Origin of the sequence: Stenotrophomonas sp. NPDC077421, from assembly GCF_049545505.1 — a bacterium.
Lineage (GTDB): Bacteria > Pseudomonadota > Gammaproteobacteria > Xanthomonadales > Xanthomonadaceae > Stenotrophomonas > Stenotrophomonas nematodicola.
In genome coordinates this window covers 29500-143397 of sequence record NZ_JBMWDP010000004.1, presented here as the reverse complement: position 1 = coordinate 143397, position 113898 = coordinate 29500, and the positions used below count along the sequence as shown (strand labels likewise).

Genomic DNA, 113898 nt, shown 5'->3' with positions numbered 1-113898 from the left:
ACTGAATCTACTTAAATATAGAGTCGCAGGCCGCTTTTACACATAAAAAAATGGAGAGCCCTTCGTCCATCGCAGCGTCGCATCCGCCAATCCTAAAGGTGTTATTCCACGTAGGGGACCACAGGCCATCACGCATTGACTTGACAAATAGCTTCCGTATCAAGCTTACATATACCAGCGGAAGCAACGAAAGTGGAAAATGCAAAGACCACACCAAGCCCATCTCAGGCCGATGCTGGCGACAGCACCGTTAAGATTGAGTTTGTAAAAGTCGGAAGGGTTAAGTTCTGCGGCGTAGAAATCAGCAACGCAAAGTCCAGAACACATTTTGAAGAACTTCTTCGCTTCGCCCTAGAGAAGACCGCGCGCCCTGGAGCCCGTAAGAACGGCACAATCTACCCGCCCTCACTGCCCCTAGCCACGCCGGCGGGCTTGTTGTCAGAAGAGATAGCGGACTACCTCCTGCACATGAAGCGGAGGAACATCCGGCCCTCCTCTATCGAAGCATCGGCTCGATCCCTCTCAAATCTTCAGAAGGTTTGTGGAGATATTCGCGTTACACATATCGAAAGGCGTCATATCTACATGCTCTGCGATCTATTGAGGTGGCAGCCACGTTCGCGCACCCATGCGGGTAGGGAGCTGAAGCTTCTATCCGCCGAAGAGCTGATAGAACTAGGCAAGAGCATGGATGTTCCCTCCCCTGCCACTTCTAGTTTTGCGCTTCAGCGAGCACTTCTAAGCGCTTTCTTCAACGCACTGCTCAATGCAAAGGCCATCGCTGCCTCGCCGATGGATGCATTCGGCAAGGTCCGCAAAGATCTTGTCGGCGTGCAGCCGAAGCGCAATCGTTCGCTTGGTGATGTAGAGCTTCAACGCGTCTTCGAACCAGCCAGCTTTGCACCTTGGGCAAAGAAATGGCCGCACCGATGGTGGGGACCGATCCTCGGCCTCTACACTGGCGCACGCATAGGCGAGATTGCTCAGCTGAAGGTCGCGGATATTTCCTTAGAGGAAGACACGTGGTTTATCTACCTCCGCGTCACCGCCGACGATGACCTTGCGCAGGCGAAAGGCGCAAAGAGCAGACAAAGCCTGAAGGGCCCCTCAGCTATACGAAAAATTCCAATTGCACAGCCCCTGCTGGATGCTGGCTTCCTAGAATTCCTGGAGGACATCAAGGAGGCCAAACATCCGCGCCTCTTCCCGCATCTCTCTGCGGGTATCAACCAAAAGACCGGTGAAACAAACGCGCGCTACAGCCAGGCATTGGTGCACCAGTTCGGCGCTTACATGAAAACTCTTGGCTTCTCTAAGGGCACCAGCTTTCACTCATTTCGCCACACGCTGATTAACAGCCTGATCAGCAAGGGATACACAACGTCGCAGATTGCGTTGATCACCGGCCACTCAACGATAGGGCAAGTGAGGGAGGATGAAGCACCTGTTATCAAAGGAGCCTATGAGGGCATGCTGCCGGAACAAGCTCGCCCGCTATCCATGAGGATGCTCGAGGACTTCACGCCTCCAGTCGTTCTGCCAAAGTATGTACGAGGACAGTTCAAGGAGCGACTACGGGACAAGAAGAGCTTCTATCCGTAGGTGAGTCGGGAAGTTCCGATCCCTTTTCTGCCCTAGGCGACACCCGCAAATCGGTCTTGTTGACACCGCTTTTCACTCGGTCAACTATTGGTCCTAACAACACCACTTTTGGAGTCGAGATGGAGACTACCGTCACCACCGCCCGCGCCGCAGAGATAGTAGGCATCGGCTACGAGGGCTTGCGTAGCTACCTCAAGCGGGGGCTCTTGGGCCGCAGCGGGGTTCTAATCCCGATGGTGGGCAAAGACGCTGCCGCCCCGGATCTGAGCACCGTCCGCGCATCTTGGAAGCGATTTGGTTTCACTGATCTCTGCCTGATGCGGCTGGCGAAGCAACTGATAGAAATGGGACTGACCTACGACCAGGCCAACTCGGTAGTGTCCCAAGAGGGTCTGAGGCGGCTGTTCCGGACAGGGGCACCCTCCACCGATGCGGCTTTGGTCTGTTCCCCTCCCTACCACCACTACTGGGTGTTCAAGGGGGACGAGCGAAGGCACCTCCTTGATCGGCTTTCCGAGATTGGGGACGCTGCGATTCTCATCAACCTTGGTGCCACGGCCACCCATGTTTGGCGGCAGCTCTCCGAAGATTTAGACCCCGCCCAATGAGGGGATGCGCGCCGCTAGCTCACCCGCCGAGTCGTACTCCCCTCGGTCCCGCGGCCCGCTCAATGCCGCACCGGTTTCGATCGAGCTGGCAAAGCCACTCGCCACGGCACCTCAATGCGGGCTGCAGGTTGGAGATCAGGCCCACAATGCCTCTTTGATTAGGGCTTGCCGCGACCCGCGCTTACACCGTATAACCCGATTGTCAGTCGCAGAAGCGCAGGCTTGTGCTCGGCCACCTTAGGGGCCGGGCGCCCGAGGTCCACCCAATGGGGGCGCGGGAATCCTTATCGATTCCGGAGTCCACCATGACCAGCAAGACACTTAGAGCTCTCCGCACCCTTGCCTTCCAGGAACAGTCTGGTCGTTGCTACTACTGCGGCATGAAAATGTGGGAAGCCTCCCCGGATGAACTAGGTCTTCGCGCACGTTCGGCTGCTCCGTTCAGATGTACCGCTGAACACCTAGTTGCCAAGCAGGACGGGGGCAAAGACTCCAGGCACAACGTGGTAGCTGCTCACGCTACCTGCAATCACCGCAGGCACAAACGGGCAGCGCCCGCCCCATCTGCAGATGAGTTCAAAGTACTGGTGCTCCGTAGGGTCGCACAGGGAAAATGGTGGCCCTCTGCAAGGATGCCTTGGCATGACATTTGAACCCTCCACCCTGGATCAGATCCGATGGTCTGACCACAACTTCGTTGCCTTCGCTGGCTTAGACATGCATGCACTCACCATGTTCCGCGACGAAGTGGTGGCTCCTTCGCTGGACGCTTTAGAGCACAAGATTTCCGCACTGGAGCAAAGCGAGAACTCGGCCGAAAGAATCTTTGGAGCAGACTCATATGCAGCCCTTCATCACCGGACAGTTGAAGGCTTTCTGTTGACCACTCAATCCATGCATGAGAGAGGGATTCGTAGCCTTCTCCTTGCGATCGCCAAGCACAGGGCCTGGGACGCCCGCGCTCAACGAGGCATTCAACGCAGCGACTGGTCTGAAGATAAGGCGGCCAGCATTCCGGGACACTTCAAGAAGCTGCTCGACGCTCCGATTCAGCTCTTCGGAGACTATCAAGACCTCAAGGTGCTCAGAGTATTGGCTAACGCTCTACGCCATGGGGATGGATCCTCCGCCGAAGAACTCCATACGTTGTGCCCATCGCTCTGGTCCCATTGGCTGGCCCCCGGCACCGTGTTGAGCATCGCCGGCATCGAGATCAGCGTCCCAGCTGGTGCGCCATCCCACCCCATCTTCGCCGCTATTACGCTCCCTCGCAGTTTGTTGGAGCAGATGCTTTTCTCTGTTGTCGCCTTCTGGGAGGACATAGAATTTGTTAGGTGCAACTCTTTCTCCCAGAGGGATGCATCGACCGAGAGCCACATTGCGGCGCTCCGAAATAAGCGTACTCACCGGCACTCGGCTCGCGTATGGAGTCCGGGATGATGTCCGGGAGGCCTGATCGATTAACATGGCAAAGCGCCCCCATGCTTAGGGCGGGCGCACTGGATAACCAAGCCCGACAGCAATCGCCAAGCAAGTAATTGGCCCTGACTAAGACGAGGCGCGATGGGCCTGTTTGACTCAAGGACGTCGGGCCCACAGACCAAACTACCCGACATCCCGCATCCTCGCCGATGGACATTCCACCCGCCGACTGGACGCGCGATGCACCGTCCTCCACAGGGCCTGCATGGGGCTAATTGACATGTGCACCGCTCGCGATAGATTGCGACCGGAGACTGGAAAATGCACCAAAAAAAACACACAAAATACTTTGACTCCTGCGGGTTTCGGCTGACCTCCGGGCGTTCTGCTTACATCCTCGCAGTTTGCGCTGATCGGGAGCCCTCGGATCTGGGGCGTTCGCTGTGCGGAGAATATGACACGCTGGAGGAGGTATGGAATGCATGGCAGGTCGCCACCATACGCGCCCTGCAATACGAGGCGTGTGACCAGTGGATTGACAGATTGATTCAGGAAGGTCGCACCGATGACCACCGACGAGTGATAGAGGCACTTAAATCCGCACCCCGCCTTCCCCGAGATCTACAGGATGAGATGGATATCATGCTGATGAGTCTTCCACATCTCCCGACGAACTGGCACCAAACTGCCAAGCTACTGCTGACCCAACGCTCCGCGCCTTAATGACGTTGCAAGGCGATCTATAAGGCGACATCATCTGGTCATGCTTCCCAATGGATAGGCAGATGATTGCAAGAGGCGAGAACAACAAGAGCTACACAGAGTTGGACATCGCGAAGGCCAAGGAGCTGGCAGAAATGCGCTCGACTGTTCTTCGCAATGAGCAACAACAGATCGTTGTTCCGGTAAACCATCCAACGAGCAAGCACTTCAGGGTCATTGGAAGTGCTCCGGCAGAACGCCTACTTGGCGATGCTCATAACTCGACGCATAACAAATGCATAATCTATTTGAAGCGCATGTTGGAGAAGTCTGGCGATGCATTTCAGATCGTCACTCTGGTTCCGACTTTCAGCGCTTACATCCACCCTAAAAGTGGACGAGTCGCGGCAAAGAAGAATGAGAAGAAGCGGTATGATTTCCAGCCAATCTTCAAGTCACGGGCCGGCAGCGACTACAAATGGTTCACGGGATCGGATGCACGGGTTCGCTATCCAGACGGCAGCTACATTGAATCAGATCTTTGCGGCAAAGCCACATCTTCATTTTGCGCCAGTCACTCTCAACCGGACATTGTTTTGGAGGTCATTCGGAAGCATCCTCCGGACTTCGCCACATTTGAGAAGCTCCTTGAACTATCAAGGAATAATACGTTCGTTCTTTTCTTCATCATTCCGGAAGACGACGTTGAGTCACAGATGAACCGTGCATGGCCGATTCCTCAACTTGACCTCCGCGTGTCCTTTTACCTCAAGGATGGGCTGTTTTATGAGTCGGGCATCCACATCCCAGAGACAGGAGCCACCCGTTTAGAGGCCTACGCACAACTGGTCACCGGGGTTCTGGACAGCACCAAGAAGGAGGTCCTCAGCATCCAGAAATACGAGGCCAGACGCAACAGCGCCCAGACCACTCTTGACTCTGCCGCAGTCCATAAGAAGACATAGCGCCTCCAAAGCACATCGTTAGTGAATCCCGGAACTACGGGCAACAGGGGTTACGAATTTACTGCCTGCGGCCTTGCCGAAGATGCTCCGTTGCACGATAAGCCTGGGCGAGCTTGACCCGCGTGCACCTACAGCCCACCACGGAGGCACTGGAGATAGTGCAGCTTCCGGACTAATCTTGGCCCTCCCATCCCTAGCAAAACTTCTCATGAGCATTGATCTTAGCGGCCTGTCGGCCAAGGACTTGCGCTCCTTAATCACCGCAGCTGAAAAGCAACAGACCAAAGTCCTCACGCGCCCCAAGGCCTCCGCTATGCGCGCCAAGATCAACAAATACGTGCGTGACCATGGCTATACGATTGAAGAGCTATACGGAGCGCCGGCCAACTTGACGGACCCGCCGGCGAAAAAGAAAGGGGGAAGGAAGTCGACAAAGTCGAGTGGCGGCAAGGTGGCTCCTAAATATCGGAACCCCGCCAACGCAAGCGAAACGTGGACCGGCCGCGGCAGGCAACCCCGATGGATGGCAGCCCTAGTAAACAGCGGCAAGTCACCCGCTGATTTCTTGATCAAGTAAGCAAGAGGCCGCTGGCCTGCGTGAAGGCGCCAGCGGGCCCGAACCCAAGCTCTCGGCAGTCCTTTTGCCTCGGACATAACTGTCGCCCTCTAAACGCGACATTTAGACGGGGCGCGACTAGACGTGGGCGACCTGCCTGGTTGAGACCAGGGCGTGGGATCGCCCCCTCACCAAGCCGCGCGTCCGCACCCGTGCTCTGACTGATTAGTGAGACCGCCTACTTGATGAGCCCGGCGCAAGAAAGGCTAAATTGCCCACGCTCAGTTTGCTCCTACGCCGTAGTGGGCTGGAAGCAAGTGGTTCTTGCGTTGTGTGTCCCTCGAACGGGCAACACTACACGCCGTTTGCCAAGGGCGCAGGCGGAGGCAAGCAAGGAGCTAGAGCTCAAGAAGGGCTCGGATGGAGAGCCTAGGCGTACAGTCTCACAGATTTCTAGCTGTCACCCCCCCCCCAAGGCCCCGGTGCGAGGCTATTGAGCTAAGCTCTCGCCATGCCCCTTGGCTTGAATGGCTATGAGAGGCAATGAGGGTTGTCCGGAGGTGTCTGGATGAGTTGGTGCAGAGCCCCGTCAATGGCGCCACCAACGCAGGCCTCGTCCCCCAAGCTTAGCCGACCAGCAATATGACCGGGCGTATAGAGCGCAGCATTCAATGCAATTGGCTTACATGGAGTTTCCGATGAACCCGCATTTCTCGTTCGACGCACCGGAGCGCACCCGCCCGAAGGGACTGTATGCGCAAGTGGATTTTATCGAACCGTTGGGCGAAGGGTTGGCCTTGGTCGGCTTGGACGGGGTGGAGGCGGAGTGGTTCGCCGAATTCAGCGAGCGCTGTGGTCTGAACAACAATGCCGCGAGCGCCGACGCATGCGAGGAGTTCTTTCAAGAGGCACCGCTGTTCCACCTGCAGCTGACCATATTCTTCGACGAGGCGAATCGCCGGTTTAGGCCAAAGGCCAGGCGCTGGATGTTTCTTGAGCTTTCCGATGAGGGCCAACTACTCGGGCAACTGTATCCGAACCTCTTTTCCCCGCCCCAGACTGTGGCATTTGACGCTTTGCGCCTTCCACTGATGCACCGCAGGAGTCAGCAGCTGAACAACCTCATGTTTTTTCCAAGCAAAGCTCTGATGTCCCGCGCAAGGCCCAAGCCCAAGCCCACGGCCCGGCACATTGAGGAGCTAGCGGTGCTCGATGTGGGCCAGGGGTCGGCCAATGCATTGCTGTGCCGCGAAGGCGTTGCGCGCATCTACTTTGACGTGGGCTGCGGCGTATACCGCAATGCTCCCACGCGGCCACCGAACATCAGCTTCTGCCAGTGCGCGGACCCTATTGTTGTCCTTTCCCACTGGGACGCAGACCATTGGGCTGGAGCCACCATTGATACAGGCCTTCTGACGCGCACCTGGATTGCCCCCATCCCAGAGACGATCAAACACATTGTGTTCCTGATGAACATTTGGGCCGCGGGAGGAAGAACGCTTCTGCTCAGCACTTCGGCCACTGTTCGCCTAGGTTCTGGAATCAAGCTCGTTCGTTGCAAAGGGCCTGCAGGTGACCGCAATGAGTCAGGACTGGCGCTGATCGCCGAGCGCAGAGGCAAGCGTTGGCTGTTGCCTGGCGATGCCAGTTACCACAACATTCCAGGGGCCCTAAAACATCCCATTACGGGCTTGGTGGCCACCCACCACGGGGCCCGCGTCCATGGCGCCGGCGCTCCGGTGCCCTTGCCGGCGCTCGACTACGCCCGGTTGGCCTATTCCTTCGGCCCTGGTAACGCGCACGGAAAGTACGGGGTCTCCCACCCTCGCCCTGCGGGAGTGCACGCGTATGATGCAGCCGGCTGGACTCACACTGGCTGGGCCGTTCCCGCGCCTGGCAACGCTAACGTCGGCCCTCCGGGTCACGCCCGAGCAACGGCACACCACCCCACCACTCATTTGGATGGCATCCGCATCGGCTGGACCGTGCCAGCCGGCGCGCTCCCGCACTTGGCCGCCTGCCCAAAGGCAATGGCCCTTACGCAAACGTAGGGGCATCCCGCCATTCCATTCAGCAACGCGCCGGAGCAGTCCCCGTCACGGCGATTGGCTGCTGGGAAGACGATCAAACGCTGTCAAAAGCCTCTCAGCGTATGCGTAGGCCGCGCTCTCGACGCGGCAATGACTGAAGCTGCTACACCACAGGAAGAGCAACACCCCCGAAACCAGCAGTGTCGTGCCGCCCTCAAAGCCTGGGTGCAGCAGCGACGACCAAGTAAAAGCAAGCGGATTGAGGGTCAACGCTCCGGTCATAAGCAGGCCCACGAGCACGCCGGCGGCAGAGGTCGCCACGCCAAATGGGCGCAGCGCCGACATGTTCCGGAAGAAGCCGTAGGAGATGTTCTCCTTAAACACCAACGCTTCCGTGCCGCGAGTCCTCTCCCGCAGCTTGGCAACAGCGTCCTCGTAAGCATGGTCGGCCTTGCCCGGGCTGCCCCTTTCCTTGGCAGCCGACGGAACCTCTGCTTTCAGCTTTTCCTGGATCGCCTTGTGATACCCGGCCTTCGTAACAGGGTTCAGTCGCTCGTTTCGGTGACGAAGAAGAATAGTGGAAGGCATGCCTCCCCACTTCCTGACCAACTTCTCTTCGAGCTTCTTGCCCTGGAAGCGCACCACGCTGGAGAGCAAGAACGGCGCGCAGAAAGTCGCAATGACGGTCGCCACAACCTGCATAGTGTCGAGCTCGTCTCGAAACGCTGCAATGAAGGACACGGTCAGCGGCATCAGCACGATCAGAGCAGGAGCAAGCCTAGCGTTGCGATCATAGGGATCCGATACTTGGGCAAGCAGCTGACCTAGAGCAATAGGATTGGACACGTTGGTCTTCGCTCCCTCAGTCCTGCTCGTAGTCGGGCGGATACGGGGTCTGCTCGATGCTTCCCCAGTTGGCCCGCGAGATGCCGGTGGAGAGCAACACATCCCGACCTTCCGTGGCACAGAAATGTGCACCCCGGTGGATCATCGCGCGCACCACGACTTTCCTAGGGTGCGCCGTGTCGGCCTTGGCGGAACTGCACACCGCATTGAAGTTGTACCCGTCCTCCTGGGACTGTAGGCTCGCCCAACCAGCGGTTGAGGACCTCGGTGTTGACGTTTCGACGCCCCCCGTGGTGTGGCACTTGAAATCCCCAGACGCCAGGCAGCGTCCCACCCATCGCCTCCAAGTGGTCGGCGGCTTCAGTGAGGCCGTTACGACCCGTGTCTCCAGTCAGAAGCACGCGCTTGCCATTGATGACGATGGTCTGCACCACGCTCATCTCGTTCTCTTCGCTGGTCCCACCGACTGGGAAGAATTCCTGCCCCCACAAACCCTGTACCAAGTTCTTGGCAGCCTTGGCCAACGCAGCCAAGCCTTCGAGAGACGCCTCGACGAGCGTGCGCTCCCTCGCTGCCTCTGGCGTGCGCTCGGATGCGACCACGAGGTCCAAGTAGCGGGCACGCGTCGGGGCCAGCACCAAAAAATCGCCGATGCAGGCGCCTTGGAACGGGTCGCGGATAGGGATGTTCTTCTCAAGCGCAAGTTCCTCCAGCGCCGCCGGCCCCGGATACAGCTTGCGCAGGCGACTACGCAGAGCATCCACGGAGTTGTAGGTCTCAAACCGGGGGAGAAGCTCTTGCGCATAGAGCCAAGGCCGATGCATCCAAAGCTCCCCCACTTCGCAACGCTCAAGGACCTTGCGCAGGCCGTTTGCGTGATCGCTGTCCGGATGGGTCAGCACCACCGAGTCAACCTTGCCGGTACCGTAGTGCTTGGCGATGTGTTCGACCAGGCGATCACCGGTCTCCAGGTAGCCACCATCCACCACATGGATCCGGGTCTGCCCATTCAACTCGTAACGCACGCCAATGGCGTCACCGCTTTTGGAAGTTTCAACCCCTAAGAAATCCAACTCGATACTATCAGCCACGTTTAGCCCCCTGTTGGCTAAGGTTACTCATCTGAGCAAGGTTGAGACGAAATGCTCCGCCCGTTGGCGGGAACCGCCATCAGAGGAGAATCTTCTATTAAAAAGGCCCTGAATACAGACGGGCCATGCACCACAAAGCCGCCAAGACCTGCCGGCCTAGTTCGCCGCCACTGGCAGCCGCCCGTCCTTGCTTTTCCAGGCATGGGGCAATGCTAGCCGCGCCCGCTACATTCCAACTAAAGCCAGCTTCCAACATGACTTCTCCGTCGTCATGCAATCGTTGACAGGCCTGTGCGGGTCAATAGACCGCCTTCCCCATAGCGACCAAGGCTGCACGCAGCCCATCGGAACCGAACTTCGCCAGCAGCGCGGCGGCCATGTTTGGATCCAGCGCACAGTAGGACATGTAGCCCTTCTCGTTAAGGTAGAGCGCATAGAACCCGCTAAGTTTGGGCTGACCGAGCACCTCGTAGACGCCCTCTTCCAAGATTGGAATGTGGAGATGCTTTGGCGTGCCATCCGTGTGCCTGGACTGCACCTTCTCACTCATCCACTGCCGCCTGCCATCCGGAAAATATCTACGAACCACCGACTTTTTCTCCGACTTGTTGCACTGGAGAAAGATGCCTCGCTGTCCTCCAACCGTGCCCAACGTCAGCTTATCTCTGTACGACACCCTTGACGCCTCCAACTTCTCTGTTAGAAATCCACCAATCCACCGAACGGGCACAGCAACCGATGTACTGGCTTGAAATTTATTCACGGCACGTTGGCACAGCCCGCGTGGAAGGCCTAAGTAAGGCTCAACTCGACGCCATCGCCCCTTTCCTGGGCGGAGCAGGCCTTGCCAGCTCCTTCGGCATTTACCACCCTGATGGAAGCACAGAACTTCTGGGAGGTTGCCTGGCCGCCTCGTTGGAGGAGGACGGCGTGCACTACCTGCACATTGAGACTCCGGATATCACCCATTAAGCACCCGGCCAACATCGTGTTCATACGCATTTTGACCTGAGCCTCGGGTCGCAAGACCCGCTCAGAAAGTGGGCAACTTCTCCAGGTTGTCGCGCGTCGATTCATCCCGCACGGTCTTGAGGTAATCGGTCTTGACCGACATAATCTCCAGCGCCGCACCGAGCCGCCACCCACCGTCCGGCTTCCGGACGATGGTAGTGAAAGTCACATTCTTTTCGACCGACTCGATGACTTGAGGACGCGTCACGTCGCTGTAGCTACCTTCCTTGAAGGTGCCGTTGGTCTTATCAACCCTATGCACACGCAGCTTTGCAATGTGCGAGCCATCGCTGTTGTATTGCACAGCGGAAACATAGAAATCAGGATGCGCCACTTAGACATTTCCTTAACAAAATACTCGGCGACATTAAACGACTCTTGCTTGCTTTATACAATAGGAAATTCCCTACCCCCGACTAAAGGCGAAAGGAGTCAAGAAAATGACACCCGGCGCTACAAAGGGGCCCACCCAGCAACGCATTGCAGATGACCTACAAATCCGAGCAACTTAATTCGGGCATGCAAACCTGCTCAGCATACCTATATGCCTGGCAAAAGATCGGAGTAGCCGTCAGAATTCTGACTCACTATTTACCTCCGAAAGCGCATTGGACAAGCCTGCTAGATGCGCGCTGTGCCTGTAGAGTCAAGCAGTCCTGATAGCCGCATCGTTCCTACTGGCACCTTAGTCTCCTACAGCGCTGGCCCGCCCCCCCCTACCCCCCCCCCTAGCAATACTGCTGCCCGGACCCGCCCTAGCATCCAGACGCTCCAGACGCTCCAGACGCTTACCCAACATGCCGCCTTGATATCCGCCGCCATGACCTGCGTAACGGCGCTGATCTGGATCATTTACGTCAGCTTCTTCCTGCGTAGTTACAGGCGCCAGCAGCTGCCGCCGATCCTGATCACCTAGGGCGGCAGGCGGGATCTGGCTGCCCACTGCTTCGTCACCAATCTGGGCCTGGAGCCGGTCTACATGCTGGACGTGGTCATCAATCTGATCGAGTCGAACGGCAACGTGGTCCGCGCCGTCATCCCCGAACGCAATGAACGCTGGAACGATGCGTGCCCCGGCGAGGACGACGATGCGCGCCGCGCCACCAACGTGCGCGCATTGAGCAGCGGCGGCGAGCGGGACCTGAGGTGGTTTCGGCCCTGATCGACCGGGCCTGCACGGAGAATCCCGCGATCAAGACGGAAGTGGCGTTCAACGGCCTGGAAGTCACGGTGACCACGGTGACGGCAAGCCAGGCCGAGCTCTGCGGCGCCTCGCAATGCTATCGGATCGAGCACCGCGAGGATGGCAAACGGCGGCTGCGCCCGCAGTTGATCAAGGCGCGGCAGTTGCACGGATACTTCGCCCGCAGAGTCTGACGCGCCTGCTGACGGCGCAGCTGGGTGCCGAGGATGTGGGATGAACCCGGGTGTATGATGCACTCGGCCCGCACGTGCCACTGGAGCATCTGGACATCAGGGGTTTGAAAGTGACAGAACCACGGCAGATGTATGAGGTGCTGATCAGACGCTTCCTTGCGAGGGAAGTGGATATGGATGATTTCAGCCTGCAGTTCATGACCTTGTTCAAGAACCACGGTATCCGCCCCGAAGGCGAGTTCGCCGTATTGGACACGCTGTTTGGCGACGTCGATTCGTTTACCCGGGATGTGGCGGTGCTTGAAGCGGAGCCAGATTTCTATCTGACAGAGGCGCAGCTTCGCGATCGCGCCGCATTCGCGCTGCAGGCGCTGGAAGATCTGGCCCCGGAGTGAATCAGCCAAGCGTGCGGCGCTGTGGCACGCGGTCGCGCACGACTGCGGCCAAGGTGCTCAGCGCTGGGCGAGCGCGTATTTCTTCTCGCCCGCCAGCACTGCCAGCCGTACGCGCTGACCCCGGCCATCTTCCGCCGCCAAGCGGTTCTCCGGCGGCGGAAGCGGGCAGGTGGCGAAATCCGTGTAAGCACAGGGCGGGTTGTAGGCGCGATTGAAATCCAGCGCGACCGTGCCGTCCGCCGCCACGGGGCCGGTGCGAAGATAGCGCCCGACGCCATACGTCTGCCGGCCAGTTGTCTGGTCCTGGAACATCAGATTCAGGCTTTTCGCCGGATCACCCAGTGCCTCCAACCGCCACGGGCGGCCGTCCTGTTCGAACAGCACGTATCCGGGGTTGGGAGTATCGGCGACCTCACCGATCACGCTCACGATCGGCAGGGTCTTGCCGGCCGGGTGCGGAACGAACCGTGCCTGCACACGCCAGCGCTCATCGGGCGGGAAGAAATCCAGTCCGGTGAACTGCAGCCGCGCCGGCGCATCGGCGTGGCGCACCCGCAAGGCCACGCGCTGGCCGCGCCTGATCACGGTGATCTGACCTTTGCCCTCGTCATAGGCCAGCCTGGTCCCACCGCCCTGTCCCTCAGGCTTCAAGCGCACCTCGCCCTGCACGGGTGTGCCGTCGGAAGTGACGCGCGCGCCTTCAACGGGCGTGAAGTACACGCCGTCCGGGCGCTTCTCCACCTGGCCCAGTCGATCCGGTGCGATGGCCAACTGGAGGGTGTTGCCCTCGCCCGCGCCGACGCTTTGCGTTCCGGCTTCGATCCAGTGCAACCCGATCAGGCTGATCCAGCCATCGGCCTTGCCCAAGTCCGCCGCACGGCCTTTTACCCATGCGGCATGCTCGCCCGCGAAATCCGGCGCAGCGGGCGCGATGGCCGACGCCTGCGCCTGCGCCGCGGTGGGGTCGCCCTGGGGGCTGCACGCAACCGCAGCCAAGGCGAGCAGCAGGCAGGTGACACGTGTGTAGGTCTTCATGCGGATCACCAGTTCTTGGATATGCCAACGTGCAGATAACGTCCGTAGGTTTCGTGCAACGCGCTCAGATAATTGCCCGAGGCATTGAGCGGCGGTTCTTCATCGAACAGGTTGCGTGCGCCGACTTCCACCGAAGTGCCTTTGAGGCGCCCTTCGTTGAAATCCCTCTTCACCGACAGCGCCCACCGCTGGGTGGCCTTGACGACGTAGGGCGTGCGGTCGGAATACGCGCCGGCCTTGACGCTGCCGATGTAATCGTCGCGCAGGCGGACCGTCCAGTCCTGCAGGTTCCAGATGAACGTGGCGCTACCGCGCCATTCCGGCTTGGCGCCGTTGATGCCGACCTCGTTGGCCGCGCCCAGGTCGGGCGCGATGATGTTCAACTGCCCGTTCCCGATGGCGGCCGCCACCTGCTGGATCTCGGCCGGCTTCTGCTGGGTGTATTCCTTGAGCTGACTGACGCTGAGCAGGACCGCGAAGCTGCCCCACGCCGTGTCGCGCACGCGCCAATTGAAGTTGTAGTCCACGCCCGAGGCCGTCAGCGGCCGGCGGTTCTGGTAGCGGTTGTAGATGTGCGTCACTACGCCCGCCGGCGCAAGCCCGGACCCTTCAAACAGCGCCGCGTCTTCGGCGGTCACCGCTGCACGCACTACGTTGGGATTGCTGCTGCCTTCCACCACGCGCAGGTATGCGTCGTACAGCAATTCCTCGCCCAAGGTGTTGATCGGATTCTCCACTTCCACCCGCCACGCATCCACGCTCAGGCTGATAGCGCCCAGCCGCTCCGGCAGGACTTGCGGCTCCAGCACCGCGCCCCATGACGACTGGCGGGTGGTCTCAGGCTTCACATCATCGCCGTAGGAGGTTACCGCGCTCACCGACGGCTTGACCTGCGAACCGCTGCTGTAGGCATTCAAGCAGGCGGTGTAATCGGGCTGCACCCCCTTGCTGATCAACGCATGGCAGCGGATCGCATCGTTGTTGAAGCCGAACCCGTAGGTCGGCGGCGAGTTCACCAGCTCCAGCCCCGGCGCGCGGAAGCCGCCGCTGACCGAGCCACGCAGCAGCACGCTGTCATTCACCTTCCAGGCCGCCGCCAGTTTCGGCTTGGCCACCTTGCCGGCATCGCTGTAATCCTCCCACCTGCCCGCGATCTGCAGGTCCAGAGACTGCACCAGCGGCACCTCCTGCGCAGGCGAGATCAACGGCACCGCGAGTTCGATCAGGGCGGATTTGACGTTGCGGCTGCCATGAACATCCGGCCGCGGGCTATGCGTGAAGAAATTGCTGGCCGCGACGGTGCCGGTGTACCAATCCGTATACGGACGGCTGCCATCGATGTTTTCGTCGCGATCATCGGTGCGGCTTTCATAGCGGTACTCTACGCCCGCCGCCAGGCCGATGTCACCGGCGTACCAGCTGAACAGGTCCGGACGGTTGATCTTGAAGTCCCACAGTGCCAGCTCGGTCGTGCCTTCGCGGGTCGCCTCGCCAATGAACGCCGAGGTGTCGTAGGGCGTGGCATCCCCCACCCGAATGCTGGCCGGATCACCGCCACTGAACGGGTTGTAGGCATCGGCGTCGGTGCGGTTCACGGCGGCGATGAAGGCATCGGTCAGCGCGCCCTGCTGCGTGTCGGTGCTGCGGGCGCGGGAGTACAGCAAGGCCGTTTCCCAGTTCCAGCCCCCTTCGGTCCATCCGCGAAGGCCCAGCAGGACGCGCGACTGATCGTTGTCCACCTTCACCCGGCGGATCCCCGAATCCGCGAACTGGTAGTTCAGCAGCCGGATCGCATCGGCACCGCGCAGGGACTCGGGCACCCAATACGCATCCGGCCGGATGTGCAGCAGGAACCCGTCCCCGCCGAAACCCGACTCGCTGCTCACCCAGGATTCGGAGGTGGCCCGGTAGTAGCCCAGCTCACCGAACAACTGCATGCTGTCGGTGAGATCGAAGCGACCGCTGGCGAACACATTTCCCTTGCGGATGGACGGTGACGAGGTGATGCCCGGCTCGGCGGCCGAATCATAGTGATAGCGCGTTGGCACCGTGCCGGAAATCAGCGCGCCGGTGGCCGGGTCGACGTGCCAGCTGCCGGTGCGCCGGCCATTGGCATACGTGTCGAAATGACCCCACGGCGTTCGCGTGCTGAAGCCGGCCGTGCCGTCGGGATCGGGCACGCTGGTGCCATCGCCCAACGGCCGGCGACCGTCGGTCGCGGTGAACCAGGCATCGGAATTGCGCTGCGCCGTGCGCCGGGAGACACCATACAGCACCGAGATGTTGCCGCGGCCGTTGGCAAAATCACTGCCGAAGTAGCCGTCCAGCGAGACATCTTCGCGGTGGCCGTCCGAGACCTTGCCGTAGTTCAGCTTGATGCCACCGCCATTCTGCAGGTTGCTCGGCGTCACCAGATCGACCACGCCGGCCACGGCGTCGGAGCCGTAGATCGAGGCCGCACCGTCGAGCAGCAGGTTGACGCGCTCCAGGCCGAAGGTCGGAATCGCATTGGCGTTGTAGGTGGTGTCATCGCCGCTGTTGCTGATCGGGTGCTGCACGGTACGCCGGCCGTTGATCAGCAGCAGCGTGTACTTGGCGCCGAGGTTGCGCAGGTTGATCGAGCCCACGTCGCCGCGGGCGACATTGGAGTTCCGCCCTGCGTTGGTGGTGCCCTTTTCCGTGACGGCGACATCACCGAACTGCGGCAGGCTGCGGAACAACTCGTTGCCGTTGGTGGCCCCGGTGGCATCGATCTGTTCCCGGTCCACGGCCACCACCGGCAGCGCCGCCTGCGCGCCGCCACCGGCGATCTGCGAGCCGAGCACCGAGACCTTGTCCAACAGCCGGGCATCGGTCCGCTGCCTTTCCGGATCAAGCGCCGCCTCTTCCGCCGCCTGCGCCCCGGGCGCCAGCAGCGTGCACAGGGCAAGCGCCAGACGGCCGCGACGCGGCAGCAGCCCCTGCACGTCGTACCACGGATGCTTCACGGCCGGCTGCGAACGAAGAACGCGCGTCATTGAGTAGTCCCAAGTCGTTTTCTGAGGGCACGGCGGACCCGGGCGTCCCCGCCCACGGTGTCCCCGGGAGAATCGCGGCCGGCAGGGCCGCGGCGCGCAGGTGCGCTTAGTCGTTCACTTCCGCATACGCGCCGCGGACGATGCGGCCTTCCAGCTTCTGCTCGTCCTTGACCAGGTTGTAGAGCGGACAGGTAGCTTCGACCGACTGACGCAGCGCGTCGATCTCTTTTTCGGACGCCGGCGATTCAATCCGCACCTTGTAGCGGATGTCGCTGTAGCGGGCCGGCGCGCGGACATTGCTGCCGAAGCGCGGGCTTAGCTGCCCATCAACGGTGAGTTCCAGCGCATCCAGCAGCACGTTTCGTCCCGCCGCCTGCACCTCGAAAATGTGGGTCAGGCAGGTGCCGGTCACGCCGAGCAGGTGTTCCTCCACCGTGGGCGCAAGCCCGTAGCCAAGCAGGCCGGGCGCGCTGTCGTGCAGTTGCTGGTGGTAGCCATCCTTGCCCAGGAACACGCGACGCAGCCCGGTACGCGGTTCGACATGGGCACGCGCCACCAGCGTTTCCGGCTCGGCTTTTTCCTTGCCGGCGGCCGGCTTGCCTTGCCTGGCCAGCACGGCCGGGCGCTTCTCTTCGGTGATGAAATCACGCAGGCCAGGCGGAAGCCCGGGATCGCGCACCGCCGCGCTGTGGATGTATTCGACCTCGGCGTGGCTGACCTGCTGCGGCTGTGTCACCAGATCGATGGCCGAGGAATTGGCGTGCACCGCGCGCTTGAGCGTGTCGAGCTGCGCATCGGTGGCCGGCGAGTCGATGTAGGCCACGTAGGAAAGATTGTTGGGATACGCCAGGGTCTCGCTCTTGCGCTCCGGGATGCTGGTGAACACCACATCCAGCGCATCCAGTGGTACGCCCTGCACGGCCGCCTGCACGATGTACTCATCGGCCACCGAGCTGGCCAGCGTGCCGACCAGCGAATCCCAAGAACCGGCGCCTAGGTTGTAGCCTGCGTAATTGCGGCCACTGTCGCTGATGTACTGGAACTCGCCGGTCGGCCCGATACGCAGGCGGCGTACGCCGGAGCGGCTTTCGGCGATGACCTTGGCATGGATCTTCGTGGGCGGCACCACCCGCGCCGACTGTGTCTGGATGGCAGCGCGCTTGGCCGTCAGATAATCGCGCAGTGGTGATGCCTTGTCCTGCGCCGCAGAGGTGAGCGGGACCGCCAACAGCAGTGTGGCAGACAGGAGGGTCGCGGCGACAACTTTGCGCGGCGGCGCATAACGGGCGATGGACATGGGGGGGGGTGGGCTCCGGAAGCGATCTGAACAAGAGCCCACTCTTTCATGTTCGAACGCCACGTTTAAATAACTGTTGGCAATTCCCATATTAGTGGGGGGGCGACAGGAACCATGGCCGACTGGCTCCTGCCCCAGTTCCGAGCCGGCATCGATTGCTGAGAATCCCTTTTTGATGCATCGCACCCATCGCTTAGGCAACTGCGCCCATCGAGCCAGCCCGAGGGTGTTCGTCCACTCGATCCTTGACGCGAGCTTGCAAGCGTACGCGCCCATCCATCCAATTCGACCCCAGCTCGGACTCCATCGAGCGGGTGCAGCGGGGGGCGGCGCGGCTATAGTTCAGCGCTTGCAGCCTAAGCGAGCCATCCGTGGAGACGCGAGGCCAAAGCGCGTTCCAGCAGGGCCTTCGGCATCGCGCTCACGGGAACCCTGAAATGCCGACGCTGGATGCGGGGGCGACCGGCTCTAAGCCAGACGACGAGATAACTGAGCATTGACATTGGGATCTTGGCACACGCCTACCTGGTTGAACGGCTATGGTCCCGCCAGATAAGGCTTGAGGGTGCTCTCGCACCACATTCTGAAAGTTGTGGGCGTGCTGTTTTGTGCTGCCCTCTCCACACCCAAATCAAGTCCCTCACTTTTTGCACGCGCCATCGAAGCCATCCCCTCTGCCATCGCGCTAGAGAAGCCAAAGCGTTCGAACTGATCCTTGTAGCTGGCAAGGGAAATTTGTTCATAGGCTATGTGACGGCCGAGAACCTCGCTCATCACCCTTGCCATCTGATCGAATGAGATATTCTCAGGCCCAAGCACGGGGACCTCGGCTTGGCCTTCCCAAGAGTCATCGAGCAGCCACCTCGCCGCCACTGCCGCAATGTCGTCTGTCGAACAGGACGGCAGTTCAATATCTCGGGGTATCGGTAGAGAGAAGACGCCCCTATCTCGTAGTGGTCGCCCCTGCATGAGCACGTTGTCCATGAATGAGGGCATCGCAAGCGCTCTCTGATGCACGCCCGTACTCGAAATAAGGTCGTCCATGGCGAGCGACGCGGTCACATAGCCGGCATCGGCAGCTTGAGGCGTGTTTCGCCCCAAAGCGGTGACCTCCACCACCTGAGTGATGCCGGCCGCTTTGATTTCAGCTGCAGCAGGCCGGGTGAAGCCGACATAGGCTTCAATCACGCTTCCCGCCGCAGGATCCGCCGGGACCAGCCAAAACAGCTTTTGTGCCCCTCGAAATGCTCGCTGCACTGTAGGCGCGTCTGCATGGCTTCCTTGCACGACCTCAACTCGCGAGCGCACTGCGACCGGTAGTTTTGAAGGGTCGCGGACAATCACCCGCACGGGTGCCTCCGCTGCGAGCAGTCTAGGAATCAACCGGCTACCGATCTGACTGGTTGGTGCCGTTACAACAATCATCGGGCGCTCCTAACGAGGTGAACCAGAGAGCGAAGCGGCTGGTTGGCCCCCTTCGTGTGGAAGCAGCTTAGTCTTGTGCTTCGAACGAATCATTCTTTATAGTCCTAATTATTTGCGCGATCGTTCAGCCCATGGATCCTCTCTCCGACCTGCTCTCCCTCTTGCATCCGGTCGCAACAGTCTCTTCTGGCTTTAGAGCCGGGGGAGCATGGTCAGTCGAGTTCTCGGATCAACATGGCCAGATCAAGTGTTACGCAATCCTCGAGGGAGCCTGCTGGATGGCCGTGGACGGGGTTGAAGAACCTTGGCGATTGGCAGAGGGTGATTCATTTGTGCTTCCCCGAGGTCGTCCGTTTCGGCTTGCTAGCGATCTCTCCTTACCCCCCATCGACTCATCCACGCTTTTTCCTCCGGCTAACCGTGGGGGCGCGGTAGTTTTGGCGGATGGGGCCGGGTTTTCTTTAGCTGGGGCCCGCTTTGCTGTAACTGGCAGTCAAGCTCCTTGGCTGCTGGGCCTTCTTCCGCCGGCGATTCATCTGAGAGTCGCAGACGACCGGGCGGTCCTGCGGTGGGCGGTCGAACGCATGATGCAAGAAATGCGCGAATCGAAGCCAGGAGGAATGCTCCTGGCCCAAAATCTTGCCCAGACCATGCTCGTTCACGCCCTGCGGGCACATCTTAGTGAGGCAGGCGCTAGCGGGGCGGGTTTGCTGGCCGCGCTGGCTGACCCGCGACTGAGCCGAGCGCTCCAGGCTATTCACGCTCACCCAGCGAGGAAATGGACGTTGCGCAGCCTTGCGGCCGAGGCCGGGATGTCCAGGACTGTCTTCGCCACCCAATTCCGGGCTGCAATGGGGGAGACCGCAATGCTGTATCTGACGCGCTGGCGAATGGCTCTGGCCTGCGACCACCTCGAGCACTCGAGGGAGTCGGTTGCTCAGGTGGGATCTTCGCTTGGATACGATTCAATTAGCGCGTTTTCCACTGCCTTTAAGCGCGTCCTAGGCATTTCTCCACTGAAATATAAGACGGCCTTGAGCAACCAGCCACGGCACGTCCCCTCAACCCACCCACCATGATGCTGCGCCTCCTTCGGCTTTTTCTCGGCGGGGGAGTCTGTTGCCCACCAGTGCGTGTAGCTCAGAGCACGCGCACCCAATGATGCAGCTCGCTAGGGATCGTTTAGGGCGCGAGGTGCTGCAAGCTACGGCACTATCTATCCGGCAGCGCCGGCTGGGCGCCTAGACCGTTACAATCATTACCCGCCTCCCGCCCGCTGTTACGGGCATACAAGGCCACCACAACGCAAATACACGGTCCTTTGCCGCCGTCGACCTCCGACGCTGAGCTTTTATTCCTCCACCAGTGCGGGCCATACGCTGTGCCCGTATTTCAGTCAGGACACAAGAGTGAGGTGAATTGTAGACCCTCAGTCTCAGCGAGGAGCCGCGAGCTACCGAACAGAGGCCTCCACGGAGTGGACAAGGCCCGCTACGTGGCATACAGGCCCCGATGGGCCCTAAGGCTTGCGAGCACATCTTGCCGCTCCTGCAATTCAGCCGCTAGATCCAGGACGTCCGCGCCTCAACGGGTGTCGGATCCTATGCCTTCGGCCATACCATCGCCGTCGCACGCTGGCGCCAGAACATGTCCGATGGAGACGCTTCCTTAATCGCGGTCCGCTCTGTCCGTACATTACAAGCACCTGTCCGCCCGCCTTTAACGGCCTTGGACACAACCCGCACCAGGCACGCCCACCCACAGGACCGGGTCTCGCCTAAGCATCCATGCGCCGACTCCCACCCAAAATTTCTTGCTATGCCTGCCCGTCGGGCAAGCGGTGTGGCGCTGGCTGAGCCGTAGTACTGCCATTCCGAGCTCCAATCGATCCACGGCGGGCCATTGATCAGGGCTGGCGCCCGCGGCGCCGGACGGCCAATATTTGGCCTACCACAGCGGTGAGAAGGATTAAGCTATTGGTGACCACAAAGACCGTCGATCCCATCAGGGCGCTGTAGGCGATGAACAGCACCGAAGCGATCATTTGCCCGATGAAGAGCCACGTAGATACCGCTTCCACCGACCCTGCTTGGTGTTGCTTGTAGATCTGTCGAGACAAGGTGGCAATGAGCACGGCCGTGGCGGCCCATCCGAGTAGGTCTGCCGGCATGGTGTTCATCGCACAAGCGCCTGCGCTCGCAGCCGCGCCCCACGAGTTCTCAAAACGTCACGCTCCAATTCTTGTAGAAAGCTACTGAAACCCTGCGGGGCCCTTGCCGAGCGTCGGGCGCTTGTATAGACCACGGGCCGAGCGCGCCAAGCGATGCTTATTTGCGAACGTTCAAGGGCCTGCACCAAGGCTACGTCCTCGCCGGTGACCAAAGGCTGGAATCCCCCGACTTTCTCATAAGCCGCAGCGCCGAGCCCCAAGTTGGCGCCGTGGATGTGACGATGTCCATCGCACGGCAGCTCGCGGCCAGTAAAGGCTTCACGCACAGCCGGCGGATAGTCGAGCCAGTCGGTCACTTCCACTACCCCACAGAATGCGTCAGCGTCGCATGCCACCTGCTTCCACAGCCAATCCGGAGGCACAACCGTGTCGGCGTCGGTGCTGGCAATCCAACGTGCACCGAGGTCAAGCGCATGGCGGGCCGCCGCCGCGCGAGCGGCGCCTACGCAACGCGCGTCGAGCGCGACCGCAGCTGCACCGTGGAGAGCGCACACCGCGGCCGTGCCATCGGTACAGGCATCTAGCGCGACAACGGCTATCACCGGCTCGCCGCCCAGACCTGGGTGTCCTGCAGCGGCGTTGACCGCCTCAAGGCAGCGCCCCATGTCCGCCGCTTCGTTGTGCGCCGGCACGATGACCGCGATCACCGAAGTCGCCCACCACGGGCCGCTCTGCACGGCCCTGCGCTCAACCCAAGCGGCAGTGAGTCGACGTCTAGGCAGGCCAGCTCTTGAGCAGGCCCTATGCAAAAAAGACGGTTCATTTGTTAGGGGATAAGGATCACCTTGCGGCAGTCCTCCTCCTTACGGTCGAAGAGTTCGTAGCCACGGGCGGCTTCTTCGAGTGGAAGACGGTGGGTGATGATCACTCCTGGGTCGAGCGCGCCTTCCCCGATGTAGTCGAGTAGTTCAGGCATCAGACCCTGCACGTGGGTCTGGCCCATCTTGAAGGTCAGGCCCTTGTCGAACGCATCGCCAAGCAGGAATCCGTGCACATAGCCGGCATAGACGCCGGGAATGCTTACCGTGCCGCAGCGGCGGGTGGCGGCGATGCACTGGCGAATCGCCGCCCCACTGCTGCCTTCCACCTTCAGCGTGGTCAATGCCGATTCGAGCGCGCTGCCTTCGGCTTCAAAGCCGACTGCTTCGATGGAGGCATCAACGCCGCGCCCATTGGTCTGCGTAATGATGTATTGCGCCGAATCTTCGATCTGGCTGAAATCAACTGGGGTCACGCCGTAGGTCTGCGCGGCGAACGCCAGCCGGTAGGCCAGATGATCGACCATAAAAATGGTCTCAGCGCCCAGCAAACGACAGCACGCGGCGGCCATCAATCCTACCGGGCCGGCCCCGAAGATTGCCACCGTAGACCCCGGTTTGACGCCTGCGTTGAGCGTGGCCTGGTAGCCGGTCGGAAGAATGTCCGACAAGAAAAGCACCTGCTCGTCGGGCAGTGCATCCGGCACTCGCAGCGGGCCCACGTTTGCCTTCGGAACCCTTACGTACTGAGCTTGCCCGCCGGAAACGCCGCCATATAGATGGCTGTAACCGAACAGCGCAGCCGGTGGTCGGATGCCCTTCTGGTTCACGGCCGCGCCTTTGCCGGTGTTGGTGCTCTCGCAAGCTGCATGTTCAGCCAGTTTGCAGTGGAAGCACTCGCCGCAAGCGATGACGAACGGCACCACAACGCGGTCGCCCGGCCTTAGGTCGGTCACGCCACTGCCCACCTCCTCCACGACACCCATAAACTCATGGCCCAGCACGTCCCCGGTGTGAAGATCAGGGATCTTGCCCCGGTAAAGATGAAGGTCAGAGCCGCAAATCGCGGTAGCGGTGACGCGCAGGATCAGGTCATCTTGTGCCGCTAAGGTGGGGTCCGGAACGGTGTCCACCCGGACGTCCTTGCTGCCGTGGTAGGTCAATGCGCGCATCGGCGGGTCCTCATGACGTGAGCGGTGCAACCACAGATACCCGTGACGACGTCCCCACGCGGTGACTGCGATGTAGTGAAAATGTGGAGTCCGCCAAGACGCAGCGCTCATGGCGACGGGGGCAGCATATGTTTGACCTCAAGCGTGGAGCGACCCATGAGCAAACTGCCCCTCAATCCCGGCGCCGACGTGGATGACCAGGACAAAGCGCACACCCCGGACAAGCTCCGGAACGATGACGCCACGTGGAAAGACAAGGACATGCCTGAGGCGGAACACACCGCCAAACCGGGAGATTACGAGCGTCCGGCAAAGCCCTGAGGGCCGGCTCCGGCGATTCCACCCCATTCAGGAGAGCCAGATGGCCTTGATCCATTCGATTTTGATGGGAGCCGTCGCGGGAATGCGCGCGATGACCCCTTTGGCCGCAGTGACCAATGCCGCGCGGAGCGGTAACTTGCCCGCCGACAACGGTGCCCCTCGCCTTCTGGCCAACAAGCTCGCTTCCGCAGGGATGCTCGCGTTGGCAGGCGGTGAGCTCGTTGGTGACAAGATGAAAACGGCCCCCGACCGCATCGTTCCGGCAGGCATGGTTGCGCGCGTCGCTACCGGGATGATTGCAGGCGCGGCGCTCGCTCCCCATCGGCAGCGAAAGCTGGGCGCGCTTCTGGGTGCCGGCGCCGCCGTTGGTATGGCTTATGTGACCTTCAACCTGCGCATGCGGGCGATCACCCGCTACGGTCAAAGCAGCACAGGAGCCGTGGAAGACGCCATTGCCGTCGGCAGTGCTGCCCTCATCACACAATGGGCTGCCGGGGGCGCCAAACCGAGAGGACGTCGCGGATGAACCTCAATGAGCCCACGTCCCTCGGTCGGCGGTGCTGGGCTATCGCCGAGGGCTACATCCCTGCGTGGAGCAACGGGCCGGAACCAGAGCTACAAAGCCACGAGACCTGCTGCATCCTCAACACCGGTTCCACCGATGCGGCGATCACCCTGACCCTGTATTTCGAGGATCGCGACCCGCAGGGCCCTTACCGCTTCACCGTCCCCGCCCGGCGCACGTGTCACAAGCGCTTCAACGATCTTGAAGTGCCTGCCCCGGTGCCCCGTGGCGTGGGTTTTTCGTGCGTCGTCGAATCCGACGTTCCGGTCGTCGTCCAGCACACCCGGCTCGATTCGCGCCAAGCCGAGAACAGCATCATGACGACCATCGCCTACCCGATCTGACCCTCCGGTCGATCAGGCCCCTGCACATCGCATCGACATCACTGGGCCGCGACGTTTACCAAGGCGTCCGCACACTGACTTTTCCTCAACCCCATAGAGGCTCAGCCAATGCCCGTGCCCAACTACCCGAAGCCGCCATTCAAGGCGCAGCAGCAGTCGTTTCCCGGCAAAACCGACAAGCTCGACCCTCGGCCAGACCACGGTGAGGACAGCTACGTTGGTCACGGCATGCTGAAAGGCAAGAAAGCGCTGATTACCGGCGGCGACAGCGGTATTGGTGCGGCAGTAGCCATTGCCTACGCCCGGGAAGGCGCCGATGTGGCTATCGCGTTCCTTGAGGGCGAGGAGAAGGATGCCGCCAGCATTGGGGCCCTCGTAGAAGAGGCGGGCCAGAAGGCCGTCCTGTGCCCCTGCGACATCAGCGACGACGCCCAGGCTGAAGCGCTCATCGAGCAGGTCACTCGCGAACTTGGGGGCTTGGACATCCTGGTCAATAACGCCGCGTATCAGCGCTACTACGAATCCTTCGACGACATCACCCTGGACGACTGGCGAAAGACGTTCGATACCAATGTGCATGCCGTCTTTAACCTGACACGTCTGTGCGTGCCGCACCTGCAGGACGGCGGCTCGGTCATCAACACCGCCTCGGTCAACTCCAAGAAGCCCACCCCGAACATCCTGCCCTACTCGGCCACCAAGGGCGCGGTGGCCAATCTCACCATCGGCCTGGCCGGTCTTCTCGCCGAGAAGGGCATCCGTGTCAACGCGGTATTGCCCGGCCCGATCTGGACGCCCTTCATTCCCGCCGGCATGGCCGCAAAGGAAGTTGAGCAGTTCGGCAGCCAGACCCCGTTTGGTCGTCCCGGCCAGCCGGCCGAGCTCGCCTCGGCCTACGTGATGCTCGCTGCCGACAGCGCGAGCTACACCTCCGGCGCACTGCTTACCGTCTCCGGTGGCGCGGTCACCCTGTAAGGCCTGTTCTCCCTCCTCCCCCAAGGATTCCAATGACTTCTCGCAACCAATACGACATGCAGAACCCGCTGACCCAGTTCCCACAGCCGACCTACCCGGCCCAGGTTCAAACCCCGCCCGGCACTGTTCATGAGCTCAATCCGTCGGCCGACCATGGCGAGAAAAGCTACGTGGGCCTGGGGCGCATGAAGGGTCGCAAGGCGCTGGTGACCGGCGCCGATTCCGGCATCGGCCGCGCAGTGGCCATTGCCTTCGCGCGCGAGGGCGCCGACGTGGCGCTGAACTACCTTCCCGACGAAGTAGACGACGCTGCCGAAGTGGTGGCGCTGATTGAAGCCGAAGGCCGCAAGGCGATCGCCATCCCGGGTGACCTCCAGGACGAGCAGTTCTGCGGCGACTTGGTGGCGCAGGCGGTCAAGGGGCTGGGCGGGCTGGACGTGGTCGCCAACATCGCCGGCAAACAATTGGCCGTGGAAAAGATCGAAGACCTCACCACCGAGCAATTCGACGCCACCTTCCGCACCAACGTGCACGCGCTGTTCTGGGTGTGCAAGGCTGCCCTGCCGCATTTGCCCGCCGGCGCGACGATCATCAACACCGCGTCCATCCAGGCGTATCAGCCATCGCCCAACCTGCTGGACTACGCCCCCACCAAGGCGGCCATCGTGAACTTCACCAAAGCCCTAGCCCAGCAGGTGGCCGAGCGCGGCATCCGCGTGAACGCGGTTGCTCCGGGTCCGATCTGGACGCCCTTGCAGCCGGCCGGCGGCCAACCGCCTGAGGCAATTCCCGAGTTCGGCTCGCAGACCCCGCTGAAGCGGGCGGGCCAGCCGGTAGAAATGGCCTCGACCTACGTGCTGCTGGCCACCCAGGAGTCGAGCTACATCACCGGTGAGGTGATCGGCGCCACCGGCGGCATGCTGCTGCCGTGACCGCTGGCTCCAGCGATGCCAATAGCGTGCCTGCTGAGCGCGACGCGGACGGGTATGCGCCCATCCAGTCCTACGCCGCCATTGGCGATGGGCGCTCCAGTGCGCTCATCGCGCCGGATGGCAGCATCGACTGGTGGTGCGCCCCCTGCATGGACGCACCGCCCTTGCTCGACCGCCTGCTCGATGCCCCGGCCGGCGGTCGTTTTGTGGTCCAAGCCCGCGACGTTGAGCAGGTGCAGCGGCGCTACCGCGACAACAGCAACGTGTTGGAAACGCACGTCCGCACCGCCACCGGCCTGGCCCGGGTGACCGAGTCGCTCAACAGCGGCCCGGCCGGGCGGCTGCCCTGGTCCGAGCTGGCCCGCCGGTTGGAAGGCGCGGAGGGAGAGGTCACCTTCGACCTCCTCTACCAGCCCGGCACGCGCGCCGGAATCTGTACGCCCTGGATGAGCGACACCCCGAACGGCTGCGTGCATCACGCCGGCCCCGTCATGACGATGCTGCGCTACTCCGAACGCGTGCAGATCGACACCTGTGACGACCGGGAACTCCGCGGCAGCCTGACGCTTCGGCCCGGCGACCGGGAGATCATCGCGCTGCTGGCTTCGCAGGACGAAGTGCTCCCGGTTCCGCCTTTAGTGGATATCGATACCCGCATCGACCGCTCCGATCGGGAGTGGCGCCAGTGGGTGGACGACCTGCACTGCGACGCAAGCCGCCGCGAGGAAGTCATCCGATCGGCGCTGGCGCTCAAATTCCTTTGGTTCGCGCCCACCGGGGCCATCGCCGCGGCGGTGAGCGCGTCGCTGCCCGAGCGCATCGGCGGCGACAAGAACTGGGACTACCGCTACGCTTGGGTTCGCGACGCCGCATACGTCATCAAGACCTTCCTGCGCGTGGGTGCCCTGCCCGACGCCAAGGCCGGCTTCAGCTGGCTGATGACCACCATCGGTCGCCACCGTCCCGGGCTTGCGCCGTGCTACACCCTTCGCGGCGAGCGGGTCGAAAAGGAACGCTGCATCGACGTGCCGGGCTACCGCAACAGTCAACCGGTGCGCGTGGATAATGCGGCCTCTGAGCAGTTGCAGACCTGCGCCTATGGCGACGTTTTGGAAATGGCGAGCCGGATGATCGAAGCCGGCCACATCCTCGACCCCACAACTGCCCGGCTCTTGTTCGAACTGGCTGACGAATGCGCCGACAACTGGATGCGCAAGGACAGCGGCTTCTGGGAACTGGGCGACGCGCAGCACTACACGATGTCCAAGGTGGAATGCTGGATGGCGCTCCGCCGAGCCTGCGAACTGGCCGAAGCTGGCCACATCACCACTGCCCGTCTGCCGCGCTGGCAGCGCGAGAAGGACCGCATCCTGGACTGGATCGACGAGCACTGCTGGGATGAGGCAAAGCAGAGCTACGTGATGCATGCCGGCAGCGACCGGCTGGACGCGAGCCTGATGCTGGCGTCGCGCTTCGGCTTGGGCGAAGTGCGCCGGGAGCGTTTCATCGCTACTCGGGAGGCCATTCGGCGCGAACTGTCGGATGAAAGCGGCGATCTGCTATGGCGCTACAGCGGCATGCAGGACTGCGAAGGGACGTTCATCAGCTGCTCGTTCTGGATGGTGGAAGCCTACGGCCTGCTGGGAGAGGCAGAAGAAGCGGATCGCTTGTTCGGATCGTTGCTGGCCCGCGTCCAGAACGACGTGGGGCTTATGCCGGAGATGTGGGATCCCCAAGCCGATGAAGGGCTGGGCAACACGCCGCAGGGTCTGAGCCACTTGGCCTTGGTGCATGCTGCTTATGCGGTGGATGGCGAGTAGCGCTGCGCACCCACTTGGGCCGATGTTCCCCGGGACGTTGAAAGGGCCGGCGCGAGAGCTGGCTCTATCCCAAGTCGCTACCGCTTCGGGTATGCACTGCCTCTGTTCACACTCACCTAGCACCTATCCGGCCGTTGGTGGCTGGCCTCGCCCCGCCTCTTCTAGGTAATTTGCGAAGGGCCAGTCTCCCAGTTGCTGCGCCAGCGAGAGGGCATCCCCTTCCTCCACATCCGCGCCATATCGAATGAGGACGGACGCAACAGAGATCTTCGCGTCAATCTTCATCTCTTCTGCCCTCACCAGCCAAACCAGCGGCGGCTCATCGCCTTCGTCTTCGGTGAAAGGATAGCAGTTGGGATTTACTCCGCGGCCTAGCAACGCCTCAACCAGCTCAATGTCGCCCTGAACACAGGCGTGATGCAACTGCGGGTAGGCCAAAGCCTTGCCGCGGTCAATGACGGCCTTCGGGAGCTGCTCGACCGCTTGGCACATTTGTCTAAAAGCTTCTCGAAACTCAGGGAGGGTCACATAGAGTTTGCCCCGCCCGTCAGCTATCGCCTTCGGCAGCAGTTCCATGGGTATCTCCTTTTCAATCCGGGCTGGCGTGCTCGGGCCCGCGCCCAACCATCCTATACCCACCGGCGTCCCAGTCACAAAGAAAAGGCCAGGTCGCGGCGCGCAATGCCCCCATCCAAGCATCATAGCGTTTGGCGACATAAACCGAGTATTGAGCCCTATGCCTGGGGCACCCTTGTCAGTTCGAACTTCCTCCCCACCGTAGCTATTTGAGCACTTTGGCGCTCTTCCCTACAGGCAGGTCCAGTGCAGGCCTGCCCTCCTCATCCCAATGCACTGGCTGCACGCGCGGCGAACGTTCGGATGTACAGCCCATTTCAGGGCCCGGATTGGCGTGATACACGATCCATGGCGTTCCGTCACTCATCTGAAAAAACCCGTTATGCCCCGGCGCATATACATTGCCGGCCGGGTTCTTCGCCAAGATAGGGCGCTTTTCCTTGGACCACGCCTTTGCATCCAAGGGGTCTGCGCCTGCTTTGGCGTGCAGCAGGCCAATGGCGTAATCATCGGACCAGCAGGCGCTGCCTGAGTAGGTCAAGAACAGGTCACCGTTCGGGCCCTGCAGGAATTCGGGACCTTCCAGGATCTGCCGGCCACCCTTCCGCTCCCAGGTCTGGTCGGGGCGCGCGATGATGGTTTCCGCTCCAGTCAGTGTCCAAGGGTTGGCCATGGCCACGACGGCCAGCACGCTGTCCGGGCCAACATAGGGGGAGTAAACGAAATAGCGCTTTCCCCCGGTGCTAAAGGTCGTGCCATCGATTCCAGGATGGGAGGTGGCCAAGCGGCCGCGGTCGCGCCATTCGCCGGTGGTGGGGTCCGCGCTGATGTTCTCCAGCACGAACACGCCGCGGTGTGCGTCTTCCTGCCCTTCGGCAATGCCGCTGGCGGCGGCCGTGTAATAGATGTACCACTTGCCCTCGATGCGGTGCAGTTCCGGGGCCCAGATCGAGGTGGCATTGGGTCCGGTCGCTGGTGGCCGCCACACCGTGATTTCCTGTGCAGTATCAAGCTTGGCAAGATCGGTGGTGGCGCGGATCGCCAGCCGGTCGCCGTGTGTGCCCATGTAGTAGAAGATCTGGCCCTCGCGGGTGATCCAAGGGTCCGGCCCGGACAGCAGAAGCGGATTGTCCGTTGCCGGCGTTATGGCGGATACGCCGCCCGATGCCTGCAGGAGCGCCGTGACTACCAGCGCACGAAGCGTGCCATTGAACATCTTCCCCTCCCGTGGAATGCCGCGCTGACAGGCTTGCCAGCGCCGCACAACCAAATCATATAATCGGACAATAGGCAACACTCCGTCCGCCTTGAGGATTCGCCATGCAGCAGCGTCACACGGACAGCATCATTGGCATCAACTGGGGCAGCTCCAATCTGCGGGCCTACCTGATCGGGGCCGATGGACGAAGGCTGGACGCATACGAGACGCCCGCCGGGGTGGCAATGCTGCAGCGCGAAGGCATGGCCGCCGCCGCCGATGCGATCCGGACACGGTGGCCCGACGCGGGCCATGCCTATGCCGCCGGCATGATCGGTTCCAACGTTGGGTGGATCGATGCCGGCTATGTGGATTGTCCTGCGGGCGTTGAGGCGGTCGCGCTGAGCTTGGTATCCGCCCGCATCGGTAAGCTGGACGTGAGCATCGTGCCCGGCATGGCATGCGTGCGCCCCGTCGACGGGGCGCACGATGTCCTGCGTGGTGAGGAAACAGAGTTGCTGGGCTTGCTCAGTGGTGGAAACATCGACCTTGATGCCATTGTCGCCCTGCCCGGTACGCACACGAAGTGGATACAGCTCATCGATGGGCGTGTGGACAGTTTCATGACCTCAATGTCGGGTGAGCTGTTCGACCGTTTGGCCAGCGCCGGCCTGCTCGCATCCGTGCTTGAGGGGCCCGGCACACCCGGGCCGGCCTTTGCCGAAGGTGTGCGCGCGGCGGCAACCGGCCCCCTCGGGTTGGGTGCCCTGCTCTTTGGCGTTCGCGCGAGGATGATCCGGGGTGCGCTGCCTCGCGATCAAACTAGTTCGTACCTGCGCGGCCTGCTGGTCGGCGCGGAGATCGCCGACGCGTTGGCGCTGTTTCCTTCCCTGAGAGATGCGTCGGTGCCCTTGGTCGGTTCCGGTCCGGTCAACCGGCTCTACCAGGCGGCATTGGCCGAACTGGGCATCGAAGCGCAGCCAACAGCGTCGCCGGACGCTGTGGTGCGCGGCTTTTCGGCCATTCATGCCATGACTGCCGCAGCGCAGTGACGGTCCGCATTGCACGCTTGTTGCGTCGCAACGTGCGTATTGTCTGATTATATGTTTTTGTACGCTCCACGACATCGAGAGGGGTCTTGAGCAATGCGTGCTGGTAAGGGGAAAAAAGCGGGATTGATCGGCGTATTGGCACTTTCCGCAGTGGGTGTCGCCGAGGGCCAGGAGCGGACGGTGGTGGGCAAGTTGCCGGATGGAACACAAGTGGAAACCATCCTGCTGCGCGATGGCAGCGGCATGCAGGCGCGGGTGCTGACCCTGGGCGCGGCACTGCATTCGCTGGAAGTCCCGGACCGCGATGGTGCGTTCGCCGACGTGCTCCTGGGCGACAAAGACCTGCAAGCCACGCTGGACAAACCACAGTACTTCGGCACCATCGTCGGCCGGTTCGCCAACCGGATTGCCAAGGGCCGCTTCACTCTCGATGGAAAGACCTACCAGGTGCCCGTCAACAACGGTCCCAACAGCCTGCACGGTGGAACCCGGGGGTTCGACAAGGTGGTCTGGCAGGTCGTGGACGTCACCCCGGAGCACGCTACCTTGCGGCATGTCAGCCCGGATGGCGACATGGGCTTTCCCGGCACACTCACGGTCACTGCGACCTATGCCTTGAAGGGCAATGGCCGGCTGGAGATCGACTACAGCGCCACCACCGAGGCGCCCACCATCGTTAATCTCAGCAACCACTCGTACTGGAATCTTTCCGGTGAGGGATCGGGCTCGGCGATGGAGCACGAGCTGACCATTCCGGCCAGCGCCTATACGCCGGTGGATGCGACGTTGATTCCCACTGGGGTGCTGCAGCCGGTGGCAGGGACCGCGTTCGATTTCCGCACGCCCAAGGCGATCGGTCGCGACCTGCGCCGGGGCGACGAACCGCAACTGCTGCACGGCCAAGGCTACGATCACAATTGGGTCATCAGCAAGGCACCGGTGCGTGAACTGCGGGAAGTTGCCCGTGTCCACGACCCGCGCTCCGGTCGCGTGATGACGCTGCTCTCCACTCAGCCAGGGCTGCAGTTCTATTCGGGCAACTTCCTAGATGGCAGCACGGTGGGCAAGAGTGGCCGCGTGTATCGCCAAGGCGATGCGATCGCGCTGGAACCGCAGTTGTTCCCCGATACCCCGAATCAGCCGGCCTTCGGTTCGGCACGACTGGCGCCGGGTGAGACCTATCTGAACCGGATCGTCTACGACTTCACTACGGACCGCGCTGCCAACCAACGCCGCTGATCCCGCGCCCTGCGCACCTGCCGGTCTCTGTGCCGGCACCACCACCACGTAGCGCCCGCCTCCCGGTTTCCGCCAGGACGGGCAGCTCATGATCCAAGGAGATGCATCTGATGCGAAAGTGGCCTTCCCTCTTGCTGGCGACGTTGCTCGCCGTTGCGCCCATGGCGCATGCGACCGAAGCCGCACGCTGGACGCCGGCGCAGGCTGAAAGCTGGTATGCGAAGCAGGAATGGCTGGTGGGGGCGAACTACACCACCTCCAACGCCATCAACCAGCTGGAAATGTTCCAGGCCGACACTTTCGACCCGGAAGCCATCGACCGCGAGCTTCGTTGGGCGCACGAGCAGTTCGGCATGAACACCATGCGCGTGTACCTCCACGATCTGCTCTGGCAGCAGGACCCGCAGGGCTTCATCAAGCGCGTGGATACGTTCCTGAGCATCGCTGAAAAGCATGGCATCCGCCCGATGCTGGTGCTGTTCGACAGCTGCTGGGACCCGGACCCGAAGCTGGGCCCGCAGCACCGCCCGATTCCCGGCGTGCACAACTCCGGCTGGGTGCAGAGCCCGAGCCGCCACATGCTGGTGGACCCAGCCAACGACAAGCACTTCCGCGAGTACGTGGAAGGCGTGGTCGGCGCATTCGCCAACGACAAGCGCGTGCTGGCCTGGGACCTATGGAACGAGCCGGACAACCCCGGTGGCGGCAACTACATGGACAAGCAGTTGAAGGGCGAGCAGGAGCGCATCGCCGGGCTGTTGCCCCAGATCTTCGATTGGGCGCGTGCCCAAAAGCCGGTGCAGCCGCTCACCAGCGGCGTGTGGATCGGTGATGACTGGTCACCGGGCGCCGCCTCGCTCACCTCGATCCAGCGCACGCAGCTGGAGCGCTCGGACGTGATCACCTTCCACAACTACGAGCAGCCTGAAGCATTTGTGTCCCGCATCGAGCAACTGCGCAAGTATGGCCGCCCGCTCATCTGCACCGAGTGGCTTGCCCGCGGCGCCGGCTCCAATGTGGACACGATCCTGCCGATCGCCCGCCGCGAGAACATCGGGATGATCAACTGGGGCTTCGTTGACGGCGCGATCCAGACCCGCTTCCCTTGGGACAGCTGGCAGCGCCCGTACACGATGGAGGCACCCACCGTGTGGTTCCACGACCTGCTCAACGCCGATGGCACGCCGTATCGCGCTCGAGAGGCGGAGCTGTTCCGCACCCTGGCAAAAACGCCGCGCAAGTCCGTTCCTGCCTTCTGACACCTGACGGCCCGCCATCGACCGATGGCGGGCCACCCGCCGCGCTCGCTTTCCGGAATCCGGAGATACCGCCATGACTCGCCATTCCTCCCGCACCCTGCTCTCCCTGGCCATCCTGTCCGCCCTTGCCCTGCCTGCCCTGGTGCAGGCGCAGACTACGGGTGCGGTAAATGTGGCCACGCCTGACCCGGCTGCGCAGCCCACCGCCGTTGACCTGGATACCGTCACGGTTACCGCGCTGCGCCAGAGCCTGCAGACCGCCCAGACGATCAAACAGGAAGCGGCGATGGTGGTCGACTCGATCGTCGCCGAGGACATCGGCAAGCTGCCCGACAACAGTGTGGCCGATGCGCTACAACGCGTAACTGGGGTGCAGATCGCCCAAGGCAGCCAAGGCGAAACCACCGGCGTTGTGATCCGCGGACTTCCCAACGTGATCAGCACGTTAAACGGCCGCGAGATTTTCAGCAGTTCCGGTCGTGGGTACGCGTTCCAGAACCTGCCGGCCACCGCCATCAAGAGTCTGAACGTCTACAAGAGCAGCGAGGCCAGTTTGCCGCTCGGCGGCATCGCCGGCCTGGTGGATATCCAGCTGCGCCGGCCACTCGACTTCGATGGCGCTGAAATTGCTGGCACTGTCACCGGCACCCACAGTAAGTACGCCGGCGACATCGATCCTTCGGCCAGCCTTCTGCTGAGTAATCGCTGGGACACCGACGCCGGTGAGATCGGTGCGATGGTCAACTTTGGCTACATCGGCAAGCGTTACGCCTACGACGCAGTCTGGGGCGACTTCCCGAAGGTGCTGGAGAATCCGGACGGCTCGCCGATGCGGACCGATGACGGCAACCTGATCGCTGCGCCCAACGGCTGGGGCACCAACTACAACCATGGCGACCGGAAGCGCAGCGCTTTCAACTATGCCTTGCAGTGGAAACCGAGCGAGAACACCGAGGTCTACGTTGAAGGTCTGTACGACTACGTGCGCGACGACTATGACCAGGCATTCCTTTTCAGCTTCCCGGTCGGGGTGGTGCCGCCCACCGGGCTGCAGGTAGGTGGCAACTGCTATCCCAACCAGCTGGCGGGCCCGCTCTCGGGTCAGACCATCTGCGATGCCACTAATGGTTCCTGGACCGGTGATACCTACGCGGCCAGCAGTACCCAGGCTCACAAGCAGCGCGGCCAGGACATTCAGAACGCGCTCGGCTTCAAGTGGAATGGCGACCAGCTGCACCTCTCCACCGAGGTCGCGCGCACGTCCGGCTATTACCGCGATGAGAACTTCATCATCGATACGTTCTTGAGCGGTCCGATCACAACGGTGTGGGATGGCACGGCGGGCAATCATCAGAATTGGCACCTGGCGGGCGACCCGGCCATGGATCCGTCACGGTTCTATCTGAATGGTCTCTTCCAGACTTGGGGCGAATCCCGCGGTGAAGAGAACAGCTGGCGAGGAGATGGCAAGTTCGATTTCCTGGACGGCCCGATCGCATTCCTGCAATTCGGCCTCCGCTACGCAGACCGCAACGCCAGCGCCAAGGGCAGCGTGGAAATCAGCACGCCGCCGCCGGGTGGCGCAGGCACCGGCAACATCACCGCGAACCCGAACCCTGCCAACCAGGTGGTGGGGCTGTTCCCGGCGAACAGCTTCTTCTGCAGCAAGCGTGGCAACTCGGCACTGAGCCAGTCCTTCCTCACGCCCTGCTACGACTACCTGATCAACAACGCGGATGAACTGCGCGCTTATTACGGCCTGCCGGATGGCCTGGCTGCCGAAAACCCCGGTCGCTTCTTCGACATCCAAGAACGCAAGTCGGCTGGCTACGTGCAAGCCAAGTACGATTTTGATGTATTCGGCCTGCGTGTCGATGGCTTGGTGGGCGTGCGCGCAGAGAAGATCAAGCGCGACCTCAATGCCTTCTCGTTCGATGCCAGCACCGGCGTCTACAGCGCTATCACGCGGAATACGCAGGACACCAATACGCTGCCCAATGTCAGCTTGAATTTGCACTTCAATGATGCCTGGCAGTTGCGCGTGCTGGCCGCGAAGACGCTGAGTTACCCGGACTTCGGTGCGCTGAACCCGTCGATCTCGCTGAACCCTGGCACTGTCAATCGTGCGGGTGTGGCCAGCAGCGGCAACCCGGACCTGAGCCCGATCAAGTCGACCAACTACGACATGTCGCTGGAGTGGTACTTCTCGCCGGTGGGTTATGCCAGTGCGGGCGTGTTCTATCGCGATATCGATGGCTACATCCAGAACTACATCACCAATGTGGTCATCGCCGGTGAGGACTATGAGCTCTCCTCGCCCCAGAGCGCCGGCAGCGGCCATCTGCAGGGCGTGGAACTGGCGTATCAGCAGACCTTCGACTTCCTGCCGGGTGCATGGAGCGGCCTGGGCGCGCAGCTGAACTACACCTACATCGAGGGCGACACCAAATCGCCGGAGTTCATCGGTGGCCCGGTGATTTCCCGCCCGCTGCAAAACGTATCCAAGAACAACTACAACGCCGTGCTCTTCTACGAGAACTTCGGTCTATCAGCTCGCTTGGCCTACGGCTATCGCAGCCGCTACATCGACTTCTTCACCCAGCCGACCGTTGCTGGAACCGAAGACCAGGTCGAGCCGGCCAGCTCGCTGGACTTCTCGATCAGCTACGACGTGACCCCTCGCGCCACCGTGGTGTTCTCGGCGACCAATCTGCTGGGCAACAATCTGCACCAGTTCTGGGGCAGTGGCGATACGCGGCCGCGCGACATCCGCTACCAGGATAAGACTGTGGCCATGGGCTTCCGGTTCAAACTGTGATGACGGCCGCCCCCATGTCAAAGCAAGCCACCCTGCCGAACCCCTTTTGTCGGATAATAGGAGTGACCGCGCTCAGCGGAGCACCAAGCCAAAGGGGTGTCTGTGAAACGGATCGAGCTACGCAACCTTCACGATCAGGTTACCCAGGAGATCGGGCAGCGCATCGTCAGTGGCACGATCAAGCCGGGCGATTACCTGCCCAAGGAAGAGCTCTTGGCACAAACCTTGTCGGTGAGCCGCTCGGCCCTTCGCGAAGGGTTGAAGGTGCTCGGCTCCAAAGGGCTGATCGAAACGAAGCAGAAGACCGGTTCACGGGTGCGCGAGCCCCGATTCTGGAAGCAGCTGGACAGCGACATCCTGGCGTGGCGCTGCGCGCTGATGCCAACCCAGGACTTCGTGGACAAACTGGTGGAAATGCGCGAAGTGATCGAACCTGCGGCGGCCGCCTCGGCAGCGCAGCGGCGTTCGCCCGCGCAACTGGCCAAGATCAAGGCGGCCTACCAGGCGATGGCCGACGCGCCGGACCAGGACGCGTGGGCCAAGGCGGATCTCTCCTTCCACGAGAGTGTGCTGGAGGCCACCAACAACGAGCTGCTGAGCTCGTTGTTCTCGGTGATCGACGCCGCGCTGGGCACGTTCTTCCTGCTCTCGGCGCAGACTGCCAAGGACTTCAAGTACTCGCTGCCGCGCCACTTCGACGTGTACGACGCGATCCGGCTGAAGCAGCCGGACGCAGCGCGCGTGGCCATGTTGGACATGATTGCCGATTCCCGCGCCAACCTGAAGGGAATTCGCGCCCCACGCAAACCCCCTCGCTGAAGGATTTCCCATGAGCACCGCCTGGATGCAACCCCTCCCATTGGTTGCCATCCTGCGCGGGCTCACCCCGCAGGAGGCCCCCGCGATCGGTGCCGCACTTGCCGATGCCGGGTTTCATATCCTGGAAGTGCCGCTGAACTCTCCACAGCCACTGGAGAGCATCGAATTGCTGGCCAGGCAGCTCGGTGACCGCTGCCTGGTCGGCGCGGGCACCGTGCTCACCACCGCCCAAGTGGATGACGTGGCCAATGCAGGCGGCCGCATCATCGTGATGCCGCATGCCGACGTTGAGGTCATCGCTGCCGCGCACGCCAAGGGCATGCGCTGCACCCCCGGCGTGGCCACGCCCACCGAGGCATTCGCCGCACTGCGTGCCGGCGCTGATGCATTGAAGCTGTTCCCTGCCGAGCAGTTGCCGCCGCCTGTGCTGAAAGCCTGGTCCAGCGTACTGCCCGCAGGCACCGCGCTGCTGCCCGTGGGCGGCATCACTCCCGAACGCATGGCGGCCTACCGCCACGCGGGCGCGGCCGGGTTCGGCATCGGCTCGGCCCTGTACGCCCCCAAGACCCCGCCAGCAGAAGTGGCGCGCCGCGCGCGCGCGTTCATCGACGCTTGGAGCAGCACCAACACGGACCCCCATGCATGAAGATCACTGCCATCACCACCTACCTGGTGCCCCCGCGCTGGCTGTTTGTCCGGATCGAAACCGATGCCGGCATCATCGGCTGGGGCGAGCCAATCGTAGAGGGCCGCGCGCATACCGTGGCCGCTGCGGTGGAAGAGCTTTCCGATTACCTGATCGGCAAGGATCCCCGGCACATCGAAGACCACTGGAACGTGCTCTATCGCGGCGGATTCTACCGTGGCGGCCCGATCCTGATGAGCGCGCTGGCCGGCATCGACCAAGCGCTGTGGGACATCCATGGCAAGGCGCTAGGCGTTCCCGTGCACGCCCTGCTGGGCGGCCCCGTGCGCGACCGCATCCGCGTGTATTCGTGGATCGGCGGTGACCGCCCTGCCGATACCGCACGTGCGGCCAGCGAAGCGGTGGCACGCGGTTTCACTGCGGTGAAGATGAATGGCACCGAAGAAATGCAGATCGTCGACACCCATGACAAGGTCACGCGGGTGCTGGAAAACGTACAGGCCGTGCGCGATGCGGTCGGCCCCGATATCGGCCTGGCCGTGGACTTCCACGGCCGCGTGCACAAGCCGATGGCGAAGGTGCTCATGCGTGAGCTGTCGCCGTTTGGTCTGATGTTCATCGAAGAACCGGTGTTGTCCGAACACCTAGAGGCGATTCCGGAACTGGCGGCCCTCTCCCCCGCCCCGATCGCACTGGGGGAACGCCTGTACTCCAGGTACGATTTCAAGCGGGTGCTGCAGGCGGGAGGCGTGGACATCCTGCAGCCTGACCCCTCGCATTCGGGCGGCATTACCGAAACCCGCAAGATCGCAGCTATGGCAGAAGCGTATGACGTTGCCATCGCCCTGCACTGTCCCCTCGGCCCGATTGCTCTGGCCGCCAATCTTCAGCTGGATGCGGTCTGCTACAACGCCTTTATCCAGGAGCAGAGCCTGGGCATCCACTACAACGCCAGCAACGACCTGCTCGATTACCTGGTTGACCGCTCGCCCTTCGATTACAACGAGGGGTTCGTCAAGATTCCCAATGGCCCCGGCCTGGGAATTGAGATCAACCAGGCTTACGTCGACGAGCGAGCCGCTGAAGGCCACCGCTGGCGCAACCCTATCTGGCGCCATGCCGATGGCAGCGTGGCCGAGTGGTGAGCGCGGTGAAGACCATGACCCATTACCCCAGTTTGAAGGGCCGCGCGGTATTGATCACCGGCGGCGCTACCGGCATTGGTGCCGCTTTCGTGGACCATTTCGCCCGGCAGGGCGCAAAGGTGGCGTTCTTGGACATCGATGACAGCGGCGCCCAAGCACTGCTCGATGAGCTGCGTGACGTTGAGCCGGTACCGCATTACCTGCGCTGCGACATCACGGATATCGAGGCCTTCCGAGCCACGATCGCCGAGGCCCGTGGCTTGGTGGGGCATTTTTCAGTGCTCATCAACAACGCGGCCAACGACGCACGCCATGCCTTGGCCGACACCGGCGTGGCCGATTTCGAGCGCAGCGTGGCCGTCAATCTGCGCCACCAGTACTTCGCGATCCAGACCGTGGCACCGGACATGCGGGCGTTGGGCGGTGGCTCGATCATCTGTCTGGGGTCGACCGGCTGGATGATCAAGAACAGCGGTTACCCGCTGTATGCCATGGCCAAATCCGCGGTACACGGGCTGGTGAACGGGCTGGCCCGCGAGCTGGGCCAGGACCGTATCCGCATCAACGCGCTGGTCCCCGGCTGGGTGATCACCGAGAAACAGCAGCGGCTGTGGCTGGATGCGGAGGGTGAAGCGCAGTTGCGGCGCTCGCAATGCCTGCCGGGCTACCTGCGTGCGGACGATCTTGCCCGTGCCGCACTGTTCCTGGCCGCCGACGACAGCCGCATGTGCACCGGCCAGGACTTCATCGTGGACGGAGGCTGGGTGTGACCGCCGCGATGAGCGTGGCGGTTCCCTCGGGAAACACCCTGGGCGAAGGCGTGCTGTGGTGCGACCGCGAGCAGGCGGTGTACTGGACCGACATCCAGCAGTCGAAGTTGTGGCGCTACCGTCCACAGGACGGGGCAATCACCCGCTGGCCGATGCCGGAGCGTCTGGCCGCGATGGCGCTGTGCGAAGCGGACGGTTGGCTGCTGCTCGCCCTTGCCTCCCGGCTGGCGTTCTTCCACCCCGAACGCAACGAATTCCGCGACCTGCAGGACCTGCGTGGGTTGGCAACCACCGATACGCGTGCCAATGATGGCGCTTGCGACCGTCAAGGCAGATTCGTGTTCGGCATGCTGCATGAGCCCGCCGAAGGCCCAAAGCAGGCGGTAGCACCGTTCCTCCGCCTCAATGCGGACCTTACTTTGGAAACCCTGCCGCTGCCGCCGGCCGCCATTTCCAACAGCATTACCTTCAGCCCCTCAGGCGACACGATGTACTTCTGTGATTCGCTACAGAAGCAGATCCTGCGATGTGATTACGGCAAGACGCTCGGGCCGGCGCAGCTGTTCGTTGACCTGCAGGCCGAACCCGGCGAGCCCGACGGCAGCACCGTCGATGCCGAAGGCGGCCTCTGGAACGCCCGGTGGGGCGATGCACGCGTGGTGCGTTACCTGCCCGACGGTACCGAGGATCGCTCGATTGCCACGCCGGTCAGCCAACCGACTCGCCCGGCCTTCGGCGGGCCTGGACACCGCACGCTGTTCATCACCAGTGCGCACGAGGGGCTGGATGCCGCCGGGCGTGCAGTCGACCCCCTTGCCGGCCACCTGCTCTCCATAGAAAACGCCGGTATCGCCGGCCTTCCTGAAGCCCGGTTCGCCGGCGACCCCAACAGCTTGCCGCCCCGCGCACCGCGTGGGACTTCCGCGGAGATTCCATGAGCCTTTCCACCCTTGATATCAGCATCGTGCTGGCCTACCTGGCGGGCATTTTCATCCTTGCACAGTGGGTATCGCGCGAGAAAGCCGGCCAGCAGAAGTCCGCGCAGGACTACTTCCTGGCCAGCCGCAGCCTGCCGTGGTGGGCCATCGGCGCCTCGCTGATCGCAGCCAACATCTCGGCCGAACAAATCATCGGCATGTCCGGTTCGGGCTATGCGATCGGCCTGGCCATCGCGTCGTATGAGTGGATGGCCGCGATCACCCTACTGATCGTCGGCAAATGGTTCCTGCCGATTTTCCTGCGCAATGGCATAACCACCATGCCGCAGTTCCTGCAAGAGCGTTACGGCAACCGCATCCGCACCCTCATGGCAGTGTTCTGGCTGGGCCTGTATGTGTTCGTCAACCTCACCTCGATCCTGTGGTTGGGTTCGATTGCCATTGCCGGTGTTGCTGGCCTCAACCAGGATGTTGCACTGGTGCTGCTCGGCGCGTTTGCGCTGGCTTACCAGCTGTACGGCGGCCTGAAGGCGGTGGCGCTGACCGATATCGTGCAGGTGTGCCTGCTGGTGCTGGGGGGCCTACTGGTGACCGTGATCACACTAAGCAAAATCGGCGATGGCAGCGTCAGCGACGGCTTCATGCAGCTCTGGCAGCAGCACCCGGAGCGGTTCGAGATGGTCCTGAGCAAGGACAACCCGTTCTACAAGGACCTGCCGGGCCTGTCGGTGTTGCTGGGCGGCATGTGGATCGCCAACCTCAGCTATTGGGGTTTCAACCAGTACATCATCCAGCGTGCGCTGGCCGCCAAGAGCCTGCGGGAGGCCCAGAAGGGCGTGGTGTTCGCCGCGTTCCTCAAGCTGCTGATTCCGGCCATAGTGGTTCTGCCCGGCATTGCCGCGGTGATGCTGGCCCCGGATCTGGAGCGACCCGACGCCGCCTACCCCACCATGCTGGCCCTGTTGCCCAGCGGCATCCTCGGGCTGGTCTTCGCGGCGCTGGTAGCGGCAATCGTCGCGTCGCTGGCCTCGAAGATCAATTCGGTGGCGACCATTTTCACCCTGGATTTCTACGCCAAGCGCGCGCCGGATGCCTCGCAGGCGAAGCTGGTGCGGGTGGGCCGGATCGCCGCCTCCATCGCCATCATCGTGGCGGTGCTGACCGCACGCCCATTGCTGGGCGGGTTCGACCAAGGCTTCCAGTACATCCAGGAGTTCACCGGCTTCTTCACGCCGGGCATCGTGGTGATCTTCCTGCTGGGTCTGTTCTGGAAACGTGCCAATGAGGCCGGCGCACTGGCAGCCGCAGTGGGTTCGTTCTTGCTCTCGCTGGTGTTCAAGCTGCTGTGGCCGTCGTTGCCATTCCTGGACCGCATGGGCGTGGTGTTCTTGGCGACCCTGCTGCTTGGGGTCGGTGTTGCGCTGGCTACCCGCGCCAGTGGCGACCGCGACCGCATCCGTACCGATGACGTGGGCTATGCGACCTCCCCGTCGTTCAACGTCGCCTCGCTTGCGGTACTGGCGATCCTGGTGGCCCTGTACGCAACTTACTGGTGATGGACATGCAACTGATGCTTCCCCTGCGCACGCTGATGCTGGCCGTGCTGACAGCCGTGGCACTACCTTCGCTGGCGACCGAGGTGACCTGGACCGATACGGTCACGGTCGATGGGGAGAACGCGGGCTGGGGCCGTCTGGCACGGCTGCCGGACGGACGCTGGCTGGCGGTGGCGACGCGCTATCCCGGTGGCGAGACCACCACGCTGCAGCTCTCTGTCAGCGGCGACAATGCCCGCACGTGGGCGCCACTCTCCCGGGTGGAAGAGCCCAAGCGAAAGCTTGACAACGGCGAGCTGATCGTCCTGCCCGAAGGTCGCGTTCTGTTGGCCATGCGCTCGCTCATCGATGGAGTGTCTTACCGACTGAACGTGTATGCCAGCGACGATCAGGGGCGTAGTTGGAGCTTCCTCAGCACCATTACGCGCAATGAAAGCCCCGCCGGTCGCAAGGACCGCGGGGTGTGGGAGCCAGTTTTCACACTTCTGGAAGACGGCACCTTGTCGGTGGTCTACGCTGACGAAACCCGTGCGGACGAGCGGCCGTCCTACAACCAAGTGGTGTCGCAGCAACTGTCCAGTGATGGTGGGCATACCTGGAGTCCGGCGATCACGATTGCCAACGAACCCGGTGGCGGTCTGCTCCGGCCTGGCATGCCTGTAATGGCGCGGCGCCCGGACGGCGGATACTTGATGGTGCTTGAGACATGCGGGGATGACCCGCAGTGCCCGGTGTCCTACAAGACATCTCCGGACGGACGCAGCTGGCCGGCTGGCCTTGGTACTCCGCTGGCGGACCAGCGCTGTGGCCCCCACGTCATGACCACCCAAAGCGGCACCATGTTTGTCACCTCCTGCTCCAACGAAGTGAGCGCGAGCGAGGATGGCGGTGCCAATTGGACGACAGTGAGGCCACCCGCATGGCCGATCGGCTTCCGCCACTCATGGCCGGCAGTGATCGAATTCGGCCCGCAGGAAATTGGCGTGGTCAATGTGGTCGACGGAAGCGTAAAAGTCCGATTTGGAACTTACACGTCAACGGATCGCAACTGAGTACCGCTAACCCTGGCTAGTGACCACATAGGTCAGCGCGTCGTCGGCTTCAACCGGCCAACGGCGGAGATGCTACTCAGTTCACCCACCTGACCAAGGTGACCCAGCGAAAAAAACCCCGTTCGGCTACTGCTTCTATGGCGGCAGCCATTGCGTCACAATACTCGCACCTGTTCCCTCATGCTCTTCCATTCCAATGAGCAATCGAATCCTCTGGCTCCTCACTCTGACAGCTGCCGGGCTTGCGATTTTCGACTCGTCCGCCGCCTCTTGGCCTGAAAGCCGTAGCGATGCCGTAAAAGTAGTCGCGGAGATCCGCCGAGTGGTTGCGGACGACGGCGTGGAGCGGCTGGAGAAGGTCCGCATCGGCGGCATCGATCAGTGGGTATCGATCCGTGGGTCGGATCGTCGCAATCCAGTGCTTCTCATGCTCCACGGCGGGCCGGGCTGGGTATCGATGCCCACCAGTTGGTATTTTCAACGCGGCTGGGAAGAGTATTTCACGGTCGTCCAGTGGGACCAGCGCGGCGCTGGCAAGACCTACGCCGCTAACGAACCGTCCGTGATAGCACCCTCCATGACGCGCGAACAGATGGTCGCCGATGCGGAGGAGATGGTTGCATGGCTGCGGCGGGAGTTCGGAAAGGAGAAGATCTTCCTGCTGGGCCACTCTTGGGGCAGCTACCTCGGCCTGGAGGTCGCGCAACGCCATCCCAATTGGCTGCATGCCTACATCGGCATCGGACAGATATCCAACGCCCCGGAGAGCGAGCGGCGCGGGTGGGCGTGGACCCTTCACCAAGCCAAGGAGGACGGAAACGCGAAAGCAGTAGCCGAGCTCCAAGAGCTAGCCCCGTATGCGCAAGGCGCCGCGCCGGTTCCCTTGCAGAGCCTCTTCAAACAGCGCAAGTGGCTCAACCACTACGGGGGCATGGTTCACAACCGCCGTGGCGGCGATGCGGAAGCTGCAGCGATAAAGCTCTCCCCGGAGTATTCGGATGCCGACGTCGCGGCCATCTGGAACGGCAACGACTTCTCGATGGAGCACTTGCTGTCGGAGGTCTTAACCCTGGACATGTCATCGGTGCGTCGCATCGACACACCCGTGTTTCTGTTCTTGGGCCGTCATGACCACAACGTGTCTTCGGAACTGGCCGCCGAATGGGCCGACAAGCTCGCCGCTCCCGAGAAGCAGATCATCTGGTTTGAACAGTCTGCTCACGAGGTCATGATTGAAGAGCCGGGCAAGACACTGCTTACCCTCGTCCAACAAGTTCGCCCCATTGCAGAACGCGCAGGCGATACAGCACCTTAAATGAGGGGGCCCGCCAAAGAGTAAGTTCCACGCACTTTTATGCCCACAAAACCAGCCATGGAAGGGCTACCAGCCCTTGCGCGATTGCGTGGAGTTTGGCCGCCAGCTCAGGCCGATCGACGCTAGCAGTGAATTCCTGCAGATCCATCGCGGGACCAATAAAGGCCGATGTCAGACGAGCGCCGTCCAAATCCAAATGGATCCACGTGCCCGCGCGATTCATGGAAAAACTGCGAAGGGCGCCCCGCCCGCTTTCCGAGAGCCTGACCCTGAACTGCGGGTGCCCACTGGCGCCGTAGCCAAGAAATCGAATCGCGCTGAGCTCGACACGAGGTTGTATCAATTGTTGGATCTTCTATTGCCGTGATGGGTCGGCCTCTTCCCGATGCCTCCCCGCCTGAAACGAATTTACCCGTGTCTCTCCTGCCACGGACCGCTCAGAGTCAACTGCAAGCCAGTTTACGTCGAGATCATCCGTGCACCACCTAACTTGCTGACTCATTCATTGACCGGATGCAAGAGAGACGCAAGACGTGGGTAGGAAGAGGGAGGGGACAAAGAGAGGGCGAAAGCGACAGAGCGCTGCCATCTCGCAGCCGAATGTAAGCGCGCGGCCGGTATCGGTGACCAAGCAGCACGCCTTGCTCCGGTCGCTCAGATATTGCCCGGACTGGAAGCCGGGCAAGCTGCAGCCCCGCCCAGATCCACCCCGCCGTCACCAGCACCAAGAATGGCAAGGCGAAGCTGAGGCCATGGCGGGCGCTGCGTCGATTGCATGCCAGCGGCAAGCATCACCGCTACGCACAGCATCGGGACCCACCAACCACAGCAGCCGCTATGCAGGTGGGCGGGCTACGGCCCAATCCGCGACCATCGCCGTCCAAACCTTCATCGCTGTGCCTCAATCCACTGTGCCACGTCGTCCACAAGCTGCGGAAGGACGTTGCCGGGCGTGTTGTATTCCTGCAGCGAACCCGGGCCTTGGCCGGCGACGCCCAGGTGGTTCACCGCCGGATAGTGTTTGAAGCTGGCTTGGCGCTGGCGAGCCAAGCCGTGGTGCCACAGCTGCCAGTCCGTATCCACGACTTGGAAGTCACGGCCGCCTTGGAGCAGCAAAATGGGCAGTGCTGAGGCCTTGGCGTCGGCGACCGGATCAATGTTCTCGAACGCGCGCCAGTAACTCGCCGGCACGCCCAGTGGCAGGTCCTTGGCAGCAACCGGTGCCGTGCCCCGTGCGGCGGCGATCTGCCCGTCCAGTTTGTCCAGGATGGCCTGGTCGTCGGCGCTGATGCTCCCATCCAAGCCCAAGAGGTAGCGGTTCTGTTCCGGCAACACGGTCAGCAGCGAGCGGGCCGGCGCTGACCACAGGACCAGCCCCGCCACCTTGCCCGAGCGCTGCGCAATGCGGGGCGCCAGCATGCCGCCCTGACTGTGCCCCATCACATAGACGTGGTGCGCGTCGATGCCGGTGGCCTTGGCCAGGCCGGCGACGGCCGCGACGGCATCGTTGGTGGTTTCATCGTCCATCGTGTAGTCGTTGCCGCTGAACTCCTGCGGCCGTGCTTTGGTGCGCTTTTCGTAGCGCAGCACCGCGATCCCGTGGGCGGCCAATCCGCGCGCTACGTCCAAGAACGGACGATTCGGTCCAATCGTTTCATCGCGGTCCTGTGGACCGGACCCGTGCACCAGCACTACCGCGCGGAACGGCCCTTTGCCCTTGGGCAGGGCCAGCGTGCCCGGTAGGGCGCCCTTGTCAGACACCACGTCGAAAGGCAGCTCTTGGAAACTTGCATCGGCTGGCACTGGAGCCGCTGGCGGCGCTTGTGCGGTCGCCGGTTTGAAGTTCAGGCCGGCAACGCGGCCGCCGGCATCTACCGCTACTTGCGTGTCGATGTCGCCCACCGCAAACCTCAGCCGCTGTGTCACCACGCTCACCTCGCCGCGCGCAGTGACCTGTGCCGCGCCGCGATCTTGCAGTGCGCCGAACGATTGCCAAAGGGCCTGCAGCTGCGCCGCCGGCACGGCCTTTGCCATCTCTGGAGTGAACATCGCCTCGGCCGCGGTAGCCTCACCGGCCTGAAGATGATCGAGCAGGGCGGCAGCGGTCTGTGCCGGCGGCGCAGCTTGGGCGAGCGTGGCGGTGAAAAGCAGCATCATGCCCATGCCCCAACGTGTCAGCGCGCGCATCTCGCACCTCCTTCTTGAGAATCCGCACCGCCGGCGCCGACGGCAGGTGGACCGCGTCGTTCAGTTCCGAGCGCGGCCGCCCTTGCCGATTCACTTCGTCTCGGAGCGCCCTTCGGTTCGCCTATCGGATTCGTTTCGATTTGAACAGTCAGGTAGCTCCAGCGTGTGCTCATGGCTTGATCTCCAATTTGGGGTTGAGATTAGGCAGACAGGCTGCCAAACGCTGCTGGCCTCTCATTCCAATGCGTCGGAATTCCATGCAGGAGGCCAGCCTCGGGCGTCACAGCGTCAACCAGCATGGCTTGCCCACCAGGCAAAGTTCATTCTGGACACCGGCTGCGCTTCGGAGCCTATTGCACCCTCGCCAGTCCCGTTTCCGCCTCTGGCGCCAGCGTGTGAATTACCTCCCCTTTTGCATTGAGGAACTCGATGGCGCCGTACCCCTCTTCGGTTACGGTCAGCCGCAGGCGTGTCTTGTCCGCTTTGTCGTTCAATGCGATCGCAGGGGCACCGTCTGCACCCACCACCATTCGGATGCGCGTGGACGTTTTAACCCCGGGAACCAAGCGGTTGTCGAGGGCAGGCTCACGCAGCAGCGGCGGTGCTTGGTTGATCGAGAACGCCACCTCGCCGTCCGGCGAGACGCGCCAGCCGATGGCATCCATCGCCGGGTGATCCAAGGCCAGAACGGCCATCCCCCCGGCCACGTCGGCGGTTCCGAAGCCGCCCCGCTCGCTGCCCTTGTCGTCGTAAAGCACCAGCCCGGCGACGTTGAACGCCCGGCGGTATTGGATCCCATCGATGATCGGCGCCGGCGTCCGGCCTGAAAGGGTCATGCGGATGACCCCGTTCTCATCGACGATATCGATGCGCTGTGCAGTGATCCGATCATGGTCGGGCTTAGCGACCTTTGTCTCCGGACTGCGGGACTCAATGATGCGCTGCAGCGCGTCCAGAGAGGGTCGGGACGGGGCTGAATCCTCCGTCGCATTTGAGAGAGGAGAGACAAACATGGAAGCAAGGAAAACGGCGAAGGCAAGTTTCTTCATACAAGTTCCCGTGACGGTTAATGCTTCTGGCGTAGCGCTTTGACGCTTCAGCAAGACCTCACCTCCACGTCACCCACGCCCCCGGCTGCACTGACTGGACGTCGATGGCAGTTCCCCGCGCCACCCTGACCAGAGCGCCCAGAGGATCGTCTACTTCCTGATACTCATCAACCCCCGATATGCCGTAGTGGATTGGGACGAGAAGCCGCGCGCCCAGGACGGTTGCGGCGGCGATGGCCTGCTCGGGCGTCAGAACGCCCGGCTGTCCGCTGACAGGCTTGCGCCATCCGAACTTGGCGCCATTGATCGGCAGGAACGCCACGTCGAAGGGTCCGAGCTGACGACCGATCTTCCACCAGTGGCCGTGCCACATCGTGTCTCCCCCATGGAATATCCGGCGGCCGGCCGCCGACACCACCCAGGAGGCCTGGGTGTCGCCGTATCCGTCCGAGGCGGGCACCGGCGTGGCGGTGAAGTCACCCAGCAACTGCGGCTCCCAAAGGCGTGCTGGCCGTGCCCGGGCACCTCCAGGGATGGGAAGCGGATGGGTTCCCTCGGGGTAGATCAGGCTCCCGCCGTTCCGGAGTGCCTGCGCCACAGCCCCGGCGTCGAAATGGTCCGAGTGGACGTGCGTCAGCAAGACCGTTGTGTCGCCCACCCCGCCCTCAACGGGAACCAGGACGTCCGGCAGTGCCCTGCCCCACTCCGCAGCATTGGTCAGGGGGTCGATCAGCAGGGTTGAGCCTGGCAGCTGCAGGCGAATGCCCGCCCAGGCAAGGCGCTGAATCCGCAGGTCGTCCGACGCTGGCCGTGCGACGGCGTGGGAGACCGGCAACAGCGCGGCCGTGGCGCCAGCGGCGAGGCCGGAAAGAAAGACGCGACGGCCCATGCGTGCGCCATCTGGCACGTCGCCGCTCATGCGACATCCGCCGAGCGGGCCAGGTAGGTGTCCAGCTCAAAGATGCCCCGGGATTCGATGGCCTCCAGATTGCGCAGATGCCACGCCGTTTCGAACGCGCTTGCCTCAACGCCGGGTGCCAGGCAGTCCCCGATCCGAAGGGTGGCCAACCGGGACGCCAGCGATTCACCCTCGCCTTGCGCGCGTATCGCCACCACGCTCTGGCGGATCCGGTCCAGGTAGTGCAGTGCGTTGTCGAGCACGGCGGCGTCAAAGGGGCCCATGTGCCCACCGACGACAGTGCCGCGCCCGAACTGCTTCACCCGACCAATGGCCGTTCGAATCTGGACCGGGTCGGCCTTTGAGAGGTAGACGATGTTGCCCACGATGTTGTCGCCGACACAGACCAGGTCGGCGGTGGGAACATCCACGCTGATGTGATCCATCGTCTTGCCGGGGTTGTGCAGCAGGCGAAGCTCGTGGCGGCCCCAGCGGATACGCATCGCGCTGTCGAACACCACCTGCGGCTCGCAGTAAAACGCGTCGACACAGCGGTTCTGTGACAGGAAGGTGTGGCGGTAGTTGCGGTGCGCGATGACCATGGCATCGGGGAAGGTCGAGAGCCCCGCGATGTGGTCGCTCATGAAATGGGTGGCGACGATGACGCGCACCGTTTTCCCCAGCTCGTCGCAGATCAGCACGCGCAACGCAGCCGCGTCGGCCGCACTTCCGAGTGCATCCACCAGCAGCGCGTCATTGCCATCGAGGAACACGGTTGCAACGGATTGGTGGTCCTCGCCGACGCACAAGAACACGTCCGGACCCAGCGGTTTCAGATGCATGTCGGCTACCCTTTGAATGGAGGCCGCCATGATTGACGGACGGACAGACGCCGACAAACGAGAAGATTTGACCTTCAGATTAGTAAAACTAACCTGATAAGATCGGCCATCCGTGCTGGCAGGAACCCCCTGATGAAGCCGCGCCACGCCCCTCCCCTCACTGCGTTGAGAGCGTTTCAGCCCGCTGCACGTTCCTTGAGCTTCCAGAAGGCGGCCACCCAGCTCTTTGTCACACCGGCCGCGGTGAGCCACCAGGTCAAACGCCTCGAGGCCTACCTGGGCACCGAGCTCTTCGAGCGTGGCCATCGTACGGTGACGCTCACCCCGCAGGGCGCCGCCCTTGCGGCGTCGCTCACTGAGATTTTCGGGATGCTCGATCTCGCACTGGACCGAGCCGCACCGGCTGAACCCGGCCACCTGCGCGTCAGCACCATGGAGTCTTTCGCCGCGAAGTGGCTGGCGCCCCGGCTTCATCGGTTCCACGACGCCCACCCGGATATCCACGTTCGGCTTTTGACGACCGATCAGCTGGTCGACGTTGGCCAGGACCAAGTTGATGTCGCGATCCGATACGGCCTGGGGACATACCCGGGCGTGCAGGTCGAGAAGTTGATGGACGCCCCGGTGTTTCCGGTGTGCGCCCCGGGCACGTCACGGAAGGATGGCAAGCCGATTGCATCGCCCGCCGATCTCGCCCATGTCGCGTTCATCCATGATCAAAGCGCTGAAGGACGTCCGGGCGTTCCCGATTGGGCGGCGTGGCTGCAGGCGGCTGCCTTGCAGGGCGTATCCGCTAACGCCGGCCCCTTGTTTCCCAGTATCTATCTAGCCCTGGAGGCAGCGGTCAACGGGCACGGCGTTGCGTTGGGATTGGCTCCCCTGGTAGAAGAAGATCTGCGGCGAGGACGGCTTGTTAGGCTCTTCGACGGCAGCCTGCCTAATACGTATGCGTTCTGGGCGGTCCGCCCGCTCGCCGCCCGTCGTAAAAGCGCAACAGACGCCTTCTGTCACTGGCTGCAGACGGAAGCCACCGCAACTCTTTCCTCACCTGCCTTGCAGCGGCCCGGTGCCCCTTGACCCCTCGACAAACCCATTCGACGCGAAGTGCAAATCGATGGCCGGGCACACACCTTGGCAATCGACCCAGGGGTCTATAGCTGGTGCTCGAAGGGCGGCAGATGGCTTGAATCTCAGTTGGGACGGCTTGGTGAACGGCGATGCAGCGATAGCAGCGACCCTCCAAGGGCCGCTCCAAGGCCGTTGAGCAGGCTTGGGGGCGCTAGAGCCAGGGGAGCCGGGCATCGCTGCGGAGAGGAGGCGGTCCGACACTACAGCCCCATCACGGTCCTGCGGAGATGCTGCGTTTCAATCCCCCTGTTCAGGAGCAGCGATGCCCACGTCAGCATCCTTTGTGATTCGCTCCTTTGAAGCGATCTATGCCTCGTCGGGCGATGTGGAGCGCATCCTCGCCCTGACTATGGAGTGTGGCGAGTGCAAGGCGACCTCATCCTCAGGAACGGGCTCCCTGGTTCAATTGCCTGGTGGTGCACTGTTCCGGTGCGCCCATTGCGGTTGCCACCAAGCCGTCAGCAACGCTCGGCTGTCGGCCATGCAGTGCCCGACTGGCGGGGGGATGTCCGTATCGAGGCCGCTTCCCCGAGAGGCGACTTCGGCACGCAAGCCCATCTGCGCCAGACCGCCGTCGCTGCCGCTTGCAATGACGAGGTAGCCACCTCATAGGGTGACCACAGCCAGTCGCTGGATCTTGGCGCGCTTGGATGGCCTTCGCTGAACGGAAGGCCCCGGACCCCGCGTTGGTAAGTTCCCTGTAAGTTCGGATGACCAAAGCTCGTAGCGTCCTCCCACGACGCTACTTTCATGCTCAAGTCCGTACTCGCCCTTCCGCTCCTTCTCCCCACCGTTGCCTTGGCCCAAGGCGTTTCCAGCAGCAGTGACTTGCTCGCCGATGCTCAAGACGATCGGTGGTCCCTAGGCGTCGCCGTTTCTGTCCGCGATAGCCCCTATGCCGGCGAAGGCACCCGCGTTCGCCCCCTCCCCTTGGTGACCTTTGACGGGCAGCGCCTCTTTTGGCGCGGGCTGTCTGGAGGGGTTCACCTTATCCAAGGCGAGGCCTTCTCCTTGGATGCGGTCCTTTCTGGACGCTTCGACGGGTTTGACATCAAGGACCTTTCCCGCGCCGGCCTAGCCCGCAATGGCCTGGACGCTACTGCCTTGGAGGACCGCGATGACGGGCTCGACGCCGGCGTGGCCGCCAGCTGGCGAGGGCGGGCCGGGGAGCTGAAGGTCAGCGCCTTGGCCGACGTAACCGACACCAGTGGGGGTTACGAGCTTGCTGTGGACTACGGCTATGCCCTGCAATGGGGGCGCACCACGGTCGTGCCTGGTGCCGGGGTTCGATGGATGTCCAAGGATCTGGTCAACTACTACTACGGGACCCTGGACGAAGAAATCAGTCGGGGCGTGGCAAGCTACCAGCCCGGCTCAGCGCTGGTTCCCCAAGTCAGCGTGGGCTTCTCCCGCCCATTGGGGGGCAAATGGCGGGTGCTCGGCGGCGTGGACTACAAGTTCCTGCCGAACGAACTGGCGGACAGCCCCCTTCTGGAGCCCGACTCGAACGGGTCCGCCGGGGTGCGCTTTGGAATATCCCGGAGCTTCTGATCGTTCATACTAAAGCCTGAGCCCCCATGGTTCCCTCCGTGCCCGCCCCGGCCGTTTCCAATCGAATTGCCTTGGTTGAGGATCATCCACGCTTGGCCAGCTTGGTTGAGCGTGGACTGGGGGCTGCAGGCATCGCCGTGGACACGTTCGCCACCTTGGAGGCCGCCTGGCACGGGCTGCTGCGCCTTCCTTACGCGCTGGCCATCGTAGATCGCGGGTTACCCGATGGCGACGGCTTGACCCTGATCCGAAGGTTGCGCGCGGCGGACAATCAGCTCCCGTGCCTGATGCTGACCGCCAAGGACGCGCTGCATGACCGCGTGGCCGGGCTGGACGCGGGGGCCGACGACTACCTGCCCAAGCCCTTTGCCATAGAAGAACTCACAGCGCGCGTGCGAGCGCTGATGCGACGGCCCGCAGAGTTCCGCGAGCTTCATCTCAGCTACCACGGTCTTCAGATCCTGCCCGAACTCAGCTGCATGCGGCACCAGCAAGAGCAGATCAGTCTGGCACCGGCAGAGCTGCAACTCATCATCCTGATGGTGAGGGCCGCCGGCCAAGTGGTCCGCCGCACCGCACTGGAGGCTGCCGCTTGGGGCGTTTCAGACGCTGTCACCCCCAATGCCTTGGACGTCGCTTTGCACCGCCTACGGAAAAAGCTTGCTGCGATTGACGCCCCGCTTGCCCTCATCAACGTGCGCAATTTGGGCTTCTCTCTCCTCCCCTCCGATGCTGCCGCGTAGCCTGACCGCGCGCTTGATGATCGGCACCATGCTGGCGGTGTTGGTCGCCGCAGTGGCTGCCATCTTGGTCATGCTCGCCATGACATCTCCCAAGCTGCCTGAGCGCTTACTTCGCACGGAACTGCAAGAGGAGCTTGATCACCTGATCGAAGGAATAAGAAGAGATGCGAAAGGGAAGTTCTTCGTCGACTTGAAGCCACAGAACGTCAACGCTTACGACGCCATGACCAAGGACTCTGCCTATTGCATCGTCGATAGTGCCGGAAACACTGTCCTCCAAAGCTCGCCCGGCCCGGCCTTGGATGCCCTGACAGCGCTGCCTACAGGCTCTGAATCGATGATGGTGCCGAGCAATGGGACGGTCGTTCGTCTTCGAGTGATGCAAGGCCCAGTGGACCTCCAAGGCCATCGCTACGTTGTCCGGGTGGCGCGCAGTGATCGGCTCGTGCTGACACTCAGTGACTACGCGGGCACACTCTACCTCAGGGCGGGCTTGACGACGCTGCTCTTGGCGCTCTTGACCTTCGCGATCGTGGTGTATTGGACCATTAGGCGAATGATCGCTCCTCTCAGGGAGGTCTCGGCGGTCGCCGCGCAGGTGAACCCCAGAAGTTTAGGAACCCGGCTCCGCAGCGAGGGGCTTCCCGCCGAAGTCATTCCGTTGCTGGAGGCCTTCAATGGCGCCCTCGCCCGGCTGGAAAACGGCTTTCGGGTTCAACAGGAGTTCCTGGCTGCGGCGGCGCATGAACTGAAGACGCCCCTGTCCCTGCTAACCGCGGAGATTGAGCTGAGCAACGCGCCCAATAGGGAACTGCTGCTGCAGGACGCCGGGCATATGGCGCGCCAGATCCATCAGCTGCTGCATCTGGCGGAAGTGAGCGAGGCCCACAACTACAGCTTCGAGTCGGTTCGCCTTGCGGCGATCCTTCAGGATGCGGCCGACTACCTGATACGCATGGCCGAACAACGCACGGTGACGGTTGAAGTGAACGACCAATGCGGGCAAGTGCCGGTGCTGGCGGATGCGTCGGCGGTGTTTGTGCTGGCCAAGAATCTGATTGAGAACGCCATCCACCATGCGCCCCTGGGCGGTCGAGTGCGCATCGAATTATTCCTTGGGGGCTTCTCCGTGCAGGACGACGGCCCCGGCGTAGCCCCTTCGCAGCAGCCCCTGTTGTTCAAGCGTTTCTGGCGAGCCAAGCCGCGGGACAGCACGGGGGCTGGACTTGGATTGGCGATCTGCTTGGAAATCTGCACCTCCCACGGATGGGCTCTCCGTTATGATGCACCCCAAGACAGAGGTGCGCGATTTGTCGTGGATACAAACCCGCCACTTGAGTCTCAACTCGACCTACCGCACTGAGTATTCTCGGGCGACCAAGGCGGGAGTGTTAGCCCAAACGCCATGCGTTCCGTCCTGCCCGCCTACTAGAGAGAGCAACAGTGCCCAATACAGGTCGTTTCCACCTTCTGGATGTTGAAGGTTTGAGAAGTGAGGACGACCGACTCTTGGAGTTGACAAGGGTTTTTTGTCGCTGCCTTCAATGCAGTGCGGCGTTCACAGCCACGCCCGCTCAAGGGCTTGAACCCTTGGATGGCGGTGCAACGCTCCGTTGTCCCAAGTGTGGCGAGCACCACGCCATCAGCCTAGTCCGATTTGAGGACTTCGCGCGCCGGCATGGGACGAACGCTTCTTAGGCCGGCGTTGCTTGCGCAGGTGGTCGCCTAGACTGGATTTGCCGGACCCGAGGGTCCACGGTTTGCACTGGATTGGGCTCGGTAGTCCAACGTCACGTCGTTGATCAGCGACGCTACCGCGGTCGCCAATCGCCTGCCGTCTGAAATGGAGCCATAGAAGCGGATGGAGGGGCCGTCGACCTCCACCCCGGCCACGCCCAAGTCGTTCTTCAACGCATCAATACGCGCGTCGAACAGGGCAAGCCAGCTGGGATGCGGTGCCACGTCCAGCATGGCAATGATCGCCTCGTCTTCCGTTTGATCAACGTTTTCCTGTAGATCAGGGACGTCGAAGCCCAGAAGTCTGGGCGCACCGGTATCTGGGGATGAACTGCTCATGGTCCTATGATATCGCGAAGCGCTGTCTTTTCCCTGGCTCATCGCGCCCCATTGGATTTCCGCCCAATGGGGCGCATGCCGAAGGGCTATCGCGGGTGTCTCACTTCAGCGGCGCATCGCTCTGTTGATACGTGCCCACGATGACGCCTTTTGCCAAGACATGGCCCGCCGCGGCCTTAAGGACCTCATCCCGCGTCGCGCCCGGACGAACGTCGAGTCTCTTGTCCAGCGCCAGCACCTGGAAGTGATAGTGGTGTGGCGGGTCGCCCACCGGGGGCCTGGGCCCGTAGTAGCCGACGGAACCGCGGCTGGTTGCGCCTTGGAGGAGCCCTGCGGGGTTGGTCAGCCGGGGCTGGACTTGGACGCCCTCCGGCAAGCTGGTCACGGATGCGGGGATGTTCCAAGCGACCCAATGCACGAACGGCTTGATGGGCGTGGAGTCCGGGTCCTCGACAATCACCACGTAGGTCACCGCTTTCTGCACTGCATCCCACATCAGCGGCGGCGACAGCCCTTCGTGATACGCGCTGAATCGAGAGGAGAGCGCCTGACCGGCTTGGAAGGCCGGGGACCGGACGGCAACCTCGGGGGCCTGCGCCACGCGATCGAGGGCTAACGGGACGCCGTTTCCGGTCGCCACCTGCTTTTCAAGGGACTGCGCCGGGATGGCGGCGGAGGCAGCGGGAGCGGCCTTTCCAGCGCTGTAGCTCACGCGGTAAATAATGCCGTTGGCGTCGTCACCCACCAAGAGTGCCCCGCCCCGCGTGACGGCCAAGCCCACGGGGCGTGCGAAATGGGTCCGGCCTTCATCGGTCAGGAATCCGCTGAGGAAGGGCTCGAATGCGGTCGGCTGCCCGTTGCGGAACCGAATCCGCACCACCTCATAGCCCGAGGCCGGCTTCCGATTCCATGACCCCCGCATGGTGACGAACGCGTCACCTCGGAAGGCAGCGGGATACTGGTTACCCGTGTAGAAGACCAGCTGCATGGGGGCCGCATGCGCGGTATAGCCCAAGACCATGGGTTCGCTCATCTGAGTCCACTGGGCCTTCGTGATTTCCCCTGGAGGCGTGCTCTGTGGATTCTGCCCATCCTTGCCCCAGATATGCGGCCAACCATACTGCTTGCCTTTGACGATGTGGTTGAGTTCCTCCGGTTGCACGTCGTCGCCAAGGAAATCAATGCCGTGATCCATCCCCCACAGTTCGCCGGTCTTCGGATCCCAAGCGAAGCCCAAGGTGTTGCGCAGTCCACTCGCAAAGATCGTGCGGCTCTTGCCGTCCGGCGAGGCGCGCAACAGGGTCGCGTGCTCAGGATTGGATTCATTGCAGGCGTTGCACGAGGAACCCACGCTGATATACAGCATGCCGTCAGGGCCGAACGCCAACGTCCGGTTGGGGTGCTGCCCGCCGTCCGGGAGATCATTGATGATTCGCTCAATGGCTCCCAAAGACCCATCGGGGTTGAGAGGCGCCCGGAACACCTCGGTCGCCGTGGCCATGTAGAGGTGGCCGTCGCCGATGGCCAATCCATGGACACTCGGACGGTGGGCCACGGTCCGCGGGGCTTCATCCAAGACTCCATCCTCGTTGGCGTCCTTTAGCAACAACACGTCCCCTTGGTCACGGCGGGAAACGTAAATGTCGCCGCTGGGCGCCACGGCAATGATGCGGATGTTCTGAAGTTCCTTGGCGAACGCTTTTGCCTCGAAGCCTTGCGGCACCTTTAGGCCGGCGATGCGCTCGTCGGTCGCCGGAACCTTGTCGGGTTTGAACGTATTGACCCGGGCGGGGACATCCGTCCCGTCGCCCTGCTGAGCAAGGGCCGGCCACGCTAACGTCGTGAGCAGGGCGGCGCATACGAGGGTCCGTTTCATGGGCGAGCGTTCCAAAAGGTTAACTGGGACCTGAAGGATCGTCCCGCACCGATCAACCGACCGCGAAAGCAATGCGAGCGCCGCGTGATCCGTCCATATTCCGAAAGTCTCAGTCCTGAAGGCGTTTCACCCTACTTTTGGGGAGTTCCCGTAGACGTTGCATTAGCATCCGGGTCCGACGGCGCCTCGGGGTTTTCCTTGCCAGCGTGAGCATGAGCAGCGGTCGGGTCCTCGATCTGGATGACCTTCCCCTTCTGCCACGCATCGGCGCCCGCATCGATGGGGGGCGCTCCGATGTCGGCACGGCGCTTCCGCTTGTCCTCACTACTGACGCCCAACCTTGCGTCACGGGCAGCGACCATGGCTGGGTCCGCCTGGCCGTCTGCGGTGAACCCCATCATCAGCTGCGGCATGCCTCGGGGCAGGTCCTTGTCCAGGTCTGTGTGCCAGGTGTGCCAGGTCTTGCCATACGTGTGGATGAGCTTCTCCATCAGCGCATGCTCGGCCGCCTCGGGAATCCCTGGCGCAATGAGCTGACCGGATTTCACCTCTTGAACATGGCTGTGCCACAGCGCTTTTTCCTGTTCAGGGAGGCCCGCAAACAGCTTCTCACTGATGATGTATTCCACCCCCATCAACTTGGCGTCTTTCACATTGCCATCGTAGATCGTGCACTGGATGACCTCCTCGTTGAGGATGGAGCAGTAGTGGTGAGCCTCCATTTGGACCTTCATCTGGCCGTTGTAGAAATGGAACCCGTCCAGATAGGCGTTGATGGCGTCGACCGGAGGCCGGTCCTGCAGCACCGCGGCGCCAGCGTCCAGCGCTTTCGTCTTCGCGGTTTCTTCAGCCCCCGGTGCTTGGACGCTGGACTCTGTGTTCCCACCCCCGCACGCAGACAGGACAAGCGCGACGGCGGCGCAAACGATGGATCGACGCATAGTGATTTCTCCTGAAAAGCAACGGCAGCTGGTAAGTGGGATCAGTCGTCCTCTGCCCACCGTGCCAAGTTCTGTTGGATTGATTCAATGCCTTCCCAAGGGTCCTTGCGCCTGCGTTTGAGCTTGGCGGGCACGTCCTTCATGGTGAAGGTATCTGCGCGGGTGAGCTTGGACAGCTCGCTCCATGCGATGGGCATTGCCACGGGCGCGCCTGGCCGACCTCGCAAGGAATACGACGCAACAGCGGTGGCACCCCGCCCGTTGCGCAGGTAGTCAACGAAGATGCGTTTGTTGCGCAGGCTTTTGGTCGACGTAGCCAAGAATCGCTGCGGCTCGGACTGTGCCAGGGCGTCCGCGAACCCATGGGCAAACCGCTTGGTGAGATCCCAATCGCATCCGGGATTCAGCGGCACCACCACGTGTAAGCCCTTGCCTCCGGAAACGCGTAGGAAAGACTCCAGCTCCAACTGCTGAAGGAGCTTCCGAATGTCGGTGGCAGCTTTCTTGATCTCCGAGAACGGCACGTCCGGGCCTGGGTCAAGGTCGAACACCACGCGATCGGCGCGGTCGGGCGAATCGGCGTGGCTGCCCCAAGGGTGAAACTCCAAGGCGTTGAACTGCACAAGCTCCAAGAGACTGGCAGCGTCTTCAACCACCAGGTAGTAGGCGTTGATTCCACTGTCTTCCTTGAGCTTCACCGAACTGACCAACTCCAGACCCGCAGTGTGGTGTTTCTGGAAGAAGCACGGCCGGCCGTTCCCAGCTGGGCAGCGGATGATCGACAGTGGACGCCCAACGATCTCAGGCAGCAGATGGTCCATGACCGCGCTGTAGTAATCCCACACATCCTGCTTGGTGGCCTTGATGTCGGGGAAGATGACCTTGGACGGGCTTGAGAGCTTTGGGGGAACCCGCTCTCCTGCATCCGCCCTGCCCTTGCTGTTCGTGGGTTTGACGGCAACACTGCGCTCGGGTCTGGTGACGGCTTGCTTCCCACGTTTGTTCGGCTTGGCCGATGTAGCACCGCCGCCGGAATTGTTGCTCTGATCCGAGTCGTTCAGATCGGCCACGTCTTTGTCAGGCCGCACCGCTTTCAGCGACGCTTGGCGCAGCAATTGTTGCCCGCCAATCCCTCGGTAGAAGACCTCGACGACAAACCGGGGCGCAAACCAGGTGGCGGTCCGCAAGTCGGTCTCTGTCGTTGGGACATGTGCGGTGGGCTTCTTCCCGCCGGCCGTGCCGATCAGCGCTGTCAGCTCCCCAATCAAGGTGTCCGAAAACCCCGAGCCGACGCGCCCCACGTAGAGCCATCCATGCTTGGGGTCGGGCTTGGCCAGCAGCAACGATCCGAAACCGGTGCGGCTTCCTTTGGGTGCCGTGTAGCCGACCACGGCAAATTCGTCGCTGGCCAACTGCTTGGTCTTCTTCCAATTCTCGCCTCGGCCGCCGTGGTAGCCGCGATCTGCGCGCTTGGAGATGATGCCCTCGAAATGCTGCTCACCCGCCAAACGGTAGGCCGCCTCCCCATCGCCGGCGATGTGCGAGCTCATGGCCAAATGGGTCGGGGCTCCCTTCAGGACGTCCTCCAACAGCGCCTTTCGTTCCAGCAGCGGCGCATCCGCGATGTCCACGCCGTTGATATGCAGAAGGTCAAAGAGCGCATACGACAGCGCCCCCTGACGTTCACCAGATAGGGTGGCTTGAAGTAGGTTGAAGTCCTCCTTCGTCCCGCGCCCCGCGATCAACTCCCCGTCCAAGGCGGCGGATTTCAAACCGAGTGCAGCGACGGCATCACGTATCTCGGGAATCTTGTTGGTCCATTCCAACGCGTTTCGCGACCACAAGCGAACCTCGCCTTCCGCAGCCGTGGCCAGGATCCGGTAGCCGTCCCATTTGATCTCATGAACCCACTGATCGCCCTTGGGTGGCGAGTCGCCCAGCTTGGCCAACTGGGGTTCGAACGGGCCCTGGGGGGCCTCGGCCCTTTTACCACCGGTCAGCGCCAACGCCCTCTTGGCCCAATCCACGCGTCGAGCGGATTTTGCGACGGGGATCGCATTGAGCCGTTTCTTGTCGGGCTTCCCGCTGCCGGCCCGTTTGAGGTCTGCGGCGGGGGGCGCGGCGACATTGCCCAACAGGTCATCGGCCTCGACATGGCTGGCGTAGGCATCGTCCTCCTTGAAGAGGAGCCACTGCGGCTGGCGCGCCGGCTTGCCGGAGCGGACCAGGTGCCATCCGCCTTTGAGCTTGGAGCCGAACAGTTCGAAGCGCAGATGCCCTTTGGCAAGTTGGGCCTCGGGATCCCCTTCGGTGGCCCAGACCCCGTGATCAAACTGGGCGACGTGACCCCCGCCATATTCGCCCTTCGGGATGTCGCCTTCGAAGCTGGCGTAGTCGACGGGATGATCTTCCACCTCAACGGCCATCCGCTTGACCTTCGGGTCGTAGCTTGGCCCTTTGGGCACGGCCCAACTCTTCAGCGCGTCACCGACCTGGAGGCGGAAGTCGTAGTGACGACGGCTGGCATGATGCAACTGAACGACAAAAATGGCTCGCTGCCCGGGGGGTAGTGCCTTGCCGGGTTCGGGCTCCTTGGTCTTGCTAAAGCTGCGCTTGCGGCGGTATTCGGTGAGGGACATGCCCCGCGCCCGTCACTTACCCAGGTGCTTACGAACCGCCGCCGAGGTCGGGCCAACGGCCTTGACCGCTTCCCTGAGCTGCGCAGCCGTGGCGCCCAAGGCCTTCGTCCAATACTGGAGCTCGTATTCCTCATTGACGTTGATGCGATCGCGATCGGGTGATCCAGTCTTCTTTTTGTCGTCGCTCATGGTGTTGTTACTCCTTGGCAAGTAGCCCGTTTCTAGCCCTGCGCCCGTCGGGTCCCCGTGAATTGACGTTGCCCACCCCTTCACACCTACTCCTCCGGCAGCTCGTCGCCACTTCGCTGCATCCATATAAGGTCCTAGCTCGACTAGACACACCAGCAGGCAAGGCCGGGCAAGGGCACTGCTTAAAGGCTTGGTGAGCGTGGCACTTGCAGACGATCGACCAGTTCGGGGCAGAAGGCGGGGCATGCTCCGCGAAAAGATCTCGGGGAAGGTGACTTTTCGGATGGAGCGATCTGGTCGCCGCAGGTTAATGCAAATCTTCCGAAATTCAGCCCGCTTGGACTGTAGCAAGCATTCCGCTTACCCGCCTCGCCGCGCTTGGGGGGGCTAAGGCCACGCCATGGATATAGACGAAGCAGCCATCAAACTTCGCCGACGCTAGTTGCATCCCTTCCGCGCGAGACATCTCCCTCTTGAGGGCCTTCAGCCACCGCCTAGGTACCGGGGCGTCAAGCTCCACCACTACGCCAGCGCCTCCCACCTCAACCGGCACTGCTTCGACGCGCACGACTTTTGGCGTTGGAACAGGCTTAGATGTCGCGACCATGGCTGCTTCCTCCGGATAGAAGGAGGAAATTATGTGCAATGGACGCCAATGCCGCGTTAACCCACAACGCAGCCGACCTTTCGGAAACGAAAAACACCGGCAGCCTCGGGGTAAGCGGCCTACATCCGATGACGCTGCGGCGTGCGCGTCGCGTGAGCCAGAGACCGTCCACTGCCTTAATGTGCGCCATTCAGGCAGACCTGCGCGCCCTCTTGACCGGTGTCTTCTTGGGAGAAGCCTTCTTGAGGGAGGCCTTCTTGGCGGCCTTCTTTGGCGGCGCACGCTTTTCCTCCTCCTTTCCCGATTTTGCTTGAGCCTTGGAGGCCGTCTTTACGGGAACACTCTTGGCGGGCGTGCGCTTGTTCGTCTCCAGGCTTTTCTGCAAGAGAGACATGAAATCAACCACGTTCGTGGCGGTGTCTTCTTGATGCGCGGGTTCTTCAAACTTGGTTGTGGCGCCTACATCTTTGACCCGCTTTTGAATGATTGCCGAAAGCCTTTCGCGGAACTCGTCGTGATAGCTCTCCGGGGCCCACTCGCTGGTCATCGAGTTGATCAACTGCTTAGCCATCTCCATTTCTTTGGGAGCGATCCTGTAATCACCCGTCTGTCCAGCCGGCAACTTGTAGTCATCCGGTGCTACCAATTCCTGAGGATATCGAAGCAGGATGAGGACCAAGGCGTCACCTTCAGGCATGACCGCGCACAGGTATTCGCGGGTGCGAATCACCACTCGGGCGATACCGACCTTTCCTGTGTCCCTCAGCGTTTCCCGAAGCAAGACATAGCCCTTCTCGGCCTTCTTTCCCGGGACCAGGATGTAAGGCTTTTCGAAGAACCGCAGACCGATGCTGGATGCGTCGACGAACGCCTCTACGTCCACGGATTCGTGGGTCTCGGGGGCCGCAGCGGCAATGTCTTCCTTCTCCACGACAACGTAGCTTCCCTTGTCGTATTCAAAGGCTTTGACAATGTCCTTCCACGGTACTTCTTCGCCGGTGTCAGCGTTTACCCGCTCAAATCGAATCGGCTTCTTGTCTCGGGAGTCGAGCATCCGGAAGCTGAGATCAGTTCGGCGCTCCCCTGACATCAGCGATACCGGAATGTTGAGGAGACCAAACGACAGCGATCCACTCCAGATAGGCCTGGCCATAGCAATCCTTGTGGCCGTGGTCCGGCCGTTCCCTCCTTCTATCGCCCCTACCGTCGCGTATCCGTGAACGGTGCGCCAAGGCGTGGCTCACCGCAGAAACCAGCCTTGCCGAGAGGGCGGCAAGAGCGGGCGTTTGACTGGCCACTCCCGCCGACAGATCCCTGGAAGGACCACCTTCCTGAACTGTCGCGATCCACGTCCCAGTCATCGCTTCCCAAGGTCTCTTCCAAATCGCTTGAGCAGCTCACGGCTTGGTAGATGGCGTCTGCTACTGCCTCCATCTCGTGGTCAAACCAACGACAACCGTCGGGCGAGACCTTCGTCGGCCCGTCCCCTAGTCCCGGGAATCCGGGCACCAACTCCTGAAGATGCTCCGCCGCGTCACGCACCGTAAGACAGCGAAAACCCTTCATTGAGGCCCAGATCTCAAGTCGACGCACGATGGCAGGAGTCATGACCCGGCCCTCATTCCGCTCAGGAGTTCAGCCTCGTTCCTCGGCTGTCACAGTCAGGCGATAGCAATGTAAAAAAACCTTAATTCGCGGTTTGGGGCTGTGAACCGTGACGTGGCGCACACGGACCTGAACTATTTAGGTTCTTGCCCTTTCTTTGCCATAACGCTCACCAAGCGAAGACGAGAGAGTTCCTATGGTCCTGCCACCACCCCTCGATGAATGAGCAAATGGGAAACGTCTTTTTTAACCGGGTTGCTTGCAGCGTTTCCAAGGCTTCCGGATCGCTGAGTGCATTTGTAGCCGCCTTGGGTGTTGTCGTCGTATGGGCAGGGAGCGGCCCGCTGTTTCGTTTCAACAACACTTGGCAGCTGGTCATCAATACGGGCACGACGATCGTAACGTTCCTGATGGTTTTCCTGATCCAACACACCCAAAACGCAGACACTGCGGCCATTCATATCAAGCTTGACGAATTGATCCGCGTCACGCACAACGCGAACGACGAACTGCTCAATCTGGAGGAAATGGACCAAGACAGGTTGGAGGAGATCCGCCAGCGTTACGAGCAGCTCGCAAAGACCGCCGCTCACCTGAAGGCCAAGAAAGACCGCTGCATGCCTGGGGCGTGCGAGGAAGAGGAACCCGCCGGTGTGTAGTACCCCTTCACGCCAACCCGATCGAAACTAACGTCGCGAAGCATAGCGTCTAACACCCACCCACTCTAGGAACCGCTGACATGGCGATTAAGACTGCCGAAGACCTCTTCATCCACGAGTTGTCTGACATCTACAGCGCTGAGAAGCAGCTCACCAAAGCCCTGCCTCGCTTGGCTCGTGCGGCCTCCAATCCGGACCTTGCCACCGCCTTCGAGACTCATCTGGAGGAAACGCAAGGGCAGATCGAGCGCATCGACAAGGTCGTTGAACTGCTGGGGATCCGTCTCAAGCGCATCAAGTGTGCCGCGATGGAGGGGCTTGTCGAGGAAGGCAAAGAAGCGATCGACAGCATTGAAGAAGGGCCGGTCCGCGACGCGGCCTTGATCGGCGGGGCGCAAAAGGTGGAACACTACGAAATTGCATCCTACGGCACCATCGCCGCGTTGGCCAAGCAGCTGGGCTACAAGGCCGCGATTCCGCTTCTTCTCGAGACCCTTGAAGAAGAGAAGGCGACCGACGAAAAGCTAACCCTGCTGGCGCAGTCCGGCGGGAACGCGGCTGCTGCGGCCGCCTAGTTCCGAGCGCTGCCGCACCGCTGCGGCAGCATTTCGTGTTGCCTGCACTTTTCAGGAGCCAGCCGTGGAAAGAGATCAAAAAGACCCGCCTCTTCCGGGGGAACACAGCGCGAAAGAAACGCCTCAAGAGCAACGAGCCCGAGAGGCACGCACCCACCGCAACCATGAGGAGGCGTTGGAGGAGACATTCCCAGCGAGCGACCCTATCTCACCGTTCGTGCCTGCCAAGCCGCCGGCGGAGGAAGGTGATCCTAGCTCGTTGGAAGCGGAGAACGCTGGCTATAACCAGCGCGGTCACAGTAAGGGCGGCAAAGCGGGCGAAGGCGAGGCTGAGGGCATCCCGGAGCGCTCTGGAAGCACCCAGCCCAACTTCGGGCAAGTCGGCAGCACAGGGAAACCACCAGGCTTCGGGAGCTGATCATAAAAGGTGGCGGCACGGTGTCGCCTTTCCTCAAAGCCACGGCGCCCCTACGCGCAGCGGATTCAACACCCTGCGGCCTAGCAACCGCACTATTTGGGCAGCACCGGTCATGTGGAAGAGAAACGGATTATCGATAGTTTTGCTTTTTCTGCTCCTGTGCTTCCTGGCGGGACAGGTCTGGACCGGTTTCTTGGCGCACAATGAGGAGTTGCGAGAGGCGCACAGGCCGCTTTTGGGCCTGTGGCAGTATCTGCACAGTGGTCACTTCGTCAGCGCTACCTTTGAGAATTGGGAAAGCGAGTTCTTGCAGATGGGGATGTATGTGCTTCTGACCGTCACCCTTCGCCAAAAGGGATCAGCAGAGTCTCGGCCCTTGTCGCCCGATGAGGAGGAGGAGCGTGTAGAGGACGGACCTACGCCGTGGCCGGTTCGTCGTGGGGGCGTGTGGAAGGCGCTGTATGGCCATTCCTTGGCGATCGCCTTTGGCCTCCTATTTGTTATGAGCTTCTCTCTTCACTTGGCCGGCAGCTGGCGCGCGGAAGTTGACGAAATGCTGTCCAAAGGACTCCCTGCTCCGACATGCTGGGAGCACCTTTGGAGCAGCAGCTTTTGGTTTGAGTCGTTCCAAAACTGGCAGAGCGAGTTCCTCGCCGTGTTGTCGCTGGTGATATTGACGATCTTCCTCCGTCAGAAGGACTCGCCTCAGTCCAAGCCCATGGCCGCACCCCACAGCCAAACGGGCGATTGAACGACTTAGGAACCCCCATGAAGAAGCCGATGCCCGCCCTGCTGATCGTTGACATGTTTAGCCGATTTGATTTCCCCGAGGCGGACCTGATCCAGGACAGCGCTCTGAGCGCCGCAAAGGCTATCGCCCGGCTTCGACAGCGCTTCAAAGACGAAGAGAAGCCGGTCATCTACGCCAATGACAACTTTGCAAATTGGCAGATGGATTTCAAAGAACTGGTCCAAGAGTGCTTGGTCACGGACGGCATCTCCGCGAAAATTGCGACGCCGCTCCGTCCCAGCGCGGATGACTACTTTGTTCTGAAGCCCAAGCACTCCGCGTTTCTCGCAACCCCCTTAGCTGTCCTTCTCGCGAAGTTGGGATGCAATCAGTTGGTGGTGTGCGGGATGGCCGCAGACTCCTGTATAGCCTCGACCTGCTTTGACAGCAATTCCCGAGAATACGAGACTGTTCTTGTTCCCGAGGCCGTCGCCGGAATAGGAGCCAGGAAGGCCAGAGCGCTGCAGCTGCTCGAAGATGCTCAGGCAGCGAGGCTCGTGCCGATAGAGCGCTACCTCCGCTAGGACCAAGGCACGTTGCCGGCGAATGCCCGTTGCCGGCGATCCAGGCAGGCTTGGACCGAGGGGCCTCCGCCAGCCGGGGAGAACATCTGCCCCTCATCTCCTGACAGCTCCGTCTTCCTTTGAAGGAGGCGCTTGATGGGGACTGCAACAGGTGGCACATTTTCTCCTACCTTATAGGAGCAGACCGTTGGAGTTCGAAGAAGAACAGCTTGAATTGATGGCTGACCTCAGCATGGTGGCGCAAGGGTTCCGGCCCTCCCCGTCACGATCGATGGAGCTCGTGGCGGCGGGCTTGGTGTGGGTGCTCATCGCCAAACCACCGCAGCATGGCCTCACAGGCTTGGGCAAAACGAGGTTAGTGTCCCTCGTGTGCGACGGATCCCGCCTTGACCCTACCGAACTGGCCGCGGTCGCAGAGCGCCTTACGCCTTCTGTCACTGACTTTGCTGCGGGGACGGCCTTCTTGGATGAGCTCGAATCCCAAGCCAGATCTGGTCAAAAGCTGCTCCCCAGCTTGGAGCAGGGCACTTTCTTGCTCTGGCTGCTCGCTGAGATGCCCAGCACTGCGTCGGCCCCCGCCCCACCTTCTGATTCTCATTGCGGAGAGCCCCTGACCTGACCCTTCCTGGACGATGACCGGGTCTGCTAGCGTGGCAATCCCTATGGAGGAACACTGAAGTGGACATGGTCTGGACCCCGCCCGAGGGAAAGCAATTCGGCAATCTTGTGCTGGCCGACGAGCACACCCTGGTCGCAGAAGGGATAGCGAAGTTGCTGGAAGATAGCTTTTCGAGGGTCTCGATTGCATCAACGGCCGACCGCTTCCGAGAGGTTGTCCGCAATGTCCGCCCGAGCCTGGTCATCACAGACCTCTACCTGCCAGGCTCCGGCTGCATCGAGCTGATGGAGGGAATACTGCAAGAGCAACGAGCACCAGCTTTCATGTTCCTTCCTGCAGAGGCTGACTCAGATACTGTAGCGAGGGCGATGGCGGCCGGCGCGAAGGGATTCCTCCATCGGCGCTGCGGAAGCCAAGAGCTGTTCCGAGCGATCGATTGCGTCATGGGCGGCTGCACGTATGTGGCTGCAAGCTTGCTTGTCTCGCCGGCCGGTGCGCCCAAAAGGCGAAAGGCGATGCTAACCACCAAGCAGCTACAGGTCTTGGAGCACGTGGCCTTGGGCATGAGGGCGCAGGAGGTCGCGCAAAGGCTTCACCTTTCCACCCGGACTGTGGAATCGCACAAGCGCGCGATCATGCGCCAACTTGATGTACGCAGCTCTTTGGAAATGGTGCGGGTAGCACGGGATGAGGGAATTCTCGCGTAGGAGCTTTTGAGCATAAAAAAAGGCCCGACACAGACGGTCGAGCCCTGACACCATCAGGCAAGGAGAACTTACTCTTCCTCGTCTTTGCTGCCCTGCTCGCCCGAACGCTCGCGTTTGTCGTTCTGGTCCTGCTGCTGCTGCCCCTGGCGCTGGGTGTCACGATCCTGCTGCCCCGGCTGGTTCTGCTGGCCCGGCTGGTTCTGACCCGGATTCGGACTCTGCTGATTCTGATTTCCCATGATCGTTCTCCACGTTCGGCGTCACCATGAAGCCGATGGGCCCACCGTACTACTCAAATGGTTAGGACACCGTGGCGTTCACCGTCGCCGCCTAGACGCGCCCGGCACTTTTTTGAACTGTTCACGTCCTCTCGTGGGACCCCTACCTAGTCGGCGGCGCGTCGACCGACCAGAACTCGTACAGCAGTCGCAGCGCTGGGTTCTTTTCTCCATCCTCTTCTAGGTAGGGATGACTGCGCTCGTTCCATCGGGCGGCCTCAATGCGTTGGATCAAAGATGCATCGGCGTGCTGACACGCCATTGACCAGTTCCAAAAATAACGCTCGCTCACTTCTCCACTGAACAGCACGCGGATATCGGCGTGGCGGCTCGACCTCTTGATGCGATCAAAAACAGAAGCGACGCCCTCGTCTGGGCCTTCAAGGTATTGAAGAAAGCTCGTGCCGTCATATAGCAACACCCCTGTGACATCGGCTATGCGGTTCTGAGCCGATGCATCAACGAGGATTGCTTCCAAGTCCGCGTTCTGGAGATCGGATGAGGAACGGCTCGCGTAAGCCAAGGCAAAGATTGGTGTACTGTCAGTCATCAGCAACATGATATCGCAGGGATCGCAGACCTTGGACCCTCACTCTCTTGCACCGTCGACGTCGCTGAATTGTTCACAGAAGAGCTATCCACGAATTGATCCTAGCGGCCAAATGTTGATCATATCCGTAGCCCGCGCGTTCGCGTGCTGGGACGGCCCATACGGGAGGACGTGTTGTCATGTTGGTCACTGACAGATTTATCATCACGAACGTCACCGAGATCAAACGCTTGACTGCCAGCGAGCCAACGCATGAAATGGGCTGGCAAGAAGCGATTTGGCTGGGCGCCGAGAGCATGGATGCGGAATGCCTGTCGTGCCATGGGCGGTGGCTTGCTGTGTCAACGGGCCCCTCCCAGTTCGAGCGGCACGATGGCGCCACAGTGGTGCGCTGTCCCAGGTGTGGCGCCACAGAGGCCGTTCTGGATCGGGCGCTCCGTGACGAGGCAACCCTCTAGCTGGAGGGGTTTCGGTCGACCCGTTGTCCTTCCTCGCACACCGCTTGTGCGAAGAAGAAAAAGGACTCCGGAGATAACGCCCTGCGAGAGTCCGCGGAGGCTCGCTGTAGGTGGGCTGCAACCGAGCAGAACTTACCTGGAGTACGCCGTGTGATTTCATCGGATATGCTCCAAATTGGTGCTATAGATCTAATCCACCGTGGACTGAACGCAGCGCGACCGCTATGAGCTTACCTATCACCGATGCCCAAGAACGGATGGCGGTCTTGGGAGCGATGCACGTCTTAGACTCGGAGTCCGGGCCTTCTCTAGACCGCATCACCTCACTGGCGGCGTTTGCCTTTGGGGCACCGGTTGCGTTCGTCTCGATACTTGAGTCAGACAAACAGCGCTTTATCTCTCGAATCGGCCTGCCCGTGGCGGAGACCGACATCAGAATGTCGATTTGCGCGCACGCGATTGCATGTAGGGATGTCATGGTTATTCCCGACTTGCTTGCAGATGAGCGCTTCAAGAGCAACCCTCTGGTGGTCGCCTCTCCGCACCTTCGGTTCTACGCGGGTGCACCGCTGGTCGCTAAGAATGGAGTAGCGATTGGAGCCATGTGCATCATGGACACCCGGGTCCGGGAATTTTCAGAAGCCGACCGCGCCCAGCTCTCCACGCTTGCCCAACTGGTGATTGGGCAGCTTGAACTGCGGAACATGTCAGGCCGCTTGGAGCCTGTCAGCGGCATACCGAATCGACACCAGTTCCAGATCGACTATGACGCCTTGGCCCAGCGACACAGCGGTCGGCGTATGTTCGCGGTCTTGGTCGATGTGTTTGACATCCCGCGAGCGAACGAAGCCGGCCAAGCGTTGGGTATGCGTCCGCTGGAAGTATTGATTCGGCGGGCCGCTGTGAGACTCAAGCTCGCCTTGGAAGGCTTGGCCGACGTCTACCACGTCGGAGTCACGCGGTTTGCCTTCTTAGTGGAGTTTTCCAGCGCGGCGGAGATGGAAGCGCTTGTGGATGAACTCCGGCAGCGAATGACCCGGCCACTAATGGCCGCTGCCGTTCCCATGTCCCCCCGCTTCCATGCAGGGGTGTGCGCGGTGACACTGGGCGAAGACACCAGTGACGATGTCATTCGGAAGGTGCTGATAGGACTCCACCAATCGTTTGAAGCCCGACATCCTTTCGCGTGGTATTCGGAGCAGCGCGACACCAAAATGCGGCGTGGGTATCGCTTGGCGGCCGACGCCGAGCGAGGGCTTCGAAAAGACGAGTTCTATATGGTGTATCAGCCGAGGTATCGCGCCTCGGATCTCCAGCCCGTCTCGGCAGAGGCCCTGCTCCGGTGGACACATCCTCGGCTCGGCCCGGTGAGCCCAGGCGAGTTCATCCCGGTCTTCGAGCGAACTGCATTGATGCAAACGGTAACGCCGTGGGTGCTCGATGCAACGCTCGATCAACTTGCCGCGTGGAGGGGGGCAGGCCATTTCTTGGCGCTGTCCGTCAACCTTTCGGGTGCTGACTTGTCATCTGAAGATGCTTGGAATAGGCTGCGCGGCAAGCTTCACGCTCGATCGCTCCCGTTTGATTGCATTGAGATCGAAATCACGGAAGGCGAATGGCTGCGCGCGGACTCTGTCGCCGGACGCCAAATCAAAGCAATGGCCGAGGCCGGCATCAAGATTGCGATCGATGACTTTGGCAGCGGTTATAGCAATTTTGGTTATCTGTCTGATCTGCCCATCGATACCATCAAGATGGACAAGTCCCTCATCGATAACCTAGAAACCGACCCAAAGGCCAAGCCAAAGGTAACGGCCATCATCAACTTGGCGCGAGAGCTTGGCTACCGCACCGTGGCCGAGGGCGTGGAGACGCCCGCCCAGTTGCATTTCCTGCAGGCTCAAGGATGCGATCAGATCCAAGGTTACCTCCTATCTAAGCCGGTCAGCGCTGAGGCGCTGCTCAAAGTGTTTGATAGGGCTTTGGATGGGCGAGGCCCCCAGGCCTCCTCCGAGATCGCGTGAGACCCTAAGGTGCGACGTTCGTGGTCTATGACGTGGAGGCGAGGGTCAACTCTCCCCCTGACCCGTCCGCCGGTGACGCCAACGGAGCTCCACACGATCTCCAAGACCGCGGCTTGTCGGCCTCAGCGTCCCACTCGCCCGTCCGTGCGCTTTTACGTCAACGCCTAGATTTGTAACGCTGGCATCAAAGGTGCTGAGGAGCGGGTCTGCTCATCGGCGCAGGCGGCCGCGCGTGCGGCTTTGGAAGCCTTGGGCTTCTTCGGCGCTCGGGTTGGGGTCGTCTCCTTTGTGGAGGCGACCAGCCGCGCTACCCGGTTGTGAGTGGCCGAGCCAGACGCTGAGCCGAAGCCGACAAAGAAGAGCCAGTAGCCATCCAAGCGTACGGCCACCTCCTCCATCCCAGGCGTTGAATCCACGATATCGCGCAGATGGTCAACCCATTCTGATGAGGGCTCCCGGTCCAGCTGGGCCACGACGGCCACCTCGCCAGCGTCCAGATCCATCACTTCAATGCGGAGAACTTCGGGAGCAAGGGTGGCGGTTGCCATGGCGGGGGCCTCTGTCGGTCTTTGCCGGAGTATCCACAGGGCCTGCCAACGAGGTGTCAACTTCCGATGACCGGAGCGTCAACGGCCCGGGCAGGACCGAGTGCCACAAAAGCTGGGGCCCGAGGCCCAGCTGCATTCAAGCGGCACGTTCCTTAGCCATGCCACCCAGGACGGGGCCCGCGGCCAGGCGACGTCCAGAGGAGTCGGTCAAGGGCTTCCCGCGGCACCCATCCCGTAGTCGTTTGACAGGTGCATCAATGTGGAGTCAAGCGGCCTCATCATATTCCTTGCCCCAGCATTCCCGGCCCACTGGCCACGCGCCCGCACCAGCACCAGCACCGTGGCGCAGCAGACCGATCAGTCGACGCCCGAAGGGGTGCTTGCGATCAGTCAATTCAGAGGGGGCTGCGCAAGCTTCTTTTTGGCCTGGAAGAAAGGCTACTGTGATTACGGGGCATGCCTTGCGCGGCGACCAGGAAACCAAACGAACCTGCCCTCGCATCGGCAAGTGCGCGCCATCCCACCGACCGCCCCCCCTCTTTCGAAGGGATGTGGGGAGTGTGGAGGGGCGACCAACATGAACGGATGAAGTGAGACACCCGTCCCATGACCTCGGTGAAGAAAAACTGCAATTGGGGGAGCCAGAGGTGCTGAAGGCGCTGGAAGTGCGCAGGCTGCGGGTTGGATTACACCCAGATGGTTGAGGCGATCTGACGGGAACGCCGCACGGCCTCCCCGGCCAAAACTTCGGCCTCAAGCAGTGCAAGCTCCAACGAAGGAAATGGACGATCCAAGTCGGCGATTGCCACACCGATGTCGGGAAGAACCGCGAGCAACAACCATCGATCAGGGGCGTCCCGCCAGATCTCGGCCGTGTATTCCACCCCTTCCGTCGTGAGGCGAACGGAATAGAATCGCTCGTCTGAATGGTGTGTCCCCACGCGCCCACCTCCAAGCAACTTCCGGCCAAGGCCCTTCGCCCTGTCGCCGCCATGTCATTCCAATGATTGTACTGTCCAACCAGTGTTGGCCGTCACATTAAGGATGGCCTCTTCTCCGCCGGCGGCGTCCCAAATATTAAGCAGCCCCTTGTTGATCTCCCCGGCAACCTTCTCAAGCTCGATCAGGTTGTGCAGAGGGCGGAAGTGCCGCTGGACTGCGGCGTGCGCGTCAAAGTGGGGGTCGGCGTCCTCATCGACCGCCAACACCTCATCGACCAGCTGTGCCGCGGCGCTGGGTGCCAACAGAAGCGCTCTGGCCTCGAACAGAGCATTGACGTGGATCCAAGGCTCTTCCCGGTAATCGACCTGCACCCCCACTTCCCGCCCGATCAACTCAAGCTTTCTCAGGACCGCCTTGTTCGCCAGCGGTCTTGCCCCATCGGTCCAACGGTCAGGAAATAGACCGGGACCGAGCGTTTGACAGAAGGCTTCTACCGCCAAAGCAGTGAGAACCAGCGCTCCCGTCACCACATGTAGTTTCGCAGCCCCCTGCTCGCGAGCAGCCCTCCTGAGGGTGCGAGCGGCATGATTCATCTCGGGCCATGGGCGGTAAGACGCCTCCCCCACCACCCGCGTGTTCTTCTTCATGTTCAACTGCATGCCCCCCTTCTGGCGGCGGGAGTATGCCAGAGCCGATTCGGCTTCTCATCTGCGGCAGCTGCACCGCCCGCGGGGAAATGTGACGTAGATCGCGGCTCCTGTCAGGGACTATTCCCAACAGCTTCCGTCACCGGAGCGCCGCAGCGCCCGACTCCATAAACCTCCAGCGCCATCGTTAGGCTCCCCACTTATCAATTATCCGAGGAGCGGATCAGCTACACGGGCGGCTGTAGCAGCGCTCAGGATCCCAGCCACCCGCTCGTTTTGGCTGCGGGGGGAGCAGCGGCTCGGGAGTGCCCAAAGGCCTTCTCTGTTTTGCTCAGCCGCCCAGTCTTCCCCGCTGAGAGACACGTAGTGAAGGTGAGGCCGCCGCGCCGCGCGATGGATTGCGTCTGCAAGTGCTTCCATTTCGTTGCCAAACCACCGGTAGCCGTTGACGCAGATCGCCAAGGGCTGGTCCGCTGGGTGGGGGTAACGGGGCAGTATCTCTTGGAGCTGCTGCTGCGCTGCGCCAACCGTCAGGTGGCGGAAGCTGGGCAATGCCGCCCAATGAGCCATAGCGGAGAGGGCGCCGGGGGTCATAGCGAAGGTCCAGTCAGGCAGGAATGAGCGGCAATAGTCCCGCCGCGGAAGTACAGGCCCCGTGATCATCCCTTACCGGGCCTCAGCCAACCGGAATCATCCCATTGGCGTCGATGCGCGGCAGCGGCAGCGAGGCGGAGATCCCGGCATCTCTTTGGCCCTAGGTCCCTCTAGCGCCTTGGCCAGGCCTGGGGGCGACCAGGGCCTTGCTCGGATGCCCAATAGGCCTTCGCCGTCAGAACGCTTCCGCCAAGCGGGACTACTCTGAAGGACGCTTTGCCATCGCTTCGAGCTCTTCGAGAACTGCTGCCAGCCCCTCGTTGCTGTCCAAGGCAAGGCCGTAACGACTGCGGCGAGCTTGGTCGCGCGCGCTTATCCAAGCCCGACCCTCGCTCCCTAAGATGAAGTCGGTCGCATCCATCAAGCACTCCAGCCGACCAGCCCTCGCCATGCGCACCAGCTCCGCGTCGTAGGCTTCTGCCAACGTCATCCTTCCTATCAAAAACGACTGCCGAGGATTTCCGAGTCTGGCCCCGTCTCCTTGGAATTGCACAATAAGCGACTCCAGCAGGTGGCCCGTATCTAGGAGCAGCGCCCTTTCATCCTCCAAGGGCTGGCCACGGTCGCCTTCATTGGGGCTTAGGATGGCTTCGCCCGCCCGTTTGAACAGAACAACTGCGCGATCACGCGCCCGTTGGCACAGCGTCAGTCTGTCGCTGTCGGCGTAAGGATTTTTCATGGCCGCGGTCCTAAGCCTTGGTCCTTTTCACAACGTCAACCGGCGTGGCGAAGCATGCCAGCACCTACAGCCCAGCAACCTGAATAGGGACGTAGAGTCGCCACGCGTTCAACTTACGACCAACAGCGCCGATGTATCAAGCGAACGAATGCGTTACCGGAGTGGTCCGTCAGAGGGGCCAAGAACCTGGGCAGCAGCGTCTGGACTCCGGCGGGGAGCAAACTGGGCCCCCGCCGCCCCATGGAAGCGGGGCGTCTGTGCTCGGGGCCTGCCCCATTGGGCCGAACTCAAGGGAAGCAGCCAGGGGCGTGTCGGGGCCCCCGATCCTCTTGGGCTCAGTAACGGCACGCGCAGTCTCCAACACAGGTGAGCAAATACATGGGATGCGGCTTACCGGCTTCCCCCTGAACAAACAAAGTGCTATCAAATATCAGCGTTGGCGAGTACCTCCAAGCACAGCCATTGCTTCCGAAGGCTTAGATAGATGCGCAAACGCAACAGAACCCACGATGGCTTGGCTTTGGCAGCAGCCGTTGGGCTGTCCATGCTGACGACGCTCCTGATCACGCAGGCCGTCTTGTACGTCCAAGACCTCGAGCGCGCCACTGGGGCCGCCAAGCTGGCATTGAGCCAGGCCGAGGTCATAGCAAGAAGCAGCTCTGCGGCCGCCGTGAAAGCCCAAGCAGAACGTGGGGACGACTGCTCTGAAGATGACCTGCGCAATCTGAAATCTATTGCCTTTGGCTCGAGCTACATGAGCGACGTGGGCAAAGTCAGGGATGGCGAAATTATCTGCACCGCCCTGTGGGGACTTCTGAAGGAGCCTATGTTGCTTCCTCCCCCACGGTTTGAGCGGAATGGGGCGCGGATCTGGCGATCGTCCGATTTGAGCAATTCACCCTATGTGGGCACCAACGTCGTCGTCCGAGGGAACGTCGCCACAGTCACCTCTCCTTCTGCATTCGACAACGTTGATCCCTCTCGGACGAGCACCATCGTGGTCACCACCGCCAACGGAGCCTACACGTTTAAAGCCGTAGACCCAGACCCACGTGCGGTCCGCGCAGGCCGGAAGGACACAATTCAACGGGCGGTATGTAGCGACATATCGGGGGTGTGTGCAACCGTGACTTCCCCACGCACCGGCCTGTGGGCGCTTCCCCCCCACTTGTTGGCTTGGTTTACGGGGCTGGGTTTGATCATGGGCCTCTGCCTGGGGTGGCTAGCTGTGCGATACCGAAACTTAGAAAGGAGCCTGGACCAGCGATTGCTAAGCGCCATCCAGAATCGGGAGCTAACGATCGTCTTTCAGCCGCTACGGCGTATTTCCGACGGCAGCTTGGTTGGCTTCGAAGCGCTTTGCCGATGGCATGCATCGGCCAACGAAGAGATCGGCCCCGATATCTTCGTGCCGCTGGCGCAGGTCAACGGATTTGGTCCGCTGCTCTCGCGGTATGTTCTTGCGACATCGCTCGACGAAATCCAACCATTGCTATGTTCGGATCAGGAGCTGTACGTCTGCATTAACGTGGAACCGGAAGACATCGCTGACCCGTCGTTTCCCCGTTACGCCTGTAGCCAGGTTTCAGGGCGTTCCCTGCTGCCGTCCCAGATCTGCTTCGAGGTGACCGAACGCAACGACATCGTGACGCCCGAGTTTTTCGACAACATGGCAGCGCTTCAAAGAGCCGGGTTCCGATTCCTCATCGATGATTTTGGGACGGGGCATTCCAACTTCTCACATTTGGCACGGACCGGCTTCAACGGCATCAAGATTGATCGGCTGTTTACGGGGGCAATCACGACCGATTCACCGCTTCGGTCGGTATTGCCGGCCGTCTATGAGTTAGCGCTCAAGCTGGATCTTGACGTCACTATTGAAGGAATCGAAACGCATGCCGAGGCAAGCCTGCTCCGAAACTTGGCCCCAAAGGGCATCGGGCAAGGTTGGTACTTCGGCAAACCGGTGAGGGCCGACAGCTTGGAAGCGCTGCTTCCGGCCGATGCTAGCGAAGGAGCCTAAATGCCCTGCTCACCGGCCCTCCACATCGCTTCCACACCGATGCTGCAAACATCCTTATCAGCTTTGCAAAGTCCGCCACAAAGCAAGGCCAGCTGTGCTCCCTGGATTGCCTGCCCGCCCCTTCTCCCCTCAGTAGGCTGCGGTGACGTCTCGGCAATGACGTTCCTACCCAGGCCGTCGTGACCAGTGGGCGCGGCTTTTTTGTTGCTGCAGAAGAGCGGGAACGCAAAACGCCAATGCCTGCTGCCTTGGCGGGTTCCCAAGCGCTGGGGGCAACTAAGCCTTGAGTTCAATCACGAATTTTTTTCAGAATGCTCGAAGGACGGCTGTTCACCCCCAGCTGTCCACCGTACGCTTAAGGTGGCCCGAACTGACGGAGTTCCGCCAGACGCTTTGCGGTGGACTCTAATTGTTCGCCCTGGCGCCATTTGACCAAGAAGGGACGCAGGCCGCATGCGGCATTTTGCAAGGCACCTCAACCTACAACGCCTGATCGTCGGATTGGCCTTCTTGTCAGCGGGGGTCATGTTGGCAAACGCGGTCTTTGCTGCTTACCAGGTTCAACGCGAGCAACTCATCGCCAGCGCCCTTGAGTCCAACCGGGTCTACGCCCACAAGCTCGCGCAGACCACCCACAACTTCTTGGTATCAACGCAGCAGCAACTTGACTACAGCGCGCGCGTCATCGGGACAAGCGGCATTGATACGGAAATCGGCGCATCTGAGGCACATCGGCTACAGTCCCAGACCAACGCGTTCAACTCGGTGATCGTGGTAGACCGCCAGGGGCTTGTGAGGGCGGCCTCCCCCGCCTTGCCCCAGATCGAAGGCCGGGTGCTCTCGAGCTTGGCAAACTCCTTAGCAATCGCCAGCCGCGCGCCCTTGGTGAGCAACCCGTATGTTTCTGCTACCGGCAAGTTGGTGCTGACCATCTCCCAGCCCATCTTTGACCCGTCGGGGACCTACCAAGGCTATATCAGCGCGTCCATCCACCTGAAAGAGCCCAATGTCCTTCACACCCTCCTTGGAACGCACTATTACAAGGATGGCTCGTATCTCTACGTTGTGGGTCAAGACGGCAAGCTTCTGTATCACCCCGAGCCCGATCGGGTCGGCCAGTCCGCCCTGAAAAATGAGGTGGTCAGAGCGGTCTCGCGCGGGGAGGCCGGCGCCATGCCGACGATTAACAGCCACGGCGTGCACATGTTGGCAGGGTATGCCCCCATTCCCGCAGTCCACTGGGGCATCGTTTCGCAGCGGCCCGTAGAGGCTACCCTTCAGCCGCTCAAGCGCTTGACGAACCTGGTCCTCTTGAACGCGGCACCTTTGGGATTGCTGTCGCTGCTCTTGATCTGGATCGTATCCCGCCGCATCGCGCGCCCCCTTTGGCAACTTGCGTCCACCGCGCAGAACAGCGACGTATCACAAGCCATCTCGACGGTGACGGCCGTGGACACTTGGTATTACGAGGCGGACCAACTGCAGAAGGCCGTGCTCATCAGCTTCAACGCATTCAACGATCGGATTGGTCGGCTGGATCGCGCAGTACTGACTGACCCCCTTACGGGCTTGCTCAACCGGCGCGGCTTGGAAAGAGCACTGGAGATCTTGGCGAGCTCCAATACCCGCTTTGGGGTCATCGCGCTGGACATTGATCACTTTAAGAACGTCAACGATATCCACGGACATGAGGCCGGCGACGTGGTCATTGCCGGCGTGGCAGACTTGATGCGACAGAACTCAAGGGTGGAAGACATTCTTTGCAGGATTGGTGGAGAAGAGTTTTTGCTATTGCTGCCAGACATCAGCGCGGAAGTCGCCGAGTTCGTTGCCGAGAGGCTTAGAAAAAGCATTCACGATCACGGCTTCCCCATCGTCGGCAGCATTACCGCCTCAATGGGCATCAGCCACTTCCCCGAGACGCACGAGGATGCCGACCATGCCATTCGGCAGGCTGACAAAGCTCTGTACAAGGCCAAGGGAGAAGGACGAGATCGGGTGGTGACCTACCGCCGCAGAAGAACGGATCGTTGAAGTCAGAAGGCGGGGCCGCAACTGGGCTAGGCTAACTGCGCCTGGTTTCCTGCGGCGACCATGGATCTCCGATGGACATGACGCCTGTTCAAGCTCTTGGCTGTCGCGGCCAGCATTGCCCAGTTCTCATGCGAAAAGTATCCGCCTTGGCATGATGCAGAGTTTGCTCGGCAAGGATTTGAAACCCCGATAGATCCTTGCATAGTCGGCTCCCGCCGCGGCACATCGCTTTGAACTCCAGCCGGTTGAACTCCAACAGGTTTAGCTCGATAAGCGCTCTCCTCTTGACCGGCGCTGGAGATGACGTTGCCACTCCGTTGCTAACGCCCAATTGATGGCAAGCAATGCTCCTCCCTCTCACCACGCGCCTCAGCACCGCTTGAAGCAGGAGCATCAACACTTCACTCCGCTCCGCGGCGCACCAGGAACTCCACAAACGACTCTTCCTCCGCCTCCTTCGCGTGGTCAAGTGCACCGCCTTCGTTGACATCCGCCCCGCGGTCAAGCAACAGCGTTGCGACGATGATCTTTTCATCGCTGCTCAAAAGTTCGTCTCGCGCCAGCCACACCAAGGCCGGCTCATCGTCTTCGTCTTCAGTGCAAGGATACGTGTCGGCTGCAAGGCCCGCGTCCAACAGTGCGGTCACCAGCTCCAAATCCGCTTCAAGGCATGCGTGGTGGAGTTGAGGAAAAGGAAGCTCCTGCCCGCGCACTAGCAGCAGCGGAGGCAGGCCATCCACGGCCTCATGCATCTCGTCGAAGATCGCTTTGAAGTCAGGGTTCGACGCATATGCCTTGCCCCAACCCAGTGCTTCCGCTTTTGCTTCCATGCACAGAATCCTTCTTGGTTAGATTGTATGGCTCTCGGACCGCGGCCTATGGGCCCGGCGCGTGTCCGACGTGACCGTGGCCATCCCTACCGCTTGATCTTCTTCAGCAACCAGAGCGCCGCCTCGGCCCGTTCCTCTGGGGAGAGCTCCTCCAACGCCAAAATTACGTCGGCGGTGTGATCGTCCTTAGCCACTAGGTAGGCCATCGGCACCTCCAGGGTGTCCGCCAGCTTGCCCAGCGCATCGAGATCGATGCCGCTCGTCTCGTTCTCGTAACGGTTCACTCGGCTGCTGGCCAGCTTCTTATCAAGCCCCATAAGCACCCCCAGCGCGCGCTGGCTTGGGATGGCGCGGAGCTCTCTGGCCTGCTTCAGGCGAGCGGCAAATAGCGAACGGGGGGAAGCCTTGGGCACGTGAACAGATGTTGAAAACTTGGGAAGACAGCATGACTTGGTCCCTCAATGCATGGCAGACTCTTCGTGAAATGTAGCACTCTCCCGACCAACGACAGGCGTTTTCATGAAGAAGATCAAGACAAGGATGGCCGCCAGCTTGGCTGCGGCGTTGCTTTTGGCCGCCCAAGGCGCAGGCGCGCAAAGCCACCCTGAGCAGGAAGAGGTTCCTAACAAGCCGGGCTTTTTCCGGCAGTTGGGCAGCAGCCTCAAGAACGCCGGGCAGCAGATGGTCGGCGTGAAGCCGGCCCAGGGCGGCTTCAAGACCGATGGTGCCCCTGGTGCGATCTACACCCCGATCAGTGGCGCCAGCAAGCTGCCCAACCTCTTCAGGTCGGACAACCACCAACAGGCCCAACTGGGAAAGCTCGATTGGCCCCGCGTCGCGTTGACGTTTCAGGAATGGGGCGCCTCTATGCCGTGCTGGACCGTTGAGGCCCGGATTTGGACCAGTTCCACCGTCTCGACCACCGAGACGTTCAAGGCGTGCTCGGATGCCCCATTGAGGGAGACCGACGACCTCGGTGAGGTGGCCGAACTCAACGACGCGGCCCTTTGGAAGGGCAAAGACACGCTGCGCGGCATTCGGGTCCTGCCGAGCAAGCCGAACACCGGCACCCAGCGGTCGACCGGACCGAACCCGCCGGCGCAGCCGTTCCAGGTCAACGTGAGCCGGGATGCCGTGGCCAACCGTGCAGTCGAGGTCGCGCTACGCGCTGCCTGGGTTAGCGGCTTCATTCAGACCTCGGACCTCCACCCGGGCCCGTCGGGAATCCTGACCCCATTTAGGGATGGCCGCATGTGGATCGCCGGGTTCAAGCCGGAAGGCAACCGCGACCGCTGAAGCACCCCGGGCCTTGCGCCCTCACCAAAAGGGAAACGACATGAAAGCATGGATCCTGGCCGCTGCGGCGGCCCTCACGCTGACTGCCTGCAGCGGTAAGCCCTCCGAAGCGGAGGCCAAGCAGGCACTGGCTGACCTGATGGCTCAGAGCGCATCGGCGCCTATCGTCATGATCGATGGGTTCACCCTGACGGGGTGCACGCCGGCGGAGGAGACGGACGGCTATCGGTGCGATACCCGAGGCACCGTCGTGATGGACGTGATGGGCAACCGAGTTCCGCTCCCCGTCGACAAAAACCTGCGCTATGCGAAGGTCGACGGCGCTTGGAGGGCCTACGTCCAATGAAGACTCAGTCTCCCTCCCGGCGCTTTGACGGCACCAAGGTAGAGCCTCGGGCTAAAAGGCTTATGACGCCGCGAAGCCGCTTCTTCGCGTGGTATGCCTGCTCGCTCATCATGCTGGGGCCATTGGGGTTCGTAGTCGGCCCGCTGGGGGCCAGTTACATGACCGGGCGCGCCGAACGTGCATATCCCCAAGAAGCCTACGCGGCTCGGCAGCGCGATGTGGGGTTCAACGTCGGGCAGTGGTGGATCATGGGACTCTTGACCCTCCTTGGCGGGATCGGGACGCTCGTGCTGCTCCAAGCGCTACCGATGCTGGCCTTGGTGCTTTGGGCGCAGCTGGCTAACGGGTGAGCAAACGGGGCCAGACAAAGTTCGCCCGGTCTCGGTGCACTCGGTTGCCGGGCCGGTAACCCACCCCTCCCCGCCCTTAGCCTGCGCAACGTCACGCCGTGAACCCCGAGAGCTCGGCGTGACGGGAGGGCTTAGACACAAGCACACCAATGGAAAGAAGCCAACAGCTGCTGCGCGGCTCGATGTCTTCACAGACGACGACACAGAGTTGACCGAACACTCACCGTTGGCAAACTTGCCAAGGTGTCTACTCCACGCCAGTTCGTCGAAGCCCGACGAGAGGCCACCGCGAAATGCCATATACAGGCCTTTTCCTCCTACGCCATGCGTCCGCCGACTCTGACCGCGAAAGTGGCCTGGTAAGTAGGGTCACCGCGGTGAAAGCGACCTGCCTGAGTTGCGAGCGACTGGTGGACGCCACCGACTCCCCGGATCTGGAAATCGTTACTGGGGGTGCGATTCTCTATTGCCGGGGCTGCGGGACTCGCCAAGTCATCAGCAATGCGCACTTCGATGAATTCTTGGCTCGCACGCGGAGGGACTGAACCTCAGATGGATGTAGCTACCTTGCAACGGGCCTAATTTGTGGCTTGGTCGCCCCGCCGCGAGTATGAGCGAGGGCTTCGGCGCATGCGTTCGCAAGGGACGCCGGATTGGCTTGAACCAGATCGGCTGATGGCGTCCTAGCATCAGATTGCTGCCACATCGGTGATGATCGCCTGTCCGTTGCGCAGATCTGCCACCAGCAGCCGTCCCCCAGCCACGGTCCGACCCACGCTCTCGTTGAGGTAGGCTGCCTGCAGGTGGCCGGCCTCCAGGACGGCCTCAAGTTCGAAGCTGTCCGGACGCCCACGCAGCGGCTCCCCAGGCGACGCCATACCGCCTTCCAATGGCTGCACCCGTGCCGGACCACCGCCCGCATCCTTGGCATAGGCCGTGGCCATCATCCGGCCGTTCTTCGGCGACCAGCCGCCCAGAACGAGCTCGCTGTGCAAGATGCCCCTCGACATGCCCGCGTCCTCAGCCGCCTGAAGGTAGTTCGGCCAAAGATGATCCATGACTAGACCCAGCTCGGCCATGAGCTGCTCCATCGTGAAATCCGCGCGGAAGCTGGCCTGAAGGCACAGCTCGTAGATCTTCAAGAAAAACTGGGCGGAGCCACGACTGGCCAGCACCAAATTGTGTTGCGGGATGAGCAGCAGCTTGGCGCCCGCCGACGACTTCTGAGTCAGTGCGTCCTCGGCCCACGTATCGACCGCGACGAGCAGCTGGTCAGCGCGTAGCAACACATTGAGGATGCTCATGGGAGGGTCCCTAGCCGAAAGAAGAAGGCTATCGTCGGCCCGCCCAAACTGTCCATAGATGCCCCTGCATTACTCGCTGATAGGCATCGAGCTATGGGTCCGCGCGCCCCTTCGGCCGACAGGAACCAAGGAGACCCATCCGCACCCCGCAGCTCGGAAGCTGATGATCCCGCGAGACCGTTTCTTCTGGTGGTATTCGGGAGCCTTGCTCCTCTTGGGACCTTTCGGATTCGTCGTCGGGCTGCTCATCGCCGGACGCGCAAGCCGGAAGGCGACCCTGGGGCATCCGGTCAAGGCGCGTGTGACCCAAGCCACGGACACGGGGTTCGCTTGGTGGCAGCGGTGGGTCATGGCCTCGCCGACCCAGCTAGGCGCGCTCTGGGTGTTCGGGCTGTTGAGTGGGTTGCTGATGTTCCTGCTTGTGCTTTATTCGCTGATTACCGTCCCTCAGCTTTAATCAAGTAAGCATGTGACGTGGAAAAAGGGCCCCGACTGAGGGCCCTTCATGCTTCATCGTCTTACCATGGACCACGACTCAATGGGTGTTAAGTCGTCTATTGTTCATCGCCTTTACAACCATCAAATCATCAGAAATGACTACCAAAGTGATGATTAACGTCGGCACGAGCAGCGCAGCAATCTCAGGGAAGGCAACCCATCCAAGTGCGCAGCTTACGAACGTAGCAACTTGCGCAAGCAAAACGCCCCATAGGCGCAGCCGACCCCCGCGAGAGAGATTGCGAACATTATCCATGTGGTCTTTCCTTCTTGGTTGAACCCGAAGAACGGGATTACCCAAGCAGCAATAGCAACAACTGAGAGATTGTCAAGGATTCCTGCAAACCCTTTAATCTGCTCATCATTTTTCCAGATACGTTTCATATAGGCCTGCCCTTTAAATATTGTTAGTCAAAATAAGGTCTTGCCTTGCTACTTGAAGCTCATTGCCTCCTCGGGAGAAGGCGCAGAGCTTTCAACCCCACTGACTGTTTTCCCAGACCTCTCAGCTTTTCTGTCACCGTGAAAGCACGGCTGTATGTCGAATGATGCTCGTCATCAAGTTCGTGCCCGACGATCTGCGCCCTGAGCTCAGACACCACGCCAGCCCCCTGCAACTCCTGGATAAACGTCTTCCTGAGCGAATGGAATCCACGCTTAGCAGGCTCCCAGCCCCTCCCCACCTCGGAAAGGTGCCGACTAAACGCCTTGGTGATCCAGTTGCCCTGCCCGTTCACCGCCGTGGCCTTGGCCGCCGGGAACAGCCTTGTCTCACCAGCCTCACGCTTCCCGTCGACCCACTCCAAGAGTCCCATCTTGAGCAATTCGGGATGTAGCGGCACGGTGCGAAGGCTCACTTCTGTCTTGACTTTCTGGTGCTCGCCCTCGTCTGAGATCCGGATACACGGGATACCGTCCTCCTCAAACACGTCCTTGATGAGGAGCTGACCGACCTCCGACGCCCTGGCACCGGTGTAGAGCCCAATGAGAGAAGCCCAGCGGGCCGATTCGGACAGTTTGGCCAGCGCCTCAGGAGCGAACAGGGCTTGAATCTGCGCACGATCGTAAGCTTTGAAGCCCAGCTTCTTCCGGGCGCGCTTTTCGCGCTGGGAGTAGCTCACATGGCCCGAAGCCGGGTTGTCACCCCGCGGGTAGTGACCAGAAGCCATGGCCCACTCGAAAAAGCCGCCCTTGCCGCCGATATAGGACTGTTTGTTCGTCAGGGTGGGCGTGGACGCCCCCTTCTCCCGCATGTCCTGATACCAACGGGCCAAGTCCGATCGCGTGATGGTGTGGACCTTGGCCTTCGGCCCCAAGAAGGCCACCAATGCCTCGATGGCCGTCTTCTTGATCGTGTAGGTCTTGGGGAGGGTTGAGGACTTGAGCGTCGCCAGGAACGCATCTCGCGCCTTTCCCAAGGCGATCGTCTCGATCGCTTGGGCCGGTGGTGCTGCAGATGCTCGGGTCGCCTGTGGCCATATCTCGCGGGCCGGCCCCCGGTGGGCTGCTTCAGGCTGCTGGAGCGTTGCCGCCATGGCCTCCAGCTCCATCAACTGCCGGTAGAGCTTCAAGTCCTTCGGACTGTCGATCTGCCACTGCTCCGTGACCGTCCCGTCCGTCGCCCGGGTGCGGTTCAACGTGAGTTCGCGCAGGTTCTCAGCGCTCGTCAAACGATCAATGAGAAGGTCAGCATCCGTTTTGCTGAGCTTGGCCACGCGTTGATCCTTCAACTGTGCGAAGAGCCGAGCATAGCCTGCGCCCAGCACGACCGCACGCACGTGGGCCTGAACCAGGTCTTTCGTTCGAAGGGTTCGTTTGATCAGCCGGCAGTCGAGCACGGCTTGAAGGTCGACGGGAACACGCTGGACGAAAGACCAGCGACCGGTCTCGGACCGACTCAAATGGTGAGGGATACGCATGCGATTGTCGCCTCTGCATGCTTTCCGTCTACCAATCAGGACACATCAAAAGTTCTTTTTTAGAATCAATGATTTATACGTGATTGGCGGAGAGAGTGGGATTCGAACCCACGGAAGGTTTGACCCTTCGCCGGTTTTCAAGACCGGTGCCTTAAACCGCTCGGCCATCTCTCCGTATGTCGCGCGCCGGCCTTGCGCCGGGCGCGTATTCTCGCATGAGCGGCCGGGTTTTCCCAAGGCCGCCCGTGATGCGGCTCAGCCGGCATCCACCGCCAGCGCACCCAGCGCGCTGGCCTTGATCTTCTCCTTGGCGCGCTCGCAGGCGCCGCCGCAGTCCAGGCGCGAGGCTTCGAGCTGGGGCGGCAGGTGTTCGGCGAGGAAGTCGATGAACACGCGCACTGCCGGTAGCAGGCCGCGGCGGGAGGCGAACACGGCGTGGCAGATGCCCTGCGGCAGCGACCAGTCCGGCAGCACCACTTCCAGCTCGCCATTGCGCACGGCTTCGGCGCACACGGTTTCCGGCAGCATGGTGATGCCGAAACCGTCCTTGACCATGCTCTGCAGCAGCGGGAAATCGAAGCCGGCCACACGCGGCTGCAGGTCAACGCGGCGCACCGCGCCTTCCGGGCCGTGCAGCTCCCAGCGCTGGCGGGCTTCGTCTTCGCTGATGCTCAGGGTGACGTGGTTGGCCAGTTCGTCCGGGTCCTTGGGGCGCCCTGCGCGGTCGAGGTATTTGGGACTGGCGACCAGCAGTTCCTGCACCTGGCCGAAGCTGCGCATGACCAGGCTGCCGTCGTCATCCAGCCGCGAGCGCACGCGCAGGGCGACGTCGTAGCCTTCATTGATGATGTCCACGCGTCGGTTGCTGATGTTCAGCTGCAGCCGCACTTTCGGGTACTGCGCCAGGAACTTGGGCAGCAGCTTGGGCAGCTGCATCTGCGCCAGCGACACCGGTACGCTGGCGCGCACGACGCCGCGCGGCTCGGCGCTGAGGCGGTCCACCACCTCGCGTGCGGCCTGGGCCTCGGCAAGCATGGTCTGGGCATGGCGATGGACGCTGGTGCCGACGTCGGTGACCGCAAACCGGCGCGTGGAGCGCTGCAGCAGGCGGACGCCCAGGTCGGTCTCCAGCTGGCTGATACGGCGGCTCAGGCGGGATTTGGGGATGCCCAGCGCGCGTTCGGCCGCGGCAAAGCCCCCGTGGTCCACCACCATCGCGAAGTAGTAGAGATCGTTGAGGTCGTGCATTCCGAAGTTCCAGATTTAGAACAATACGTGGCATTCAACCACCTTTATCCCAAACTAGCAACAACCTATCGTGTTCTCCGTCGGCGGCGTCTACCGCCTCTCCCAGAACAAGGTACATGCCATGAAGCTTCTTCACATCGACGCCAGCGTCCTTGGCGACAACTCCGTCTCCCGCCAGCTGTCGGCCGCCGTGGTCCAGCAGTGGCGCGACCAGGTGCCGGATCTGGAGGTCAGCTACCGCGACCTCGACGCCCAGCCGGTTGCCCACCTGCGCAGCAGCTCGCTGGCCAAAACCGACGCGGCCGAAGCGGCCGATGCCGAACAGGTGCTGGAACAGTTCCTGGCCGCTGACGTGGTGGTCATCGGCTCCCCAATGTACAACTTCAGCGTGGCCTCCACCCTCAAGGCGTGGATCGACCGCCTGGCCGTGGCCGGCCGCACCTTCAAGTACACCGAGAACGGCCCGGTGGGCCTGGCCGGTGGCAAGCGGGTGATCGTGGCCAGCAGCCGCGGTGGCCTGCACACCGGTGCCCCGACCGATTTCCAGGACCCGTACCTGCGCCAGGTGTTCGCGTTCTTCGGCATCGACAACGTGGAGTTCGTGCGCGCCGAAGGCATCGCCTACTCGCCGCAGCACCGCACCGATGCGATCGCCGGTGCGCTGGCCGCGCTGCCGCAGCCGCAGGCGCTCGCCGCGGCCTGAGTCGTTCGACCCATCCCGTCCCCTCCCCCTCGTCGTGACGGTGTGGTGCGCGGCAACCGGTTCTCTCTCCCCTGCCGGTTGCCGCGCCTGATGGCCCCTTTTGGGGCCATCTTTTTTCTGGGAGGTTTTTTTGGTGGCGCGCGATGGTAGAGCAGCCGGGTGGGACCCGGCTCTACGGGTGATTGCGGGTAGGCTTTGTGTTCCTCCGCAATGGATTCCCGTACATGCGCTACACCGTTGTTGCCTCCCACCGCAGCGAGTTTCCCCAGCCGATCACCTTGAGCCGTGGCGACGTGCTGGTGGTTGGCGAACGCTACCAGGGGCCCGAAGGATGGGACGACTGGTATCTGTGCGAGGCAGCAGGCCAGCAACCGGGCTGGGTGCCGGCGCAGGTGATCGGGCGCGATACGCAGCAGCAGGCGTTCGCGCGGGAGGAGTACTGCGCGCGCGAGCTGGATGTGGATGTTGGCGGGTTTTTCGTGGATCAGCCGATGGTCTCGATGCCGCCCATGTACGGTTTGAGCGCGTCGGGGACCGTGATGCTGCCGTCGGCGTTCTGATAGTTCTCCATCACCGCGATCATCGCGCGGCCGATCGCCACGCCCGACCCGTTGAGGGTGTGCAGCAGCTCGGGCTTGCCGGTATCCGGATTGCGCCAGCGGGCCTGCATGCGGCGCGCCTGGAAGTCGCCGCAGTTGGAGCAGGACGAAATCTCGCGGTAGGTCTCCTGCGAAGGCAGCCACACTTCCAGGTCGTAGGTCTTCACCGCCGAGAAACCCATGTCGCCGGTGCACAGCAGCACCTTGCGGTACGGCAGGCCCAGCGTCTCCAGCACCACTTCGGCGCAGCGGGTCATGCGCTGGTGTTCGTCTTCGCTCTGCTCGGGACGGCACGCGGTGACCAGTTCGACCTTCTCGAACTGGTGCTGGCGGATCATGCCGCGCACGTCGCGGCCGCCGCTGCCGGCTTCGGCGCGGAAGCACATCGACTGGGCAGTCATGCGCAGCGGCAACTGGTCGGCATCGACGATCTCGTCGCGGACGATGTTGGTCAGCGGCACTTCCGAGGTCGGGATCAGGTAGCGGGTCGACTCGCCAACGGCGGTCTTGAACAGATCGTCCTCGAATTTCGGCAGCTGGCCGGTGCCACGCAGCGAATCTGCGTTGACCAGCAGCGGCACGTTGGTCTCTTCATAGCCGTGCGTGCCGGTGTGCAGGTCGATCATGAACTGACCCAGGGCGCGGTGCAGACGCGCCAGCGGCCCGCGCAGCACGGTGAAGCGCGCGCCGGACAGCTTGGCGGCGGTTTCCGCGTCCAGCCCTTGATTGCGGGCGCCGAGCTCGACATGGTCGAGCACCGGGAAGTCGAAGCTGCGCGGGGTGCCCCAGCGCTTCTCCTCGACATTGTCCGATTCGTCCTTGCCGGGCGGCACATCGTCGGCAGGCAGGTTGGGCAGGCCCAGCGCGATCGCTTCGATCTTCTCGCGCAGCTCGTCCAGGGCCACTTCGGAGGCCTTCAGCTCATCGGCGAAGGCAGCCACTTCGGCCATGATCGCCGACACATCCTCGCCCTTTGCCTTGGCCTGGCCGATGGCCTTGGAACGGCTGTTGCGCAGGCTCTGCAGCTCCTGGGTGCGCACCTGGATGCGCTTGCGGTCAGCTTCCAGCGACTCCAGCGCGGAGACATCCAGCTCGAAACCGCGCGAGGTGCGCAGGCGTTCGGCAAGGTCGGCGGGCTGTTGGCGGAGCAGGGCTGGATCGAGCATGGCGTGGGAAAGGTCTGCGGGTCTGGAGGGGGATTATCGCCTGTTATGCGGATTTCTGCCGCCCTGCAGGCCCATGACACGCGCCAGTCAGCGGGTCCGTGGCAGAATCGGGGGGTTCACAACGGTATGGCTCATGTCCGCTTCCCGCTCTTCGTCTGGCAAGAACATCACCTTCCACCTGCCCCGTCGCAGTCTGATCATCGCGGGCATCGCCTTTGGCGTCGGCCTGCTGTTGTTCCTGGTGGTATGGCTGAGCAGCCGCAACAACGACTTCTACAAGGCCAGCCCCGCGCAGACCCCGCAGCAGGTGGCCGAGATCGAGCCGCTGCCCGAACCCCTGCCCGCAGCGGCCGGCTCCAGCGACATGCCCGACGCCAAGGCGCCGCCGGCCGGTGAGGATGTGCCGCAGCTGGTGGAAACCGCACCGCCTCCGCCGCCGGCCGCCGCCCCGGCAGCGCCGGCGCCGGAAACAGCCCCGGTGGCGATGGCCGCCGGCGACCGCCCGATGCCGATCGCCGACCAGTCGCCGCCGCCGAGCTATCCGCCGGGCGCGCTGCGCCGGGGCGAGAGTGGCAGCGTCGTGGTGCGCGTGGATGTGGATGCGACCGGCGCGCCGGTGGATGTGACCATCATCCAGCGCAGCGGTTCACGGGACCTTGACCGCGCGGCCACCGACGCCGTGCGCCGTTGGCGCTTCCAACCCGCGCAGAGCAATGGCCAGCCGGTGCCGGGCAGCATTGAAGTGCCGTTCGACTTCAAGCAGGAGTAACACGGCGGCGGTTGCATAACGGCTCAGCAAGCTGAACCCCGTCGGCAATGCAGTCGCCGCGTTGACGTTGCGCTGACACATCCGGAACCGGGCCCGGGCAAGACTGCGGGTGTCGCAACGACACCAGGAGTCCGATATGAGTGTTATCCATCCGGAAATGCATGCTTCGCCGCATCAGCAGCGCGACGTCATCGATGAACCTGGCCGCCGGCGTGCGTCGCCCTGGCTGTGGATGGCCTTGATCGTGGCGATGTTTGCCGCCGCGCTGGTCTGGCTGCGCTATGCCGCGCCGGGCGAACCCGCCGCGCCGCCGGTCGGTGAGCGCATGTTGCCTGCCACCGAAACCCCGGTAGCCACGACCGCGCCGGCCCCGCGCCAGGCGGCCCCGGCCAACGCCACGCAACAGCGCAAGGCGGCCCCGGCGGTACGCAACCGCGATGCGCGCCCGCTGGCCAGCAATGCCAAGCCGGCCTATCCGCGCAGCGCTCTGCGCAGCGGCGTGGAAGGCAGCGTGGTGGCCAGCCTCAACGTGGATACACGTGGCCAGGTGACCAATGCCAGCATCGTGCAGCGCAGCGGCACCCGCGACCGCGATCTGGACCGTGCGGTCCTGGGCACCGTCCGCGACTGGAAGTTCGAGCCGGCGATGCACAATGGCCGTGCTGTGGCCAGCGTGGTGCGTGTGCCCGTGGATTTCCGCACCGAGCGCTGATGCAGGCGGTGGTGCGTAACGAAAAGGGAGGCCGTTGGCCTCCCTTTTTCGTGGGGCGGATGCCACCGTGTGTACGCGGTCGGATCAGCCCTGGCGCAGCCCGAAACCCGCGCCGGCAGCCAGGCCGTCGAAGTCGGGGAAGGACGTGGCGACGTTGGCGATGTCGTTGACGCGCACTTCCCCAACGCTGAGCTGGCCGGCGATGGCGAAGGCCATCGCGATGCGGTGGTCACCGTGGCTTTCGATGGTGCCGCTGCCCAGCACGGCACCGCCGTGAATGGTGGCACCGTCGTCGGTTTCGTCCACCTGCACGCCCAACGTGCGCAGTCCGGTGGCCATCGCGGCCAGGCGATCGGACTCTTTCACCCGCAGTTCGGCGGCACCGCGCACGACGGTATTGCCCTGCGCGGCGGCCGCGGCCACGAACAACGCCGGGAACTCGTCGATCATGTCCGGCACCAGCGCTTCGGGGATCTCCGCGCCATGCAGCGGGGCATGGCGCACGACCAGATCGGCCACCGCTTCGCCGCCATGCTCGGCATGGTTTTCCTCGACGATATCCGCGCCCATCAGACGCAGCGCGGCCAGCAGGCCGGTGCGGCGTGGATTCAGGCCAACGGCGCGCAGGCGCAGCATGGAACCGGGAATGATGCTGGCGGCGACCAGGAAGAAGGCGGCCGAGGAGAAGTCGGCCGGCACCGCGATATCGGTCGCGCGCAGGCGCTGGCCGCCGCGCAGGCGGGCCTGGCCCGGCGAGAAGGCGATGTCCACGCCGAACGCGCGCAGCATGCGCTCGGTGTAATCACGGGTCGGGTGCGGTTCGCTGACCGAGGTCTCGCCCTGCGCATACAGACCGGCCAGCAGCACGGCGGATTTGACCTGTGCGCTGGCCACCGGCGAGGCGAAGTCGATGCCGTGCAGCGTATGGCCGCCCTGCACGCGAAGGGGGGGGGTACCGTCGGCCTCGGTCGCGATCTGCGCGCCCATCTGCGCCAGCGGGCCGGTGACGCGGCGCATCGGGCGGCGTGACAGCGATGCATCGCCGACCATCACCGAGTCGAAGCGCTGCGCGGCCAGTACGCCGGCCAGCAGACGCATGCCGGTGCCGGCATTGCCGCAGTCCAGCGGCGCGGTGGGCGCCTGCAGCCCATCCACACCGACACCGTGCACGATGCGCTGCGACGGCGACGGGGTGTCGATGCGGACGCCCATCTGCGCAAAGATCGCGGCGGTCGCACGGGTGTCTTCGCCTTCCAGAAAACCATCGATGCGCGAGACGCCATCGGCCAGCGCGGCGAACATGACCGCGCGGTGGGACACCGACTTGTCGCCGGGAATGGTCAGGCTGCCCTGCAGGGGCTGGCCCTTGTAGGCGATCCAGTACGGAGAAACGGTCATCGTCGGTCCTGTGTGGCAGCCGCGCGCACGGCGCGCGGCGTGGTTCGGAGGGAGCAGCCACGGCGTCGCGCGACGCCGGGCCGGTGCGTCGCGCGCGGTACGCGGCGACGCGGATCAATCAGGGCACGGCCACCGGGTACGAGCCCAGCACTTTGATCTGCGCCGAGTGCGCTTCCAGCTCGGCCAGCGCGGCCTGCATCGCCGGGTCGTCGATATGGCCGGCCAGGTCGATGAAGAAGCCGTACTCCCACTTGGCATTGTGCGACGGGCGCGATTCGATGCGGTTCATGCTGATGCCGTGCCGCGCGAACGGGCTGAGCACGTCGAACAGGGCGCCAGGCTTGTCGTGGATGAACACCAGCACCGAGGTGCGGTCGTGGCCGGACGTGGGGAAGATGGTGCGGCCCACGACCAGGAAGCGCGTGGTGTTGTCGGCGTCGTTCTGGATCGGCTTGGTGACGACCTTCTTCAGGCCGTACACGTGCCCGGCACTCTCGCCGCCGATGGCGGCGGCATCGTCGGCATTGCGGGCACGGCGGGCGCCTTCGGCATTGCTCGACACCGGAATCCTTTCGGCCTTGGGCAGGTTGGCGCGCAGCCACGAGGAGGTCTGCATGAACGACTGGGGATGGCCGTACACGCGCTCGACATCATCCAGCCGGCCGCTGCGCGACATCAGGTACTGCTGCACGCGCAGTTCCACTTCGCCGCAGATCTTCAGGTTGGAGGTGAGGAACATGTCCAGGGTGATCTGGATGGTGCCCTGCCCCGAGTTCTCGACCGGCACCACGCCGAAATCGGCGTTGCCCGCCTCCACTTCCTGGAACACTTCCTCGATACTCGCCAACGGCAGGCCCAGCGCCGAGCGGCCGAAATGCTTGAGCACGGCCTGCTGGCTGAACGTGCCTTCCGGACCGAGGTAGCCGATTTTCAGCGGCTCCTGCTGGGCCAGGCAGGCCGACATGATCTCGCGGAACACATGCACCAGCACTTCGTCGCTGAGCGGGCCTTCGTTGCGGTCCACCACCATGCGCAGCACCTGCGCTTCCCGCTCGGGGCGGTAGTAGTCCACCGCGGCGGCAAGCTTGCCCTTGGCCTTGCCGACCTGGTGGGCGAACTGCGCGCGCTCGGCAATCAACGCCTGGATGCTGCGGTCGATATGGTCGATCTTGGCTCGCACGTCCGAGAGCACCGGCGCCGGCAGCGCGCCATCAGGCTTGGACGCGGCCTTGGGCTTGGGCTTGGGCTTGGGCGTGGCCTTGGGCGTGGCGGCGGCCTTGGCGGTGGATTTGGCGGGTTGTTTGGCCATCAGGGATTCCAGGTGCAATGGGGCGGCAGGCGCCCCGGTCGAAACGTGAGAACTCAGCCGTGGCGCTGCTGGAAATCGCGCATGAACGCGGCCAGCACGCGGGCGCCCTCCACCGGCATGGCGTTGTAGAGCGAGGCGCGGATACCGCCGACCGCCTTGTGCCCCTTCAGCGCCAGCAACCCGACCGCCTTGGCGTCACTGACGAAACGCGCGTTGAGCGTGTCGTCGGGCAGGAAGAACGGAATGTTCATGCGCGAGCGTGCCGCCGGCACTACGTCGTTGCGGTAGAAACCGCCGGACGCATCAATGGCCCCGTACACCAGCGCCGCCTTGGCGGCATTGCGGCGGGCGAATTCCTCCACGCCACCTTCGGCCAGCATCCACTGGAACACCAGCCCGGCCAGGTACCAGTTCCAGGTCGGCGGCGTGTTGAGCATCGAATCGCGCGCCACGTGCGAGCGGTAGTCGAAGATGTCGGCGCGTGGCTGACCGGTGCGTTCGAGCAGATCGCGGCGCACGATCACCACCGACACACCGACCGGGCCGAGGTTCTTCTGCGCACCGGCGTAGATCAGGCCATAGCGGCTTACGTCCAGCGGCTCGCTGGCGATGGACGAGCTGAAATCAGCGAACAGCGGCACGTCGCCGACGTCCGGCGTATCGCGGAACTCGACGCCGTGGATGGTTTCGTTGGCGGTGATGTGGACGTAGGCCGCGTCATCGGACAAACGCCAGCTGTCGCGCGCCGGGATGTCGTGGAAGCCGTTGGCTTCGCTGCTGGCGGCGACGTTGACGTTGACGTAGGGGGCAACCTGCTTGATGGCGGTCTTGCCCCAGTGCCCGGTAACCACGTAGTCCACGGTTTGCCCGGGGCCGGCGAAATTGAGCGCGAGCAGGGCCTGCTGGGTGGTGGCGCCACCGGCCAGGAACAGCACGGCGTAGTCGTCGGGAATGCCGATCAGACGGCGCAGATCCGCGTCGGCCTGCGCGGCCACGGCCATGAACTCCGGCCCGCGGTGGCTCATCTCGACGATGGAGGCGCCGGCGCCGTTCCATTCCAACATCTCCGCCTGCGCCTGGCGCAGGACCGATTCCGGCAGGGTTGCGGGGCCGGCACTGAAATTGAACGCGCGCGTCATGTCACACCTATGGGGCAAGACCCCTAGTATGCCGCAGCGCACCAGGCTTTAGGCCTTGCCGCACAAGGCGAATTTGGTTGCAAACGAATCTATCGGTCAGCGCGCGCCGAACCAGAGCAGCCCGCTGATCGCACCGGCCAGCAGCACCGCACTGGCCAGCAGCCACGGCCAGCGCTGCACGCGCGGCCGGGTAGTGGCGACATCGGCATCGGCCGGCGCGTCGAGGGGTTCGTCCTCCTCCGCCTCCACTGCGCGTCGGCGGCCGTCGTGCGGCACTTCCAGCACGAAACGGTGCTGGGCATCGAACACCAGCTGATCGCCGGGCTGCAGCCAGCAGTGCCGCACGGTGATGCCGTTGACCCGGGTGGATTCGCCCGCGCCGAGGTCGCGCAGCAACAGGCGCTCGCCGTGGCGTTCCAGGCGGGCGTGCTGCTCGGCGAAGGCCGGATCGTCAATGACGATGTCAGCCTCGACACTGCTGCCGATCACGCGCGGCCGGTCGAGGGTGAAACTGCGGCCGTGGTGCTGGCCGCCCACGCCACGCAGCAGGCGCGGGTCGTCGCCCCCCTCGTCGCTGCGCGCCGGTGCCTGGGCCAGCGCTTCGCACTCGCCCTGCACCACCATCTCCACGCCGTCGGCATACACCGCATCGCCGGGACGCAGCAATGCCATGCGCCGGACCGGGCGGCCGTTGACGTGGATGCCACGGATACCGGTGGCGACCTGCAGCCACAGGCCACGGTCGTCCAGACAGAACTGGGCCAGCAGCAGCGTGCCCGGGCTGTCGTCGGCCAGCCGGACGGTGCCCGAGGCGTGGCGCACGATGCGATGCACCCCGGGCCGCAGGGGCTGGTCGGGATGTTGGCGATGGGTGAAGTGGACTCGCAGGTTCTGCACGCGGCGAAAGCCTAGCAGGTTGACTGTCAGGGAAGAAGAAGTGTGACGCAGACCTTGGAGTTGGCGCGCAGGATGCGCACAATGCACCCCCTTTCCCTGCCACGGTCCGCCAGGAGCCCCCATGTCCAGCATCGATATCCGCCACGCACATTCCCTTCCCGCCGACGGCGCACGCCAGGCGATCGAGGATGTGGCGGCCAAGCTCTCCGAGCGCTTCGGGCTGCAGTCCAACTGGCTGGGCGATGTGCTGAACTTCTCCGGCTCCGGCGTGGATGGCGCGATCGCGCTGCTGCCCGGCCAGGTGCACGTCACCGCCAAGCTGGGCTTCCTGCTCTCGGCGATGAAGGGCATGGTGGAAAGCGAGATCCAGCGCGTGCTCAAGGAAAAGCTCGGCTGAACCGGCGGCACGCCATCACCCCGCCGCAACGGTCGGGGTGATTACGATCCCAAGGAGTCCACCAACGGGATCGCAGCATGAATGCACACGACGAATTCGACGAGCGCAACCCGGGCGAGAAGCCTTCGTTGCAGGACCAGGCCGAGCGCTTCTCGCGCCGGCTGACCGGGTCAGCCCACCAGGTCTGGCTGGCCGGGCTGGGCGCGTTCGGGCGTGCACAGGCCGAAGGCAGCCGCGTGTTCGACACGCTGGTCAAGGAGGGCGAAACCCTTGAAGCCCGCAACCGTGAACAGGCCGGCGACACGCCGCGCTGGCGCGACAGCGTGGAAGAACACCTGGGCGATGCGCGCGAAAAGGCGGCCGGGACCTGGGACAAGGTCGAGAAGGCCTTCGATGACCGTGTCCAAGGCGTCCTAAAGCGCCTCAACATTCCCACGGCCGAGGATGTGGCCGCGCTCAACGCCCGTATCGATGCGCTGACCGCACGCGTCAACCGCGCCGAGAGCCGCAACGCCTCGCCCAATGCGGACCCGTCGCCGGGCAGCCACCAGTCGCCGGGATCGCCCCCCTGATCGCCCGCCACTGCGATTGTTGCAAAGCAGCAGGACTTTGTTGACAATCCGGATCGACCCGCCAATCGCTTCTTCGCCGTTTGTTCCCTCCCCTCACGGCTACGGATTGGCGGGTTTTTTGTGCCTTGCATCACACCGCACAGCCGGGTGGGCACATATAAACTGTTGATCGTTCTTCCCTGTTCAGATCAAGCATCTAATGTTCTCCTGGATTCTGGCCCTGCTGCTGGCCCTCATTGTGTGGTTCCTGGCGACGGCCTACCTGTGGCTGGTCAAGCGGCGGCAGAAGGAGACCCAGCTCGGGCTGAACGCGCTGGCAGGGATGCATTGGCGGGATTTCTCCGAGATCGTGCGCCGGGCCATGCGCGAGCAGCGCGGCCTGAAGGATGTGCCGGGCGAGGCTGACGACAGCCGTGAGCCACGCAGCGACTTCATGATGGACGACGGCCAGCACCGCTGGCTGGTGTCCTGCAAGCACGGCCGCGCCTACCGGATCGGCACCGCCGCGGTGAACGAGCTGGGCGCCGCCGCGCGCTTGGCCGGTGCCCGTGGCGGCGTCCTGATCACCGAGGGCCGGGTCGAGCGTGATGGCCGCCTGGCCGCCGAGAAGCAGGGTGTGGAAGTGCTCGACGGCCACCTGCTGTGGCCGCTGCTCAAGCCCTACCTGCCCGGCGACATGGAAGCGCGGGTGCAGGCCGGCGCGCGTCGTGAGGCGATCCGCCGGATTTCGATCGCTGCGCTGGGCTCGCTGACCCTGGGCCTGTTGGTGGGCATGGGCTACCTGACCTCGCGCCTGGAGCATGGCGCAGCAGTGGCCCCGCCGGCCGTGGCCCCGGCGCCGGCCCCTGCCGCAATGCCTGCCCCGGCCCCCGCACCTGCGCCGGTCACCGCCGCACCGGCCCCGCCGGCGCCGGCAATGGAGGCCAACCCCGACACTGCCACCCTGGACCGCTATCAGCAGGAACTGTCGCGCGCCCTCGCCGGGCAGCCCGGCGTGGCGAGCGGCATCTGGCTGACGCGGCAGACGCTGGCCATCAACCGCACCGGCGAGATCGACCAGGTGTGGCCGCTGATCTGCGCCGAGGTGACCCGCTATCCGGCACTGCGCACCGTGCGCATCCAGCTCAACCCACGCCCCGGTGTGGACGAGCCGGTCCGCTGGCGCCAGTGCGCCACGCTCTGAAGCACCGCAGCAGGGTCGAGGGCCGCGCCGCGCGCAGCCTCAGCGCGCGCCCGGTGAGAAACGCGCCACCAGGTCCCAGGCATCGCCCAGGAACATCTGCCGCACACAGGTGATCGGCTGCTCACCGCGCCAGGTCAGGCGGTCGATCACCAGGCATGCCGTACCGGGTTTGACCTCGAGCAGCGCGGCAGCGGCGTCGTCGGCGCCCCACGCACTGATGCGGTGCTGGGCGCGCGTCCAGGACACGTTCTGCAGCAGCCAGCTGCCCGGCGCGGTGGTGGCGAAATCCACCTCCAGCACCTCGGGCACGCCGACCGGGCTGATCAGGCGGTGCTCCAACGCGAAGGGCCGCCCATCGGCACGGTGCAGGCAGCGGATCGCCAGCAGTTTCTCGCCGCCGGCCAGCGCCACCTCTTCGTCGGCCTCGGCGCGCGGGGCGCGATAGGCGCGCTCGAGCAGCTGATAGCCGTACGCGTGGCCACGCGCGCCGACCGCCATTGCGATATCGGGAATCTCCAGCGCCACCTGTTCCAGGTGCGGCGGTTGCCGCGCCACGAAGGAGCCGGCGCGGCGGCGGCGTTCGATCATGCCACTCTCGGCCAGCGCGGTGAGCACCTTGTTCACGGTCATCCGCGAACAGCCGTACTGCTCCATGAGCTCGTGCTCATAGGGAATACGGAATCCCGGCGGCCACGTCCCACTGAGGATGCGGCTCTCCAGATCGGCGCGGATGCGCTGGTTGAGGGTCGGTGCTTTCTTGCCCGTCACGCGGGATTCCTGGGAGGGCGCGGCCGGCGGTCAGCCGGCCTGCAGAACAGTACGAAGGGCGTTGGCGAAGCGGGCGGCCACAGCATCGCGCTGCAGATGGCGGCCCTCGCCGACCAGCTGGCGCCCCTGGCGCCACACCGAACGCACCGCGCCATTACGTGCGGCGAACACCCAGCTGTCAAGCAACGCATCGCCCTCGCGCGCGATCAACGCCGGGTGCGCGGCGTCCAGCTCGACCACATCGGCCGGTGCGCCCACCTGCAGCCCCGTGGCCACGCCCAGCGCCTGCCCGGCACCGCGCAGCGACTGCTCGAACAGCCAGCGCCCGCTGGACTGGCCGTCGCCCGGGGCCAGCACGTTGCGCCCGCGGACGTGCAGACGCTGACCGTATTCGAGCAGGCGCAGCTCTTCGGCCGCATCGATCAGCACGTTGGAATCCGAGCCAACGCCGAACCGGCCGCCGGCGCGCACGAAGGCCTGCATCGGGAACAGACCATCGCCCAGGTTGGCCTCGGTGATCGGGCACAGCCCGACGACGGCCTGGCTGGCCACCATCCGCTGCACTTCGTCGGCATCCACATGGGTGGCATGTACCAGGCACCAGCGCGCGTCCACCGGGGCATGCTCGTACAGCCAGCGCACCGGACGCAGGCCGCTCCACGCCACGCACGCATCGACCTCGCGGGTCTGCTCGGCAATGTGGATGTGCACCGGGCCGGCGGTAAGCGGCAGCAGCGCGGCCAGTTCGTCGCCGGTGACCGCGCGCAGGCTGTGCGGGGCGATGCCGAGCACGGCATCGTCGCTGCCGCGCAGCGCGTGCGCGCAGCCCTGCAGCAGTTCGGCGAAGCCGTCCACATCGTGGATCAAGCGGCGCTGGGCCGGGTTGGGCGCGACGCCGCCGAAGTCGGCATGCGCGTAGAACACCGGCAGCAGGGTCAGCCCGATGCCGCTGCCCTGTGCGGCCGCCGCGATGCGCGCGGCCATCTCGGCACGGTCCGCGTACGGGGTGCCATCGGCGGCATGGTGCAGGTAGTGGAACTCGCCCACGCGGGTGAAGCCCGATTCGAGCATCTCCACATAGGCCTGTTCGGCGATGGCCTGCACCGCGTCCGGCTGCAGGTGCGCCAGGAAGCGGTACATCAGCTCGCGCCAGCTCCAGAAGCTGTCGCCGCTGTTGCCGCCGATCTCGGTCAGGCCGGCCATGCCGCGCTGGAAGGCGTGGCTGTGCAGGTTGCCCAGCCCCGGCACGGCGATCGCCAGTGCGGTATCACCAGGCTGCGCCGGCACCCCGGCGGTCACCTCGACCAGCGTGCCGCCCTGGCAGGCGATGCGCACATCACGCGCCCAGCCGCTGGGCAGCAGTGCGTGGGCGGCGTGGAAAACGAGCAGCGGAGCGGGGTTGGCTGGCATCACTGGACATCCCGGAAGAGGCGCCTATATTGTATAGACATATACACCAATGTGGTTGCTGCCATGCACTGTGACACCCTCTGGTACAACGCCCACCTCATCACCGTCGACGGCCCCGGCCTGGCGGTGATCGGGAACGGCGTGATCGCCGCCACCGACGGTCGCATCGTGCACGTCGGCCCGGCCGGCTCGGAGGCGCACCTGCAACCGGCCCGGCGCATCGACTGCGGCGGCCGCTGGATCAGCCCGGGGCTGATCGACTGCCATACCCACCTGGTCTACGCCGGCAACCGCGCCGGCGAGTTCGAGCAGCGTCTGCAAGGCGTGAGCTACGCCGACATCGCGCGCGCCGGCGGCGGCATCGTGTCCACCGTACGCGCCACCCGCGCCGCCACCGACGACGCGCTCATCGCCGCGAGTCTGCCCCGGCTGGACGCGATGCTCGCCGAAGGCATCACCACGCTGGAGATCAAATCCGGCTACGGCCTCACCCTCGCCGACGAAAGCAAGCAGCTGCGCGTGGCCCGCACCCTGGGGCAGCGGCGCGCGGTCGAGATCGTGCCGACTTTCCTCGGCGCCCACGCCATTCCGCCGGGAAGCACGGCGCAGGCCTACATCGACGAGGTGTGCGGGACGATGATTCCCGCCATCGCCGCCGAGGGCCTGGCCGAGGCAGTGGATGTGTTCTGCGAGACCATCGCCTTCAGCGCCGAACAGGCCGAACAGGTATTCCTGGCAGCCAAGCGCCACGGGATGGCGATCAAGATCCACGCCGAACAGCTCAGCAACCAGCACGGGGCTGCACTGGCCGCCCGTCATGGTGCGCTGTCGGCCGACCACATCGAACACCTCGACGCCGACGGCATCGCCGCGATGGCCGCCGCCGGCACCGTGGCGGTGCTGCTGCCGGGTGCGTTCTATTTCACCCGCGATACCACCCTGCCCCCGATCGCCGCCCTGCGTGCGGCCGGCGTGCCGCTGGCGCTGGCCACCGATTCCAACCCCGGCACGTCACCGCTCACCAGCCCGCTGCTGGCGATGAACATGGCCGCCACGCTGTTCCGCATGACCGTGGAGGAGTGCATCGTGGGCTTCACCCGGGAGGCCGCGCGCGCCCTTGGCCGCGCCGACCGCATCGGCCGCCTGGCGGTCGGCCTGGACTGCAATCTGGCCCTGTGGGACATCGATGCACCCGCCGACCTGGTGTACCGCATGGGCTTCAACCCGCTGCACGCGCGCGTGATGCGCGGCGTATCCGTCTGACTTCTGTGATGTCTGGAGATTTCATGAGCACTACCCTGACCCTGCACCCCGGCGCCGTGACGCTGGCGCAATGGCGCGCGATCCACGACGGGGCGCGGGTGCGCCTGGACCCGGCTTCGGCCGGGGCCGTGCTGCGCAGCGCCCAGACCGTGGCGGCGATCGTGGCCAAGGGCGAGCCGGTGTACGGCATCAACACCGGCTTCGGCAAGCTGGCCAGCGTGCGCATCGAGCGCGATGACCTGGAAACCCTCCAGCGCAACATCGTGCTCTCGCACGCGGCCGGCGTTGGCGAGCCGATGCCTGCGCCCGTGGTACGCCTGATGATGGCGCTGAAACTGACCAGCCTGGCGCAGGGCGCGTCGGGCATCCGCCCGCAGACCCTGGCCTTGCTGGAAGCGTTCCTCCAGCACGACATCGTGCCGGTGATTCCGTGCCAGGGCTCGGTGGGCGCGTCCGGCGACCTGGCACCGCTGTCGCACCTGGCCAGCGTGATGATCGGCGTCGGCGAAGCCTTTGTCGCCGGCGAGCGCCTGCCCGCCGCCGATGCGCTGGCCCGCTTCGGGCTGGCGCCACTGGTGCTGGGCCCCAAGGAAGGCCTGGCCCTGCTCAACGGCACCCAGTACTCCACTGCCTACGCGCTGGCCGGCCTGTTCGCGATCACCACCGTCTTCCAGGCCGCCCTGGTCACCGGAGCATTGTCGGTGGAAGCGGCCAAGGGCTCGGATACGCCGTTCGATCCGCGCATCCATACCCTGCGCGGGCAGCATGGCCAGATTGCCACCGCCGCCGCGCTGCGCACCCTGATGCAGGGTTCGACGATCCGCGAATCGCACCGCGACAACGATGTGCGCGTGCAGGACCCGTACTGCCTGCGTTGCCAGCCGCAGGTGATGGGCGCGGCCTACGACGTAATGCGCCAGGCTGCCACCACCCTGGCGATCGAAGCCAACGGCGTGTCCGACAACCCGCTGGTGTTCACCGACACCGGCGAAGCGCTGTCCGGCGGCAATTTCCACGCCGAGCCGGTGGCCTTCGCCGCCGACATGCTGGCGATGGCGGTCTGCGAGATCGGCTCGATCAGCGAGCGCCGCACCGCGATGCTGGTTGATCCGGCATTGTCCGGCCTGCCCGCTTTCCTGACCCCCAAGCCCGGCCTCAACTCCGGCTTCATGATTCCGCAGGTCACCGCCGCCGCGCTGGTGTCGGAAAACAAGCAGCGTGCCTACCCGGCCAGCGTCGACTCGATTCCCACCTCGGCCAACCAGGAAGACCACGTGTCGATGGCCGCGCACGGCGCCCGGCGCCTGCTGGCGATGGCCGAGAACGCGGCCAACGTGGTGGGCATCGAGCTGCTGGCCGCCGCGCAGGGCTGCGACTTCCACGCCCCGCTGCGTTCCAGCACCGCGCTGGAAGGCGTGCGCGCGCGCCTGCGTGCGCAGGTGCCGACCCTGCAGGACGACCGCTACTTCCACCCGGACATGGTGGCCGCCACCACCCTGGTGCGCAGCGGCGCGCTGGCCGAAGGGCTGGCCGACGTGCTGCCGCAGGTGGAGCCGCTGGCATGAACACCCGGCCCGACTGGCTGCAGGTGCATGAAGGTGACGCACCGCTGATTGTCAGCTTCCCGCACACCGGCAGCGACCTGCCCGAGGACCTGGCCAGCCGCTTCGTCTCGCCGTGGCTGGCCCGCCGCGATGCCGACTGGTGGGTGCACGACCTGTACGAGTTCGCCCGCGGCATGGGCGCCACCACGGTGCGCTCGGCCATCTCGCGCTCGGTGATCGATCTCAACCGCGATCCCAGCGGCGTATCGCTGTACCCGGGGCAGAACACCACCGGACTGTGCCCGCTGACCACCTTCGACAACCAGCCGCTGTATCGCCCGGGCATGGCACCGGACGAGGCGGAGATCGCGCGCCGCCGCGACACCTACTTCGCGCCATACCACGACGCGCTCGCCGCGCAGATCGCACGCCTGCGCCAGCGCCACGGCACCGTCGTGGTGTACGACGCGCATTCGATCCGCTCGCGCATCCCGCACCTGTTCGATGGCGAGCTGCCGCAGTTCAACCTCGGCACCGCCGGCCCCTCCGGCGCACCGGATACGTCCTGCGACAACGCGCTCAGCGACGTCGTGGAGAACCTGTGCCGCATCAGCGGCATGCCGCAGGTGCGCAACGGCCGCTTCAAAGGCGGCTGGATCACCCGCCACTACAGCGACATCCCCGGCGGCGTGCACAGCCTGCAGATGGAACTGGCCTGCCGTGGCTACATGTCCGAGCCGGCCCCGGACCAGCTGGACGAGCACAGCTGGCCCACTCCGCTCGACCCCGACCACGCCGCACACCTGCGCCGCACCCTGGCGCAGGTGCTGACGGCCTGCCTTGACTTCGCGACCAACCGGAGCGCCGCATGACCCGCAACGACCCGTCCCGCACCATCACCGCGCCCACCGGCACCACCCTCACCGCGAAAAGCTGGCTGACCGAAGCGCCGCTGCGCATGCTCATGAACAACCTCCATCCGGACGTGGCCGAGCGCCCGCAGGAACTGGTGGTGTACGGCGGCATCGGCCGTGCCGCGCGCGACTGGGAGAGTTTCGACGCCATCGTCGACACACTCACGCGCATGGACGACGACCAGACCCTGCTGGTGCAGTCCGGCAAGCCGGTGGGTGTGTTCCGCACCCATGCCGATGCGCCGCGCGTGCTGATCGCCAACTCCAACCTGGTGCCGCGCTGGGCCAACTGGGACCACTTCAACGAGCTCGACAGGAAGGGGCTGGCGATGTACGGCCAGATGACGGCCGGCAGCTGGATCTACATCGGCGCGCAGGGCATCGTGCAGGGCACCTACGAGACGTTCGTGGAAATGGGCCGCCAGCATTACAACGGCAGCCTGGCCGGCAAGTGGCTGTTCACCGGCGGGCTGGGCGGCATGGGCGGCGCACAGCCCCTCGCCGCGGTAATGGCCGGCGCCTCGTGCCTGGCGGTGGAGTGCCGCAAGAGCAGCATCGACATGCGCCTGCGCACCGGCTACCTGGACACCTGGACCGACAACCTGGACGAAGCGCTGCGCCTGATCGAAGCATCGTGCACCGCGAAGAAGCCGCTGTCGGTCGGGCTGCTCGGCAATGTCGCCGACGTGCTGGACGAACTGCTGGTGCGCGGTGTCAAGCCGGACCTGCTCACTGACCAGACCTCCGCGCACGACCCGGTCAACGGCTACCTGCCGCAGGACTGGACCGTGGAGGAATGGGACGACAAGCGCGTGAGCGCGCCCAAGACCGTGGAAAAGGCCGCACGCGCCTCGATGGCCAACCATATCCGCGCCATGCTCGCGTTCCACGCGCTGGGCGTGCCGACCGTGGATTACGGCAACAACCTGCGCCAGATGGCGCTGGAAGAAGGCGTGGAGAACGCGTTCGACTTCCCCGGTTTCGTTCCCGCCTACATCCGCCCGCTGTTCTGCCGCGGCATCGGCCCGTTCCGCTGGGCCGCGCTGAGCGGCGACCCGGAGGACATCGCCAGGACCGATGCCAAGGTCAAGGAACTGATTCCGGACAATCCGCACCTGCACCGCTGGCTGGACATGGCCGCCGAGAAGATCAGATTCCAGGGCCTGCCGGCGCGCATCTGCTGGGTTGGCCTGGGCGACCGCGACCGGTTGGGCCTGGCCTTCAACGAGATGGTCGCCAACGGCGAGCTGAAGGCCCCGGTGGTGATCGGCCGCGATCATCTGGACAGCGGCAGCGTCGCCTCGCCGAACCGCGAAACCGAAGCGATGCGCGACGGCTCCGACGCGGTCTCCGACTGGCCGTTGCTCAATGCCCTGCTCAACACGGCCAGCGGTGCCACCTGGGTGTCACTGCACCACGGCGGCGGCGTCGGCATGGGCTTCTCGCAGCACGCCGGCATGGTGATCGTCTGCGATGGCACCGAGGCGGCCGCCAAGCGCATCGCACGGGTGCTGTGGAACGACCCGGCCACGGGCGTGATGCGCCACGCCGATGCCGGGTATGAAATCGCGCTGGACTGCGCGAAGGAGAAGGGGTTGGATCTGCCCGGGATTCTCTGAAAGCGCGTGCGGACCAGCGGTCCGCACCGCCCCGGGGGAGATGACGTTTTCCGCCCACCCTGTTAACTTGCGCACCCCATTCGCAGTTGACAGGGTTGCGCGCTCGCGCGCGGCCGGTCGCTACCATCCGATCCCGCACGCATGACTGTTTCCCCCCGCCCCACCCCGTCCCTGCTCGCCACCGCCCTGCTCGTCAGCTTTGCTGCCAGCGCCGCCCACGCCGCCCCGCAGGCCACCACGCTGGACGCGGTCAACGTGACCGCCGCCAGCGAGACCGACCAGGCCCGCGCCGCGCTCAAGCGCGTTCCCGGCGCCGGCAACGTCATCGACGTGGCCAACGCCGACCGCCGCCTCGCCAGCAGCGCCGATGTACTGGCCTACCAGCCCGGCATCAGTGCCCAGTCGCCGGGCAACGAAGGCACCCGGGTGTCCATCCGTGGCTCGGGCATCAACCGCGGCCCCGGCGCGCATGCCTCCGGCATCGCAGTCTCGCTCGACGGCCTGCCGCTGACCGGCCCGGGCGGTACCCCGTACGAACTGCTGGAGCCGCTGTGGCTGAGCCGCGTCGACGTACTGCGCGGTGCCAACGGCATCGAACGCGGCGCGCTGGCGCTGGGCGGGGCGATCAACTACGTCAGCCGCCGCGGTCGCGATTCGGCCGGGCTGGACCTGCAGTACGACGCCGGCAGCCGCGGCTACCAGAAACGCAGCGTGGGGTACGGCGGCGTCAGCGGCGCAGTCGACTACTACCTCGCCTACACCGATACCGAATTCGACGGCTACCAGCGCCATGCCCGCGGCGACGGCAAGGGCGCGATGGCCAACCTCGGCTGGCAGATCACCCCAACTCTGGAAACGCGCTTCTTCGTGCGCTACCGCGAGACCAATCACGAAACGCCGGGGCGCCTCACCCGCGACCAGATCCGCAACGATCCGCGCGCGGCCAATCCGGCCAACGTGGCCATCGACGCGCAGCGCCCGCAGCCGGGCAGCACCTGGATCGGCAACATGACCACCTGGCAGATCGATGACGCATCGTCGCTGCAGGCCGGGCTGGTGTACCACCACTACCCGATGGACCTGAACGAAAGCCTGTACCGCCAGCAGCTGGACTACACCAACCTCAATGCGACCGTGGACTACCGTCACCGGCATCGCCTGCTCGGCCGCGACAGCGTGACCACGGTGGGCCTGCGCATCGCCCACGATCTGGATGCCGATGTGCGCGAAACGCTGCGCTTTGCCAGCAACGGCTATCCCGCCGGCACCCACACGCGCGACTTCTCCCACCACGGCACCGACAGCACGCTGCACGTGGCCAACGATCTCGTCCTCACCGACACCCTGCGCCTGCAGACCGGGCTGGCCCTGATCCAGACCCGTCGCGACGTGCAGGTGACGTGGCCCTCCACCCCCGGGCGTCTCAACGAGCGCAGCTGGGATTACGCGCCACGCCTGGGCGTCACCTGGCAGCAGACGCCGGCGACGCAGTGGTTCGGCAACCTGAGCCGGTCGGTGGAACCGGCGCATCCGTGGTCGATGATCTGGGGCTCCAACCAGTATTTCGGGCCGGGCAGCGGCGCCTCCACCGGCCGCCAGCGCGCCCCGCTGCCGCTGGACAACCAGACCGCGACCACGATGGAGCTGGGCGCGCGCGGCGAAAGCGCACTCGGCCGATGGGAGCTCACCGGCTACTACGCGCACGTGCTGCACGAACTGCTGAGCGTGGAAGTGCAGCCGGTACCGAACCTGTTCGTGGCCGAGAACAACGCCAGCCCCACCGTGCACCGCGGCATCGAAGCTGCGCTGGACAGCGCGCTGTGGCACGGCAGCGACGGCACGCTGTCGCTGCGCCAGGCCTACACCTTCAGCGATTTCCGCTACCGCCACGACGCCCGCTTCGGCGACAACCGCCTGCCGGGCCTGCCGCGCCATTACTACCAGGCCGAACTGCGCTATGCACATCCCACCGGCTTCTATGCTGCGCTGAACACCGAATACGCCTCGCGGATGTTCGTGGACTACGCCAACACCTTCAGCGCCGACAGCCACCTCATCTTCGGCAGCCGCGTGGGCTTCGACGCGCCCAGCGGCCGCTGGCAGGCCTGGGCCGAACTGCGCAACCTGGCCGACCGCCACTACGCCGCCACGGTCACGCCCGGCTACAACGACGCAGGCAAGGACGTGGCGCGCTCCACGCCTGGCGACGGACGCGGCGTGTATGCCGGGCTGCGCTGGCGCTTCGACTGAGCGCGGCGTGGATCACCCGCGGCGGATCGCCTGCGGCGCACTGCGCGCCGCACCCGCCCGCCGCTGCCGGTCAGATGGCCGCGTTGACCGCCATCATCGGCAGGTACAGGGCAAAGATGGTCACGGGCGCGGCGATGAACACGGTGCAGATGCCGATCAGGCCGATCAGGAGGTGCCAGCCCGGTTTGCGTGGACCGAAGGCCCACATCGCGCCCAGCACAAGCGGGGCGAGCCACACCAGCGGCGCGGCGCTGGCAAACGCCCGCGTGACCAAGGGCGGCACAACGCCGATCGACTGGAACGCGTCGGAAAACGCCGGGTATACCCAGGCGCGGATCACGGTCACAGCGACCGCCGTCACCGTTGCGCTGGCGGTTCCCAGCAGCGCCCAGACCCTGCCAGCCAGGGCGATCGAGGGACGGAAGCGGGGGATCTCGGGCGGTTCAGGGCGCATGCCAGCGGATCTTAGAAGAGCAGCCGCGTGCCAACAAGCACCGCGCCATCTGCGGCGCGCGCGTGGCATGCGACACTCGCCGCTCCGTTCGACATTGCCGGCAAGGACGCACGTGATCGTTCCCGACTACTGGGCCGAAGCCCGCCTGCAGCTCAAGCAGCAGCGCCGCAGCATCACCGTGACCCGCATGGGCTGGTCCGACGACAGCGAGGCCGCCGCGCAGGCGCATGCCGACGTGCGCGCCCGCGAGGCGCTCGCGGCGATCCTGGCCGGCAACGACCTCCCCCGGCAGGAGCGACGCACCCCTTATGGACTGGAAGGCGTACCGATCCGCGAGCAGATCGTGTCGCGCCACGGCGATGTGGTCGTCACGCGCAACAGCTATGGCGCGCTGTGCCTGAACACCCCGGACGTGCTGTTCGGGGATGTGGACTTTGAATCGCCCCCCGGCGGATTCGCACTGGACCTGAAAGGTGCCCTGCTGCTCTGGGCGGGCGTGGCGATGGCCGTGGGCGCCGCGTGGCAGGGCGTGCCCGGCCTCGGACGGGCCATCCCGGCAGTGGTGGTGGCCACGCTGGTGGTGATCGTCGCCAACGCCGTGGTGGCGGCCATCAAGCGCCGCGCGTTCGCCAACGCGGGCGGCGTGGAGGCCCGGGCGATGGCGCGGGTGGAGGCTTTCGCCCGGCAGCACCCGGACTGGCACCTGCGCGTGTATCGCACGCCAGCCGGGCTGCGCGTGCTGGCGATGCACGCCACGTTCCTGCCGGACGACCCGGCGGTTGCCGGGTTCTTCGGCGCGCTGCGCGGCGACCCGCTGTATGCGCGGATGTGTGCGCTGCAGCGCTGCTTCCGTGCACGCCTGACGCCCAAACCGTGGCGGATCGGCATCGGCCGCCATGTGCGTCCGGCGTCGGCGGCGTGGACGCCGGCACAGGCACAGTTGCCCGACCGGCTGGCCTGGATCGCCGAGTACGAGCGCCGTGCGGCGGCATTCGCTGCCTGCCGTTACCTGCGCACGCTCGGCGAAGCCAACCGCACCGATGCCCGGGCCGAGGCGGTGCGCGACCTGCACGACCGCCTCACCCGCGCCGAGGCGACGCTGCCGCTGGCCTGAGCGGATACGTGGGGCCGGCACCTGCGGCATGGCGCGCACAGACGTCTCCGCCGCCCCGTGTGCTGGTCGGCAGCGTGGCATCCACTGCCTCGGCGAGCAGTCACCCGCAGATGTCCTTCGCCCCGGCGGTTGACGTTGAACGGGCCACGCCGGTGCTGGCGGGTGTCGCGGGACAGCGGGGCAGACACGCGGTGATCGGTTTCTGTACGTGGCCGCTGGAAACGCGGCCGCCTGCGGCAACCACGCGCGCCGTTATCGCCCCAGCGCCTCGGCGATGGCCTGCTCGGCCAGCGGCGCCATGCGCGCATACCCGGCCGGCGTGGGGTGCACGCCATCGGTGGCCAGGACAGGATCGAGCCCACCGTCGGCATTGGCCAGCGCGCGGTAGTAATCCAGATACACAACGCCCTGGTCGCGCGCATAGCGCTGCAGGGCGGCGTTGAGCGCCCGCACCTTCGGTGCCGGATGCACGCCGGGCTGCCACGGATACTCGCTGACCGGCAGCACCGAGGCCAGCACGACACCAATGCCATGCGCCTGCGCCAGCTCGCGCATGGCATGCAGGTTGTCTTCGATCATCGCCTGGGTGGCCGGGCCGGTATTGCCGGCGATGTCGTTGGTGCCGGCCAGGATCACCACGACCGCCGGTTGCAGGGCGATCACGTCCTGGCGGAACCGCAGCAGCATCTGCGCGGTGGTCTGCCCGGAAATGCCGCGGTTGACGTAGCCCTTGCCTGGGAAGAACGTGCCGCTGCCGGTGGGCCCCCAGCCCTCGGTGATGGAATCACCGAAGAACACCACACGCGGCTGCCCCGCCTGCGCCACCGGCAGCGCCGCGTTTTCCGCGCGATAACGCTCCAGTTGCGGCCAGTCGCGCAGTTGCTGCTGGAGGTAGCGGACCTGGTCCGGCGTGAGCGCTTCCGCAGGCGTCACGTACAGCGGATTGACCGCCGGCGCGCCGATCGGCGGCGCATCCGCGGCCGCACAGCCGGACAGCGGCGCCCCGAGCAGGGCAAGGGCGGCGGTCAGGGCCACGGTGTGTGCCGACTGCGGCATGGCGGTTGCTCCGGTTCGATGCGAACGGCAAGTCTACCGCCGGTTGCCCCTGCATCGCGCCCAGACGCAGACGGCCGCACCCCGCGGGATGCGGCCGTCGCGTGCGTCAGCGCGCCGTCAGTGCTTGGCGGCCGGTGCGTTTTTCACATAGGTGTCGAACCAGTTGAGCATTTCCGATACCAGTTGCTCGTTGGATTCCAGTGCGGTGTACCAGTGCGGCTCATGCGGCAGCATCACCAGGCGGGTGGTGCCGCCGTTGCCGCGGATCGCCTGGAACAGCTTGCGCGACTGGAACGGCTCGGTGCCCGGATTGGCATCGTCCTCACCGTGGACCAGCAGCAGCGGCAGCTTGATCCTGTCCGCGTAGAAGAACGGCGACGCCTTCAGATACACGTCCTGCGCCTGCCACACCGACCGGCGCTCGTTCTGGAAGCCGAACGGCGTGAACGTCTTGTTGTACGAGCCGCTGGTCGCCACGCCGGCCTTGAACAGGTCGGTGTGCGCGATCAGGTTGGCGGTCATCAGGCCGCCGTGGCTGTGCCCGGTGACGCCGATCCGGTTGCGGTCCACCACCCCCATGTCCACGGCCTTGTCCACCGCGGCCCTGGCATCGGCTTCCAGCTGTTCCAGGTAGGTGTCGTAGGCGGTCTTCGGATCGCCGACGATCGGGAACGAGGCATTGTCGATGATCGCGTAGCCGGCCAGCAGCATCAGGCGGTACGGTGCCAGACGGGTGAAGGTCTGCTGCGAGCCGGACACCTGGCCGGCCTGCGCGGCGTTGGCGAAATCGGCCGGGTACGCGTACAGGATCGCCGGCACGCGCTGGCCTTCCTTGTAACCCGGCGGCGTGTACAGGGTGAACGACAGGTCCACGCCATCGGCGCGCTTGTAGGTCACCAGGCGCTTCTGGATCTTGCGCACCTCCGGCGTCGGATCGGTCAGCTGGGTCAGCGCGGCCGGGGTGGACGCGAACGCCGCCTCGCCCTTGGCAGCGGCTGCATCGCGCTCACCCAGGGTGCGGATGAACGCGTTCGGCGCGTCGGTCACCGACTGGTGCCAGGTCAGGACGCGGCCGGTGGTGCCGGCAAAACCGAGGACCTGCTCGTAGGCATCGGCAGCGCTGCGGAACAGGCGTTCGCTCTTCAGCGAGCCCAGGTCCAGGCGGTCCAGGAACGGACGGTCGCCCTGCGGCGAGGCGCCCTGCCCGCGCAGGAACACGTGGTTGCCATCCTGGCGCACCACGCTGGCCCCGTTGGGCAGACGCGTGAACACCAGGTTGCCCGGGTCGCCGTAAAGCTCATCGCTGGACAGATCCCAGAGCAGCCGCCCTTCCTGCCCGGGACGGTCCACATCGACAATGCGGGTCTGGCGCCAATGGCGATTCTCGTCGTTCTCGTACAGGAACGACACGGCCGGGTCCGCGCTCCAGGCGATGCCTTCGAAGCGCTGCGCGGTACGCGCGATCTCCACCGGCGTCCCGGTGAACGGCGCCTTGAGCATCAGTACGCGGTCACGGTGGGGCACGCTGACCTTCCAGTCGCCCTTGTCCAGCGCTTCGGCATACACCAGCGTGGCCGGATCGGTGGAGCGCCAGTCGAAGTCGCGCGGGCCTTCCGGCACGCCGTGCACCGGCACGCGATCGGCCAGCGGCAGGCTGGCCACCGGCGTGCTGCGGCCGCTGCCCAGGTCCAGCACGGCCACGTCATTGGCGAAGCGCTGGTAGGTGACCGCGTGCGAGAACGGCGCCTTCAGCGTCTCGGTGAGCACGTGCACGCCATCCGGCGCAGCCGTGACATCGTTGTACAGCGCCGGCGCGCCAATCGGACGCACGCTGCCGGCCTTGGCATCCACCACTGCCAGCTGCGACTGGCCGTAGTAGGCGAACAGCTTTTCGTCATGCACGCTGGTCAGCGTGTCGCGCGATTCGTAAGTGCTGCTCTCACCCTTGGCGCCGAGCGATTCCTGGATGTCCGGGCCGGCCGCGCCATCCTCATTGGACGGCGCTGCCCCCTGGTTGGCCGGCACCAGCTTGACCAGCAGGTTCTGGCTGCCGCCGAGCCACTGCACGGTGTAGCCGAAGATCGGATTGAGCTGTACACCCGGGATCTGCTTGACCTGTCCGGTCGCGGCATCTCCCACCCACAGCTGCACCGAGGTATCCACCGCGTTCTGGAACACGAAGCGCTGGCCGTCGGCCGACCATTGCGCGTTGCCGGCACAGCCCTGTGGCAGCGCCACCGGCGTGTGCCTGCGGCTGTCGATATCCACCAGCGTGAAATCGGCCACACAGGCCGGGATGCCATAACCGCCCTGGGTGTCGTGGCGGCTGCGGTTCTTCGGCTCCAGGCGCACACCCGCCAGCTTCAGGTACGGCTGCGCGACACGGCTGATCGACGGGTAGGTCTGCGCGGTGGTCAGCAGCAGACGCTGGCCGGTGGGGTCCACGCTGGGCATCGGCGGCGGCGGCGCCTTGAGCACCTTGAGCAGGTGTTCCGGCGGTTTGGCATAGTCGGCGAAGGCCGGGCCGGCGGCCAGCAGGCCGAACGCGGCCGTGGCGACGGCCGCGGCAAGAGCGGTACGACGGATCAGCATCCTTTACCCCTTGTGGTGTTGGGTGCCCGTGCAGGGGCGATATCCCGAATCTAGCACCGCCGCGCGGGCCGGGAATGGGCCGGAAGGGCTAGTCGCCCGATGCGGCAACGCGGTGCGCGTCCGGCCGGCCGCGCACCGTCACGGTAAGATGCGCGCACATTCCCTGCCGATGCCGCCGTGCGCACTGTTCACGCCCTCCGCTACATCACCCCGCTCCGCGAGGGTGGCTCGCTGCCCGCCGTGGTCGAAACCGACGACGACGGCATGGTGGTGCTCAAGTTCCGGGGTGCCGGCCAGGGGCCGAAAGCGTTGATCGCCGAGCTGATCGCCGGTGAGCTGGCCCGCACGTTGCGCCTGCCGATTCCGGAGATCGTGTTCGTCGAGCTGGATCGCGAGTTTGCCCGCACCGAGCCGGACCCGGAGATCCAGGACCTGATCCGAGCCAGCGAAGGCCTGAACCTGGGCAGCGACTATCTGCCCGGCGCGCTCAACTACGACCCGGCAGCGATGGCGGTGGATGCCGACCTCGCCTCGCGCATCGTGTGGTTCGACGCATTCACCAGCAACGTGGACCGCACCGCGCGCAACCCCAATCTGATGGTATGGCACCGGCAGCTGTACCTGATCGACCACGGCGCGGCGATGTACTTCCACCATGACTGGGCCACCGCCGGGGATGCCTGCGTGAAACCCTTCATGCTGATCCGGGACCACGTGCTGCTGCCGTTTGCCACGCAGATCGACGCGATCGACGCCGCGCTGGCCGCGCTGCTGCCCGACGCGGAAATCGAACGCATCGTCGGCCTGGTGCCGGACAGCTGGCTGGTCGACGAACCCGCGTTCGACAGCCCGGCGGCGTATCGCCAGGCGTATATCGATTACCTCACCCATCGCCTGCGCATGCGCGCCGCCTTCGTCCAGGAGGCCGTCCGTGCCCACACTGCACACGTATGACTACGCCGTCATCCGCGTGGTACCGCGGGTGGAGCGCGAGGAGTTCATCAACGTCGGCGTGATCGTGTCGTGCCCCGGTGCGAAGCACCTGGAAGCGGCGATCGAAATCGATGCGGCGCGGATGCAGGCGTTCGCGCCCGGCCTGGACAGGGACGCGCTGCAACCGTGGCTGGACGCCATCGTGGCGATCTGCCGTGGCGACGCCAACGCCGGTCCCATCGCCCGGCTTCCGGCACGCGCGCGCTTCCATTTCCTGACCGCCAAGCGCAGTTCGGTGGTCCAGATGTCCAGCACCCACGTGGGCCGGACCGCGCACCCGGAGAACGTGGTGGAGCACCTGATGACCCGGATGGTGCGGGTACCGCAGTAACGCAACGCGCAAACGCGCGCACCCGTGGAGCCGGGTTCTACCCGGCTGCTCTTCGTCAGGCACATGCACACCTGACACCCGCCGGGCAGAGCCCGGCGCTACCAAGGCCACCCGCGCGCACCCGTAGAGCCGGGTTCTACCCGGCTGCTCTTCGTCAGGCACATGCACACCTGACACCCGCCGGGCAGAGCCCGGCGTCACCAAGGCCACGCGCGCGCACCCGTAGAGCCGGGTTCTACCCGGCTGCTCTTCGTCAGGCACATGCACACCTGACACCCGCCGGGCAGAGCCCGGCGTCACCAAGGCCACGCGCGCGCATCACGTAGAGCCGGGTTCTACCCGGCTGCCCTTCGTCAGGCACATGCACACCTGACACCCGCCGGGCAGAGCCCGGCGCTACCAAGGCCACCCGCGCGCATCACGTAGAGCCGGGTTCTACCCGGCTGCCCTTCGTCAGGCACATGCACACCTGACACCCGCCGGGCAGAGCCCGGCGCTACCAAGGCCACGCACGCGCACCCGTAGAGCCGGGTTCTACCCGGCTGCCCTTCGTCAGGCACATGCACACCTGACACCCGCCGGGCAGAGCCCGGCGCTACCAAGGCCACCCGCGCGC

Annotated in this window: 105 protein-coding genes and 1 tRNA gene; 60 read left to right on the top strand and 46 right to left on the bottom strand. The window is 63.5% G+C overall.

Features of this window, described 5'->3' with window-relative positions:
* Positions 1-192: 192 nt before the first annotated feature.
* The 7 genes from ACPEH1_RS03870 to ACPEH1_RS03840 all read left to right on the top strand — a co-directional run bounded on the left by ACPEH1_RS03870 (position 193) and on the right by ACPEH1_RS03840 (position 7906).
* Positions 193-1602 (top strand): site-specific integrase, encoded by a 1410-nt coding sequence (locus tag ACPEH1_RS03870; protein WP_152151136.1) that lies wholly within the window; start codon positions 193-195, stop codon positions 1600-1602.
* Positions 1603-1721: 119 nt separating this feature from the next.
* Positions 1722-2210: a hypothetical protein gene (locus ACPEH1_RS03865; RefSeq protein ID WP_152151135.1), complete on the top strand. Its 489-nt coding sequence runs from the start codon at positions 1722-1724 to the stop codon at positions 2208-2210.
* Positions 2211-2476: 266 nt separating this feature from the next.
* Complete coding sequence (locus tag ACPEH1_RS03860; RefSeq protein WP_319020619.1) at positions 2477-2863, top strand: HNH endonuclease; 387 nt, start codon at positions 2477-2479, stop codon at positions 2861-2863.
* A complete protein-coding gene (locus tag ACPEH1_RS03855; protein ID WP_152151131.1) occupies positions 2853-3650 on the top strand; it encodes a hypothetical protein in 798 nt (265 codons plus the stop codon). Before ACPEH1_RS03860 ends, ACPEH1_RS03855 begins: the two co-directional genes overlap by 11 nt.
* Positions 3651-4417: 767 nt before the next feature.
* A complete protein-coding gene (locus ACPEH1_RS03850; protein WP_152151129.1) occupies positions 4418-5299 on the top strand; it encodes a hypothetical protein in 882 nt (293 codons plus the stop codon).
* 208 nt (positions 5300-5507) lie between these two features.
* Positions 5508-5876, top strand: a complete 369-nt coding sequence (locus tag ACPEH1_RS03845; RefSeq protein WP_152151127.1) for an H-NS family nucleoid-associated regulatory protein — start codon at positions 5508-5510, stop codon at positions 5874-5876.
* Between the two features lie 677 nt (positions 5877-6553).
* On the top strand, positions 6554-7906 hold the full coding sequence (locus tag ACPEH1_RS03840; RefSeq protein ID WP_152151125.1) for a hypothetical protein: 1353 nt from the start codon (positions 6554-6556) through the stop codon (positions 7904-7906).
* 45 nt (positions 7907-7951) lie between these two features.
* On the opposite strand, the gene ACPEH1_RS03835 is transcribed toward ACPEH1_RS03840, so the two are convergent.
* The 5 genes from ACPEH1_RS03835 to ACPEH1_RS03815 all read right to left on the bottom strand — a co-directional run bounded on the left by ACPEH1_RS03835 (position 7952) and on the right by ACPEH1_RS03815 (position 11167).
* Positions 7952-8731 (bottom strand): hypothetical protein, encoded by a 780-nt coding sequence (locus ACPEH1_RS03835; protein WP_152151122.1) that lies wholly within the window; start codon positions 8729-8731, stop codon positions 7952-7954.
* Positions 8732-8747: 16 nt separating this feature from the next.
* The gene (locus tag ACPEH1_RS03830) at positions 8748-8885 is read right to left on the bottom strand and encodes a hypothetical protein (RefSeq protein ID WP_423715294.1); all 138 of its coding nucleotides are present in this window, start codon (positions 8883-8885) and stop codon (positions 8748-8750) included.
* A 10-nt stretch (positions 8886-8895) separates the two neighbouring features.
* On the bottom strand, positions 8896-9822 hold the full coding sequence (locus tag ACPEH1_RS03825) for an MBL fold metallo-hydrolase (protein ID WP_423715292.1): 927 nt from the start codon (positions 9820-9822) through the stop codon (positions 8896-8898).
* A gap of 298 nt (positions 9823-10120) precedes the next feature.
* Positions 10121-10372, bottom strand: coding sequence for a hypothetical protein (locus ACPEH1_RS03820; protein WP_152151117.1), 252 nt, complete (start codon positions 10370-10372; stop codon positions 10121-10123).
* Between the two features lie 483 nt (positions 10373-10855).
* On the bottom strand, positions 10856-11167 hold the full coding sequence (locus tag ACPEH1_RS03815; protein WP_152151115.1) for a DUF3892 domain-containing protein: 312 nt from the start codon (positions 11165-11167) through the stop codon (positions 10856-10858).
* Between the two features lie 645 nt (positions 11168-11812).
* Between ACPEH1_RS03815 and ACPEH1_RS03810 the strand changes: the two genes are divergently transcribed.
* The 3 genes from ACPEH1_RS03810 to ACPEH1_RS03800 are packed head-to-tail and all read left to right on the top strand — an operon-like array spanning position 11813 to position 12605.
* Complete coding sequence (locus ACPEH1_RS03810) at positions 11813-11995, top strand: hypothetical protein (protein ID WP_153165292.1); 183 nt, start codon at positions 11813-11815, stop codon at positions 11993-11995.
* A complete protein-coding gene (locus ACPEH1_RS03805) occupies positions 11980-12210 on the top strand; it encodes a hypothetical protein (protein WP_423715291.1) in 231 nt (76 codons plus the stop codon). Before ACPEH1_RS03810 ends, ACPEH1_RS03805 begins: the two co-directional genes overlap by 16 nt.
* 50 nt (positions 12211-12260) lie before the next feature.
* Positions 12261-12605 (top strand): colicin immunity domain-containing protein, encoded by a 345-nt coding sequence (locus tag ACPEH1_RS03800; RefSeq protein ID WP_153165294.1) that lies wholly within the window; start codon positions 12261-12263, stop codon positions 12603-12605.
* Positions 12606-12662: 57 nt separating this feature from the next.
* On the opposite strand, the gene ACPEH1_RS03795 is transcribed toward ACPEH1_RS03800, so the two are convergent.
* From ACPEH1_RS03795 to ACPEH1_RS03780, 4 genes are all read right to left on the bottom strand, one after another.
* Positions 12663-13640, bottom strand: a complete 978-nt coding sequence (locus ACPEH1_RS03795; protein ID WP_423715289.1) for a DUF1684 domain-containing protein — start codon at positions 13638-13640, stop codon at positions 12663-12665.
* A gap of 5 nt (positions 13641-13645) precedes the next feature.
* Positions 13646-16657, bottom strand: a complete 3012-nt coding sequence (locus ACPEH1_RS03790; RefSeq protein WP_423715288.1) for a TonB-dependent receptor domain-containing protein — start codon at positions 16655-16657, stop codon at positions 13646-13648.
* Positions 16658-16763: 106 nt separating this feature from the next.
* Entirely contained in the window at positions 16764-17954 is a 1191-nt protein-coding gene (locus ACPEH1_RS03785; RefSeq protein WP_423715286.1) for an OsmC family protein, read from the bottom strand.
* Between the two features lie 537 nt (positions 17955-18491).
* The gene (locus ACPEH1_RS03780; RefSeq protein WP_423715284.1) at positions 18492-19379 is read right to left on the bottom strand and encodes an NAD(P)H-binding protein; all 888 of its coding nucleotides are present in this window, start codon (positions 19377-19379) and stop codon (positions 18492-18494) included.
* A 131-nt stretch (positions 19380-19510) separates the two neighbouring features.
* Between ACPEH1_RS03780 and ACPEH1_RS03775 the strand changes: the two genes are divergently transcribed.
* Positions 19511-20458 carry an AraC family transcriptional regulator gene (locus ACPEH1_RS03775; RefSeq protein ID WP_153165299.1) on the top strand — a complete coding sequence of 316 codons (948 nt, stop codon included), beginning with the start codon at positions 19511-19513 and terminating at the stop codon, positions 20456-20458.
* An 827-nt stretch (positions 20459-21285) separates the two neighbouring features.
* Here ACPEH1_RS03775 and ACPEH1_RS03770 read toward each other — a convergent pair.
* From ACPEH1_RS03770 to ACPEH1_RS03760, 3 genes are all read right to left on the bottom strand, one after another.
* Positions 21286-21549, bottom strand: coding sequence for a PQ-loop domain-containing transporter (locus ACPEH1_RS03770; protein ID WP_423715307.1), 264 nt, complete (start codon positions 21547-21549; stop codon positions 21286-21288).
* 5 nt (positions 21550-21554) lie between these two features.
* Positions 21555-22256, bottom strand: coding sequence for a glycosyltransferase (locus ACPEH1_RS03765; RefSeq protein ID WP_423715283.1), 702 nt, complete (start codon positions 22254-22256; stop codon positions 21555-21557).
* Positions 22257-22375: 119 nt separating this feature from the next.
* The gene (locus tag ACPEH1_RS03760) at positions 22376-23539 is read right to left on the bottom strand and encodes a zinc-dependent alcohol dehydrogenase (RefSeq protein WP_423715282.1); all 1164 of its coding nucleotides are present in this window, start codon (positions 23537-23539) and stop codon (positions 22376-22378) included.
* A 156-nt stretch (positions 23540-23695) separates the two neighbouring features.
* Between ACPEH1_RS03760 and ACPEH1_RS03755 the strand changes: the two genes are divergently transcribed.
* The 6 genes from ACPEH1_RS03755 (at position 23696) to ACPEH1_RS03730 (ending at position 28496) form a co-directional block, all read left to right on the top strand.
* Entirely contained in the window at positions 23696-23860 is a 165-nt protein-coding gene (locus ACPEH1_RS03755) for a hypothetical protein (RefSeq protein ID WP_423715281.1), read from the top strand.
* A 40-nt stretch (positions 23861-23900) separates the two neighbouring features.
* A complete protein-coding gene (locus ACPEH1_RS03750) occupies positions 23901-24386 on the top strand; it encodes a DUF4126 domain-containing protein (RefSeq protein ID WP_423715280.1) in 486 nt (161 codons plus the stop codon).
* Positions 24383-24769: a sensory rhodopsin transducer gene (locus ACPEH1_RS03745; protein WP_423715278.1), complete on the top strand. Its 387-nt coding sequence runs from the start codon at positions 24383-24385 to the stop codon at positions 24767-24769. The genes ACPEH1_RS03750 and ACPEH1_RS03745 overlap by 4 nt, the downstream gene beginning before the upstream one ends.
* Positions 24770-24877: 108 nt before the next feature.
* A complete protein-coding gene (locus ACPEH1_RS03740) occupies positions 24878-25744 on the top strand; it encodes an SDR family oxidoreductase (protein ID WP_423715276.1) in 867 nt (288 codons plus the stop codon).
* Between the two features lie 32 nt (positions 25745-25776).
* Positions 25777-26676, top strand: a complete 900-nt coding sequence (locus tag ACPEH1_RS03735) for an SDR family oxidoreductase (protein ID WP_423715274.1) — start codon at positions 25777-25779, stop codon at positions 26674-26676.
* Entirely contained in the window at positions 26673-28496 is a 1824-nt protein-coding gene (locus ACPEH1_RS03730) for a glycoside hydrolase family 15 protein (RefSeq protein WP_423715273.1), read from the top strand. The genes ACPEH1_RS03735 and ACPEH1_RS03730 overlap by 4 nt, the downstream gene beginning before the upstream one ends.
* A 123-nt stretch (positions 28497-28619) precedes the next feature.
* Here ACPEH1_RS03730 and ACPEH1_RS03725 read toward each other — a convergent pair whose 3' ends face one another.
* Complete coding sequence (locus ACPEH1_RS03725; protein ID WP_423715271.1) at positions 28620-29072, bottom strand: hypothetical protein; 453 nt, start codon at positions 29070-29072, stop codon at positions 28620-28622.
* Between the two features lie 205 nt (positions 29073-29277).
* Positions 29278-30288 (bottom strand): glycoside hydrolase family 43 protein, encoded by a 1011-nt coding sequence (locus tag ACPEH1_RS03720; protein WP_159496176.1) that lies wholly within the window; start codon positions 30286-30288, stop codon positions 29278-29280.
* 104 nt (positions 30289-30392) lie between these two features.
* On the opposite strand from ACPEH1_RS03720, the gene ACPEH1_RS03715 reads away from it, so the two are divergent.
* The 12 genes from ACPEH1_RS03715 to ACPEH1_RS03660 all read left to right on the top strand — a co-directional run bounded on the left by ACPEH1_RS03715 (position 30393) and on the right by ACPEH1_RS03660 (position 44879).
* Entirely contained in the window at positions 30393-31322 is a 930-nt protein-coding gene (locus tag ACPEH1_RS03715) for a 2-dehydro-3-deoxygalactonokinase (RefSeq protein WP_423715269.1), read from the top strand.
* A gap of 135 nt (positions 31323-31457) precedes the next feature.
* Positions 31458-32561 carry an aldose epimerase family protein gene (locus tag ACPEH1_RS03710; RefSeq protein ID WP_350463485.1) on the top strand — a complete coding sequence of 368 codons (1104 nt, stop codon included), beginning with the start codon at positions 31458-31460 and terminating at the stop codon, positions 32559-32561.
* Positions 32562-32722: 161 nt separating this feature from the next.
* Positions 32723-33820, top strand: a complete 1098-nt coding sequence (locus ACPEH1_RS03705; protein WP_423715268.1) for a cellulase family glycosylhydrolase — start codon at positions 32723-32725, stop codon at positions 33818-33820.
* Between the two features lie 73 nt (positions 33821-33893).
* Entirely contained in the window at positions 33894-36638 is a 2745-nt protein-coding gene (locus tag ACPEH1_RS03700; protein WP_423715267.1) for a TonB-dependent receptor, read from the top strand.
* Between the two features lie 102 nt (positions 36639-36740).
* Positions 36741-37457: a FadR/GntR family transcriptional regulator gene (locus ACPEH1_RS03695; protein ID WP_423715266.1), complete on the top strand. Its 717-nt coding sequence runs from the start codon at positions 36741-36743 to the stop codon at positions 37455-37457.
* A gap of 10 nt (positions 37458-37467) precedes the next feature.
* The gene (locus ACPEH1_RS03690) at positions 37468-38103 is read left to right on the top strand and encodes a 2-dehydro-3-deoxy-6-phosphogalactonate aldolase (RefSeq protein ID WP_423715265.1); all 636 of its coding nucleotides are present in this window, start codon (positions 37468-37470) and stop codon (positions 38101-38103) included.
* Complete coding sequence (dgoD, locus tag ACPEH1_RS03685; protein ID WP_423715264.1) at positions 38100-39248, top strand: galactonate dehydratase; 1149 nt, start codon at positions 38100-38102, stop codon at positions 39246-39248. Before ACPEH1_RS03690 ends, dgoD begins: the two co-directional genes overlap by 4 nt.
* 14 nt (positions 39249-39262) lie before the next feature.
* A complete protein-coding gene (locus tag ACPEH1_RS03680; RefSeq protein WP_423715263.1) occupies positions 39263-40018 on the top strand; it encodes an SDR family NAD(P)-dependent oxidoreductase in 756 nt (251 codons plus the stop codon).
* A complete protein-coding gene (locus ACPEH1_RS03675) occupies positions 40015-40956 on the top strand; it encodes an SMP-30/gluconolactonase/LRE family protein (protein WP_226956664.1) in 942 nt (313 codons plus the stop codon). Before ACPEH1_RS03680 ends, ACPEH1_RS03675 begins: the two co-directional genes overlap by 4 nt.
* Positions 40953-42512 (top strand): sodium/sugar symporter, encoded by a 1560-nt coding sequence (locus ACPEH1_RS03670; RefSeq protein ID WP_423715261.1) that lies wholly within the window; start codon positions 40953-40955, stop codon positions 42510-42512. The genes ACPEH1_RS03675 and ACPEH1_RS03670 overlap by 4 nt, the downstream gene beginning before the upstream one ends.
* Before the next feature lie 5 nt (positions 42513-42517).
* On the top strand, positions 42518-43564 hold the full coding sequence (locus tag ACPEH1_RS03665) for a sialidase family protein (protein ID WP_193222825.1): 1047 nt from the start codon (positions 42518-42520) through the stop codon (positions 43562-43564).
* Positions 43565-43760: 196 nt separating this feature from the next.
* Complete coding sequence (locus ACPEH1_RS03660) at positions 43761-44879, top strand: alpha/beta fold hydrolase (protein ID WP_152153246.1); 1119 nt, start codon at positions 43761-43763, stop codon at positions 44877-44879.
* Positions 44880-45767: 888 nt separating this feature from the next.
* Here ACPEH1_RS03660 and ACPEH1_RS03655 read toward each other — a convergent pair.
* From ACPEH1_RS03655 to ACPEH1_RS03640, 4 genes are all read right to left on the bottom strand, one after another.
* Entirely contained in the window at positions 45768-47066 is a 1299-nt protein-coding gene (locus tag ACPEH1_RS03655) for an alpha/beta fold hydrolase (RefSeq protein ID WP_423715260.1), read from the bottom strand.
* A 350-nt stretch (positions 47067-47416) separates the two neighbouring features.
* On the bottom strand, positions 47417-48115 hold the full coding sequence (locus tag ACPEH1_RS03650; protein ID WP_152153247.1) for a hypothetical protein: 699 nt from the start codon (positions 48113-48115) through the stop codon (positions 47417-47419).
* Between the two features lie 58 nt (positions 48116-48173).
* Entirely contained in the window at positions 48174-49034 is an 861-nt protein-coding gene (locus ACPEH1_RS03645) for an MBL fold metallo-hydrolase (protein WP_152153248.1), read from the bottom strand.
* Positions 49031-49855, bottom strand: a complete 825-nt coding sequence (locus ACPEH1_RS03640; RefSeq protein ID WP_423715259.1) for an MBL fold metallo-hydrolase — start codon at positions 49853-49855, stop codon at positions 49031-49033. The genes ACPEH1_RS03645 and ACPEH1_RS03640 overlap by 4 nt, the downstream gene beginning before the upstream one ends.
* A 132-nt stretch (positions 49856-49987) precedes the next feature.
* Between ACPEH1_RS03640 and gcvA the strand changes: the two genes are divergently transcribed.
* The 4 genes from gcvA (at position 49988) to ACPEH1_RS03620 (ending at position 54640) form a co-directional block, all read left to right on the top strand.
* On the top strand, positions 49988-50932 hold the full coding sequence (gcvA, locus tag ACPEH1_RS03635; RefSeq protein ID WP_423715258.1) for a transcriptional regulator GcvA: 945 nt from the start codon (positions 49988-49990) through the stop codon (positions 50930-50932).
* An 801-nt stretch (positions 50933-51733) separates the two neighbouring features.
* The gene (locus ACPEH1_RS03630; protein WP_152153251.1) at positions 51734-52534 is read left to right on the top strand and encodes a MipA/OmpV family protein; all 801 of its coding nucleotides are present in this window, start codon (positions 51734-51736) and stop codon (positions 52532-52534) included.
* A 26-nt stretch (positions 52535-52560) separates the two neighbouring features.
* On the top strand, positions 52561-53277 hold the full coding sequence (locus tag ACPEH1_RS03625) for a response regulator transcription factor (RefSeq protein WP_152153252.1): 717 nt from the start codon (positions 52561-52563) through the stop codon (positions 53275-53277).
* On the top strand, positions 53264-54640 hold the full coding sequence (locus tag ACPEH1_RS03620) for a sensor histidine kinase (protein ID WP_423715257.1): 1377 nt from the start codon (positions 53264-53266) through the stop codon (positions 54638-54640). The genes ACPEH1_RS03625 and ACPEH1_RS03620 overlap by 14 nt, the downstream gene beginning before the upstream one ends.
* Positions 54641-55002: 362 nt before the next feature.
* On the opposite strand, the gene ACPEH1_RS03615 is transcribed toward ACPEH1_RS03620, so the two are convergent.
* The 6 genes from ACPEH1_RS03615 to ACPEH1_RS03590 all read right to left on the bottom strand — a co-directional run bounded on the left by ACPEH1_RS03615 (position 55003) and on the right by ACPEH1_RS03590 (position 62758).
* Positions 55003-55353, bottom strand: coding sequence for a hypothetical protein (locus ACPEH1_RS03615; protein ID WP_152153254.1), 351 nt, complete (start codon positions 55351-55353; stop codon positions 55003-55005).
* A gap of 100 nt (positions 55354-55453) precedes the next feature.
* The gene (locus ACPEH1_RS03610; protein ID WP_350463501.1) at positions 55454-57229 is read right to left on the bottom strand and encodes a YbhB/YbcL family Raf kinase inhibitor-like protein; all 1776 of its coding nucleotides are present in this window, start codon (positions 57227-57229) and stop codon (positions 55454-55456) included.
* Between the two features lie 131 nt (positions 57230-57360).
* The gene (locus tag ACPEH1_RS03605) at positions 57361-58170 is read right to left on the bottom strand and encodes an OBAP family protein (protein ID WP_423715255.1); all 810 of its coding nucleotides are present in this window, start codon (positions 58168-58170) and stop codon (positions 57361-57363) included.
* Between the two features lie 41 nt (positions 58171-58211).
* A complete protein-coding gene (gene ligD, locus ACPEH1_RS03600) occupies positions 58212-60809 on the bottom strand; it encodes a DNA ligase D (RefSeq protein ID WP_423715254.1) in 2598 nt (865 codons plus the stop codon).
* Between the two features lie 12 nt (positions 60810-60821).
* Positions 60822-60998 carry a DUF3606 domain-containing protein gene (locus ACPEH1_RS03595; RefSeq protein ID WP_350463504.1) on the bottom strand — a complete coding sequence of 59 codons (177 nt, stop codon included), beginning with the start codon at positions 60996-60998 and terminating at the stop codon, positions 60822-60824.
* A gap of 797 nt (positions 60999-61795) precedes the next feature.
* Positions 61796-62758 (bottom strand): Ku protein, encoded by a 963-nt coding sequence (locus tag ACPEH1_RS03590; RefSeq protein WP_350463505.1) that lies wholly within the window; start codon positions 62756-62758, stop codon positions 61796-61798.
* 670 nt (positions 62759-63428) lie between these two features.
* On the opposite strand from ACPEH1_RS03590, the gene ACPEH1_RS03585 reads away from it, so the two are divergent.
* From ACPEH1_RS03585 to ACPEH1_RS03565, 5 genes are all read left to right on the top strand, one after another.
* Entirely contained in the window at positions 63429-63869 is a 441-nt protein-coding gene (locus ACPEH1_RS03585) for a low affinity iron permease family protein (protein ID WP_226956667.1), read from the top strand.
* Between the two features lie 80 nt (positions 63870-63949).
* Positions 63950-64444 (top strand): ferritin-like domain-containing protein, encoded by a 495-nt coding sequence (locus tag ACPEH1_RS03580; protein WP_152153263.1) that lies wholly within the window; start codon positions 63950-63952, stop codon positions 64442-64444.
* A gap of 530 nt (positions 64445-64974) precedes the next feature.
* On the top strand, positions 64975-65613 hold the full coding sequence (locus ACPEH1_RS03575) for a DUF6766 family protein (protein WP_152153265.1): 639 nt from the start codon (positions 64975-64977) through the stop codon (positions 65611-65613).
* Between the two features lie 17 nt (positions 65614-65630).
* Positions 65631-66176 (top strand): cysteine hydrolase family protein, encoded by a 546-nt coding sequence (locus tag ACPEH1_RS03570; protein ID WP_423715251.1) that lies wholly within the window; start codon positions 65631-65633, stop codon positions 66174-66176.
* Positions 66177-66860: 684 nt separating this feature from the next.
* Positions 66861-67502, top strand: coding sequence for a response regulator (locus ACPEH1_RS03565; protein WP_152153269.1), 642 nt, complete (start codon positions 66861-66863; stop codon positions 67500-67502).
* Between the two features lie 68 nt (positions 67503-67570).
* On the opposite strand, the gene ACPEH1_RS03560 is transcribed toward ACPEH1_RS03565, so the two are convergent.
* Positions 67571-67741, bottom strand: coding sequence for a hypothetical protein (locus ACPEH1_RS03560; protein ID WP_423715250.1), 171 nt, complete (start codon positions 67739-67741; stop codon positions 67571-67573).
* Positions 67742-67883: 142 nt separating this feature from the next.
* Positions 67884-68339 (bottom strand): BLUF domain-containing protein, encoded by a 456-nt coding sequence (locus ACPEH1_RS03555; protein WP_152153273.1) that lies wholly within the window; start codon positions 68337-68339, stop codon positions 67884-67886.
* A 673-nt stretch (positions 68340-69012) separates the two neighbouring features.
* On the opposite strand from ACPEH1_RS03555, the gene ACPEH1_RS03550 reads away from it, so the two are divergent.
* On the top strand, positions 69013-70812 hold the full coding sequence (locus ACPEH1_RS03550) for a putative bifunctional diguanylate cyclase/phosphodiesterase (RefSeq protein WP_229296552.1): 1800 nt from the start codon (positions 69013-69015) through the stop codon (positions 70810-70812).
* A 164-nt stretch (positions 70813-70976) separates the two neighbouring features.
* On the opposite strand, the gene ACPEH1_RS03545 is transcribed toward ACPEH1_RS03550, so the two are convergent.
* The 3 genes from ACPEH1_RS03545 to ACPEH1_RS03535 form a co-directional block, all read right to left on the bottom strand.
* Entirely contained in the window at positions 70977-71360 is a 384-nt protein-coding gene (locus ACPEH1_RS03545) for a hypothetical protein (protein WP_423715249.1), read from the bottom strand.
* A gap of 995 nt (positions 71361-72355) precedes the next feature.
* On the bottom strand, positions 72356-72949 hold the full coding sequence (locus ACPEH1_RS03540) for a hypothetical protein (RefSeq protein ID WP_423715248.1): 594 nt from the start codon (positions 72947-72949) through the stop codon (positions 72356-72358).
* A gap of 853 nt (positions 72950-73802) precedes the next feature.
* Complete coding sequence (locus ACPEH1_RS03535) at positions 73803-74282, bottom strand: hypothetical protein (protein ID WP_423715247.1); 480 nt, start codon at positions 74280-74282, stop codon at positions 73803-73805.
* 484 nt (positions 74283-74766) lie between these two features.
* Here ACPEH1_RS03535 and ACPEH1_RS03530 point away from each other — a divergent pair, with 484 nt between their 5' ends.
* Both ACPEH1_RS03530 and ACPEH1_RS03525 read left to right on the top strand, forming a co-directional pair.
* On the top strand, positions 74767-76305 hold the full coding sequence (locus ACPEH1_RS03530) for an EAL domain-containing protein (protein ID WP_423715246.1): 1539 nt from the start codon (positions 74767-74769) through the stop codon (positions 76303-76305).
* Between the two features lie 453 nt (positions 76306-76758).
* Positions 76759-78339, top strand: a complete 1581-nt coding sequence (locus ACPEH1_RS03525; protein ID WP_423715245.1) for a sensor domain-containing diguanylate cyclase — start codon at positions 76759-76761, stop codon at positions 78337-78339.
* A gap of 401 nt (positions 78340-78740) precedes the next feature.
* On the opposite strand, the gene ACPEH1_RS03520 is transcribed toward ACPEH1_RS03525, so the two are convergent.
* Positions 78741-79169 carry a hypothetical protein gene (locus tag ACPEH1_RS03520; RefSeq protein ID WP_152153286.1) on the bottom strand — a complete coding sequence of 143 codons (429 nt, stop codon included), beginning with the start codon at positions 79167-79169 and terminating at the stop codon, positions 78741-78743.
* 86 nt (positions 79170-79255) lie between these two features.
* Positions 79256-79582, bottom strand: coding sequence for a helix-turn-helix domain-containing protein (locus tag ACPEH1_RS03515; protein WP_152153288.1), 327 nt, complete (start codon positions 79580-79582; stop codon positions 79256-79258).
* 106 nt (positions 79583-79688) lie between these two features.
* Here ACPEH1_RS03515 and ACPEH1_RS03510 point away from each other — a divergent pair, with 106 nt between their 5' ends.
* From ACPEH1_RS03510 to ACPEH1_RS03500, 3 genes are read left to right on the top strand one after another with little or no spacing between them, the layout of a single operon-like run.
* Positions 79689-80465, top strand: a complete 777-nt coding sequence (locus ACPEH1_RS03510; RefSeq protein ID WP_152153290.1) for a hypothetical protein — start codon at positions 79689-79691, stop codon at positions 80463-80465.
* A gap of 40 nt (positions 80466-80505) precedes the next feature.
* Positions 80506-80811 carry a hypothetical protein gene (locus tag ACPEH1_RS03505; protein ID WP_152153292.1) on the top strand — a complete coding sequence of 102 codons (306 nt, stop codon included), beginning with the start codon at positions 80506-80508 and terminating at the stop codon, positions 80809-80811.
* Entirely contained in the window at positions 80808-81161 is a 354-nt protein-coding gene (locus ACPEH1_RS03500) for a hypothetical protein (RefSeq protein WP_153165309.1), read from the top strand. The genes ACPEH1_RS03505 and ACPEH1_RS03500 overlap by 4 nt, the downstream gene beginning before the upstream one ends.
* Positions 81162-81850: 689 nt before the next feature.
* On the opposite strand, the gene ACPEH1_RS03495 is transcribed toward ACPEH1_RS03500, so the two are convergent.
* The gene (locus tag ACPEH1_RS03495; RefSeq protein WP_152153296.1) at positions 81851-82465 is read right to left on the bottom strand and encodes a hypothetical protein; all 615 of its coding nucleotides are present in this window, start codon (positions 82463-82465) and stop codon (positions 81851-81853) included.
* A 163-nt stretch (positions 82466-82628) separates the two neighbouring features.
* Between ACPEH1_RS03495 and ACPEH1_RS03490 the strand changes: the two genes are divergently transcribed.
* Positions 82629-82922, top strand: a complete 294-nt coding sequence (locus tag ACPEH1_RS03490) for a hypothetical protein (RefSeq protein WP_152153378.1) — start codon at positions 82629-82631, stop codon at positions 82920-82922.
* 78 nt (positions 82923-83000) lie between these two features.
* Here the strand turns inward: ACPEH1_RS03490 and ACPEH1_RS03485 are convergent, their stop codons facing one another.
* The 4 genes from ACPEH1_RS03485 to ACPEH1_RS03470 all read right to left on the bottom strand — a co-directional run bounded on the left by ACPEH1_RS03485 (position 83001) and on the right by ACPEH1_RS03470 (position 86130).
* A complete protein-coding gene (locus ACPEH1_RS03485) occupies positions 83001-83219 on the bottom strand; it encodes a hypothetical protein (protein WP_152153298.1) in 219 nt (72 codons plus the stop codon).
* Positions 83220-83406: 187 nt separating this feature from the next.
* A complete protein-coding gene (locus tag ACPEH1_RS03480; RefSeq protein ID WP_152153301.1) occupies positions 83407-84882 on the bottom strand; it encodes a site-specific integrase in 1476 nt (491 codons plus the stop codon).
* Between the two features lie 84 nt (positions 84883-84966).
* A tRNA-Ser gene (locus ACPEH1_RS03475) sits at positions 84967-85056 on the bottom strand.
* Positions 85057-85137: 81 nt separating this feature from the next.
* Positions 85138-86130 carry a LysR family transcriptional regulator gene (locus tag ACPEH1_RS03470; protein ID WP_017357441.1) on the bottom strand — a complete coding sequence of 331 codons (993 nt, stop codon included), beginning with the start codon at positions 86128-86130 and terminating at the stop codon, positions 85138-85140.
* A 121-nt stretch (positions 86131-86251) separates the two neighbouring features.
* Here ACPEH1_RS03470 and ACPEH1_RS03465 point away from each other — a divergent pair, with 121 nt between their 5' ends.
* Together ACPEH1_RS03465 and ACPEH1_RS03460 are read left to right on the top strand one after the other, a co-directional pair.
* Positions 86252-86833: an FMN-dependent NADH-azoreductase gene (locus tag ACPEH1_RS03465; protein ID WP_026071002.1), complete on the top strand. Its 582-nt coding sequence runs from the start codon at positions 86252-86254 to the stop codon at positions 86831-86833.
* Positions 86834-87057: 224 nt separating this feature from the next.
* Positions 87058-87393: an SH3 domain-containing protein gene (locus ACPEH1_RS03460; protein ID WP_423715244.1), complete on the top strand. Its 336-nt coding sequence runs from the start codon at positions 87058-87060 to the stop codon at positions 87391-87393.
* On the opposite strand, the gene serS is transcribed toward ACPEH1_RS03460, so the two are convergent.
* Complete coding sequence (gene serS / locus ACPEH1_RS03455; RefSeq protein ID WP_017357439.1) at positions 87318-88598, bottom strand: serine--tRNA ligase; 1281 nt, start codon at positions 88596-88598, stop codon at positions 87318-87320. The genes ACPEH1_RS03460 and serS overlap by 76 nt on opposite strands.
* A 133-nt stretch (positions 88599-88731) precedes the next feature.
* On the opposite strand from serS, the gene ACPEH1_RS03450 reads away from it, so the two are divergent.
* Both ACPEH1_RS03450 and ACPEH1_RS03445 read left to right on the top strand, forming a co-directional pair.
* Positions 88732-89367, top strand: coding sequence for an energy transducer TonB (locus tag ACPEH1_RS03450; RefSeq protein ID WP_136005464.1), 636 nt, complete (start codon positions 88732-88734; stop codon positions 89365-89367).
* Positions 89368-89503: 136 nt separating this feature from the next.
* Entirely contained in the window at positions 89504-90079 is a 576-nt protein-coding gene (locus ACPEH1_RS03445; RefSeq protein ID WP_423715243.1) for an energy transducer TonB, read from the top strand.
* A gap of 84 nt (positions 90080-90163) precedes the next feature.
* Here the strand turns inward: ACPEH1_RS03445 and aroA are convergent, their stop codons facing one another.
* The 4 genes from aroA to ACPEH1_RS03425 form a co-directional block, all read right to left on the bottom strand.
* Positions 90164-91477: a 3-phosphoshikimate 1-carboxyvinyltransferase gene (aroA, locus tag ACPEH1_RS03440; protein ID WP_017357345.1), complete on the bottom strand. Its 1314-nt coding sequence runs from the start codon at positions 91475-91477 to the stop codon at positions 90164-90166.
* A gap of 118 nt (positions 91478-91595) precedes the next feature.
* Complete coding sequence (gene pheA, locus ACPEH1_RS03435; RefSeq protein ID WP_312709059.1) at positions 91596-92786, bottom strand: prephenate dehydratase; 1191 nt, start codon at positions 92784-92786, stop codon at positions 91596-91598.
* A gap of 53 nt (positions 92787-92839) precedes the next feature.
* On the bottom strand, positions 92840-93925 hold the full coding sequence (serC, locus tag ACPEH1_RS03430; RefSeq protein WP_423715242.1) for a 3-phosphoserine/phosphohydroxythreonine transaminase: 1086 nt from the start codon (positions 93923-93925) through the stop codon (positions 92840-92842).
* Positions 93926-94021: 96 nt separating this feature from the next.
* On the bottom strand, positions 94022-94822 hold the full coding sequence (locus ACPEH1_RS03425) for an FHA domain-containing protein (RefSeq protein ID WP_017357342.1): 801 nt from the start codon (positions 94820-94822) through the stop codon (positions 94022-94024).
* A 121-nt stretch (positions 94823-94943) separates the two neighbouring features.
* On the opposite strand from ACPEH1_RS03425, the gene ACPEH1_RS03420 reads away from it, so the two are divergent.
* The 3 genes from ACPEH1_RS03420 to ACPEH1_RS03410 all read left to right on the top strand — a co-directional run bounded on the left by ACPEH1_RS03420 (position 94944) and on the right by ACPEH1_RS03410 (position 96974).
* Entirely contained in the window at positions 94944-95219 is a 276-nt protein-coding gene (locus ACPEH1_RS03420; RefSeq protein ID WP_017357341.1) for a polyhydroxyalkanoic acid system family protein, read from the top strand.
* A gap of 77 nt (positions 95220-95296) precedes the next feature.
* Positions 95297-95791, top strand: a complete 495-nt coding sequence (locus tag ACPEH1_RS03415) for a phasin family protein (RefSeq protein ID WP_017357340.1) — start codon at positions 95297-95299, stop codon at positions 95789-95791.
* Between the two features lie 199 nt (positions 95792-95990).
* Positions 95991-96974, top strand: a complete 984-nt coding sequence (locus ACPEH1_RS03410) for a restriction endonuclease (protein ID WP_423715241.1) — start codon at positions 95991-95993, stop codon at positions 96972-96974.
* 39 nt (positions 96975-97013) lie between these two features.
* On the opposite strand, the gene hutC is transcribed toward ACPEH1_RS03410, so the two are convergent.
* Positions 97014-97742: a histidine utilization repressor gene (gene hutC / locus ACPEH1_RS03405; protein ID WP_017357338.1), complete on the bottom strand. Its 729-nt coding sequence runs from the start codon at positions 97740-97742 to the stop codon at positions 97014-97016.
* 30 nt (positions 97743-97772) lie between these two features.
* Positions 97773-99152: a formimidoylglutamate deiminase gene (locus ACPEH1_RS03400; protein ID WP_423715240.1), complete on the bottom strand. Its 1380-nt coding sequence runs from the start codon at positions 99150-99152 to the stop codon at positions 97773-97775.
* A gap of 63 nt (positions 99153-99215) precedes the next feature.
* Between ACPEH1_RS03400 and hutI the strand changes: the two genes are divergently transcribed.
* The 5 genes from hutI to ACPEH1_RS03375 all read left to right on the top strand — a co-directional run bounded on the left by hutI (position 99216) and on the right by ACPEH1_RS03375 (position 106742).
* Complete coding sequence (gene hutI, locus ACPEH1_RS03395; protein ID WP_026070981.1) at positions 99216-100415, top strand: imidazolonepropionase; 1200 nt, start codon at positions 99216-99218, stop codon at positions 100413-100415.
* A 23-nt stretch (positions 100416-100438) separates the two neighbouring features.
* Positions 100439-101980 (top strand): histidine ammonia-lyase, encoded by a 1542-nt coding sequence (hutH, locus tag ACPEH1_RS03390; protein WP_262072364.1) that lies wholly within the window; start codon positions 100439-100441, stop codon positions 101978-101980.
* Positions 101977-102831 (top strand): N-formylglutamate deformylase, encoded by an 855-nt coding sequence (hutG, locus tag ACPEH1_RS03385; RefSeq protein ID WP_017357335.1) that lies wholly within the window; start codon positions 101977-101979, stop codon positions 102829-102831. Before hutH ends, hutG begins: the two co-directional genes overlap by 4 nt.
* Positions 102828-104492, top strand: a complete 1665-nt coding sequence (gene hutU, locus ACPEH1_RS03380) for a urocanate hydratase (protein ID WP_153165321.1) — start codon at positions 102828-102830, stop codon at positions 104490-104492. The genes hutG and hutU overlap by 4 nt, the downstream gene beginning before the upstream one ends.
* 141 nt (positions 104493-104633) lie before the next feature.
* Positions 104634-106742, top strand: a complete 2109-nt coding sequence (locus ACPEH1_RS03375; RefSeq protein ID WP_423715239.1) for a TonB-dependent receptor family protein — start codon at positions 104634-104636, stop codon at positions 106740-106742.
* Between the two features lie 70 nt (positions 106743-106812).
* On the opposite strand, the gene ACPEH1_RS03370 is transcribed toward ACPEH1_RS03375, so the two are convergent.
* The gene (locus ACPEH1_RS03370) at positions 106813-107196 is read right to left on the bottom strand and encodes a hypothetical protein (protein ID WP_423715237.1); all 384 of its coding nucleotides are present in this window, start codon (positions 107194-107196) and stop codon (positions 106813-106815) included.
* A 112-nt stretch (positions 107197-107308) separates the two neighbouring features.
* On the opposite strand from ACPEH1_RS03370, the gene ACPEH1_RS03365 reads away from it, so the two are divergent.
* A complete protein-coding gene (locus ACPEH1_RS03365; protein WP_423715236.1) occupies positions 107309-108310 on the top strand; it encodes a hypothetical protein in 1002 nt (333 codons plus the stop codon).
* Between the two features lie 252 nt (positions 108311-108562).
* Here ACPEH1_RS03365 and ACPEH1_RS03360 read toward each other — a convergent pair whose 3' ends face one another.
* Positions 108563-109366: an SGNH/GDSL hydrolase family protein gene (locus tag ACPEH1_RS03360; RefSeq protein ID WP_423715234.1), complete on the bottom strand. Its 804-nt coding sequence runs from the start codon at positions 109364-109366 to the stop codon at positions 108563-108565.
* Between the two features lie 117 nt (positions 109367-109483).
* Entirely contained in the window at positions 109484-111958 is a 2475-nt protein-coding gene (locus ACPEH1_RS03355; RefSeq protein WP_423715232.1) for a prolyl oligopeptidase family serine peptidase, read from the bottom strand.
* A gap of 177 nt (positions 111959-112135) precedes the next feature.
* On the opposite strand from ACPEH1_RS03355, the gene ACPEH1_RS03350 reads away from it, so the two are divergent.
* Together ACPEH1_RS03350 and ACPEH1_RS03345 are read left to right on the top strand one after the other, a co-directional pair.
* The gene (locus tag ACPEH1_RS03350) at positions 112136-112912 is read left to right on the top strand and encodes a HipA family kinase (RefSeq protein ID WP_017356596.1); all 777 of its coding nucleotides are present in this window, start codon (positions 112136-112138) and stop codon (positions 112910-112912) included.
* The gene (locus ACPEH1_RS03345) at positions 112890-113282 is read left to right on the top strand and encodes a DUF3037 domain-containing protein (RefSeq protein ID WP_017356597.1); all 393 of its coding nucleotides are present in this window, start codon (positions 112890-112892) and stop codon (positions 113280-113282) included. Before ACPEH1_RS03350 ends, ACPEH1_RS03345 begins: the two co-directional genes overlap by 23 nt.
* Positions 113283-113898: the final 616 nt, after the last annotated feature.

Excerpts from the sequence above, each read along its gene's own strand:
- ACPEH1_RS03400 (WP_423715240.1), bottom strand. The coding sequence starts at position 99,152 with ATGCCAGCCAACCCCGCTCCGCTGCTCGTTTTCCACGCCGCCCACGCA.
- ACPEH1_RS03615 (WP_152153254.1), bottom strand. The coding sequence starts at position 55,353 with ATGAGCAGTTCATCCCCAGATACCGGTGCGCCCAGACTTCTGGGCTTC.
- ACPEH1_RS03680 (WP_423715263.1), top strand. The coding sequence starts at position 39,263 with ATGACCCATTACCCCAGTTTGAAGGGCCGCGCGGTATTGATCACCGGC.
- ACPEH1_RS03795 (WP_423715289.1), bottom strand. The coding sequence starts at position 13,640 with ATGAAGACCTACACACGTGTCACCTGCCTGCTGCTCGCCTTGGCTGCG.
- ACPEH1_RS03665 (WP_193222825.1), top strand. The coding sequence starts at position 42,518 with ATGCAACTGATGCTTCCCCTGCGCACGCTGATGCTGGCCGTGCTGACA.
- ACPEH1_RS03510 (WP_152153290.1), top strand. The coding sequence starts at position 79,689 with ATGAAGAAGATCAAGACAAGGATGGCCGCCAGCTTGGCTGCGGCGTTG.
- ACPEH1_RS03770 (WP_423715307.1), bottom strand. The coding sequence starts at position 21,549 with ATGCCGGCAGACCTACTCGGATGGGCCGCCACGGCCGTGCTCATTGCC.
- ACPEH1_RS03605 (WP_423715255.1), bottom strand. The coding sequence starts at position 58,170 with ATGCGTCGATCCATCGTTTGCGCCGCCGTCGCGCTTGTCCTGTCTGCG.
- ACPEH1_RS03840 (WP_152151125.1), top strand. The coding sequence starts at position 6,554 with ATGAACCCGCATTTCTCGTTCGACGCACCGGAGCGCACCCGCCCGAAG.
- pheA (WP_312709059.1), bottom strand. The coding sequence starts at position 92,786 with ATGGCCAAACAACCCGCCAAATCCACCGCCAAGGCCGCCGCCACGCCC.
- hutU (WP_153165321.1), top strand. The coding sequence starts at position 102,828 with ATGACCCGCAACGACCCGTCCCGCACCATCACCGCGCCCACCGGCACC.
- ACPEH1_RS03560 (WP_423715250.1), bottom strand. The coding sequence starts at position 67,741 with ATGGGAAATCAGAATCAGCAGAGTCCGAATCCGGGTCAGAACCAGCCG.
- ACPEH1_RS03720 (WP_159496176.1), bottom strand. The coding sequence starts at position 30,288 with ATGTTCAATGGCACGCTTCGTGCGCTGGTAGTCACGGCGCTCCTGCAG.
- ACPEH1_RS03775 (WP_153165299.1), top strand. The coding sequence starts at position 19,511 with ATGGATCCTCTCTCCGACCTGCTCTCCCTCTTGCATCCGGTCGCAACA.
- ACPEH1_RS03590 (WP_350463505.1), bottom strand. The coding sequence starts at position 62,758 with ATGGCCAGGCCTATCTGGAGTGGATCGCTGTCGTTTGGTCTCCTCAAC.
- ACPEH1_RS03725 (WP_423715271.1), bottom strand. The coding sequence starts at position 29,072 with ATGGAACTGCTGCCGAAGGCGATAGCTGACGGGCGGGGCAAACTCTAT.
- ACPEH1_RS03535 (WP_423715247.1), bottom strand. The coding sequence starts at position 74,282 with ATGAAAAATCCTTACGCCGACAGCGACAGACTGACGCTGTGCCAACGG.
- ACPEH1_RS03785 (WP_423715286.1), bottom strand. The coding sequence starts at position 17,954 with ATGTCCATCGCCCGTTATGCGCCGCCGCGCAAAGTTGTCGCCGCGACC.
- ACPEH1_RS03595 (WP_350463504.1), bottom strand. The coding sequence starts at position 60,998 with ATGAGCGACGACAAAAAGAAGACTGGATCACCCGATCGCGATCGCATC.
- ACPEH1_RS03525 (WP_423715245.1), top strand. The coding sequence starts at position 76,759 with ATGCGGCATTTTGCAAGGCACCTCAACCTACAACGCCTGATCGTCGGA.
- ACPEH1_RS03520 (WP_152153286.1), bottom strand. The coding sequence starts at position 79,169 with ATGGAAGCAAAAGCGGAAGCACTGGGTTGGGGCAAGGCATATGCGTCG.
- ACPEH1_RS03760 (WP_423715282.1), bottom strand. The coding sequence starts at position 23,539 with ATGCGCGCATTGACCTACCACGGCAGCAAGGACGTCCGGGTGGACACC.
- ACPEH1_RS03850 (WP_152151129.1), top strand. The coding sequence starts at position 4,418 with ATGATTGCAAGAGGCGAGAACAACAAGAGCTACACAGAGTTGGACATC.
- ACPEH1_RS03820 (WP_152151117.1), bottom strand. The coding sequence starts at position 10,372 with ATGAGTGAGAAGGTGCAGTCCAGGCACACGGATGGCACGCCAAAGCAT.
- ACPEH1_RS03495 (WP_152153296.1), bottom strand. The coding sequence starts at position 82,465 with ATGAGCATCCTCAATGTGTTGCTACGCGCTGACCAGCTGCTCGTCGCG.
- ACPEH1_RS03370 (WP_423715237.1), bottom strand. The coding sequence starts at position 107,196 with ATGCGCCCTGAACCGCCCGAGATCCCCCGCTTCCGTCCCTCGATCGCC.
- ACPEH1_RS03750 (WP_423715280.1), top strand. The coding sequence starts at position 23,901 with ATGGCCTTGATCCATTCGATTTTGATGGGAGCCGTCGCGGGAATGCGC.
- serS (WP_017357439.1), bottom strand. The coding sequence starts at position 88,598 with ATGCTCGATCCAGCCCTGCTCCGCCAACAGCCCGCCGACCTTGCCGAA.
- ACPEH1_RS03530 (WP_423715246.1), top strand. The coding sequence starts at position 74,767 with ATGCGCAAACGCAACAGAACCCACGATGGCTTGGCTTTGGCAGCAGCC.
- ACPEH1_RS03740 (WP_423715276.1), top strand. The coding sequence starts at position 24,878 with ATGCCCGTGCCCAACTACCCGAAGCCGCCATTCAAGGCGCAGCAGCAG.
- ACPEH1_RS03855 (WP_152151131.1), top strand. The coding sequence starts at position 2,853 with ATGACATTTGAACCCTCCACCCTGGATCAGATCCGATGGTCTGACCAC.
- ACPEH1_RS03545 (WP_423715249.1), bottom strand. The coding sequence starts at position 71,360 with ATGGCAACCGCCACCCTTGCTCCCGAAGTTCTCCGCATTGAAGTGATG.
- ACPEH1_RS03705 (WP_423715268.1), top strand. The coding sequence starts at position 32,723 with ATGGCGCATGCGACCGAAGCCGCACGCTGGACGCCGGCGCAGGCTGAA.
- ACPEH1_RS03460 (WP_423715244.1), top strand. The coding sequence starts at position 87,058 with ATGCGCTACACCGTTGTTGCCTCCCACCGCAGCGAGTTTCCCCAGCCG.
- ACPEH1_RS03745 (WP_423715278.1), top strand. The coding sequence starts at position 24,383 with ATGAACCTCAATGAGCCCACGTCCCTCGGTCGGCGGTGCTGGGCTATC.
- ACPEH1_RS03550 (WP_229296552.1), top strand. The coding sequence starts at position 69,013 with ATGAGCTTACCTATCACCGATGCCCAAGAACGGATGGCGGTCTTGGGA.
- dgoD (WP_423715264.1), top strand. The coding sequence starts at position 38,100 with ATGAAGATCACTGCCATCACCACCTACCTGGTGCCCCCGCGCTGGCTG.
- aroA (WP_017357345.1), bottom strand. The coding sequence starts at position 91,477 with ATGACCGTTTCTCCGTACTGGATCGCCTACAAGGGCCAGCCCCTGCAG.
- ACPEH1_RS03865 (WP_152151135.1), top strand. The coding sequence starts at position 1,722 with ATGGAGACTACCGTCACCACCGCCCGCGCCGCAGAGATAGTAGGCATC.
- ACPEH1_RS03645 (WP_152153248.1), bottom strand. The coding sequence starts at position 49,034 with ATGAGCGGCGACGTGCCAGATGGCGCACGCATGGGCCGTCGCGTCTTT.
- ACPEH1_RS03755 (WP_423715281.1), top strand. The coding sequence starts at position 23,696 with ATGAGCAAACTGCCCCTCAATCCCGGCGCCGACGTGGATGACCAGGAC.
- hutH (WP_262072364.1), top strand. The coding sequence starts at position 100,439 with ATGAGCACTACCCTGACCCTGCACCCCGGCGCCGTGACGCTGGCGCAA.
- ACPEH1_RS03610 (WP_350463501.1), bottom strand. The coding sequence starts at position 57,229 with ATGAAACGGACCCTCGTATGCGCCGCCCTGCTCACGACGTTAGCGTGG.
- ACPEH1_RS03500 (WP_153165309.1), top strand. The coding sequence starts at position 80,808 with ATGAAGACTCAGTCTCCCTCCCGGCGCTTTGACGGCACCAAGGTAGAG.
- ACPEH1_RS03580 (WP_152153263.1), top strand. The coding sequence starts at position 63,950 with ATGGCGATTAAGACTGCCGAAGACCTCTTCATCCACGAGTTGTCTGAC.
- ACPEH1_RS03465 (WP_026071002.1), top strand. The coding sequence starts at position 86,252 with ATGAAGCTTCTTCACATCGACGCCAGCGTCCTTGGCGACAACTCCGTC.
- ACPEH1_RS03415 (WP_017357340.1), top strand. The coding sequence starts at position 95,297 with ATGAATGCACACGACGAATTCGACGAGCGCAACCCGGGCGAGAAGCCT.
- ACPEH1_RS03420 (WP_017357341.1), top strand. The coding sequence starts at position 94,944 with ATGTCCAGCATCGATATCCGCCACGCACATTCCCTTCCCGCCGACGGC.
- ACPEH1_RS03410 (WP_423715241.1), top strand. The coding sequence starts at position 95,991 with ATGTTCTCCTGGATTCTGGCCCTGCTGCTGGCCCTCATTGTGTGGTTC.
- ACPEH1_RS03780 (WP_423715284.1), bottom strand. The coding sequence starts at position 19,379 with ATGATTGTTGTAACGGCACCAACCAGTCAGATCGGTAGCCGGTTGATT.
- serC (WP_423715242.1), bottom strand. The coding sequence starts at position 93,925 with ATGACGCGCGCGTTCAATTTCAGTGCCGGCCCCGCAACCCTGCCGGAA.
- hutI (WP_026070981.1), top strand. The coding sequence starts at position 99,216 with ATGCACTGTGACACCCTCTGGTACAACGCCCACCTCATCACCGTCGAC.
- ACPEH1_RS03445 (WP_423715243.1), top strand. The coding sequence starts at position 89,504 with ATGAGTGTTATCCATCCGGAAATGCATGCTTCGCCGCATCAGCAGCGC.
- ACPEH1_RS03360 (WP_423715234.1), bottom strand. The coding sequence starts at position 109,366 with ATGCCGCAGTCGGCACACACCGTGGCCCTGACCGCCGCCCTTGCCCTG.
- ACPEH1_RS03810 (WP_153165292.1), top strand. The coding sequence starts at position 11,813 with ATGCTGGACGTGGTCATCAATCTGATCGAGTCGAACGGCAACGTGGTC.
- ACPEH1_RS03630 (WP_152153251.1), top strand. The coding sequence starts at position 51,734 with ATGCTCAAGTCCGTACTCGCCCTTCCGCTCCTTCTCCCCACCGTTGCC.
- ACPEH1_RS03375 (WP_423715239.1), top strand. The coding sequence starts at position 104,634 with ATGACTGTTTCCCCCCGCCCCACCCCGTCCCTGCTCGCCACCGCCCTG.
- ACPEH1_RS03585 (WP_226956667.1), top strand. The coding sequence starts at position 63,429 with ATGAATGAGCAAATGGGAAACGTCTTTTTTAACCGGGTTGCTTGCAGC.
- ACPEH1_RS03845 (WP_152151127.1), top strand. The coding sequence starts at position 5,508 with ATGAGCATTGATCTTAGCGGCCTGTCGGCCAAGGACTTGCGCTCCTTA.
- ACPEH1_RS03505 (WP_152153292.1), top strand. The coding sequence starts at position 80,506 with ATGAAAGCATGGATCCTGGCCGCTGCGGCGGCCCTCACGCTGACTGCC.
- ACPEH1_RS03660 (WP_152153246.1), top strand. The coding sequence starts at position 43,761 with ATGAGCAATCGAATCCTCTGGCTCCTCACTCTGACAGCTGCCGGGCTT.
- gcvA (WP_423715258.1), top strand. The coding sequence starts at position 49,988 with ATGAAGCCGCGCCACGCCCCTCCCCTCACTGCGTTGAGAGCGTTTCAG.
- ACPEH1_RS03700 (WP_423715267.1), top strand. The coding sequence starts at position 33,894 with ATGACTCGCCATTCCTCCCGCACCCTGCTCTCCCTGGCCATCCTGTCC.
- ACPEH1_RS03690 (WP_423715265.1), top strand. The coding sequence starts at position 37,468 with ATGAGCACCGCCTGGATGCAACCCCTCCCATTGGTTGCCATCCTGCGC.
- ACPEH1_RS03565 (WP_152153269.1), top strand. The coding sequence starts at position 66,861 with ATGGTCTGGACCCCGCCCGAGGGAAAGCAATTCGGCAATCTTGTGCTG.
- ACPEH1_RS03355 (WP_423715232.1), bottom strand. The coding sequence starts at position 111,958 with ATGCTGATCCGTCGTACCGCTCTTGCCGCGGCCGTCGCCACGGCCGCG.
- ACPEH1_RS03715 (WP_423715269.1), top strand. The coding sequence starts at position 30,393 with ATGCAGCAGCGTCACACGGACAGCATCATTGGCATCAACTGGGGCAGC.
- ligD (WP_423715254.1), bottom strand. The coding sequence starts at position 60,809 with ATGTCCCTCACCGAATACCGCCGCAAGCGCAGCTTTAGCAAGACCAAG.
- ACPEH1_RS03490 (WP_152153378.1), top strand. The coding sequence starts at position 82,629 with ATGATCCCGCGAGACCGTTTCTTCTGGTGGTATTCGGGAGCCTTGCTC.
- ACPEH1_RS03655 (WP_423715260.1), bottom strand. The coding sequence starts at position 47,066 with ATGCGCGCGCTGACACGTTGGGGCATGGGCATGATGCTGCTTTTCACC.
- ACPEH1_RS03450 (WP_136005464.1), top strand. The coding sequence starts at position 88,732 with ATGTCCGCTTCCCGCTCTTCGTCTGGCAAGAACATCACCTTCCACCTG.
- ACPEH1_RS03860 (WP_319020619.1), top strand. The coding sequence starts at position 2,477 with ATGGGGGCGCGGGAATCCTTATCGATTCCGGAGTCCACCATGACCAGC.
- ACPEH1_RS03480 (WP_152153301.1), bottom strand. The coding sequence starts at position 84,882 with ATGCGTATCCCTCACCATTTGAGTCGGTCCGAGACCGGTCGCTGGTCT.
- ACPEH1_RS03640 (WP_423715259.1), bottom strand. The coding sequence starts at position 49,855 with ATGCATCTGAAACCGCTGGGTCCGGACGTGTTCTTGTGCGTCGGCGAG.
- ACPEH1_RS03555 (WP_152153273.1), bottom strand. The coding sequence starts at position 68,339 with ATGTTGCTGATGACTGACAGTACACCAATCTTTGCCTTGGCTTACGCG.
- ACPEH1_RS03620 (WP_423715257.1), top strand. The coding sequence starts at position 53,264 with ATGCTGCCGCGTAGCCTGACCGCGCGCTTGATGATCGGCACCATGCTG.
- ACPEH1_RS03570 (WP_423715251.1), top strand. The coding sequence starts at position 65,631 with ATGAAGAAGCCGATGCCCGCCCTGCTGATCGTTGACATGTTTAGCCGA.
- ACPEH1_RS03625 (WP_152153252.1), top strand. The coding sequence starts at position 52,561 with ATGGTTCCCTCCGTGCCCGCCCCGGCCGTTTCCAATCGAATTGCCTTG.
- ACPEH1_RS03650 (WP_152153247.1), bottom strand. The coding sequence starts at position 48,115 with ATGAAGAAACTTGCCTTCGCCGTTTTCCTTGCTTCCATGTTTGTCTCT.
- ACPEH1_RS03540 (WP_423715248.1), bottom strand. The coding sequence starts at position 72,949 with ATGAAGAAGAACACGCGGGTGGTGGGGGAGGCGTCTTACCGCCCATGG.
- ACPEH1_RS03790 (WP_423715288.1), bottom strand. The coding sequence starts at position 16,657 with ATGACGCGCGTTCTTCGTTCGCAGCCGGCCGTGAAGCATCCGTGGTAC.
- ACPEH1_RS03670 (WP_423715261.1), top strand. The coding sequence starts at position 40,953 with ATGAGCCTTTCCACCCTTGATATCAGCATCGTGCTGGCCTACCTGGCG.
- hutG (WP_017357335.1), top strand. The coding sequence starts at position 101,977 with ATGAACACCCGGCCCGACTGGCTGCAGGTGCATGAAGGTGACGCACCG.
- ACPEH1_RS03485 (WP_152153298.1), bottom strand. The coding sequence starts at position 83,219 with ATGGATAATGTTCGCAATCTCTCTCGCGGGGGTCGGCTGCGCCTATGG.
- ACPEH1_RS03470 (WP_017357441.1), bottom strand. The coding sequence starts at position 86,130 with ATGCACGACCTCAACGATCTCTACTACTTCGCGATGGTGGTGGACCAC.
- ACPEH1_RS03575 (WP_152153265.1), top strand. The coding sequence starts at position 64,975 with ATGTGGAAGAGAAACGGATTATCGATAGTTTTGCTTTTTCTGCTCCTG.
- ACPEH1_RS03735 (WP_423715274.1), top strand. The coding sequence starts at position 25,777 with ATGACTTCTCGCAACCAATACGACATGCAGAACCCGCTGACCCAGTTC.